This window comes from Aminobacter carboxidus (assembly GCF_014863355.1).
GTDB lineage: Bacteria > Pseudomonadota > Alphaproteobacteria > Rhizobiales > Rhizobiaceae > Aminobacter > Aminobacter carboxidus.
In genome coordinates this window covers 112,957-223,610 of sequence record NZ_JACZEP010000004.1, presented here as the reverse complement: position 1 = coordinate 223,610, position 110,654 = coordinate 112,957, and the positions used below count along the sequence as shown (strand labels likewise).

At 63.3% G+C, this 110,654-nt stretch carries 112 protein-coding genes, 2 tRNA genes, 1 pseudogene and 1 riboswitch (1 of these 116 running past the window's edge); of the genes and pseudogenes, 62 read left to right on the top strand and 53 right to left on the bottom strand.

Going from position 1 to position 110,654, the window contains the following annotated elements; translation table 11 throughout:
* Positions 1-1,097, bottom strand: partial view of a succinyl-diaminopimelate desuccinylase gene (dapE, locus tag IHE39_RS15350; RefSeq protein ID WP_184773348.1) — the 5' portion only. Its footprint begins 91 nt before the window's first position; only the first 1,097 of its 1,188 coding nucleotides appear in the window; the start codon lies at positions 1,095-1,097; the stop codon falls past the left edge of the window.
* Between the two features lie 174 nt (positions 1,098-1,271).
* On the opposite strand from dapE, the gene IHE39_RS15345 reads away from it, so the two are divergent.
* A complete protein-coding gene (locus IHE39_RS15345; RefSeq protein ID WP_192567064.1) occupies positions 1,272-2,288 on the top strand; it encodes a 2-dehydropantoate 2-reductase in 1,017 nt (338 codons plus the stop codon).
* Here IHE39_RS15345 and IHE39_RS15340 read toward each other — a convergent pair.
* From IHE39_RS15340 to dapD, 4 genes are all read right to left on the bottom strand, one after another.
* On the bottom strand, positions 2,285-2,983 hold the full coding sequence (locus IHE39_RS15340; protein ID WP_184773352.1) for a hypothetical protein: 699 nt from the start codon (positions 2,981-2,983) through the stop codon (positions 2,285-2,287). The genes IHE39_RS15345 and IHE39_RS15340 overlap by 4 nt on opposite strands.
* A gap of 23 nt (positions 2,984-3,006) precedes the next feature.
* On the bottom strand, positions 3,007-3,378 hold the full coding sequence (locus tag IHE39_RS15335) for a DUF805 domain-containing protein (protein WP_184773354.1): 372 nt from the start codon (positions 3,376-3,378) through the stop codon (positions 3,007-3,009).
* Complete coding sequence (locus IHE39_RS15330; protein ID WP_184773356.1) at positions 3,371-3,724, bottom strand: DUF805 domain-containing protein; 354 nt, start codon at positions 3,722-3,724, stop codon at positions 3,371-3,373. Before IHE39_RS15330 ends, IHE39_RS15335 begins: the two co-directional genes overlap by 8 nt.
* A 75-nt stretch (positions 3,725-3,799) precedes the next feature.
* Positions 3,800-4,654 (bottom strand): 2,3,4,5-tetrahydropyridine-2,6-dicarboxylate N-succinyltransferase, encoded by an 855-nt coding sequence (gene dapD, locus IHE39_RS15325; protein ID WP_192567063.1) that lies wholly within the window; start codon positions 4,652-4,654, stop codon positions 3,800-3,802.
* Between the two features lie 143 nt (positions 4,655-4,797).
* Here dapD and IHE39_RS15320 point away from each other — a divergent pair, with 143 nt between their 5' ends.
* Positions 4,798-5,637: an LOG family protein gene (locus IHE39_RS15320; RefSeq protein ID WP_192567062.1), complete on the top strand. Its 840-nt coding sequence runs from the start codon at positions 4,798-4,800 to the stop codon at positions 5,635-5,637.
* Here the strand turns inward: IHE39_RS15320 and IHE39_RS15315 are convergent.
* Both IHE39_RS15315 and IHE39_RS15310 read right to left on the bottom strand, forming a co-directional pair.
* Positions 5,632-6,489 (bottom strand): annotated as a pseudogene (locus tag IHE39_RS15315) (DUF817 domain-containing protein); the annotation flags it as partial. The gene IHE39_RS15320 and the pseudogene IHE39_RS15315 overlap by 6 nt on opposite strands.
* The gene (locus IHE39_RS15310; RefSeq protein ID WP_184773362.1) at positions 6,486-7,196 is read right to left on the bottom strand and encodes a pyrimidine 5'-nucleotidase; all 711 of its coding nucleotides are present in this window, start codon (positions 7,194-7,196) and stop codon (positions 6,486-6,488) included. The gene IHE39_RS15310 and the pseudogene IHE39_RS15315, both read right to left, overlap by 4 nt.
* A 193-nt stretch (positions 7,197-7,389) precedes the next feature.
* On the opposite strand from IHE39_RS15310, the gene IHE39_RS15305 reads away from it, so the two are divergent.
* From IHE39_RS15305 to IHE39_RS15295, 3 genes are all read left to right on the top strand, one after another.
* On the top strand, positions 7,390-8,151 hold the full coding sequence (locus IHE39_RS15305) for a GGDEF domain-containing protein (protein WP_184773364.1): 762 nt from the start codon (positions 7,390-7,392) through the stop codon (positions 8,149-8,151).
* A gap of 376 nt (positions 8,152-8,527) precedes the next feature.
* A complete protein-coding gene (locus tag IHE39_RS15300) occupies positions 8,528-10,024 on the top strand; it encodes an MFS transporter (protein WP_246471380.1) in 1,497 nt (498 codons plus the stop codon).
* A gap of 141 nt (positions 10,025-10,165) precedes the next feature.
* Positions 10,166-11,071 carry an EamA family transporter gene (locus IHE39_RS15295; protein ID WP_184773366.1) on the top strand — a complete coding sequence of 302 codons (906 nt, stop codon included), beginning with the start codon at positions 10,166-10,168 and terminating at the stop codon, positions 11,069-11,071.
* A 4-nt stretch (positions 11,072-11,075) separates the two neighbouring features.
* On the opposite strand, the gene phhA is transcribed toward IHE39_RS15295, so the two are convergent.
* Positions 11,076-11,909 carry a phenylalanine 4-monooxygenase gene (gene phhA, locus IHE39_RS15290; RefSeq protein WP_184773369.1) on the bottom strand — a complete coding sequence of 278 codons (834 nt, stop codon included), beginning with the start codon at positions 11,907-11,909 and terminating at the stop codon, positions 11,076-11,078.
* 131 nt (positions 11,910-12,040) lie between these two features.
* Between phhA and IHE39_RS15285 the strand changes: the two genes are divergently transcribed.
* Complete coding sequence (locus IHE39_RS15285) at positions 12,041-12,517, top strand: Lrp/AsnC family transcriptional regulator (protein WP_184773371.1); 477 nt, start codon at positions 12,041-12,043, stop codon at positions 12,515-12,517.
* A 7-nt stretch (positions 12,518-12,524) separates the two neighbouring features.
* Here the strand turns inward: IHE39_RS15285 and IHE39_RS15280 are convergent, their stop codons facing one another.
* Together IHE39_RS15280 and argB are read right to left on the bottom strand one after the other, a co-directional pair.
* Positions 12,525-13,208: a transporter substrate-binding domain-containing protein gene (locus IHE39_RS15280; RefSeq protein WP_192567061.1), complete on the bottom strand. Its 684-nt coding sequence runs from the start codon at positions 13,206-13,208 to the stop codon at positions 12,525-12,527.
* 13 nt (positions 13,209-13,221) lie between these two features.
* A complete protein-coding gene (gene argB / locus IHE39_RS15275) occupies positions 13,222-14,124 on the bottom strand; it encodes an acetylglutamate kinase (RefSeq protein ID WP_172582946.1) in 903 nt (300 codons plus the stop codon).
* A gap of 179 nt (positions 14,125-14,303) precedes the next feature.
* On the opposite strand from argB, the gene IHE39_RS15270 reads away from it, so the two are divergent.
* The 5 genes from IHE39_RS15270 (at position 14,304) to IHE39_RS15250 (ending at position 17,411) form a co-directional block, all read left to right on the top strand.
* The gene (locus IHE39_RS15270; protein WP_184773414.1) at positions 14,304-14,843 is read left to right on the top strand and encodes a sigma-70 family RNA polymerase sigma factor; all 540 of its coding nucleotides are present in this window, start codon (positions 14,304-14,306) and stop codon (positions 14,841-14,843) included.
* Positions 14,840-15,565 carry an anti-sigma factor gene (locus IHE39_RS15265; protein WP_184773375.1) on the top strand — a complete coding sequence of 242 codons (726 nt, stop codon included), beginning with the start codon at positions 14,840-14,842 and terminating at the stop codon, positions 15,563-15,565. The genes IHE39_RS15270 and IHE39_RS15265 overlap by 4 nt, the downstream gene beginning before the upstream one ends.
* Positions 15,566-15,755: 190 nt before the next feature.
* Positions 15,756-16,307 (top strand): fasciclin domain-containing protein, encoded by a 552-nt coding sequence (locus IHE39_RS15260; RefSeq protein WP_184773377.1) that lies wholly within the window; start codon positions 15,756-15,758, stop codon positions 16,305-16,307.
* 181 nt (positions 16,308-16,488) lie between these two features.
* Positions 16,489-16,986 carry a peptide-methionine (R)-S-oxide reductase MsrB gene (gene msrB, locus IHE39_RS15255; RefSeq protein WP_192567060.1) on the top strand — a complete coding sequence of 166 codons (498 nt, stop codon included), beginning with the start codon at positions 16,489-16,491 and terminating at the stop codon, positions 16,984-16,986.
* A 92-nt stretch (positions 16,987-17,078) separates the two neighbouring features.
* Positions 17,079-17,411, top strand: coding sequence for an antibiotic biosynthesis monooxygenase family protein (locus IHE39_RS15250; RefSeq protein ID WP_192567059.1), 333 nt, complete (start codon positions 17,079-17,081; stop codon positions 17,409-17,411).
* 39 nt (positions 17,412-17,450) lie between these two features.
* Here the strand turns inward: IHE39_RS15250 and yihA are convergent, their stop codons facing one another.
* The 5 genes from yihA to rpmH all read right to left on the bottom strand — a co-directional run bounded on the left by yihA (position 17,451) and on the right by rpmH (position 21,461).
* Positions 17,451-18,113 carry a ribosome biogenesis GTP-binding protein YihA/YsxC gene (yihA, locus tag IHE39_RS15245; protein ID WP_192567058.1) on the bottom strand — a complete coding sequence of 221 codons (663 nt, stop codon included), beginning with the start codon at positions 18,111-18,113 and terminating at the stop codon, positions 17,451-17,453.
* A complete protein-coding gene (locus tag IHE39_RS15240) occupies positions 18,110-18,748 on the bottom strand; it encodes a CatB-related O-acetyltransferase (RefSeq protein ID WP_184773383.1) in 639 nt (212 codons plus the stop codon). The genes yihA and IHE39_RS15240 overlap by 4 nt, the downstream gene beginning before the upstream one ends.
* Positions 18,749-19,111: 363 nt before the next feature.
* The gene (gene yidC, locus IHE39_RS15235; protein WP_192567057.1) at positions 19,112-20,932 is read right to left on the bottom strand and encodes a membrane protein insertase YidC; all 1,821 of its coding nucleotides are present in this window, start codon (positions 20,930-20,932) and stop codon (positions 19,112-19,114) included.
* A gap of 9 nt (positions 20,933-20,941) precedes the next feature.
* Positions 20,942-21,310, bottom strand: a complete 369-nt coding sequence (rnpA, locus tag IHE39_RS15230) for a ribonuclease P protein component (protein WP_067965606.1) — start codon at positions 21,308-21,310, stop codon at positions 20,942-20,944.
* Positions 21,311-21,326: 16 nt separating this feature from the next.
* Entirely contained in the window at positions 21,327-21,461 is a 135-nt protein-coding gene (gene rpmH, locus IHE39_RS15225; protein WP_008833937.1) for a 50S ribosomal protein L34, read from the bottom strand.
* Between the two features lie 355 nt (positions 21,462-21,816).
* Between rpmH and IHE39_RS15220 the strand changes: the two genes are divergently transcribed.
* Positions 21,817-23,304 carry a sensor histidine kinase gene (locus tag IHE39_RS15220; protein WP_192567056.1) on the top strand — a complete coding sequence of 496 codons (1,488 nt, stop codon included), beginning with the start codon at positions 21,817-21,819 and terminating at the stop codon, positions 23,302-23,304.
* Between the two features lie 112 nt (positions 23,305-23,416).
* Positions 23,417-23,493: transfer RNA gene (locus IHE39_RS15215), tRNA-Arg, on the top strand.
* 86 nt (positions 23,494-23,579) lie between these two features.
* Here the strand turns inward: IHE39_RS15215 and IHE39_RS30665 are convergent.
* Positions 23,580-23,930, bottom strand: coding sequence for a hypothetical protein (locus tag IHE39_RS30665; RefSeq protein WP_246485500.1), 351 nt, complete (start codon positions 23,928-23,930; stop codon positions 23,580-23,582).
* On the opposite strand from IHE39_RS30665, the gene IHE39_RS31130 reads away from it, so the two are divergent.
* The gene (locus IHE39_RS31130) at positions 23,841-24,053 is read left to right on the top strand and encodes a hypothetical protein (protein WP_353527951.1); all 213 of its coding nucleotides are present in this window, start codon (positions 23,841-23,843) and stop codon (positions 24,051-24,053) included. The genes IHE39_RS30665 and IHE39_RS31130 overlap by 90 nt on opposite strands.
* A 37-nt stretch (positions 24,054-24,090) precedes the next feature.
* Here IHE39_RS31130 and IHE39_RS15205 read toward each other — a convergent pair whose 3' ends face one another.
* Positions 24,091-25,296, bottom strand: a complete 1,206-nt coding sequence (locus IHE39_RS15205; protein WP_192567054.1) for a M14 family metallopeptidase — start codon at positions 25,294-25,296, stop codon at positions 24,091-24,093.
* A 392-nt stretch (positions 25,297-25,688) separates the two neighbouring features.
* Between IHE39_RS15205 and IHE39_RS15200 the strand changes: the two genes are divergently transcribed.
* A tRNA-Arg gene (locus tag IHE39_RS15200) sits at positions 25,689-25,765 on the top strand.
* Positions 25,766-25,884: 119 nt separating this feature from the next.
* Here the strand turns inward: IHE39_RS15200 and IHE39_RS15195 are convergent.
* The gene (locus IHE39_RS15195) at positions 25,885-26,193 is read right to left on the bottom strand and encodes a hypothetical protein (protein WP_184773394.1); all 309 of its coding nucleotides are present in this window, start codon (positions 26,191-26,193) and stop codon (positions 25,885-25,887) included.
* Positions 26,194-26,361: 168 nt separating this feature from the next.
* Here IHE39_RS15195 and IHE39_RS15190 point away from each other — a divergent pair, with 168 nt between their 5' ends.
* The 12 genes from IHE39_RS15190 to IHE39_RS15135 all read left to right on the top strand — a co-directional run bounded on the left by IHE39_RS15190 (position 26,362) and on the right by IHE39_RS15135 (position 39,886).
* Entirely contained in the window at positions 26,362-27,522 is a 1,161-nt protein-coding gene (locus tag IHE39_RS15190; RefSeq protein ID WP_184773396.1) for an enolase C-terminal domain-like protein, read from the top strand.
* Between the two features lie 35 nt (positions 27,523-27,557).
* Positions 27,558-28,730 carry a M24 family metallopeptidase gene (locus IHE39_RS15185; RefSeq protein ID WP_192567053.1) on the top strand — a complete coding sequence of 391 codons (1,173 nt, stop codon included), beginning with the start codon at positions 27,558-27,560 and terminating at the stop codon, positions 28,728-28,730.
* Between the two features lie 128 nt (positions 28,731-28,858).
* Entirely contained in the window at positions 28,859-30,298 is a 1,440-nt protein-coding gene (locus IHE39_RS15180) for an amidohydrolase family protein (protein WP_192567052.1), read from the top strand.
* A 164-nt stretch (positions 30,299-30,462) separates the two neighbouring features.
* A riboswitch (glycine riboswitch) is annotated at positions 30,463-30,568 on the top strand.
* Positions 30,569-30,614: 46 nt separating this feature from the next.
* A complete protein-coding gene (locus tag IHE39_RS15175; protein ID WP_192567051.1) occupies positions 30,615-31,868 on the top strand; it encodes a D-amino acid dehydrogenase in 1,254 nt (417 codons plus the stop codon).
* 18 nt (positions 31,869-31,886) lie between these two features.
* Positions 31,887-34,097, top strand: coding sequence for a malate synthase G (locus IHE39_RS15170; protein ID WP_210327583.1), 2,211 nt, complete (start codon positions 31,887-31,889; stop codon positions 34,095-34,097).
* 10 nt (positions 34,098-34,107) lie between these two features.
* The gene (locus IHE39_RS15165) at positions 34,108-34,539 is read left to right on the top strand and encodes a GlcG/HbpS family heme-binding protein (protein WP_192567050.1); all 432 of its coding nucleotides are present in this window, start codon (positions 34,108-34,110) and stop codon (positions 34,537-34,539) included.
* A 163-nt stretch (positions 34,540-34,702) separates the two neighbouring features.
* Positions 34,703-35,791: an NAD/NADP octopine/nopaline dehydrogenase family protein gene (locus IHE39_RS15160; protein WP_192567049.1), complete on the top strand. Its 1,089-nt coding sequence runs from the start codon at positions 34,703-34,705 to the stop codon at positions 35,789-35,791.
* Positions 35,788-36,675: a dipicolinate synthase subunit DpsA gene (locus IHE39_RS15155; RefSeq protein WP_192567048.1), complete on the top strand. Its 888-nt coding sequence runs from the start codon at positions 35,788-35,790 to the stop codon at positions 36,673-36,675. Before IHE39_RS15160 ends, IHE39_RS15155 begins: the two co-directional genes overlap by 4 nt.
* Complete coding sequence (locus IHE39_RS15150) at positions 36,672-38,021, top strand: dihydroorotase (protein WP_246471544.1); 1,350 nt, start codon at positions 36,672-36,674, stop codon at positions 38,019-38,021. Before IHE39_RS15155 ends, IHE39_RS15150 begins: the two co-directional genes overlap by 4 nt.
* Complete coding sequence (locus IHE39_RS15145) at positions 38,018-38,698, top strand: resolvase (RefSeq protein WP_192567047.1); 681 nt, start codon at positions 38,018-38,020, stop codon at positions 38,696-38,698. Before IHE39_RS15150 ends, IHE39_RS15145 begins: the two co-directional genes overlap by 4 nt.
* Position 38,699: 1 nt before the next feature.
* Positions 38,700-38,897, top strand: a complete 198-nt coding sequence (gene thmT, locus IHE39_RS15140; protein WP_018431063.1) for a 2-hydroxymuconate tautomerase — start codon at positions 38,700-38,702, stop codon at positions 38,895-38,897.
* On the top strand, positions 38,897-39,886 hold the full coding sequence (locus IHE39_RS15135; RefSeq protein ID WP_184774748.1) for an isochorismatase family protein: 990 nt from the start codon (positions 38,897-38,899) through the stop codon (positions 39,884-39,886). Before thmT ends, IHE39_RS15135 begins: the two co-directional genes overlap by 1 nt.
* A gap of 225 nt (positions 39,887-40,111) precedes the next feature.
* Here the strand turns inward: IHE39_RS15135 and IHE39_RS15130 are convergent, their stop codons facing one another.
* Entirely contained in the window at positions 40,112-41,476 is a 1,365-nt protein-coding gene (locus IHE39_RS15130) for a cytosine deaminase (RefSeq protein WP_192567046.1), read from the bottom strand.
* 244 nt (positions 41,477-41,720) lie between these two features.
* On the opposite strand from IHE39_RS15130, the gene IHE39_RS15125 reads away from it, so the two are divergent.
* From IHE39_RS15125 to IHE39_RS15085, 9 genes are all read left to right on the top strand, one after another.
* Positions 41,721-42,464, top strand: coding sequence for a GntR family transcriptional regulator (locus tag IHE39_RS15125; protein ID WP_184774746.1), 744 nt, complete (start codon positions 41,721-41,723; stop codon positions 42,462-42,464).
* Between the two features lie 25 nt (positions 42,465-42,489).
* The gene (locus tag IHE39_RS15120) at positions 42,490-42,957 is read left to right on the top strand and encodes a RidA family protein (protein ID WP_067967501.1); all 468 of its coding nucleotides are present in this window, start codon (positions 42,490-42,492) and stop codon (positions 42,955-42,957) included.
* A 2-nt stretch (positions 42,958-42,959) separates the two neighbouring features.
* Positions 42,960-43,958 (top strand): GTP-binding protein, encoded by a 999-nt coding sequence (locus IHE39_RS15115; protein ID WP_192567045.1) that lies wholly within the window; start codon positions 42,960-42,962, stop codon positions 43,956-43,958.
* A gap of 341 nt (positions 43,959-44,299) precedes the next feature.
* Positions 44,300-45,292 (top strand): ABC transporter substrate-binding protein, encoded by a 993-nt coding sequence (locus tag IHE39_RS15110; protein ID WP_184774744.1) that lies wholly within the window; start codon positions 44,300-44,302, stop codon positions 45,290-45,292.
* 64 nt (positions 45,293-45,356) lie between these two features.
* The gene (locus IHE39_RS15105) at positions 45,357-46,133 is read left to right on the top strand and encodes an ABC transporter permease (protein ID WP_184774743.1); all 777 of its coding nucleotides are present in this window, start codon (positions 45,357-45,359) and stop codon (positions 46,131-46,133) included.
* 55 nt (positions 46,134-46,188) lie between these two features.
* Positions 46,189-46,989 carry an ABC transporter ATP-binding protein gene (locus tag IHE39_RS15100; RefSeq protein ID WP_184774742.1) on the top strand — a complete coding sequence of 267 codons (801 nt, stop codon included), beginning with the start codon at positions 46,189-46,191 and terminating at the stop codon, positions 46,987-46,989.
* A 205-nt stretch (positions 46,990-47,194) separates the two neighbouring features.
* Complete coding sequence (locus IHE39_RS15095; RefSeq protein WP_192567044.1) at positions 47,195-48,529, top strand: Re/Si-specific NAD(P)(+) transhydrogenase subunit alpha; 1,335 nt, start codon at positions 47,195-47,197, stop codon at positions 48,527-48,529.
* Positions 48,529-48,951, top strand: a complete 423-nt coding sequence (locus tag IHE39_RS15090; RefSeq protein ID WP_192567043.1) for a proton-translocating transhydrogenase family protein — start codon at positions 48,529-48,531, stop codon at positions 48,949-48,951. The genes IHE39_RS15095 and IHE39_RS15090 overlap by 1 nt, the downstream gene beginning before the upstream one ends.
* A gap of 1 nt (position 48,952) precedes the next feature.
* Complete coding sequence (locus IHE39_RS15085) at positions 48,953-50,350, top strand: NAD(P)(+) transhydrogenase (Re/Si-specific) subunit beta (RefSeq protein WP_192567042.1); 1,398 nt, start codon at positions 48,953-48,955, stop codon at positions 50,348-50,350.
* 131 nt (positions 50,351-50,481) lie between these two features.
* On the opposite strand, the gene IHE39_RS15080 is transcribed toward IHE39_RS15085, so the two are convergent.
* Entirely contained in the window at positions 50,482-50,652 is a 171-nt protein-coding gene (locus IHE39_RS15080) for a hypothetical protein (protein ID WP_184772063.1), read from the bottom strand.
* Positions 50,653-50,898: 246 nt separating this feature from the next.
* Between IHE39_RS15080 and IHE39_RS15075 the strand changes: the two genes are divergently transcribed.
* Both IHE39_RS15075 and IHE39_RS15070 read left to right on the top strand, forming a co-directional pair.
* Positions 50,899-51,543, top strand: coding sequence for a carbonic anhydrase (locus tag IHE39_RS15075; protein WP_192567041.1), 645 nt, complete (start codon positions 50,899-50,901; stop codon positions 51,541-51,543).
* 116 nt (positions 51,544-51,659) lie between these two features.
* Positions 51,660-53,141, top strand: a complete 1,482-nt coding sequence (locus IHE39_RS15070) for an aldehyde dehydrogenase family protein (RefSeq protein ID WP_192567040.1) — start codon at positions 51,660-51,662, stop codon at positions 53,139-53,141.
* Between the two features lie 65 nt (positions 53,142-53,206).
* Here the strand turns inward: IHE39_RS15070 and IHE39_RS15065 are convergent, their stop codons facing one another.
* Positions 53,207-54,961 (bottom strand): ABC transporter ATP-binding protein, encoded by a 1,755-nt coding sequence (locus IHE39_RS15065; RefSeq protein WP_184772056.1) that lies wholly within the window; start codon positions 54,959-54,961, stop codon positions 53,207-53,209.
* A gap of 230 nt (positions 54,962-55,191) precedes the next feature.
* Here IHE39_RS15065 and IHE39_RS15060 point away from each other — a divergent pair, with 230 nt between their 5' ends.
* From IHE39_RS15060 to IHE39_RS15030, 7 genes are all read left to right on the top strand, one after another.
* The gene (locus IHE39_RS15060; RefSeq protein WP_192567039.1) at positions 55,192-56,217 is read left to right on the top strand and encodes a BMP family protein; all 1,026 of its coding nucleotides are present in this window, start codon (positions 55,192-55,194) and stop codon (positions 56,215-56,217) included.
* Positions 56,218-56,353: 136 nt separating this feature from the next.
* Positions 56,354-57,907, top strand: a complete 1,554-nt coding sequence (locus tag IHE39_RS15055; protein ID WP_210327582.1) for an ABC transporter ATP-binding protein — start codon at positions 56,354-56,356, stop codon at positions 57,905-57,907.
* A gap of 117 nt (positions 57,908-58,024) precedes the next feature.
* Positions 58,025-59,074, top strand: a complete 1,050-nt coding sequence (locus tag IHE39_RS15050) for an ABC transporter permease (protein WP_192567200.1) — start codon at positions 58,025-58,027, stop codon at positions 59,072-59,074.
* Positions 59,075-59,246: 172 nt separating this feature from the next.
* Positions 59,247-60,188 (top strand): ABC transporter permease, encoded by a 942-nt coding sequence (locus IHE39_RS15045; RefSeq protein WP_184772048.1) that lies wholly within the window; start codon positions 59,247-59,249, stop codon positions 60,186-60,188.
* Complete coding sequence (locus IHE39_RS15040) at positions 60,185-61,477, top strand: amidohydrolase family protein (protein WP_192567038.1); 1,293 nt, start codon at positions 60,185-60,187, stop codon at positions 61,475-61,477. The genes IHE39_RS15045 and IHE39_RS15040 overlap by 4 nt, the downstream gene beginning before the upstream one ends.
* 84 nt (positions 61,478-61,561) lie before the next feature.
* Positions 61,562-61,819 (top strand): hypothetical protein, encoded by a 258-nt coding sequence (locus IHE39_RS15035; protein ID WP_192567037.1) that lies wholly within the window; start codon positions 61,562-61,564, stop codon positions 61,817-61,819.
* Between the two features lie 112 nt (positions 61,820-61,931).
* The gene (locus IHE39_RS15030) at positions 61,932-62,852 is read left to right on the top strand and encodes a DMT family transporter (RefSeq protein WP_192567036.1); all 921 of its coding nucleotides are present in this window, start codon (positions 61,932-61,934) and stop codon (positions 62,850-62,852) included.
* A 203-nt stretch (positions 62,853-63,055) separates the two neighbouring features.
* Here IHE39_RS15030 and IHE39_RS15025 read toward each other — a convergent pair whose 3' ends face one another.
* The 6 genes from IHE39_RS15025 to IHE39_RS15000 all read right to left on the bottom strand — a co-directional run bounded on the left by IHE39_RS15025 (position 63,056) and on the right by IHE39_RS15000 (position 71,098).
* On the bottom strand, positions 63,056-63,538 hold the full coding sequence (locus tag IHE39_RS15025; RefSeq protein ID WP_246485499.1) for a CAP domain-containing protein: 483 nt from the start codon (positions 63,536-63,538) through the stop codon (positions 63,056-63,058).
* Between the two features lie 115 nt (positions 63,539-63,653).
* Complete coding sequence (locus IHE39_RS15020) at positions 63,654-66,095, bottom strand: GcvT family protein (RefSeq protein WP_192567035.1); 2,442 nt, start codon at positions 66,093-66,095, stop codon at positions 63,654-63,656.
* A 2-nt stretch (positions 66,096-66,097) separates the two neighbouring features.
* Complete coding sequence (locus IHE39_RS15015; protein ID WP_192567198.1) at positions 66,098-66,979, bottom strand: choline/ethanolamine kinase family protein; 882 nt, start codon at positions 66,977-66,979, stop codon at positions 66,098-66,100.
* Between the two features lie 13 nt (positions 66,980-66,992).
* Entirely contained in the window at positions 66,993-69,014 is a 2,022-nt protein-coding gene (locus IHE39_RS15010; protein ID WP_434781317.1) for an ABC transporter permease, read from the bottom strand.
* Complete coding sequence (locus tag IHE39_RS15005; RefSeq protein ID WP_184772036.1) at positions 69,011-70,033, bottom strand: quaternary amine ABC transporter ATP-binding protein; 1,023 nt, start codon at positions 70,031-70,033, stop codon at positions 69,011-69,013. The genes IHE39_RS15010 and IHE39_RS15005 overlap by 4 nt, the downstream gene beginning before the upstream one ends.
* Before the next feature lie 99 nt (positions 70,034-70,132).
* Positions 70,133-71,098, bottom strand: coding sequence for an ABC transporter substrate-binding protein (locus IHE39_RS15000; RefSeq protein WP_192567033.1), 966 nt, complete (start codon positions 71,096-71,098; stop codon positions 70,133-70,135).
* A 250-nt stretch (positions 71,099-71,348) separates the two neighbouring features.
* Here IHE39_RS15000 and IHE39_RS14995 point away from each other — a divergent pair, with 250 nt between their 5' ends.
* Positions 71,349-72,113 carry a DeoR/GlpR family DNA-binding transcription regulator gene (locus IHE39_RS14995; protein WP_184772032.1) on the top strand — a complete coding sequence of 255 codons (765 nt, stop codon included), beginning with the start codon at positions 71,349-71,351 and terminating at the stop codon, positions 72,111-72,113.
* A gap of 9 nt (positions 72,114-72,122) precedes the next feature.
* Here IHE39_RS14995 and IHE39_RS14990 read toward each other — a convergent pair whose 3' ends face one another.
* Positions 72,123-73,505, bottom strand: a complete 1,383-nt coding sequence (locus tag IHE39_RS14990; protein WP_192567032.1) for a sensor histidine kinase — start codon at positions 73,503-73,505, stop codon at positions 72,123-72,125.
* Complete coding sequence (locus IHE39_RS14985) at positions 73,502-74,176, bottom strand: response regulator transcription factor (RefSeq protein ID WP_184772028.1); 675 nt, start codon at positions 74,174-74,176, stop codon at positions 73,502-73,504. Before IHE39_RS14985 ends, IHE39_RS14990 begins: the two co-directional genes overlap by 4 nt.
* 308 nt (positions 74,177-74,484) lie before the next feature.
* Between IHE39_RS14985 and IHE39_RS14980 the strand changes: the two genes are divergently transcribed.
* Both IHE39_RS14980 and IHE39_RS14975 read left to right on the top strand, forming a co-directional pair.
* Positions 74,485-74,985 carry a class I SAM-dependent methyltransferase gene (locus IHE39_RS14980; RefSeq protein WP_246485498.1) on the top strand — a complete coding sequence of 167 codons (501 nt, stop codon included), beginning with the start codon at positions 74,485-74,487 and terminating at the stop codon, positions 74,983-74,985.
* Positions 74,982-75,596: a DedA family protein gene (locus tag IHE39_RS14975; RefSeq protein ID WP_192567031.1), complete on the top strand. Its 615-nt coding sequence runs from the start codon at positions 74,982-74,984 to the stop codon at positions 75,594-75,596. The genes IHE39_RS14980 and IHE39_RS14975 overlap by 4 nt, the downstream gene beginning before the upstream one ends.
* Positions 75,597-75,650: 54 nt before the next feature.
* Here IHE39_RS14975 and IHE39_RS14970 read toward each other — a convergent pair whose 3' ends face one another.
* The 15 genes from IHE39_RS14970 to IHE39_RS14900 form a co-directional block, all read right to left on the bottom strand.
* Positions 75,651-75,968: a hypothetical protein gene (locus IHE39_RS14970; RefSeq protein ID WP_192567030.1), complete on the bottom strand. Its 318-nt coding sequence runs from the start codon at positions 75,966-75,968 to the stop codon at positions 75,651-75,653.
* Positions 75,969-76,010: 42 nt separating this feature from the next.
* The gene (locus IHE39_RS14965) at positions 76,011-76,373 is read right to left on the bottom strand and encodes a nuclear transport factor 2 family protein (RefSeq protein ID WP_192567029.1); all 363 of its coding nucleotides are present in this window, start codon (positions 76,371-76,373) and stop codon (positions 76,011-76,013) included.
* A gap of 66 nt (positions 76,374-76,439) precedes the next feature.
* Positions 76,440-76,916, bottom strand: coding sequence for a carboxymuconolactone decarboxylase family protein (locus IHE39_RS14960; protein ID WP_192567028.1), 477 nt, complete (start codon positions 76,914-76,916; stop codon positions 76,440-76,442).
* A gap of 105 nt (positions 76,917-77,021) precedes the next feature.
* Positions 77,022-78,587, bottom strand: coding sequence for an alpha/beta fold hydrolase (locus IHE39_RS14955; RefSeq protein WP_192567027.1), 1,566 nt, complete (start codon positions 78,585-78,587; stop codon positions 77,022-77,024).
* A gap of 87 nt (positions 78,588-78,674) precedes the next feature.
* Positions 78,675-78,905 (bottom strand): formate dehydrogenase subunit delta, encoded by a 231-nt coding sequence (locus tag IHE39_RS14950; protein ID WP_246485497.1) that lies wholly within the window; start codon positions 78,903-78,905, stop codon positions 78,675-78,677.
* A 10-nt stretch (positions 78,906-78,915) separates the two neighbouring features.
* Positions 78,916-79,743: a formate dehydrogenase accessory sulfurtransferase FdhD gene (gene fdhD, locus IHE39_RS14945; RefSeq protein ID WP_210327581.1), complete on the bottom strand. Its 828-nt coding sequence runs from the start codon at positions 79,741-79,743 to the stop codon at positions 78,916-78,918.
* A complete protein-coding gene (locus tag IHE39_RS14940; protein WP_192567025.1) occupies positions 79,743-79,979 on the bottom strand; it encodes a hypothetical protein in 237 nt (78 codons plus the stop codon). The genes fdhD and IHE39_RS14940 overlap by 1 nt, the downstream gene beginning before the upstream one ends.
* A gap of 9 nt (positions 79,980-79,988) precedes the next feature.
* Positions 79,989-82,868, bottom strand: a complete 2,880-nt coding sequence (gene fdhF, locus IHE39_RS14935; protein ID WP_192567024.1) for a formate dehydrogenase subunit alpha — start codon at positions 82,866-82,868, stop codon at positions 79,989-79,991.
* Between the two features lie 11 nt (positions 82,869-82,879).
* Positions 82,880-84,436 (bottom strand): formate dehydrogenase beta subunit, encoded by a 1,557-nt coding sequence (locus IHE39_RS14930; RefSeq protein WP_192567023.1) that lies wholly within the window; start codon positions 84,434-84,436, stop codon positions 82,880-82,882.
* A complete protein-coding gene (locus IHE39_RS14925; RefSeq protein ID WP_184772008.1) occupies positions 84,433-84,912 on the bottom strand; it encodes a formate dehydrogenase subunit gamma in 480 nt (159 codons plus the stop codon). The genes IHE39_RS14930 and IHE39_RS14925 overlap by 4 nt, the downstream gene beginning before the upstream one ends.
* A 141-nt stretch (positions 84,913-85,053) precedes the next feature.
* Positions 85,054-85,953, bottom strand: coding sequence for a LysR family transcriptional regulator (locus IHE39_RS14920; protein WP_184772006.1), 900 nt, complete (start codon positions 85,951-85,953; stop codon positions 85,054-85,056).
* 63 nt (positions 85,954-86,016) lie between these two features.
* Positions 86,017-86,394, bottom strand: coding sequence for a VOC family protein (locus IHE39_RS14915; RefSeq protein ID WP_192567022.1), 378 nt, complete (start codon positions 86,392-86,394; stop codon positions 86,017-86,019).
* A gap of 108 nt (positions 86,395-86,502) precedes the next feature.
* A complete protein-coding gene (locus IHE39_RS14910) occupies positions 86,503-87,054 on the bottom strand; it encodes an SRPBCC family protein (protein WP_192567021.1) in 552 nt (183 codons plus the stop codon).
* Positions 87,055-87,079: 25 nt separating this feature from the next.
* Positions 87,080-87,490 carry a DoxX family protein gene (locus IHE39_RS14905; protein ID WP_184772000.1) on the bottom strand — a complete coding sequence of 137 codons (411 nt, stop codon included), beginning with the start codon at positions 87,488-87,490 and terminating at the stop codon, positions 87,080-87,082.
* Between the two features lie 28 nt (positions 87,491-87,518).
* Positions 87,519-88,142 (bottom strand): VOC family protein, encoded by a 624-nt coding sequence (locus tag IHE39_RS14900; RefSeq protein ID WP_312880926.1) that lies wholly within the window; start codon positions 88,140-88,142, stop codon positions 87,519-87,521.
* Between IHE39_RS14900 and IHE39_RS14895 the strand changes: the two genes are divergently transcribed.
* Positions 88,143-89,312, top strand: a complete 1,170-nt coding sequence (locus tag IHE39_RS14895; protein WP_192567020.1) for an Mrp/NBP35 family ATP-binding protein — start codon at positions 88,143-88,145, stop codon at positions 89,310-89,312.
* A gap of 224 nt (positions 89,313-89,536) precedes the next feature.
* Here IHE39_RS14895 and IHE39_RS14890 read toward each other — a convergent pair whose 3' ends face one another.
* The 3 genes from IHE39_RS14890 to pgi all read right to left on the bottom strand — a co-directional run bounded on the left by IHE39_RS14890 (position 89,537) and on the right by pgi (position 92,236).
* Complete coding sequence (locus IHE39_RS14890; protein ID WP_192567019.1) at positions 89,537-89,770, bottom strand: GNAT family N-acetyltransferase; 234 nt, start codon at positions 89,768-89,770, stop codon at positions 89,537-89,539.
* 32 nt (positions 89,771-89,802) lie between these two features.
* On the bottom strand, positions 89,803-90,510 hold the full coding sequence (locus IHE39_RS14885; RefSeq protein WP_192567196.1) for an HAD family hydrolase: 708 nt from the start codon (positions 90,508-90,510) through the stop codon (positions 89,803-89,805).
* Positions 90,511-90,586: 76 nt separating this feature from the next.
* Positions 90,587-92,236: a glucose-6-phosphate isomerase gene (gene pgi / locus IHE39_RS14880; RefSeq protein ID WP_434781316.1), complete on the bottom strand. Its 1,650-nt coding sequence runs from the start codon at positions 92,234-92,236 to the stop codon at positions 90,587-90,589.
* Positions 92,237-92,498: 262 nt separating this feature from the next.
* Here pgi and pdxR point away from each other — a divergent pair, with 262 nt between their 5' ends.
* Both pdxR and IHE39_RS14870 read left to right on the top strand, forming a co-directional pair.
* Positions 92,499-93,992, top strand: coding sequence for a MocR-like pyridoxine biosynthesis transcription factor PdxR (pdxR, locus tag IHE39_RS14875; protein WP_184771993.1), 1,494 nt, complete (start codon positions 92,499-92,501; stop codon positions 93,990-93,992).
* 179 nt (positions 93,993-94,171) lie between these two features.
* Complete coding sequence (locus tag IHE39_RS14870) at positions 94,172-95,761, top strand: trimethylamine methyltransferase family protein (protein WP_192567018.1); 1,590 nt, start codon at positions 94,172-94,174, stop codon at positions 95,759-95,761.
* A gap of 12 nt (positions 95,762-95,773) precedes the next feature.
* Here IHE39_RS14870 and IHE39_RS14865 read toward each other — a convergent pair whose 3' ends face one another.
* Positions 95,774-96,172, bottom strand: a complete 399-nt coding sequence (locus IHE39_RS14865) for a hypothetical protein (protein WP_192567017.1) — start codon at positions 96,170-96,172, stop codon at positions 95,774-95,776.
* A gap of 160 nt (positions 96,173-96,332) precedes the next feature.
* Here IHE39_RS14865 and IHE39_RS14860 point away from each other — a divergent pair, with 160 nt between their 5' ends.
* Positions 96,333-96,641, top strand: coding sequence for a hypothetical protein (locus IHE39_RS14860; RefSeq protein ID WP_192567016.1), 309 nt, complete (start codon positions 96,333-96,335; stop codon positions 96,639-96,641).
* Between the two features lie 72 nt (positions 96,642-96,713).
* Here IHE39_RS14860 and IHE39_RS14855 read toward each other — a convergent pair whose 3' ends face one another.
* Positions 96,714-97,424: a DUF6065 family protein gene (locus IHE39_RS14855; protein WP_192567015.1), complete on the bottom strand. Its 711-nt coding sequence runs from the start codon at positions 97,422-97,424 to the stop codon at positions 96,714-96,716.
* Between the two features lie 129 nt (positions 97,425-97,553).
* Between IHE39_RS14855 and IHE39_RS14850 the strand changes: the two genes are divergently transcribed.
* The 5 genes from IHE39_RS14850 to IHE39_RS14830 all read left to right on the top strand — a co-directional run bounded on the left by IHE39_RS14850 (position 97,554) and on the right by IHE39_RS14830 (position 100,070).
* On the top strand, positions 97,554-97,907 hold the full coding sequence (locus IHE39_RS14850) for an ArsR/SmtB family transcription factor (protein WP_192567014.1): 354 nt from the start codon (positions 97,554-97,556) through the stop codon (positions 97,905-97,907).
* Positions 97,891-98,352: an SRPBCC domain-containing protein gene (locus IHE39_RS14845; RefSeq protein ID WP_192567013.1), complete on the top strand. Its 462-nt coding sequence runs from the start codon at positions 97,891-97,893 to the stop codon at positions 98,350-98,352. Before IHE39_RS14850 ends, IHE39_RS14845 begins: the two co-directional genes overlap by 17 nt.
* A gap of 107 nt (positions 98,353-98,459) precedes the next feature.
* Positions 98,460-98,909, top strand: a complete 450-nt coding sequence (locus tag IHE39_RS14840) for a GFA family protein (protein ID WP_192567194.1) — start codon at positions 98,460-98,462, stop codon at positions 98,907-98,909.
* Between the two features lie 86 nt (positions 98,910-98,995).
* Positions 98,996-99,766 (top strand): DUF899 domain-containing protein, encoded by a 771-nt coding sequence (locus IHE39_RS14835; RefSeq protein ID WP_246485496.1) that lies wholly within the window; start codon positions 98,996-98,998, stop codon positions 99,764-99,766.
* A gap of 16 nt (positions 99,767-99,782) precedes the next feature.
* Complete coding sequence (locus IHE39_RS14830; RefSeq protein ID WP_192567011.1) at positions 99,783-100,070, top strand: hypothetical protein; 288 nt, start codon at positions 99,783-99,785, stop codon at positions 100,068-100,070.
* A gap of 29 nt (positions 100,071-100,099) precedes the next feature.
* Here IHE39_RS14830 and IHE39_RS14825 read toward each other — a convergent pair whose 3' ends face one another.
* Entirely contained in the window at positions 100,100-101,902 is a 1,803-nt protein-coding gene (locus IHE39_RS14825) for an IlvD/Edd family dehydratase (protein ID WP_192567010.1), read from the bottom strand.
* Between the two features lie 203 nt (positions 101,903-102,105).
* On the opposite strand from IHE39_RS14825, the gene IHE39_RS14820 reads away from it, so the two are divergent.
* A complete protein-coding gene (locus tag IHE39_RS14820) occupies positions 102,106-102,843 on the top strand; it encodes a methyltransferase domain-containing protein (RefSeq protein ID WP_192567193.1) in 738 nt (245 codons plus the stop codon).
* A 120-nt stretch (positions 102,844-102,963) separates the two neighbouring features.
* Positions 102,964-103,416, top strand: coding sequence for an SRPBCC family protein (locus tag IHE39_RS14815; protein WP_192567009.1), 453 nt, complete (start codon positions 102,964-102,966; stop codon positions 103,414-103,416).
* A 71-nt stretch (positions 103,417-103,487) separates the two neighbouring features.
* Here the strand turns inward: IHE39_RS14815 and IHE39_RS14810 are convergent, their stop codons facing one another.
* Complete coding sequence (locus IHE39_RS14810) at positions 103,488-104,681, bottom strand: TCR/Tet family MFS transporter (RefSeq protein WP_192567008.1); 1,194 nt, start codon at positions 104,679-104,681, stop codon at positions 103,488-103,490.
* A gap of 474 nt (positions 104,682-105,155) precedes the next feature.
* The gene (locus IHE39_RS30430; protein ID WP_246485494.1) at positions 105,156-105,617 is read right to left on the bottom strand and encodes a TrmH family RNA methyltransferase; all 462 of its coding nucleotides are present in this window, start codon (positions 105,615-105,617) and stop codon (positions 105,156-105,158) included.
* A gap of 387 nt (positions 105,618-106,004) precedes the next feature.
* Between IHE39_RS30430 and IHE39_RS14800 the strand changes: the two genes are divergently transcribed.
* The 3 genes from IHE39_RS14800 (at position 106,005) to IHE39_RS14790 (ending at position 107,685) form a co-directional block, all read left to right on the top strand.
* Entirely contained in the window at positions 106,005-106,211 is a 207-nt protein-coding gene (locus IHE39_RS14800; RefSeq protein WP_192567007.1) for a ParD-like family protein, read from the top strand.
* Between the two features lies 1 nt (position 106,212).
* Positions 106,213-106,983, top strand: coding sequence for a type I methionyl aminopeptidase (gene map, locus IHE39_RS14795; RefSeq protein WP_192567006.1), 771 nt, complete (start codon positions 106,213-106,215; stop codon positions 106,981-106,983).
* 72 nt (positions 106,984-107,055) lie between these two features.
* Positions 107,056-107,685, top strand: coding sequence for an HAD hydrolase-like protein (locus IHE39_RS14790; RefSeq protein ID WP_192567005.1), 630 nt, complete (start codon positions 107,056-107,058; stop codon positions 107,683-107,685).
* Positions 107,686-108,398: 713 nt separating this feature from the next.
* Here the strand turns inward: IHE39_RS14790 and IHE39_RS14785 are convergent.
* Complete coding sequence (locus tag IHE39_RS14785) at positions 108,399-110,654, bottom strand: long-chain fatty acid--CoA ligase (protein WP_192567004.1); 2,256 nt, start codon at positions 110,652-110,654, stop codon at positions 108,399-108,401.

Here is a 110,654-nt window from a genome sequence, read left to right as displayed (position 1 = left end):
GTCTTGCCGACAAGCCCGAACTCGACGACCGGGCAATAGTCCTTGATGAAGCGTGCATCCGAGGTGCCGCCCGTCGTCGACAGCTTGGGCTTGCGTCCGGTGACGCTCTTGATAGAGCCGGCGAGCGCGTCGATCAGCTTGTCGTTGCGGGTCAAAAAGACGTGGCTCGGCCGGTCGCGCCAGACCAGCTCGAAATCGATCGGCTCCTTGCGGCCTTTGCGGTATTTCTTGCGACCGCTTGCCTTGTCCAGGCGGTTATGGATCTCGGCCTGCAGCGTCTCGTCTGTCCAGGTGTCGTTGTAGCGGATGTTGAACGTGGCACTTGCCTTGGCCGCGATGACGTTGGTGGCGGTATTGCCGACGTCGAAGGTGGTGACTTCGAGATTGGACGGCTGGAAATCCTTGGTGCCCTTGTCAAAGGCAGGGTTCAGCAGCGCATCGACGAGCGTCATCAGGCCGCGCACCGGATTGTCGGCGAGATGTGGATAGGCGACGTGGCCCTGGCGTCCATGGACGGTGATCGTCGCCGACAGCGAGCCGCGGCGACCGATCTTGATCATGTCGCCGAGCGCGTCGGGGTTCGTCGGTTCGCCGACAAGCGAGGCATCCCATTTTTCGCCGCGCGACGCCGCCCATTGCAGCAGCTTGACCGTGCCGTTGATCGAAGGACCTTCTTCATCGCCGGTGATCAGCAGCGAGACCGAACCCTTGGGGCCGCCGGTTGCTTCGACGTGGCGGGCGACGGCGGCGATGAAGCAGGCAATGCCGCCCTTCATGTCGACCGCGCCGCGGCCGTACATCTCGCCATTGGCGATGTCGGCGGAGAAGGGCGGATGCGTCCACGCCGCCTCGTCGCCGACCGGCACCACGTCGGTGTGGCCGGCAAACATCAGGTGCGGTCCGTTGCCCGAGCGGCGGGCATAGAGGTTTTCGATGTCGGGCGTGCCGTCCTCGGAGAAGGTCGGGCGCTCGACAGTGAAGCCGAGCGGCTTCAGCATGGCCTCAAGTGCGGTCAGCGCGCCGCCTTCGGCCGGCGTGACCGACGGGCAGCGGATGAGTGCGGCGAGGTTCTCGGCGGGATCTGTAGGCAGCTTCATGGCGACAGCGATAATCGAATCGCTGGTTCCTGTCACGACGTTCGGTTGTTCCAGCGCACCCGGCCTCCAGCCTCGCTAAAGCGTCGTGCAGCCGTGAGCTCCAGATCGCGCCCGATAGGCGTTTGTGTTCGGCTTTGAACGTTGCCTATAGTCGCGCTGTCGGGGGAAGGGGACATGCGGGCATATCAGTCCATCGTCGTTGCAGGCGCCGGCAGCATCGGCTGCCACGCCGGGGCGTGCCTGGCCTTGGCCGGGCGAGAGGTGACACTGTTGGCGCGCCCCCGCGTCGCAGACGCTATCCATGCTGCCGGGCTGCGGGTCAGCGATATCGACGGCTTCGACCGCCGGCTTGCTGATGGCACCATTTCGGTCGCCACCGACCCCTCGGTGCTTTCGGACGCCGACGTCGTGCTGGTTGCGGTGAAGAGCGGCGACACCGCGGCCATGGCCGAGCTCATCGCTCGGCATGCGCCGGAAAGTGCTGTTATCGTCCGTCTCCAGAACGGTGTCGACAACGCGGCCCGGCTGCAGGCGGCCCTCGGACGGCGCCGCGTGATCGCCGGCATGGTGCCGTTCAACGTCGTCCAGTCGGCTGAAGGCGAGTTGCCGCTGCATGTCCACCGGGCCAGTGCCGGCACTGTGCTGATCGAGGCCGGAGACGAGGGCCTGCGCAAGCTGCTCGACGTCAAGGGCTTTGCGGTTGCGACCCACGCCGACATGCCGGCCGTCCAGTGGGGCAAGCTGTTGATGAACCTCAACAACGCGCTTGTCGCGCTGTCCGGGCTGCCGCTGGCAGCACAACTGGCCGATGCCAGGTGGCGCCGCATCCTTGCCGATCAGATCGACGAGGCGTTGGCGGCGATGAAGGCGAACGGCATCGCCCCGGCCAAGGTGGCGGCGGTGCCGCCTGCATTGTTGCCGTTCGTGCTGCGCCTGCCCGACTGGCTGTTCCTGCGCCTGGCAAAGCGCATGCTGGCGATCGACCCGATGGCGCGATCGTCGATGTGGGAGGATCTCGAGCGGCGGCGCAAGACCGAGATCGATGCGCTGCAAGGCGTGGTCCTCGGGCTTGCGCGAAAAGCCGGTACGGGCGCAGTGCTGAGCGAGCGGATCGTCGCCCTGGTGCGCGACGCGGAAGCCAGCGGCAAGGGGTCGCCGAGGCTGAGGCCGGAGCAGGTCGCCGGCAGCTAGCGCCGGGCCGTTTCGATCATCGTGATCTTCTGCCAGATCTTGCGCGACAGGTTCGAGCCGAGTTCCTCAATGTCGTTGACCGTCTTCATCACCACGTCGTCATTGACCGACTGGGCAAACAGCGCAGCCAGCTTGCCGGTCAACGACAGCATTTCGGAACAATAGTCGAGATAGCGCGCGAGCTCGGCGGCGTTGGTGATGCGGGTTGGCGAATGCGCGGTCGGGCTGAACCTGTCCGAAAGCGCTGCCGGATCCTTGGTCAACTGGTGCATGTCGATGACATGGATCAGCGAACGCAGCCCGTGCAACTGCCTGAACGTCCGCTTGCGCTTGATGTGCTCTTCGGTGCGGATCAGCGCGAGGAAACCGAGTCCGGCCAGGATCAGCGTGTTGAGCGAGGCCTCGATGCCTTGCACGAAGTCGAAGGCGCCGGTCGAGATGCGGTCGAATGACAGGATCGTGCCGATGAACAGGAAGACGCCGGCACCGCTTGCAATGGCAAGGCCGATGAGCATTCGCAGCCACCAGATCGGCTGCTCCAGCGCTTTTGCCGACGCGGCGAGGTCATTTGCCAGGCGAACCAGTTCCTGGCTGACGCGGGCGAGGCCAGCTTCGGGAAAGCGTTCTGTAACGCGCTGGCTCAGCGTTTCGGCTGTTGCGATGATCTTGGCCGGGTCGAGCGTTCTGTAGGACATCGCACTCGGCCCTTCGCCTGCGATTATTGTGGCGCGTTGGTGTGGTCGCCGAACTGGTTCGGACCCGGTGTGCCCGGGAACAGACACAGCGCGATGAAGGCGAAGACCGAAACCACCGGGATGAACAGCGCAACCGCAAACAGGCCGGGCTTGTCGAAGTCGTGCAGGCGTTTGACGCTGAAGGCGATGTGTGCCCACAGGAAGATCAGGAAGGTCAGGCCAAACAGCATCGACCAGACCTGCGCTGCGCCGCTTTCGGGGTGCACACGCATGAACTGGTAGAGCGGGAACGACATCACCACCAGCATCAGCAGGAAGCCGAGCAGATAGGCCGCGCGGTTGACGCGGCCCGAGAAGCGGAAGAACAACCAGAAAAGCTGGGATTTGTCAGGCAAGAGGGTCCGGTCCGAATTGGTTGGCGCCCCTGGTGCCTTCGAGGATGCCAAGTTCGACCAGGATCCAGATGGCGCCGATGACGGGCACGAGTGCGATCAGGCTCCACCAGCCCGACTTGTCGCGGTCATGCCAGCGTTTGGCATAGATTGCCAGCGCGAAATAAATCATGCCGATGGTGACGATGATGCTGATCACGCCGGCACCTGAGCCGCCGATGTCGAGCCCGAGCATCATGTCGAGCAGGTTGGCGACGATGCTGACGGCGATCATGACGCCGATGCCGGCCCAGAATTTGGCGCGGTTGATGCGACCGTCGAAGCTGGTCAGAAGATACTTCCAGTCCATGTCACCCCTCCGAAGCTTGAATGCCGGCGCGCCCCTCGCGCGCCAGCCCGACGTTGCTTCGGATTCAGCGAAAGATCAATCTCTGAGCAGTTCGTTGATCAAGGTCTTGGAGCGGGTCTTGGCGTCGACGCGCTTGACGATGACGGCGCAATAGAGGCTCGGGCCGGCATCGCCGTTGGGCAGCGGCTTGCCCGGCAGGGAGCCTGCGACAACCACCGAATTGGCCGGCACTTCGCCGTAGAAGATTTCACCGGTGGCGCGGTCGACGATCTTGGTCGACTGGCCGATGAACACGCCCATGCCGAGCACCGAGCCTTCACGCACGATGCAGCCCTCGACGACTTCCGAACGGGCGCCGATGAAGCAGTTGTCCTCGATGATCGTCGGGCCGGCCTGCATCGGCTCCAGCACGCCGCCAATGCCGACGCCGCCGGACAGGTGCACGTTCTTGCCGATCTGGGCGCAGGAGCCGACCGAGGCCCAGGTGTCGACCATGGTGCCGGTGTCGACATAGGCGCCGACATTGACGAAGGACGGCATCAGCACGGCACCTGGCGCAACGAAGGCCGACTTGCGCACGACGGCCGAAGGCACGGCGCGGAAGCCGGCCTTTTCGAAGTCGACTGCGCCCCAGCCGTCAAACTTCGACGGCACCTTGTCCCACCACGAGGCGCCGCCGGGCGCACCCGAGATCAGCTCCATCGGGTTGAGGCGGAACGACAGCAGCACGGCCTTCTTGAGCCACTGGTTGACCTGCCACTTGCCGTCGTCCTGGCGCTGCGCGACGCGCGCGGTGCCCTTGTCGAGCAGATCGAGCGCTGTCTCGATGGCTTCGCGGACTTCGCCACGGGTCGACGTCGAAATGCCGTCGCGTTCCTCGAACGCCTTGTCGATGGTCTTTTCGAGGCTAGCGAGATCGGGCTTCGACATAAACATCTCCGTTACGTGCCGTTAAGGTTAAGGCTTCTAAGCTGGCACAAAATCGCGCGGACCCTATTTCAGGCTTATCTGGGGGTCAATCGCGGTGACGCCGCGGAATGTCGCGGGTAACGAAATTTGAGGCCGAGTAAATCATGAATCCAATGGACAAGGCTGGCTGGACGCCGCTGCCGCACTCCGACGAAGACCTGGAGCGCGCCAAGAGCGTGCCCGATACGCCGCAGACCCGCGCCTCGACCTACCGGCTTGCCTGGAACGACGAAGACTTCATGACCCAGCGCGAGCTGCGCCCGGTGCGGCTGCAGCTCGAACTGCTGAAGACCGAGATGATTCTTGCCGAGCGAGGCATCCGCTCGACGGTCATCCTGTTTGGCGGCGCGCGCATTCCCGAGCCAGGCGGCGAGGCGTGGGCGGCCAAAAACGAAACGCAGCGCAAGAACCTCGAGGCCAACAGCCGCTATTACGAGGAAGCGCGCAAGTTCGCCCGCCTGTGCTCGCAGCATTCGGCCGCTTCCTACTACCGCGAGTTCGTCGTCGTCACCGGTGGTGGCCCTGGTGTCATGGAGGCCGGCAATCGCGGCGCCGACGATGTCGGAGCACCGTCTATCGGCCTCAACATCGTCTTGCCGCACGAGCAGGCACCCAATATCTACGTGACGCCGGAGCTGTGCTTCAACTTCCACTATTTCGCAATCCGCAAGATGCATTTCGTCATGCGCGCCAAGGCTGTCGCGGTGTTCCCCGGCGGCTTCGGCACGATGGACGAATTCTTCGAGACGCTGACGCTGATCCAGACCGGACGCATGGAGCGCGTGCCAATCATCCTGTTTGGCAAGTCATTCTGGCAACGTGCGATTGATCTCGATTTCCTCGCCGAGCAAGGCACGGTCTCGCCCGGCGACCAGGACATCATCGACTTTGTCGACACTGCCGACGAGGCCTGGGACATCATCGCCAAGTTCTACAGCCTTTGAGCTTGTGTCCATCGGCCGTGGCCGGTGGACCAGCGTCACCAGCACGAACGAAATGATCATCAGCAAATACCAGGCGCCGAGCTTCTGGATCGAAACCGGCGTCCAGCCGTCGTGCTGGCCGGGATAGATCCAGGCGCGCGACCAGGTGCCGATGTTCTCGGCGAACCAGATGAACAGCGCGACCAAAAGGAAACCAAGCAGCAGCGGCATGCGGTGGCGGAAGCGGAAGACGCGGTAATGCACCACCGTGCGGAAATAGAGCACCGCCGTGATGACAAACAGGCCGTAGCGGATGTCGATGGTGAAGTGGTGAGCAAAGAAATTGACGTAGATCGCCGCGCACAAAAGCATCGTCGCCCATAGTGGCGGATAGGAGGTGTAGCGCATGTCGAAGATGCGGCTGACGCGGGCGAGATACGAACCGACCGCTGCATACATGAAGCCGGAAAACAGCGGTACGCCGCCGATGCGGAAGAAGTTCTCTTCCGGATAGGCCCAGGAGCCGGCCGACGTCTTGAAGATCTCCATCGCCGTGCCGACGATGTGGAAGATCAGGATGACCTTGGCCTCGGATGGTTTTTCCAGCCTGAGCGCCAGCATGGCCAACTGGATGGCGACAGCCGAGACGAACAGGAAGTCGTAGCGCGCCAGTCCTGATTCTTGCGGCCACCACAGCTTGGTCGCCATGATCAGCGCCAGCATGGCGCCGCCGAACAGGCAGGCCCAGGCCTGCTTCAGCCCGAAGACCAGGAATTCGACAAGCGCGCCGTAGAAGCCTCCGCGGGGCAGGCGGTCGAGCACGGCATGTGCTGCCGCATCGATCCGCGCCTCGACGGAAGTGAAGCGGCTCAAGCCGCGTTGGCCTCGACGATCGTCGTTAGGAAGGTCGCGAGATCGTCGGTGACGAAGTCGACGTCGTCCTCGTGGGTCGGATCACTTTCCCATATCTCGGAGAATGTCGGCTCGAAGTTACGCGGCACGATCAGCACCGTGGTCATGCCGAGCGCCTTGGGCACCGAAAGATTGCGCGCCAGGTCCTCGAACATCACGGCGTTGGCGCCGGTGACCTTGTGCAGGGCGGCGAAGGTCTCATAGGGCTGGCGCGCCGGCTTGGGGGTCAAGCCGGCAGCGACGATGTCGAAGATGTCGTCAAAATGGTCGAGGATGCCCAACTGGCGCGCGGTGCGCTCGGCATGGCTGCGATTGCCGTTGGTGAAGATGAACTTGCGCCCCGGCAACTGGCGGATCGCTGCACCCAGCACCGGATCCGGCACCAGCCAGGAATAGTCGATGTCATGAACGTGCTCGAGGAACGCATCGGGATCGATGCCGTGGCGCTGCATCAGCCCGTTCAGCGTCGTGCCATATTCGAGATAGAGCTCTTTCTGCAGCTTGCGCGCGTCCTCGCGCGACAGCGTCAGAAGCTCCGCGACATAACCCGTCATCTTCACGTCGATCTGCGAAAACAGATTCGAGTGGTGCGGATAGAGCGTGTTGTCGAGGTCGAAGACCCAGTCGGTGACGTGGTCGAAGCGGGCAGGATCGGGAATATCGGTCATGACGGCCCTTATGCCACGGTTCGAGAATTTTGGAAGCGCCCGCATGAGGCCAGCCCGCATGAGGCCAGATTGTCACTCGACAATGGCCAAAATTCGGACGACACCAAATTCAACAAGGTGGGTCAAATTTTAACTACCGCTGAAAGATGACCTTCAGTTGATGCTGGCATTTCAAAACCGGCAGGGAGTCGAAATGAAAATCGTCATTCTTAAAACAGCCGCTGTAACCTTGGTTTCAATCTTGGGTTCGCTTGCACTGGTCTTGACGATCGTGCCGGCACTGGGAGGAACAGTCGGTGCTATCGGCTGGCTGATGTGCTTGCTGTGTCCGCTGTTCATTGCGACCCCACTGGGCTTCTTCACCTTCCTGCAGGAGAGGAAGCTGAAGCTCGCCCACGACGATCTGATGCGCGCCCACGCCCAGCTCGCCGCCGCCCATCGCCGCCTGTCGGAAAAGGCGAGTCGCGACGAGATGACCGGCATGCTCAACCGCGAAAACTTCTTCGCCGCGCTCGACGGTTCGCGACGCAAGTCGGATCGTGGCGCCCTGCTGATCATCGACGCCGACCACTTCAAGCAGATCAACGACAGCTTCGGCCACCTGACCGGCGACCAGGCCCTGCTGCAGATCGCCGCCGCGATCACCCGCGGCGTGCGCAGCGGCGACATCCTTGGCCGCATCGGCGGCGAGGAATTCGGTGCCTTCCTGGTCGGCGCTTCGGAAGACGAGGCCAAGCTCGTCGCCGAGCGTATCCGCAGCGAAGTCGAGCGGCTGCGCTTCCAGCCCAATGACGAGCCGGCCGTGCCGCTGACGGTCAGCATCGGCGGCACCAGATGCGAGTCCGAGGCCAATGTCTCGGAACTGATGCGCGCCGCCGACAAGCGCCTCTACGAGGCCAAGCGCCGCGGACGCAACCGCGCCATCTTCGACATGGGCGTGCCTGAAGCGGCCTGACGGCGCTCCAACCTTACGTGGCTTGCCTCGGGACGACGGCATTTGTCGCCGTCCTTTTTTGGCATGGCGATCACCGATGTTGCCGGCAACGACGCAAAACCTGCGCGAAAACGCTGGCCATTTCGTCCGTGTCGGCGCCAAACCTAGGCTCTGATGTAGAAAGCTGAACGATTCGCTCTAGATCGACGCGTCGTTCTCGGATGTTGCCAAATGGCTGGTGCAACGTTTTTTCCGAGCCTGTCGAATTCAGGCGGTTCTGAACGACATCCGTCCGCATGCTTGATGCGATCTCGAAGGCGGATAGCTGCATTGATCGTTTGGTCGGCCTCGCGGGCATGCCTGGGCAGGCTCAGCTTGGCAGTCAAAGGAACCGGAAATGACATTTGCTCATAGCTCGCCGGCAACGCCCGAGGATGCCTACCCCAAGCGCTGGATCGCAATGGCTATCCTGCTGCTGGCCGGCTTCATGAACCTGATCGACGTGACCATCGTCAACGTAGCACTGCCGCGCCTGCAGTCAGGGCTTGGCGCGACGAGCAGCCAGATCGAATGGGTGGTGGCGGCCTATGTGCTGGCCTTCGCGCTCGGCCTGCTGCCGTTTGGCCGGCTCGGCGACGTGGTTGGCCGCAAGCGCCTGTTTCTGATCGGCGTTGCCAGTTTCACTGTCTTCTCCGCCCTGTGCGGCCTGGCGCCGACAATGACGACTTTGATCGTCGCGCGTGTGCTGCAGGGGCTCGCGGGCGCAATGATGATGCCGCAGGTGCTGGCGATCACCCAGGTGATCTTTCCACCGCAGGAACGCGGTTTTGCCTTTTCCTTGTTTGGCTTGACGGCGGGCCTCGCCTCTGTCGCCGGCCCCTTGGCCGGTGGCATGCTGATCAGCGCGGACCTGTTTGGCCTCGACTGGCGGCCGATCTTCCTGGTCAACATCCCGGTCGGCATTTTGGCGGTGATTGCCGGGCGGGCACTCATTCCCGACATGCCAGGCCGGCCTGAGCTGACGCAGGATCCGCTCGGCATCCTGATCGCCAGTGCGGCTGTCTTCCTGCTGGTGTTCCCGCTCATCGAGGGCCATGCCTATGGCTGGCCGGTGTGGACCTTTGTGATGATCGCACTGTCCGTCGTCGCAATGGCCGGCTTCTTCCTGCATCAGAAGGCGCGGGCGAAGGGGGAGAAAAGCCAGCTGCTGCCGGTGGCCCTGATGACCAACGGCAATTTCCTGCTCGGCTCCGTGATGACGATGACGTTCTTTTCGGGCGTCGCGGGCTTCTTCCTGGTGCTGGCCGTGTTCCTGCAGACCGGTTTCGGGCTGACGCCGTTGCAGTCCGGGCTCACGACCGTGCCGTTTCCCATCGGCGTGCTGATCGCCTCGGTCATTTCGGGGCGGCTGGGCAGCCGCTGGCCCCAGCGGCGCATCGTCGCCGGTGCGCTGGTCATGGGCATTGGCATGGGCTGGCTGCGCTTCGTCGTCGCCGGCGTCGGCGATGCCGTCGACCATTGGCACTTTGTCCTGCCGCTGCTGATGTGCGGGTTCGGCATGGGCATCGCCATCTCGTCGCTGTTCCAGACCGTGCTGTCGACCGTGCCGCCGCGCGATGCCGGTTCGGGGTCGGGCGCAGTGCAGGCCTTCCAGCAGATCGGTGCTGCGCTTGGCATAGCGGTAACGGGGCAGATCTTCTTTTCGACGCTCGACGGGAGGGCGAGCGAGCATCCGCACATAGCCTTTGTCTCCGCCATGGAGCATGCGCTGATCTACGAAATTGCGGCATTCGCCCTCGTTGCGGCAATGGTCTTTTTCCTGAAGCCGGCAGCACCACAAGGCAGCAGCGGCCAGACGGTCGACGACAGACAGGCGCTTCCCGTAGAGATGTAATGGGTCGAATGGCGCGCCCGGTCGGGCACGCCATTCTTTGCATTGGTGCATCGAGCTGAAATCAATTCCGAATTTCAAGGCGATGCTGTAGATGCGGACATGCGGCCGCTCCGGTCGCCTCCCAGCCGACACTGAACCATCATGCCATTGTGGATCCCCATCACCATTGCTGCCGCCTTCCTGCAGAACCTGCGGTCGGCGGTGCAGAAGCACCTGAAAGGCGTGATGGGCACGACCGGCGCCACTTTCGTGCGCTTCGGTTTCGGTTTTCCCTTCGCGCTCGCCTTCGTCGGCGTGCTGCATTTCGTCGTCGGCTATGAGCTGCCGGTCCTGAACAGGACGTTCTTCATTTGGGCGGTGGTCGGCGGCTTTGGCCAGATCGCCGCGACCTTCCTGTTGATCCACCTGTTTTCGTTCCGGAACTTTGCCGTTGGCACCGCCTATTCGCGCACCGAACCTGCGCAGGCGGCCTTGTTCGGGCTGCTGTTCCTCGGCGAACGCGCGACATCAGGCGCGATCGCTGCCATCGCCATCAGCGTCTTCGGCGTGATGCTGATCTCGGTCGCACACACGGCATTCACCGCGCGCACGCTGGTGACGTCGGTGCTCAGCCGCAACGCGCTGATCGGACTGGCGTCGGGAACGTTCTTCGGTATTTCGGCCGTTGCCTATCGCGCCGCGTCGCTGGCGCTCGGCGGGCCGAACTTCATGATGCAGGCGGCAGTGACGCTTGCGGTGGTCATCGTCTTCCAGACGCTGGTCATGCTGGCCTGGATTGTCTGGAAGGAGCGCGACGAGCTGCCGCGCATCGCCAAGGCCTGGCGGCCAGCGCTGTTCACCGGCCTCGTCGGCGCCTCGGCCTCGTTCGGCTGGTTCATGGCAATGACCTTGCAGCAGGCGGCGATCGTCAAGTCGCTCGCCCAGATCGAGATGCTGTTCACCTTCGCGTCCAGCGTCTTCTTCTTCCGTGAGCGCATCAACCGGCTCGAGATAGCCGGTTGCGTGCTGATTGTCGGCGGCATCCTGGTGCTGCTCGCCTTGGGCTGAGAGCCTAGATCGTCGCGGGATCGCGCGGCGGCTCGGCTTTCCAGCGCTTGATGATGCCGGCCAGATCGCCGTTCTGGAACGCATCCTTCAGCGTCTCGAACGACGGCAGCACGAAATAAGCGCGCTGGAACTTGTCGATCTCGTAGGTCGTGCGCATCACCGTCTCGATGTCGAACGGCACCCGATGGGCGTCAGAGCTTTCGACCGCGAACTGCAGTTCGGTGAAGGACGACATCAGGCCGGCGCCGAACGCCTTGAGCGGCTGGCCGGGTTCCTGCATCAGCCCGTATTCGGCCGTGTACCAGTAGAGCCGGGTGATCATCTCGTCGCCGCCGAGCGCGATGAGATCGGTCGCCTTCTCGCCATACATCTGCATGAAGTCGCCGAACACTGGCTGGCTCAGCACCGGCACGTGGCCGAAGAAGTCGTGGAACATGTCGGGCTCGACGATGTAGTCGAGCTCGTCGCGCGTCCTGAGCCAGTTGGTGACGGGAAAGCGGCGGTTGGCGAGATGGTCGAAAAAGGGTTGCGCCGGAATCAGGCCAGGTACCGCCACGATCTCCCAGCCGGAGAGCTTGCGCAGCTTTTCGCTGACCTCGTCAAAATCCGGAATGCGGTCGACCAGGCCGAGCGCCGACATGCCGTCGAGATAGGACTTGTGCGCCAGCCGCTGGGTCAGCTTGGTCTGGCGGTCGCACAGCGTACGCCACACATCCTGCTCGGCGGCGCTGTAGTCGTACTTCTGTTCGACGGTGAAATCCGCCCGGCAGACGCTGTAGTCGCCGCGCAGCCCTTGGGCCGCACACTCCTGTGCATAGTCTTGAACGCTTACGCTCATATCCGATCCTCCCCGGAAACAGCTTTGATGAGGAATCATAAGCGTTGGGGTCGAGCGGAATTCACCTGTTTGCGCGCTTTCGTTCTCGATTTGAGGTATATTCACCCAAGGAGTTCTCAGGAAGGGTGAAGATGCCTCAGTTTGACGAGTTCGAGATCAAGATGCTCGAGATTCTCCAGCGCGATGGGCGCAAGCCGGTTTCCGAGATCGCGCAGGAGATCGGCCTGTCCAACACGCCTTGCGCCCGGCGCTTCGAAGCGTTGCAGGAAGCCGGCGTCATCAAGGGTTTTTCCGCCCGTATCGGACGCCGTGCGGTCGGGCTGATGGTCGAGGTCTTCGTCCAGGTCAGGCTGGTCAGCCACAGCGACGATTCGCCGGACAAATTCATCGCCGCGGTGCAGCGTATGGACGAGGTCTCGGCCTGCTGGACAATGACCGGCGACTACGACTTCCTGCTGCATGTGATGGTCCCGAGCGTCGACGACCTCAACGCCTTCGTCATGCACCGGTTGATGCGGCTGTCAGGCGTGCGCGACGTCCATACCCAGCTGGTTTTGCAGAATATCAAGGGCCCGGGCCACGTGCCGCTTGCGCATTTGCGGGGATAGCGGCCTGTCAGGGCCAGCTCTCAGGCGTCAGCCCGAACGGAGCGAGAAGTGCCGCGTGAGCCGGCGTGCCGAGAAAGCCGCCCAACACGCCATCGAGACGCTCTCGAATCTCGGGGCTGCGGCAGGCGAATGCGCCCGACGCCGGCACCCTCTCACAGGTCCGAACGGTGACGCAGGCCAAGCCCGTCCCGCTATGCCGGGAGATGTGTTCGCGATGCGCGACCTCGACACTGGCATATGCATCGACGGTTCCGTCGGCGACGGCCTGCGCGGCATCGTCATAGTCCTGGAAGATGACGATGTTGTCGGCACGGCTCCCGAGGCCGAGGGCAGTGTGCTCCTGGACCTGGCCAGCGAGGACGGCAAGCTTGCCGCCTAGAGCGGCAAGGCTGCGATAGCCGGCGATGCGGTCACCGCTGCTTTCGCGGACCAGAAGTCCGTCGCGCAGGGCCCAGATCGGCAAGGTGAAGAAGGTGCGTTCGGCACGTTCGCGCGTCGCGAACATGCCAGTTGTCACGTCCCAGCGACCGTCTGCAAGCCCGGGCAGCAGTTCGGAGAAACTGGTCTCTACCGGTTCAAAGGTTTCACCGATGCCGGCGAACATGTAGCGGGCCAGTTCGACGTCGCTGCCTGAAAGCCTGCCGTCCTCCAGATAGTTGAAGGGCGGCTCGGCAATCCAGACGAACTTCATCTGGAGCTGGTCCTTACGGAACGATCAGCGTGCCTGCGCCGTGCTCGGTGAATAGCTCGAGCAGCACCGAATGCGGGGTCTTGCCGTTGAGGATGACAACGCCCTCGACGCCGCGCTCGATCGCCTCGATGCAGGTCTCGACCTTGGGGATCATGCCGCCCGAAATGGTGCCGTCCTTGATCAGCGCCTTGGCGTCGGCGACCGTCAGTTCGTCGATCAGCTTCTTGTCCTTGTCGAGCACGCCGGGCACGTCGGTCAAAAACAGCAGCCGCGATGCCTTCACGGCACCGGCAATTGCACCGGCGAAAGTGTCGGCGTTGATGTTGTAGGTGTGGCCGTCGCGCCCCGGCGCGACTGGCGCCAACACCGGGATCATTTCCGAGCGGGCCAGCAGGTCGAGCAGCGTGCGGTCGACTTCGACCGGCTCGCCGACGAAACCGAGGTCGATCACCTTCTCGATGTTGCTGTCGGGGTCGACCATGGTCTTCTTGGCCTTTTCGGCGAAGACCATGTTGCCGTCCTTGCCGCACAGACCGATCGCCCATTCACCCTCGGCGTTGATGAGGGCAACGATCTCCTTGTTGATCGAACCGGCCAGCACCATCTCGACGATCTCGACCGTCTTCTGGTCGGTGACGCGCAGGCCGCCTTCGAACTTCGATTCGATGCCCATCTTGGTCAGCATCGCGCCGATCTGCGGGCCGCCGCCGTGAACGACGATCGGGTTGACGCCCGACTGTTTGAGCAGTGCGATATCGCGGGCGAAGGCGCGGCCGAGCTCGACATTGCCCATGGCGTGGCCGCCATATTTCACCACGACCGTCTTGTTTTCGTAGCGCTGCATGTAGGGCAAGGCCGCGGAGAGCAGGGCGGCCTGCATTTCGGCGGTGGCGGCGACGTTCGTCGTCATCGGCATGGTCCCGGATCGGTGGAAAAGGTCGGCGCGGTCTTAGCCGGAAACCGGGCAGGGAGCAAATGGTTCGATGGCATTGGCCCTGATGTAGTGCATGCCCCAGCGGCCCGAAAATGGTTGCATGTCGCCCGGCAATCTAAACAGGAGTTGCAAATAGTTTTGCGCAACGTAACTTGGCGGACATGACGCCGCAGGACATCACCAAGCTGATTGTTCGGACCTCGATGAAGGACCGTGCGGCCTTCGATTTGCTCTACCGGCAGACGAGCTCGAAACTTTTCGGGGTGTGTTTGCGTGTATTGAATGACAGGGCAGATGCCGAGGAAGCGCTGCAAGAGGTCTTCGTCAAGATCTGGACGAAAGCGGACCGCTTCGCAGTTTCTGATCTCAGCCCCATCTCGTGGCTTGTAGCAATCGCGCGCAATCATGCGATCGATCGCATACGGGCGCGGCGTCAGGCGCCTCTCTCGATAGACGAGGCGCTCGAGGTTGCGGATCCGGGGCCGGGGCCAGAGGCTGCAGCAGTGGCGGGCGGCGAGGCCGAGCGCATCCATGGCTGCCTGGAAGAGCTGGAGAAGGACAAGGCGGCCGCGGTCCGCGGCGCCTATCTCAAGGGGGAGAGTTATAACGAACTCGCGGACCGCCACGGCGTGCCGCTCAACACCATGCGTACGTGGCTGCGCCGCAGCCTGCTCAAACTTAGGGAATGTCTGGAAAGATGACGCTCGCGCAAGACAATGGACAGGAACGTGGAGGTGACGATCTGGTCGCTGCCGAATACGTTCTCGGCGTCCTGCCTGCCGACGAGCGGCGTCAGGCCAGTGCCCGCATTGACGGCGAGCCTGGTTTCGCCCGCGTGGTCGACCAGTGGGAGGTGCATTTCGCACCGCTCGCCGCAGCCTACCCGGAAATCGAAGCCCCGGCCTCGGTCAAGCCTGCGATCGACCGCAGGCTGTTCACCGCTACCGCGACGTCACCGAGCGCGCAAGGCTCCGCGGGCTTGTGGGCCAGCCTTGCCTTCTGGCGCGGCCTGGCAACGGCGGCAGTCGCCGCGCTCGCGCTTTATGTCGCTGTCCCCTATATCAATCCGCCCGTCGAGATGCCGCAGGAGCGGCGCGTCGCATCGCTTGCCGCCGATGGCAGCGACGTCAAGTACATGGTCATGTACGACGCCTTTACCGGCGAGGTCGGCCTCTCCCATGTCGCCGGCGAACGTGGTGCTGACAAGGACTTCGAATTGTGGATGATCGAAGGCGGCAATCCTCCGGTATCGCTGGGCGTGATCCCGGCCGGTGCGACCATCCATATGCCGATCAAGCAGGACATGCGCGGCAAGCTCGCTGCGGGTGCTGTGCTTGCCGTCAGCCTCGAGCCGACGGGCGGCTCGCCGACCGGTCAGCCGACCGGCCCGGTCGTTGCCGCTGGCGACCTGCGTGACATCTAATCCAGATAAAAGTTGCCTGAAATCGAAACAGGCTGAAACTTTATCTCCGCGCCTTTCGTATCTATGAGGTTTGGCAAATATTATACTGAAAGAAATGAAATATTTCTCGCGAGAAAGTGAAACTATCTAGTCTCATCATCGTAACTTCTTGTGCCTTTCCAATTCGGGAAACAACCCAAGGAGTTACAATATGCGTAAGATCTCTCTCGCTTTGCTCGCCGGTGCTTTTTCCGCTCTCGCCACTGTTGCTTATGCCGAAAACCCTATGGTTGGCGGTGCCGCGATGTTCGCCGACAAGAACATCGTCGAAAACGCGGTGAATTCGAAGGATCACACCACGCTCGTCGCCGCCGTGAAGGCCGCCGGCCTGGTCGAGACGCTGCAGGGCAAGGGCCCGTTCACCGTTTTCGCGCCGACCAACGAGGCGTTCGCGGCACTTCCGGCCGGCACGGTCGAGACCCTGCTCAAGCCTGAGAACAAGGACAAGCTGACCAAGATCCTGACCTGCCATGTCGTCGGCGCCAAGGCGATGGCGGCTGACATCAAGAAGATGGTCGATGACGACAAGGGTGCTCACCCCGTCAAGACCGTCGGCGGCTGCACCTGGACTGCCAAGTATGACGGCGACAAGGTGACGGTCGAGGACGAAAACGGCAACGTCGCCAACGTCACCATCGCCAATGTCGAGCAGTCGAACGGCGTCATCCATGTCATCGACAAGGTTCTGCTGCCCAAGATGTAAGCCCGGGGGGCAGCGTGGTTGTGCGACGCTGTCGCTCCCTGAGGCTCGCGCAATCGGCAAAGCGCCCCGCAGCGGTCACCGTTGCGGGGCGTGGTCTGTTTGGCGCTACGGGCGAGAGCCTCAAGCCCTGTTGATTTCGCCGTGATGCGGCACCGGCCTATGGTCGGATAGGAGGAAAGCTATGGACCGCCGTTCATTCCTGTTGGGCAGCGCCGCGATCGCCATCGTTGCCGGCTTCATGATCTCGAGGCGGCTAACCATTGCCGACCCGGCTTTGGCTGATAACTTCGAGGTCACCAAGACCGAAGCCCAGTGGCGCGCAATCCTCTCTCCCGCAGCGTTCGCCGTACTGCGCCAGGAAGACACCGAGCGGCCATGGACGAGCCCGTTGCTCAAGGAGCACCGCAAGGGCACGTTCAACTGCGCCGGCTGTGATCTCGACGCATACGCCTCCGAGACAAAATACGATTCCGGGACCGGCTGGCCAAGCTTCTGGGACGCGCTGCCCAATTCGATCGGCACCAATGTCGATACGTCGCTGCTGATGACCCGGACCGAAGTGCACTGTCGCCGTTGTGGCGGCCATTTCGGCCACATCTTCGACGATGGCCCGCCGCCGACCGGCAAGCGCCACTGCATCAACGGCCTGTCGCTGACGTTCCGACTGGCCGCGGCCTGATCCTCTCATGAAAATTTCTCTTGACCTCAAGATATCTTGAGGTTGCATGGATGCGCTCTCACGAGATCCAGAATGGAAAAAGGAGAGCAGCAATGAGCCAGAATGTGGAGAACGAACTGAACGGCCCGGTGGCGTTCGTCAACATCTTCACCCTGAAGCCGGGCAAGCTGGACGAGTTCATCGCCCTGCAGAAGGTCAATCTGGGTCGCTCGGTCGGGAACGTTCCGGGTTGGAGAGGCAGCCGCCTGCATCGTTCGATCGACGGCAATACGGCTATCATGATCAGCACGTTCGATTCGGTCGCCGATCACAAGCGCGTGCATCAGACGCAAGGTTTCGCCGAGCATATCGCAAAGGTCGGGCCGCTGATCGAGAGCGCTGTGCCAGGCTACTACCAGGTCGTCCATGAGGTGACGCAGGCCTGATGCCGCTTACCTCCTGAAGTACCCGACGGCGGCTGTGGATCAGCCGCCGTTGACCACCAGCGCGATTGCCGCGCGCAACTCGTCCAGGCCTTCGTTCTTCTCGGACGAGGTCGACAGCACCGTCGGGAAGGCGGCGGCGCGCTTCTTGATCTTCAACAGCGTGTCTTCGATCAGCGGCTGCACGCCGGCGGCCTTGATCTTGTCGGTCTTGGTCAGGACGATCTGGTAGGAGATCGCCGCCTTGTCGAGCAAGGTCAAAACCTCCTCGTCGTTCTTCTTGATGCCGTGGCGGGAATCGATCAGCAGATAGACGCGCTTGAGCGTGACGCGGCCGCGCAGATAGTCGAACACCAGCTTGGTCCACTGGTCGACCTGTTCCTTTGGTGCCTGGGCGTAGCCGTAGCCGGGCATGTCGACCAGCGCCATCGGCGGCAGGTCGCCGGCCTCGCCGGAAAAGCCATCCGGAACGAAGTAGTTGAGCTCCTGCGTGCGCCCCGGCGTGTTCGAGGTGCGGGCCAGGCCGCTGTGGCGAACCAGCGCGTTGATCAGCGATGACTTGCCGACATTCGAACGGCCGGCAAAGGCGATCTCCGGCGGGCCTTCCGGCGGCAGGAACTTCATGGCTGGCACGCCGCGGATGAAAACCCAAGGGCGCTTGAAGAGCTCGGCATCCACCGTGCGATTGGTCGTATGTTCGTTCAAGCCGCTGCCTCCAGCAGAGAAATATCCGAGCCGCGAATGGCCTTGAGGTTGCGGCCGATCTTGTCCACCGGCCAATCCCACCAGGCAATCGTCAGAAGCCGTTCGATGGTCTTGTCGTCGAAACGCTTCTTGACCACGACGGAAGGATTGCCAGCTACGATCGCATAAGGCGGTACGTGCCTGCTGACAACCGATTTCGCAGCAACGATGGCGCCATGGCCGATATGGACCCCGGGCAGGATCACCGCTTCCATGCCGATCCAGACGTCGTTGCCGAGCACAGTGTCGCCACGCACCTCCTGCTGCCAGGTGGCAATGTCGAAGCCGTCCTCCCAGCCGTGGCCGAAAATGTTGAACGGATAGGTCGAAAATCCGGACATGGCGTGGTTGGCGCCGTTCATAATGAAGCGTGCACCTTCGGCGATGGCGCAGAACTTGCCGATGATCAGCTTGTCGCCGATGAACGGGTAGTGATGTAGTACGCATTTCTGCTGGAACAGGTCCGGACCATCGGGGTCGTCGTAATAGGTGAAGTCGCCGATCTCGATATTCTCGGCGTCGACGAGGGATTTGAGGAAACCGACACGCTTGTGCATCGGTATCGGGTGCTTGATCGCGGGGTTCGGTCCGTGCATGGCGTTTCATCCACATTGATGCGCGTCGATACCAGTATAGCGCGATCCGCGCCGAAGACATCGGCGGCGATGATCTTCGCGAGCTGGTTTTTGCAGGTTGAAGACCCCGGCAGCTTCGAGCGAGGTGCAAACCGGGGTTCCGCAAGTGCTGCGGAACCCCGGCCTTTGCCGAGACGGTTCAATTCTGACCGGGGGGGATGGTCAGATACCGCCACCCCGCAGGCTGATGCTTGAGAGGCATTGCTCAGCTACGCGGTCATCGGGAGAAAAGTTTCAGCCCCCGGTTGAAGAAATTTCAAAGTCCCCAAGATGCAAAAAAGCCCCGGAGTTCCGGGGCCTTTTCGTATCGTCTCGGCTGTCCGGCTATTCCGCCGGTGTCGGTTTCTTCTTGAACAACGCCACCAGGTTGTCCCAGAGCTCGATCTTGGCGCCCTGGCGCTTCATGATCACGCCCTGCTGCAGGATCGACAGCGAGTTGTTCCACGCCCAATAGATGACGAGGCCCGCCGGGAACGATGCCAGCATGAAGGTGAACAGGATCGGCATCCAGGTGAAGATCATCGCCTGGGTCGGATCCGGAGGCGTCGGGTTCATGCGCATCTGCAAGAACATGGTCACGCCCATGATCAGCGGCCAGACGCCGATCAGCAGGAATGCGGGAACGTCCCATGGCAGCAGGCCGAACAGGTTGAACAACGAGGTCGGATCCGGTGCGGCCAGGTCGTGGATCCAGCCGAAGAACGGTGCATGGCGCATTTCGATGGTGACATAGAGCACCTTGTAGAGCGCGAAGAACACCGGGATCTGGATCAGCACCGGCCAGCAGCCGGCCAGCGGATTGATCTTCTCGGTTTTGTACAGCTCCATCATCGCCTGCTGCTGCTTCATCTTGTCGTCCGCGTATTTCTCGCGGATTTCCAGCATCTTAGGCTGCACCATCTTCATGTTCGCCATCGACTTGTACGACTTGTTGGCGAGCGGGAAGAAGATGGCCTTGACGATGACGGTGGTGGCGAGGATCGCCAGACCGAAATTGCCGAGCATCTTGTAGAGCGTGTCGATGAGCCAGAACATCGGCTTGGTGATGAAGTAGAACCAGCCCCAGTCGATCAGAAGCTCGAACTGGCGGATCTGGCGGTCCGCTTCATACGCGTTGATCTTGGCCACTTCCTTGGCGCCGGCGAAGACCAGCGTCTCGACGGTGGCCGACTGACCGGCTGCGACAGTGATCGGATCGGTCATGAAGTCGGCCTGGTAGCGCGGGCGGCCGTCTTCGAAATAGGAAAAGCGCGGCTGGAACGGCTGCTTGCCCGACGGGACCAGTGCGGCGGCCCAGTACTTGTCGGTGATGCCGAGCCAGCCATCGGTCGACTTGCCAGGCAGAACCTGCTTGTCGTCCTCGATAGTGGCGTAGTTGATTTCCTGCAGGCCCTCGGTGCCGGTGACGCCGATCAGGCCTTCGTGCAGCACGTAGGTCGAGGCATGCAGCGGCTTGTCGAAGCGGGTGAGGCGGCCATAGTTGGACAGCGCGACGTCGGTGCTGCCGGCATTCGCCACCGTATCGGTCACCGTGAACATGTAGTTCTGGTCGACGGCGATGGTGCGCTTGAAGGTCAGGCCCTTGTCGTTGATGTAGGTCAGCGTCACCGGCTTTGCCGGTGTCAGCGTCGCATTGGCCTCGGCCGTCCAGACGGTGTCGGGACCCGGAACAGCACCTGTCGCTTCGCTGCCGACGAAGCCGATTTCGCTGTAGAAGCCAGCCGGCAGCGCCTGCGGGTTCAAAAGCTCGATGACGGGTGAATTCGGTTCGACGGCGACGCGGTAGTGCTTGAGGCTGATGTCGTCGATGCGCGCGCCGGTCAGGTTGATCGAACCCTTGAGGCTCGGCGTGTCGAGCGCGATGCGGCCGGATGCTGCAAGCGCCTGGGCACGGTCGACAACGGCAGCCTGGGCCGTCGTTGCGCCGGGAACACCGGCCTGCGGGGCCGCAGCCATGCCGGTGCTGGAGCCAGGCGCAGTACCAGCGGGCTGCGCAGCCTTCTGCTGCTCGGCCACGCGCTCGGCTTCGATGCGCGCGGTTTCGCGCTGCGCTTCGACGCGGGGGTTCATATAGAACACCTGCCAGAGCGTCAGGATCAGCACCGACAAGGCGATGGTGATAAAGAAGTTACGGTTGTTTTCCATCGAAAGCCCTTATCGCGTTCCGCGAATGCGCCGAGAAAGTTCGGCCGTGATCTGGCCGAAGGGGGCGGTGAGCACGTCTTCGCGCCCGACGATCACATAGTCTTTGCCGGCGGCCATGTCACCTGCGGCATGTGTACGAACGGCTTCCCTGAGGCGCCGCTTGACGCGATTGCGGACAACCGCGTTGCCGACCTTCTTGGTGACGGTATAGCCGACGCGCGGCCCCGCACTGTCGTCGCGATCCAGAACCTCGACGAGAAAAAACCGCCCGCGCCGCTTGTCACCGCGGCGGACGGCCAGAAACTGTTTTCTTTTCAGAAGCCGCTCGGGGCCGCGACCATGCGGAGCAGACCCCTCTGGCTTGCCGTCAGCGGGCAAGGTTCCCGCCTATGGCTTAGGCGGAAAGCCGCTTGCGGCCGCGGTTGCGGCGAGCTGCGACGACGCCACGACCGCCCTTGGTTGCCATGCGAGCACGGAAACCATGACGGCGCTTACGGACGAGTTTGGACGGCTGATAGGTACGCTTCATTTGTTTTTATACCGCGGGGTGCGGCCCTTCTTGATTCTGTCACACTGTAACAGGAGCTTGGCTCGGCTTGCCTCGACGCGATCAAAAACCGCGACGGAAGCGGGTCCCGAGCGTGTGCGGGCTTATAGAAAGAAGGTCCCGCGAAGTCAATCCGCCCGTGCCAGCGCCACCAAAGGTTGATTCGCACTGTCAGCAGAAGACAGGGGACAGCGCGTAGGTCCGGACATTTTGCAGTGCGGAATTTGCAACTGCGCTGCGATCGCCTATCTTTGCAATAAAGGGGACGCAAGGCAGTTCGTACTCATTTTAGCCCGAAGCGCATCATTCCCGCACTGGCCTCGCAGCAAAGAACAGCATGACTGAAGCAGCCGATACCGGTGTATTTCCCGGAAAACAGGCGGACCGTTCGGTTCCGCTTTCGCGCGGCCTGTCGGCCAAGCTGCTGCTGCTGACCATCGCTTTCGTACTCTTCGCTGAGGTGCTGTTCTTCCTGCCCTCGGTGGCAAGCTTCCGTATTCGCTGGCTCGAGGAGCGTCTGGCCACTGCCGCTGCGGTCGCCACGATTCTGGTGCAGGGCGACCCGACCACGCTTTCCCGCGCAGCGCAGAACGACGTGCTGGCGGCGATCGGCGCCAAGGCAATTGCCGTGCGCGACGGCGGCGTGTCCCGCCTGCTGGTCGTCGCCGACATGCCGCCCGAGGTCGACGAGCATATCGACATCGCCAAGGAAGGCGTGCTGGACTCGATGCCTGATGCCATCAACACGCTGCTGTTTGGCGGCAATCGCATGCTGCGAGTCTACGGCAGGGTCGGCGAGAGTGCCAAGGAGTTCGAGCTCGTCATCCCTGACTACCGGCTGCATCGCGCCATGCTCGCCAATGCGCGCTACATCGTCTTCGTCTCGCTCCTGATCTCGCTGTTCACCGCGGCCCTTGTCTATGCCGCCATCGACCGCATCATGATCAAGCCGATCCGTACCATGACGCGCTCGATGCTGACCTTTTCCGATGCGCCCGACAATCCCGCCGGCGTCATCGTTCCCGAGGCCCGCTCGGACGAGATCGGCCTCGCCGAGCGCGAGCTGGCAGCGATGCAGACGCACCTGCAACGCATGCTGCACGAGCAGAAGCATCTCGCCGACCTCGGCCTGGCCGTGTCCAAGATCAACCACGACATGCGCAACATCCTGGCGTCGGCCCAGCTGATGTCCGACCGCCTGCGCATGGTCAAGGATCCAGCCGTGCAGGCATTCGCGCCGAAGTTGCTGCGCACGCTCGACCGCGCCGTCGCCTATTCGGAGAACGTTCTGTCTTATGGCCGCGCCCAGGAGCCGGCACCGGCGCGCCGGCGCCTGCGGCTCAGCCAGCTTGTCGACGACGTGCATGGCCTGCTCGGTCTCGAGCCCGAATCGGGCATCGAGTTCTTCAATGCCGTCGACACCGAATTCGAGATCGAGGCCGATCCAGACCAGCTGTTCAGAGTGCTGACCAATCTGTGCCGCAACGCAGTGCAGGCGATGGCCGGTGCCGCCGACAGCGCCATCGTCAATCGCCTGACCGTCTATGCCGAGCGCGAGGGCAGCGTCAGCCGCATCCTCGTTGCCGATACCGGCCCCGGCCTGCCGCAAAAGGCGCGCGAGAACCTGTTTGCTGCATTCCGTGGGTCCGCCCGCAGCGGCGGCACCGGCCTTGGCCTCGCCATCGCCTACGAACTGGTGCGTGCCCATGGCGGGCAGCTAGAGCTCGTCGAGAGTGCGGGCGGCCGAACGGTGTTCGCCGTCACCATCCCCGACCAGCCGGTTCGCCTCGATGAGGCGCGTCAGGGCATGCGCCGGCCGGCCTGATCAAAAAAACTTTGCCGGCGGCGGCTTGCATTTCACAATTCGAGCCGTTAGGTAGCGCCGGTCGCTGCAGTCGATTGACCGCAGCGTGTTGGCCATTCACTTGGCCTGTTGCGCGCCCGTAGCTCAGCTGGATAGAGCACCAGACTACGAATCTGGGGGTCAGAGGTTCGAATCCTTTCGGGCGCGCCATTTTCTCCTCTGTATTTGAACGAACTGGGTGTCCGTGGGCGCGCTTCGGTCCGCGTGTTGAGCCGCAGGGCTCGCAGGGTTAGTTGTTACAGGGCTACCAACTCGTAGCCGTCTCCCTTTTCCACAACCGTGCCAGCGCCGGGAAATGGAAGATGCATGCCCAGCACAGGAATGCGGTCGGCCGCGACCTCGCGGAACATGGCCTGGCGGGACTGGGCTGCCCGTGCCGGGTTGGCGTCGAAGGTCGAGGTCCAGGAAAACTGGCCAGCGGCCGGGGCGCTGCTGAAGTTGTCCTCGGAGGTCCAGTAGTCCCGTCCGCGCCCTCCTTGCTGGCCAGTTATGTGCTGATGCCGATGATGGCCGATTTTGCAGCGCGGCATCCGGATATCGAATTGGAGGTCGTCGCGTCCGACCAGGTCGCGAGCCTGACCAGGCATGACATCGCGACTTCCGCTGCACCGCCCGCGTCCGGGCCTTCGTCACGGATATGCGTCAGCAGTTCCGCGCCCTTGATGTGTCGGAGCAATGCCAGCGCAGTGCACCGGAACCGGCATAGTTGATGGTGGTCGGCCTTTGCGTATTTGAGGCCTGAGCGCTTTACTCGGGATAGGCTTCCACGCCCTCCGGCGGCGCCTTATTGAAAAGGATGAACGCCAGCGGGTTGCCCGGCTCGGACATCGCGTCGCTGCGCTGGCCCGTCACTTCTCCCGCCACGGCGCTTGTATATTCCGCAACCACTTCGCCGAAGCTGTTGCGCTGGACGGCTACCTTCTGTCCGGCTTCGACCTTGTCGTTGAGCTTGACCAGATGCTCGACCAGCCCGCCATGGGTTGCCAGGATCGGGAATGCGCTGTTGCCGACAAAGACGGTCACGTCCTTGCCTGTGCGTCCCATCCGTCCGGCCACGATGCCATGATGCTTGAGCACGTTCATCGTCCCTTCGACGAACAGCGAGATCATCTCGAGGTCCAGCACGCGCGCAGCACCGATCTCCGGGCAAAAGGCCGGAATGCCGGCGTCGACGAAGGCGTTGTGCAGCACGCCGGGATAGACATGACTGTCGAAGATCTGGCCAACCGGATAAAGTTCCAGCATCGCCTTGATCTCGGGCACATCCGTGCCGCCGATGTTGAACGCGGTGACGTCGAACCCGGTCGTGCCGGTGTGGAAGTCGATCGCGGCATCGGCGTTTGGCCGCAGCAGACGGTTGAACAGCAGCCCGGCATGCCGGCTGGGGGCGGTGGCGCCGTTCTCGTCGCCGGGCCATTCCCTGTTCATGTCGATCAGGTCGTTGCCCCTGCCAAAATTGGGCCACCTGCGTTGCATGCCTTCGATCGCCGGGCGGGACACGTCAGTGACCGCCATCACCGTGCCCGACATCTCGGCCGGATCGAGCTGATTCATCACGCTGTGGACCGTATGCACGGAGCTCATCTCGTCGCCATGCACGCCACTGGTCAGAACGACGCGCTTGCCGGGCTTGGCCCCCCTGGCGACAGTCACGGAGACATACCAGTACTGTCCGGTCGGCATCCGTACGCCCTGAAAGTACAACAGGTGCTTCTTGCCGGGTTCAAGATCGTTGACGTCGAGCGCGCTGACGACTTTCTTCCCCTCGATCACATCGCCGGTATAGACCGTTGCCGATGGCGCCCCCGCTGCGGCGTCGGCAGAAGGGGCCGCGGCGTCTTGGGCGCTTGCCTTGCCAACATGGGCAGCCAGCGCAGCCGATGCGCCGACCGTGGCAATGGAAGCGATCATGAAATCGCGGCGATCGAGGCTTTCTGTGGGCTTGTGTGACATGGCGAGGCCTTTGTCGTGAGAAAAGCGACGTTGCGGGCACAGCATACACGCCGATTGCAATCGCGCACAACTTCAAGTGCCGTGGCGTCATCGCCGATCTTCTCTGGGAGCCGCCCAGTCTGCTTGGTTTCGCAACGCGTGGCAGTAGGCTGCCAAGGCAGCAGCCAACGTCTCAAACTCCAGCATGGGTCGGCTTGCGGCCGCTGTGGCAATAGACCGGTCGGCAGTGGATTTTGCCGCCTTGCCTCTGTGGCGTCGCGGGCCGCCGGCAGGTTTTCCCATAAAAGTTTGAAGACGGCGGCTTGCAATTCGCCAAGTCAGCGGCTAGTTAGCGCCGGTCGCTGCGGTCGATTGACCGGAGCTTCCCGGCCGTTTCTTTAATGGCCCGTCGCGCGCCCGTAGCTCAGCTGGATAGAGCACCAGACTACGAATCTGGGGGTCAGAGGTTCGAATCCTTTCGGGCGCGCCATTTTCTTGCAACATGTCATGCCAGCGAGCCGAGCCAAAGGCTTTGCTCACCCCCTGCCACAGACCGCTGACGTCTGGTCTGCCGCCTTTTTTCGCGCCATCCGGGGGGCGGTCGCGTGTTCAACGCGGTGTCGGCGTATCCTCGACGCTGACATGCCGCTCGAACTTGTCGAGCAATGTGTGCATCTGTTTGCGCGCGGCTTCGAAGTCGGGCGAGGAGGCCCGTGCGGCGCGGTCGCTGTCATAGGCTTCCCTTGAGACGAAGTCGCATTCCCAGCTGACATCGGGCCCGCTTCCCTCCATCCGCACAAGGATGCGGCCGGGCTCCAGGCCGAGCTGTCGCCTGATCTCCGTCGCCTTGCGGCGTTGCTTCAGAACCTCGTCTGCCTGCCCCTCCCTGGCGAAGTAGTTGGTCGCTTCGACAATCATCTTTTTCCTCCATGTCTTGCCGCCGTGCCCGGTCACCGCTTCGTCCGGCTTGCAAATTCGATCCCCGGGTCGCTTGACATCCAAAAATATGATCATAAAGTGTGATCACAGTAGATGATCGCATCCTACAGCGATGCCTCTGCGGTGACAAGGAAAAGGTAGAGACCCGTGCCCACGATCAAGTCCATCGAAACGCTTGTTGTTCAACTGCCGACTCGGCGAGAGCACAAATGGGCCGGCCTGACCGAGGTCATCGGCCGCTATGTCATGGTCAAGATGACCGACAGCGACGGCCGTGTCGGCTGGGGCGAAGCGCCGGCGCTCAAGGACTGGGGCGGCGAGTTCGGCCGCTACTTTGGTGAGTCTGCCATGATCACCCGCAGTGTCATCGAGACCTATCTGGCGCCCGCCGTCATCGGCCTTGAACTCGGCAATTTTGCCGAACTGCATGCCCGCATGGATGCCATCATCCGCGGCTATCCCTATTCCAAGGCGGCGGTCGAATTTGCTGCCTATGACCTCACTGGCCGCTGGCTGAACGTTCCCGTTCATACGCTGCTTGGCGGCAAGGCGCGCGACAAGGTCGCCATCACCCATTCGATCGGCCTGATTGCGATCGAGGAGGCCAAGGTCGAGGCGGCCAAGCTTGCCGCCGAAGGTATTAAGACGATCAAGGTCAAGATCGGTGTCGATCCGGCGCGCGACGTCAAGATGGTCGCCGCGGTCCGCGAGGCCGCCGGCGAGGCTATGGAAATCTGCGTCGACGCCAACGAAGGCTACAAGACGCCGGGCGAGGCGGTGCAGACCGTGCGCCAGATGGAAAAGTACCGGCTCAAATATGTCGAGCAGCCGGTGATGGGCATCGAGCGCATCGCCGAGGTCGGCCGCCGTATCGACGCGCCCGTCATGGCCGACGAGTCGGCATGGAATGCCCACGACGCTATCCAGATCATCCAGAACGGCGGCATCCAGATCATCTCGATCTACACCACCAAGGCCGGTGGTCTCTACAAGGCCATGGAGGTCGGTGCGGTTTGCCGCGCCGCCGGCATTATCTGCAACGTCAATGGCTCGATCGAAACAGGCATCGGCAACCTGGCCAACGTCCAGGTCGCGGCTGCCTCGCCGGCGGCGACGCTGTCCTGCGTCATCCCGATCTCGACGCCGGCCGAGGCACAGCACGGCCAGGTCGGCGGCATCTACTACAAGGACGACCTTCTGGTCGAGCCGATGCAGGTCGTCGATGGCGCGGTCGTCGTGCCGTCAGGTCCAGGCATGGGCATCGATGTCGACCTCGCCAAGGTCGAGAAATACCGCGTGCGCGACTGAGCGCCGGTCAAAAAACTCAAGGAGAGGAACACATCATGCGGGCAGAAATCGTAGCGAAGCAGGTCAGGGCAATGGCGGAGCATGGGCTCGACGCCATCATCTGCTCTTCGCCTGAAAACTTCGCCTACACCGCAGGCTTCGTCGTGCCGTCGCAGCCGCTGATCCGCCACCGCCATGCAATGACCATCGTCACGGCAGACGGACGCACCGCGATCTTCGGTGTCGACATGGAGGCTTCGACGATCAAGCGCCGCTTGCCCGACATGCCGGCCCGCATCTGGGCGGAGTTTTCCGACGATCCGATGCTGGTGCTGGCCGACCAGCTTTCCGGCCTCGGTCTTGGCAAGGCACGCATCGGCCTCGAGATGGACTACCTGCCGGCGGGTGACTTCGCCCGCCTGATTTCGGCAATGCCTGGCGCCCGCTTCGAGCATGCCGAGCCGATCCTGGCGCGGCTGCGCCAGATCAAGACGGCGGAAGAAATCGCGCTGCTCTCCAAGCTGTCGCGCATCGCCGACCAGGCGATCACCGACACGCTGGCCGTTGTCGATGCCGGCGATTCCGAGATGGACATTGCCGGCCACCTGACCCGCAACGTCTATTCGCTCGGCGCCGAGCACTTCAAGCTTCTGATCGTCGCCACCGGCGAGCGCTCGGTGCTGCCCAATGTCGGCCCGTCCGATCGCATCCTCAAGCGCGGCGACGTCTGCCGCGTCGAGATCTTTTCGGTCATCAACGGCTACCAGGCCGGCGTTTGCCGCACGGCCATCGTCGGTGAGGCGCCGCCCATGGCCGACAAAATCTGGGCTCATCTGGTCGAGTGCAAATATGAGATCATGGAGAAGGTGAAGCCGGGCGCCAGCTGCCGCGAGATCTATGATGCCTTCATCGCCAAGCTCGCCAGGCTCAACCTGCCGCCGATCTCGTTCGTCGGCCACGGCATCGGCTTGCACCTGCACGAAGATCCCTATCTCGGCATGACGCCGGTGCTCGGCAAACCGGGCAGCGACGCGCCGCTGGAGGAGAACATGGTGCTCGGCTTCGAGCCGCTCTGCTACGACACCGGCTATGGCTATGGCATGCAGAACAAGGACATGCTGCTGGTGACGTCGAAGGGTTCGGAACTGCTTTCCGACTATGCCGACACCGACAAGCTGATCCTCTGCGGCACCGCCAGGAGTGGTGGCAAGGTCAAGGCGGTCGCCTGAGCGAACCTGCCTTGTGATTTGGCAGCCGGGGTGCTTTGTGGCCCGGCTGCATAGCGAGATGTCGCCCGCCGTCACGGACCGGCGGGACACGATTGAAGGTCCGTGAGTGAAGTATGGGGTGGAGACACATGCGCACGCTGATCGAGAATTTGAACTTCGCCTTCACGGTCGACAAGAACGACACGGTGCTGCGCAACGCCAGCGTGGTCGTCGAAAACGACCGCATCGCCGATATCGGCCAGGCGGATGAAGTGGCGGCACGCCACAAGAACAAAAGCTTCGACAAGGTCATCGACGGTACGATGCTGGGCATCTGCCCGGGCTTCGTAGACAGCCATGTGCACCTGTCCGAGACGCTGTCGCGCGCGGTCTTCCCCGACAATCTCAATACCCGCGCCTGGGTGTTCCACTGGGCCAAGCCCTTCTACGCCCACATATCAGAGGAAGACGAGTATTGGGGCGCGCTGCTCGGCATCACCGAGATGCTGCGCTGTGGCACCACCTGCTTCCTCGACATGGGCTCGCAATATGATCCCGGCATCGTCATTAGGGCGATGGACAAGACTGGCATCCGCGGCATCACCGGCCGCCACGCCGCCGACAACCGCCCGGCCGAGCTGCCGCGCGGCTGGACCGAGGAGATGGCAGAGCATCACTTTTTCCCCGACGCCCAGTCGGCGCTGAAGGTGCTCGAGGAAAACGTGCTGCGCTATAACAATACCCTCGACGGCCGTGCCCGCTGCTGGGTCAACATCGAGGGCAAGGAGCCCTGCAGCCTCGAACTGCATGTCGGCGCGGTGGCGCTGGCCGAAAAGCTCGGCGTCGGCACGACCTATCACCTGGCGACCTCGATCGAGGAGGCCAAGGTCTGCGAAAGCAAATATGGCTGCTGGCCGATCACCCGCGTCGACAATGCCGGCGGCATCCGCAAGAACCTGGTCATCGCCCACGGCGCTGCCGTGTCGGATGACGAGGTCAAGCTTTTGGCCGAACGTGGCGCCAGCGTCGCCTTCTGCCCGTGCTCGTCTTTCAAGCTCGGCAAGGGCGCGACGTCGATCGGCAAGTATCCCGAGATGGTCAGGGCCGGTGTCAAGGTAGGCCTCGGCACCGACGGTGTCTCGGCTGCCGGCAACATGAACCTGATGCGGCAGATGCTCGTCGTTGCCGGCATGTTCAAGGATGCACGGCTCAAGCCCGACGTCTTCACCGCGCGCGATGCGCTGCGTGCCGCCACCATCGAAGGCGCGCGCGCCCTGATGTGGGATGACGAGATCGGCTCGCTGGAGATCGGCAAGAAGGCTGACTTCATCCTGTTCGACCTCGACCATGTCGAGTGGACGCCGTTCTACGATCCGCTGCAGGCGCTGGTGTTCTCGGCCTCGACGGCCTCGATCACCCAGACCTGGGTTGATGGCAAGGCGGTCTATTTGGACGGCAAGGTGCAGGGCGTTGACGAACCGTCGATCCGCCGGAAGGCCCGCGAACTGGCGGCCGCCGCGGTGGTGCGCGCTGGCTTGCACGAGCATGGCGTCGAAACGACCACAACGCTTTACGACGAAGGAAACTGACGCCTTTGCCGTCCCGCGACTACCGTTGCGGTACGGCCTGGCGCCAGCTAAGAAGAATTGCGTTCAACAGGCTGCATTGGGAGAGATCGGCCGCTGCTAGACGACACCGGCCGACGCCGACGGAGCAACCCCCCAGGAAACTCTCAGGCAAAAGTGACCATGCAGTTGAACGATCTGGAGAGAGGCGCTTCGAGCGTCCACCGAAGGGGAAAGCCGCAGCGGCCGGGCCGTCGCGGTTAAGCTCTCAGGTACAGCGACAGATTGGGGAATAACCGCGGGTTTCGGCCCGCACCCAACTTTGTTCGCGGAGAGTGAAATGCCCCATATTGCCGTTATTGGCGCCGGTATCACCGGCGTTACCACTGCCTATGCGCTTCTGGAGCGCGGCTATTCCGTCACCGTCATCGACCGCCAGCGTTATGCCGGCATGGAGACGTCGTTCGCCAATGGCGGCCAGTTGTCGGCCAGCAACGCCGAAGTCTGGAACCATTGGTCGACCTTGCTCAAGGGCATGAAGTGGATGCTGCGCCGCGATGCGCCACTTTTGATGAACCCCCGGCCGACCTGGCACAAATATGCCTGGCTCGCCGAGTTCGTCTCCAACATCGCGAATTATCGTGACAACACGGTGGAGACGACGCGGCTGGCGATCGCCGCGCGCAAGCATCTGCTTGCGATTGCCGAGCGCGAGAATATCGATTTCGACCATGTCCAGCGCGGCATCCTGCATTTCTACTGGGACAGACCGAGCTTCCAGCATGCACTGAAGGTCAATTCGATGCTGGTCGAAGGTGGCCTCGACCGCAGGCCGGTGACGGCGCAGGAAGTGAAGTCGATCGAGCCGACCTTGCATGGCGATTTCCATGGTGGCTTCTACACGCCGTCGGATTCGACCGGCGACATCCACAAGTTCACCTTCGGCCTGGCCAAGGCCTGCGAGCGGCGCGGGGCGCGTTTCGTCTTCGACGCGACCGTCAACCGGATCGCCCGCGATGGCGTGTTCTGTATCGGTTATACCAGCGGCGGGGCGTCCAGCGAGCCTGGTGACCAGATCGTCGAGGCCGATGGCATTGTCGTCTGCGCCGGCTCGGCCAGCCGTCACTTTGCCGCGATGCTCGGCGATCGCGTCAATGTCTATCCGGTCAAGGGCTACTCGATCACAGTGCATCTCGACGACGAGCGCAGCCGGAACGCCGCGCCCTGGGTCAGCCTGCTCGACGACCGCGCCAAGATCGTCACCAGCCGTCTCGGCGAAGGACGCTTCCGTGTTGCCGGCACTGCCGAGTTCAACGGCATGAACCGCGACATTCGTGACGACCGTGTCAGGCCGCTGGTCGACTGGACCCGCATGCTGTTCCCTGGCGTCGACACCAACCGCGTCGTGCCATGGGCCGGCCTCAGGCCGATGATGCCCAACATGATGCCGAGGGTCGGCAAGGGTCGCCAGCCGGGTGTGTTCTACAACACCGGCCACGGCCATCTCGGCTGGACGCTGTCCGCCGCCACCGCCCAGATGGTCGCCGAGACCATTTCGGGCGAATTCCGCACCGACGCTGCGATCGCGGCCTGAAACAGGGGAGTTTTGATCATGAACATGATGAACAGGATCAGTGACCGCGTCTCCCTGCATGGCCTATCTGTCGCGCGTGAGTTGCACGATTTCGTTGGCGAGGCGATTGTCGGCACGGGTGTCGAGGTCGATGCGTTCTGGGAGGGCTTTTCGGCGATCGTGCACGATCTCGGGCCGAAGAACCGGGCGCTTCTGGAAAAGCGCGACGACTTCCAGCTCAAGCTCGACGCCTGGTACCGCAAGCATGGCGCCCCGCACGACATGGCGGCCTACAAGGCGTTTTTGAGCGAGATCGGCTATCTCGTGCCGGAAGGCCCGGCCTTTGCGGTCACCACCGACAATGTTGATGCGGAGATCGCCACGGTTGCCGGCCCGCAACTGGTGGTGCCGGTGATGAATGCGCGTTATGCGCTGAACGCCGCCAATGCGCGTTGGGGGTCGCTCTATGACGCGCTTTACGGCACCGACGCGATCTCCGACGCCGATGGTGCCGAAAAGACCAAGGGCTACAATCCCAAGCGTGGCGCCAAGGTCATCGCCTGGGCCAAGGCGTTTCTGGATCAGTCGGCGCCGCTGGCATCGGGCAACTGGGCGGATGTGACCGGGCTTGCGGTCGAGGGCGGTGCACTGAAACTTGCGACGGCTTCCGGTTCGATCTCGCTGGGCAACGCAAAGCAGTTCGCCGGTTATCGTGGTGAGGCCAAGAATCCTGACGCGGTGCTGCTTGCGAAGAACGGCCTGCATGTCGAGGTCGTGGTCAACCGTGAAAGTGCGATCGGCAAGACCGATCCGGCCGGCATCTCCGACATGGTGCTGGAGTCTGCGCTGACCACCATCCAGGACTGCGAGGATTCGGTCGCCGCTGTCGATGCCGAAGACAAGGTCGTGGTCTACCGCAACTGGCTTGGCCTGATGCGCGGCGACCTGTCCGAGACTTTTGACAAGGGCGGCAAACCGGTCACCCGCAAGCTCAATGGCGACCGCGACTACACCGGCCCCGATGGCGGCACCGTTTCGCTGCCCGGCCGTTCGCTGATGCTGGTGCGCAATGTCGGTCACCTGATGACCAATCCCGCGATCCACGACCGCGACGGCAACGAGGTGCCCGAAGGCATCATGGACGCGGCGATTACCGCACTCATCGCCCTGCACGATGTCGGTGCCAATGGCCGCCGCGCCAATTCCCGTGCCGGCTCGATGTATGTCGTCAAGCCGAAGATGCACGGCCCCGAGGAAGTCGCCTTTGCCGTCGAGATCTTCGACCGCGTCGAGCGCCTCGTCGGCATGCCGCGCAAGACCATCAAGATGGGCATCATGGACGAGGAGCGGCGCACCACTGTTAACCTCAAGGAGTGCATCCGTGCCGCCAAGGAACGCGTGGTGTTCATCAACACCGGCTTCCTCGACCGCACCGGCGACGAAATCCACACCTCAATGGAAGCCGGCCCGATGGTGCGCAAGGGCGACATGAAGCAGGCGCCGTGGATCAATGCCTATGAGGCCTGGAACGTCGACACCGGTCTGGAATGCGGCCTGTCGGGCCATGCCCAGATCGGCAAGGGCATGTGGGCGATGCCGGATCTGATGGCGGCGATGCTGGAGCAGAAGATCGCCCATCCCAAGGCCGGCGCCAACACCGCCTGGGTGCCGTCGCCGACGGCAGCGACGCTTCATGCCACCCACTACCACAAGGTCGACGTGCATCAGGTGCAGGCCGAGCTGAAGAACCGGCCCAAGGCCCGCCTCGACGACATCTTGTCTGTGCCGGTGGTCGTCCGTCCCAACTGGACGCCCGACGAGGTTCAGCGCGAGCTCGACAACAATGCGCAGGGCATCCTCGGCTACGTCGTGCGCTGGATCGACCAGGGTGTCGGCTGCTCGAAGGTGCCCGACATCAACGACGTCGGGCTGATGGAAGACCGCGCCACGCTGCGCATCTCCTCCCAGCACATCGCCAACTGGCTGCGCCACGATGTCTGCTCGCACATCCAGGTGATGGATTCACTCCAGCGCATGGCGGCGATCGTCGACCGGCAGAATGTCGGCGATCCGCTCTACAAGCCGATGGCGCCCGAGTTCGACCAGTCGACCGCCTTCCGTGCTGCCTGCGACCTCGTCTTCGAAGGCCGCGCCCAGCCCAACGGCTACACCGAGCCGGTCCTTCACAAGCGCCGGCTCGAACTCAAGGCGAAGCGCCGCATCGCGTCACAACCCAAGATTACGAATTGAGGAAGCAAACATGTCCGAACTGACGCTCGCCAAGGCCAACGCCATCATCGAAGCCGCATTCGCCAAAGGATCGGAAGTGAAGATGAAGCCGCTGACCGTTGCCGTGCTCGACGCCGGCGGCCATCTCAAGGCTTTCCAGAAGCAGGATGGCGCATCGATGCTGCGCTACGAGATCGCCTCGGGCAAAGCCTATGGTGCGCTCGCTGTCGGCATGGGCTCGCGCTGGCTCGACCAGACGGCGAAGGAGCGCCCGCACTTCATGGAAGGGCTCAACGCCGTCTCGGGTGGCAAGATCGTGCCGGTGCCGGGCGGCGTGCTGATCCGCGACGCGTCGGGCAAGCTGCTCGGCGCTGTCGGCATCACTGGCGACACATCGGACAATGACGAACTCGCCGCCATTTCAGGCATCGAGGCGGCAGGGCTGAAGCATCAGGCCGCGTGAGTGACGGAAGCACATTCTTCCGCTTGACAATTTCCAGTGTGATCATAAAGTGTGATCAAACTGATTGATGGCAATCAATTGGCGCGAGGAGCGGGGAGGAGTACCCGTTTCGAGCATGAGGTCGTGCGGCCCGATAGCCGTACCTCGGCCCCCGGAGGAGAGAATGAAAGTTGCAGTATTAGGAGCCGGCGCGGGCGGTGCAGCCTCGGTCGCAGAGTTGGTCCAGGCCGGTCATGACGTCCATTTCTGGGCGCGTTCGGCCGAAACGTTGGAGCCGCATGTCAAGCTGGGTGGTGTCGCCTTTGAAGGCAAGCTCGGCGAGGGCGTGGCCAAGCCCGCGCTGATCACCACCGATCTCAAGGCGGCAATCGATGGCGTCGATGTCGTGGTCGTCGTCCTGCCTACCTTTTCGCATTCGGCCATCGCCTCGGCGCTTGCGGCTGCCGGCTGGCCCTCGAGCAAACCCGTGGTGCTCAATCCCGGTCACACCGGTGGCGCGCTCGAATTCGCCGAGACTTTTTCGCGCACTGGCCGCGCGGCACCGCCCGTCGTCGAGTTCTCGACCCTGACCTATGTCGCGCGCAAATACCGCCCCGATGGTGTCACCGTCTCCGGCCGCGCCAAGCAGCTCAAGGCCGCAGCGCTGAAGGGCGGCTCCGAGGTGCTGGAGATCGCGGGAAAACTCTATCCGGGCCTTACCCCGGTTGCCGACGTGATCGCTTCCGACCTCTCCAACGTCAACATGGTCCTGCATCCGCCGGCGGCTGTCCTTGCCGCCGCCTGGGTCGAGGCGACTGGCGGCAACTTCACCTTCTACGTCGATGCGATGACCCCCGGCGTCGCCCGCGTCATGAAGCAGCTCGACGACGAGCGGCTGGCGGTGGCCAGGGCCTTCGGGCATGATCTGCCCAACCTCGTCGAAGAGATGAAGCTGCTCGGCACGGTCGAGGCCGATGTCATCGACACTTCCGACTTCCGCGCGGCGATTGCCGGCGGCGAGGCCAACAAGCGCATCAAGGGTCCGGATTCGCTCGAATACCGCTACTACAAGGAAGATTTCGGCCACGGCCTGCTGCCATTCCTTGAATTCGCGAAGATCGCAGGCGTCGAAACGCCCGTGGCGCATTCGCTCTACAGCCTGGCGCAGATCGCCGTCGGCACCGATTATCGCAAGGGCGGTCGCACCGCCGAGGCGATGGGCATCGCCGGCATGTCTCGGGATCAGGTCATTCAGAAGGTGAGGGCGAAATGAGCTGGAACAACACAGTCATCGCCGTCGTCGCCGGCGACGCCCGTGAACAGGAGATTGCCCGCTGCGCCGTCCGCGCCGGCGCCACCGTCCGTGCTTACGGTTTTCCCTGGCCGCAGGAGGGCATCGAGGGCGTGTATCACGCCAAGGATGCCGCCGACGCGCTGAAAGGTGCCGACATCGCGCTGTTCCCGATCCCGGGCATCACCACCGAAGGTGCGCTGTTTGCGCCAAAGTGCCCTGAAAAGATCATCCCGACGCGCGAGATGCTGGAGGGCATGCGCAAGCCGGGCCACATCATCCTCGGCTGGGGCGATGCCAATCTGAAGGGCCATTGCGCGGAACTCGGCATCACGCTGCACGAATATGAGTGGGACGTCGACCTGATGCTGCTACGCGGACCGGCGATCGTCGAAGGCGTGCTCAAGGTGATCATCGAGAACACTGAGATCACTATCCATAAATCCAACATCTGCCTTGTCGGGCAGGGCACCATCGGCTCGCTGTTGACCAACACGCTGGTGGCGCTCGGCGCGCATGTCCATGTCGCGGCGCGCAACCCGGTGCAGCGCGCGGCTGCTTATGCGGCGGGTGCTGAATCGCTGACGCTCGAACAATTGCCTGAATACCTGCCGAAGATGGACATCGTCATCGGCAGCGTGCCCAAGCGGCTGCTCGAACGCGAACAGCTCAAGCTGCTGCCCAAGCATGCGTTGCTGGTCGACGTCGCGGCCCCACCCGGCACCATCGACAGGGAGGCCGCGGCCGAACTCGGGCTGAAAACCGTCTGGGCACGCGGCATGGGCGCACGCGCGCCGATCACTGTCGGCCGCAGCCAGTGGAGCGGCATTGTCCGACGCATCGAAGGCATATTGGAGCAGAAATGATGAAAGCGGATCTGGTCATCAAGAACGCGCGGGTGGTTCGCCACGATGGCGAATTCCACGGCGGCGTCGCGGTCAAGGACGGCAAGATCGTCCTGACCGGATCGGATGAATCGCTGCCCGATGCGACCCGCACCATCGACGCCGAAGGCCGGGTGCTGATGCCGGGCCTGATTGATCCGCACTGCCATCTCGGCGTGAAGTACCCCTTCGCCGAGGACATGCGCACCGAAACGGCAGCTGCCGCTTCCGGTGGCGTGACCACAGCACTGCTCTACATCCGCAACCTCAAGGAATCTTATTTGCCGTTCTACGAGGAGCGGAAGGCGCTGGGCGAGGAGAACTCGGTTATCGACTTCGGCTTCCACTTCGGCATCCAGCGCGAAGAGCATATCGCCGAGATTCCGGAGATCATCGCCAAGACCGGCGTGAAGTCGTTCAAGTGCTATTTCGGCTACGAGCCCGACAATCCGATCGGCATCGTGCCGGCGACCGACGGTTGGGTCTATGCGGCGATGCGCATCCTCGCCAAGGTTCCCGGCGGCGTCATCAACGTGCATTGCGAAAACACCCAGATCGCCTCGTGGATCAAGAAGGAGATCGCGGCCACCGGCCGCCAGGATCTCGGCGCCTATACGGAATCGCGCCCCGCCTTCTGCGAGGTCGAAACCATCCGCCGCATGATTTTCCTCGCCGAGAAGACCGGCTGCTCGCTGCATCTGGTCCATACCTCGGTTGGCATGGGCCCGGTGCTGGCCGCCGAGGCGCAGGCACGTGGCGTGCATGTCACCGTCGAGACCTGTCCACACTACCTGACGCGCACCTGCTATGACGAAGATCTCGACATGCGCGCCAAGATCTCGCCGCCGCTGCGCGACCGCAACGAGCTCGAAGGCCTGTGGGCCGGCATGCTCAACGGCTCGGTCTACAGCCTCGGCACCGACCACGTACCATTCCTGCCCAAGAAGCTCGAGGATTTGTGGACCGAGTTCCCCGGTGTCGTCAGCTTCCCGTGGGAGCTGTCGCTGATGCTGCATTTTGGCGTCCACCAGCGCGGGCTGCCGCTCAGCCGCCTCGTCGAGCTCAACTCGTTCAATCCGGCGCGGCGTTTCGGCCTATGGCCACGCAAGGGCCATATCGATGTCGGTTTCGACGCCGACCTGGTGCTGGTCGACCTCGACGAGGAGCGGACCGTCACCCACACTGGCAAGGGCACCTGCATCTATGAAGGCTGGAAACTCAAGGGCTGGCCGGTGATGACGGTGGCGCGCGGCGATGTCGTCTACGAAAACGGCGTGGTCGCCGACACCAGCTACGGCCGCGGCCGCTGCGTGACGCTGCCGTCATGACGCCAAGCCCCGATCAGCTGGACCTGGCCGGCCGGATTTCGCTGACACCGGCGCGGTTGCCGGTTCACGAAGCAGTCGCAAGCATCGTTGCCCGCAAGGCGACGATCCGCCAGGAGCGGTTGTCGGGGATCCACAATCCGTGGGGTCACGTCATCGGCCTCACCGATCCATGGAGCTTTCTCGACCTGTGCGAGAGCGAGATCATCATCGATGCCGCGCGGAGCGTCATCGGTCCCGACATCGTCCTGTGGGACAGCGAGTTGTTTGCCGAAGCGGGCAGCTACGCCGAGTTTCTGACGGCCGGGAGGGAAGGCCGATACTGGCCGATGACGCCGCTCGCAGGTGCTGTCGTGCTGGTGGCATTCGGCAGCGGCGAGTTCTCGGTGAGGGCCTTCGGGCTGGAGAGGTTGGGACCCGACGCGCTCGACGGCTTCGATCCGGCCGAGCCGCTCTATGTCATCAGGCTGATGCCGGCGACGAGCCGTTTCGATCGTCATGCTGACCATCCGGCCAACCGCGCCTGCATGGAAGAGCAGGTGCTGGTCAACTATTCGAACCGCCCGCTGTGGCTGCTTTGCGGCACTGATCGGGCCAACAACGATCTGGTTTCGGGCTTTGCGCCCGCCGTGCCCGTCTGGGCCTCCGGCGCCATGCCCAGCGAAAGAGAGGAGAAATAAGATGCCATTCGTCGTCGTAGAGATGTGGGAGGGGCGCACTGTCGAGCAGAAGCGCAACCTCGTCAAAGCCATCACCAAGGCCATGGTCGAAGAGGCCGCCTGCAAGCCCGATCACTTGCACGTGGTCATCCACGAGACGCCCAAGGACAGCTGGGGTCGTGGTGGCGTGCTCGGCATCGACATGGTGGAGCACAAGTGATGGCTCTGGACGTTCTCGACTACCGCAAGTCGGCGCTGCTGGTCATCGACCTGCAGAACGCCTTCATCCATGAGAAGGGCACGCTCGGCGTTTCGGGCGTCGACACCAAGCGCCTGTCGTCGATCGTGCCGCCGCTGGCCAAGCTGATCAAGCGCTGCCAGGACACCGGCATTCCGGTCATCTGGACGATGCAGGAACACTTCGCCATCGACCACAACCGCGCCAAGAAGAAGCTGCTCGGCCACACTGCCCGCCGCAAGCAGGTGTCGGCGCTGGCCGGTAGCTGGGACGAGCAGATCATCGACGAGCTGAAGCCATTGGCCGATTTCGACCCGGCTTTCGTCATCCGCAAGCACCGCTTCGGCGCTTTCTACGAGACGCGGCTCGAGATGATGCTGAAGATGCTCGGCACCCAGCACCTGTTCGTCACCGGCGCCACCACCAATGCCTGCGTCGAGACCTCGATCCGCGAAGCCTATCTGCGCGACCTCGACGTGATTGCCGTCGACGACTGCGTGTCGGGCGTCAACGCCGAGTGGGAAGCCACCGCCAAGCAGGTGTGGAAGCAGTATTTCTGCGAGATCGCCCCCTCGTCCGAGGTGCTCGACTGGATCGGCGAACAGGTCAAGCCGCGCGTCACCAACTACGGCCACCAGTTGGTCATGGTCAACGACATCGACACGTCGGTGGCCTTCTATACAAACCAGCTCGGCTTCACGATCCGGCCGGCCAAGCCGCTGGCCGACGGGCGTCCGTTCACCGCCTTCCATCAGGGCATCGCGCTGATCCACGGCAAGGCCTCGGATCATCGCCAGCTCGACCACATCGCCTTTGAGGTCAATGATGTCCGCGCCATGGACGCCAAGCTGAAGAAGGCCGGCGTGAAGTACTTCACCGACCTTCATGACGGGCCCTACGGTCTGACGATCTACATCGCCGACCCCGACGGAACCAAGGTCGAGCTTTATCAGGTCGGCGCCACCGCCTGATCGCTCATTGTCACCGATACGAAAAGGCCGCCGTTTCCGGCGGCCTCAGATTGATTACAAACCCCTCGTTTCTTGGCAGCAGTCAAAATCGAGGGGTTTTGATTCTGGTTTGTTCACGATCTGAATCTGCGACGTTCCGTGAATCTTGGGTGATTTAGGTGTGCCCGGAGGTTTGTCAGCCGTCTGAGGCCGCCGTTTCCGGCGGCCTTTGTTTGGCTCCTCGCTTTAGTCGGATGCCATGCCTTCAAGCCCGTCGAGTTCGGCATAAGCGGGCAACGACGTCGCAAGGGGCGCGCCGTTGCGAACGACGATGCGATTGCTTTCGGCGCGCGACAGCACTTCCGACAAGGACCGGCCCTCGAACAGGATGAAATCGGCGACCTGGCCCTCGGCGATGCTGCCTCTGCCATCGAGCCCCATGATGCCTGCCGGGGTCGTGGTCACCGCCCCGATCCAGTCGCCGGCAGGATGGTCGAGATGCAGGACGCGCGTGCCGAGCCGATAGGTGTCCAGCATGTCGAGATCGCCATAGGAATGGAACGGGTCACGCGTGTTGTCGGAGGCAAGTGCTACCGGGATGCCGCGCTGCTTCATCTCGTGCAGCAGGGTCACGCCCCGCCATCTCGGCGTCGTGCCGTCCTGGCGGCGGTCCTGAAGATAGAGATTGCAGGTCGGCAGCGACACGACGGCGACGCCAGCCGCGGCCACCTTGTCGAGCGTGGCCTCGACATCGGCCTCTTCCTGCATCGCCAGCGAACAGCAATGGCCGACCAGCACCTTGCCGGCAAAGGAGGATCGCATCGCGGCCTCGGCGATACGGCGCAGTCCGTCGGCTTTGGGATCCGCGGTCTCGTCGGCATGGAAGTCGAGGTTGAGGCCATGTTGCTCGGCTTTCCGGAACATCAGGTCGAGCAGACGGTCGATGTCGGGAGCGGGATAGGCGACCGCCCCGAGTGTGCCGCTGGCAGCAGCGACATGGCGTGCGATGCGCTCGAGAAAGGCATCGTCGCGAGCCATGTCGATGGGAAACAGGCAGGACGCCTGCAAGTCGATTCGGCCGCGCCAGTGTTGCTTGAGCTCCATGAAGGCAGGCCAGGAAATGTCGTCTTGCGGTGGCTGTGAGTCGATATGCGTGCGCATGGCCGCCGTGCCGTAGTGGAACGCCGAGCGCAGTGCGAAGTCCATGCGCCTGGTGACATCGCCGGCCGACCAGTTGGTCGCGCGATCGGCGCGGGTGGCCGCCAACGCGCCGTCGAAAGTACCATTGGCTGCCGGCGTTCGCGGCAGGATATGACCCTTGTCGAGATGGGTGTGGCAGTCGACGAAGGTGGGGAGCGCGACCCGCCCGCCGGCATCGATCGAAATCGCGCTGTCTTCGTTGGATTCGATGGAACGGCCGCGCGCAGCAGTTGTTGCCAGTATCCTGCCGTGCTCTACTGTCACGTCAGCAAGAAAGTACCCTGCGGCATCCATGGCACCTGTTGTAACTGCACTGTTAAGACGCACGTTGCGCAAGATGTACCGGCCCAGCCTGGCGCCGTTGGCGATCTGATCGCGCAGGGCAGGCTGGTCGAAGGCAGGTGCGTTCATGGACGGGTCTCCGGATGGCGGATGTGACGGCGCGTCGGGCTGCCGCGGTGTTCTCGGTCAAACGGCAGGGCAGTTAATGGTTGCCGTTCCGGTAAAGATCATTTATTGATCACAATATGAGATCACAGATTGCGGCCTGTCAACTTCTGCCCCCGGCCGGCGACTGTATGCGGCAGCTCGCCGCCAGACGCCGTTCCTCGTACAGCGCAATTGTTGAGGAACTTGCGAGAGGCGGAGAAGCAGAGTGCGGATAGACAAGTCTGAGGACGCCGGTAACGGCGGCGGTGAAGCGCCTAAGAAGGAGCGCGGGCATGTCCATGGGCATGTGCTGCGTTATATGCGCCGCGGCCTGATGGTCGGTGCATTCCTGCCCGGCCAGGTGATGAGCCTGCGCAAGCTGGCTGCCGGATTTGGCACCAGCCCGATGCCGGTTCGCGAAGTGCTGAGCCGCCTGGTGGCGGCCAATGCGCTTGAGGAAACCAAGGGCGGTTCGGTGCGCGTGCCCAGGCTGAGCCCGGAAAAGCTCAGCGACCTTTTCGCTGTGCGCGAGATGCTCGAGGGCATGGCCACTGAGCTTGCCGCCAAGAAGGCGACCCCGGCGCTGATCAGCGAACTTGCCGCGATCAACAAGCAGCTGCTGGTGGCAATCGAAAAGCGCGACATCCTGAACTGCCTGTCGTCCAACCAGAAATTCCATTTCACGCTCTATGAGGCGGCTGCGTCCGACGTGCTGATGCCGCTGATCGAGTCGCTGTGGCTGCAGTTCGGCCCGACGATGTACATGTCGCTGCTGATCCCCTCGATGCCGTGGAACGCCTCGGACCACGAGGACATCCTTGCCGCCTTGAATGAAGGCAACGCCAGCGCCGCCAAGAAGGGCATCGTCCACGACATCCGCACCACCTGCAAGGCGCTGCTCAGCGTCGCCGGCTCGCAAGGCATCGAACTGCCTTTCGCGCAGGGGGCGGATCTTCAATTCGATTACTGACATCACGATCTGGGAGGAGCCCGCCATGGTGGGAAAAGTTGAACAGAACCTTGCTCGCCTTGGCATCAGCCTGCCAGCGACGGTGGCGCCAGCCGCCAACTACGTGCCGGCCCGCCGGCTGGGCAACCAGGTCTATGTTTCGGGCCAGGTTCCAGCTGAGGGTGGCAAGGACAAGTTCACCGGCAAGCTCGGCTCCGATTTCACCGTCGAAGAAGGCCAGGCCGCGGCGCGCCTCTGCGCCGTCAACATTCTGGCCCAGCTCAAGCAGGCGCTGGACGGCGACCTCGACCGCGTCGTCGGCGTCATCCGCCTCGGCGGCTTCGTCAATGCCGAACCCGACTTCAAGGATCACCCCAAGGTCATCAACGGCGCTTCCGATCTGATGGTCGAGGTGTTCGGCGAGGCCGGCCGCCATGCCCGTGCCGCCGTCGGCTGCTACTCGCTGCCGCGCAACGTTCCCGTCGAGGTAGACGCCATCTTCGAGGTCAACTGACCGTGCTGCCTGCCGCTTCCGCGACCGACGACCGAATTCCGGTCCACGTGCTGACCGGCTTCCTTGGCAGCGGCAAGACGACATTCCTGCGGCATCTTCTCGGCGAGCCTGATCTCGCCGACACGGCCGTGATCATCAACGAGTTCGGCGAGGTCGGGCTCGACCACCTTCTGGTGCGGGAAGTGTCCGAGGACGCGGTTTTGCTGTCGTCGGGCTGTTTGTGCTGTGCCGTGCGTGATGATCTCGTCTCCACTTTGGCGGACCTTCTGGCGATGGTCCGCCGTGGCGAGGTGGCGCCGTTCCGCCGGGTCGTGGTGGAGACCACGGGCCTCGCCGACCCCGCGCCGATCATGCAGGCGGTGATGAGCGACCTCAAGCTCCGCCGCGGCTATCGGGCGGGCAGTATCGTTGCCACCGTCGACGGCGTCAGTGGCGCCAACTCGATCGGCAATTTCGCCGAAGCCGTCCAGCAAGTGGCGCTGGCCGATTGCGTGGTCATCACCAAGTCCGATCTTGTCGAACCTTGGCGGCTGGATGCGCTCGCCCAGGATGTCGGCAAGGTCAACCCTCGGGTTCGGCAGCTTGTTTCAAGCCGGGCAAGCATGCCGGGTGCGGCCGACATCTTTGACCAAGAAGACAGTTGGGAACCGCGCCATTTCGAAATGGCCGATACGCCCATGCCAGGTCGGCACAGCGATGGCATCGAGACTTTCACCGTCGAGATTGACAACGAAGTCGACTGGCCATCCTTCGTCGACTGGCTGGAATTACTGCTCGCCGGACGCGGCCAGTCGATCCTTCGCGTGAAGGGTATACTGCCGGTCAGGGGTGACCCGCGCCCGGTGATCATCCATGGCGTCCAGCACGTGATGTATCCGCCCGAGTATCTGCCGCGCTGGCCGGAGGGCATGCCCCGCGCCTGGCTCGTTTTCATCGCGCGCAACCTTAACCGAAGCGCCATCGAGCGCTCGTTGCCCGATACCTTCGCCGCTGCGAACTGATCCGGCAAGCTTCATTTTTCAGGCGATCTTGGGTCGTTTTCCGACTTGTGAACGTGCCTCGCCCGGAGTGGGTGAGGTTGCGTCGTCTCGACGCGTGGTGAATCCGCCAGCGATTTCCGATGCTTGCCGCAGCGGCAGGGAATTCGCGGCAACGCTTCGATTGTGCATGCAAATTCGTGCGCTGCCTGATCCGATTCATCGCTTGACAATGATTGAATGTGATCACACTATGAGATCAAGAATGAAGATCGAGGGCGAAGGCTGTCGCGCTTTGTTCGGGGGAGAGAGGCAGGCCTTCGGGCCATTGGGGCGCCCGAAGGTGCTCGTTAGGGAGGAGAGAAATGTTGTACGCTACAGGTCTCATTCGCGGCACGGCGCTTATCGCCACAGCCGCCGTCGCCACCGTTCTTGCCAGTCACAATGCCATGGCGGAAGACGTCAACGTCCGCTTCAGCTGGAAGCTCAAGGGCGAATACGGCTTCTTCTATCTCGGCGAGCAGAAGGGTCTCTACAAGGATGCTGGTGTGACGTTGAAGCTCGGCGAAGGTGCTGGCTCGCAGGCAGCGCTCGGCTCGCTGATCCAGGGCCAGGAAGACGCTGTCATCCTGCCGGGCATTTTCGCCATCTCGGCGATCCAGAAGGGCATGCCGGTCAAGATCATCGCGCTCTATCAGCCGGAGTCGCCGATCGCCCTGATTTCGCATCCTGACAAGGCGGTGAACGCGCCCAAGGATCTCGAGGGCAAGACCATTGCGCACGCCGTCGGCGAGACCGGAACGTCCTATCTCAGTGCCTTCTGCGAGATCAACAAGATCGACTGCGCCAAGGTCTCCAAGGTCCAGATGGACTCGCAGTCGCGTGTGCCGCAGTTCCTGCAGAAGCAGGTCGACGTCGTCAGCGTCTACAAGACCAACGACCTGCCGGTGCTCGAAGACAAAACCGGCCAGAAGTTCCCGACGCTTGATCTCACCGAGTTTGGCCTTGCGGTACCTGGCATGGCGGTTGTCGCCAGCGACGATGGCATCGCCAAGAAGGGCCCGGCGCTCAAGAACTTCCTCGCCGCCAATGCCAAGGCAATCGAGATGACCCGAGCCGATCCGGCTGCTGCGACCGCGGCACTGAAGGCGGTTTGGCAGGGCGGGCCCTCGGACAAGGTCGTCCAGCAGCAGATCGAGGCGACCTCGGCATCGATCCACTCGCCTGATGGTACGCCGATCGGCTACATCGACGAAAAGGCGATCGCCGACGCCATCAAGCTGATCGGCAGCGTCGAGGAAATCGGCGACGCCAAGCCGATGTCGACCTTTTATACCAATGAACTTCTGACGCAGTGAGGCTACGGTGGCGAGCACGGATGTAATCGGCGCCGCTCAGGCGCAGAAAAAGCAAGGCAAGGGCATGAGCAGCAAGAAGAAATCACGCGGGCCATGGCTTGAGCGTTATTCGGCGCTCATCCTGGCGGTTGTACTGCTCGGCGCATGGCAGGTTCTGGTTCCCTGGTCCGGGCTCTCGGAATTTGTCCTGCCGACGCCGCTGGCGATAGCCAAGCGGATCGTCAACGAGCTGCCGTTGCTCGCCTCCCACGCCTACGTCACGCTGTTCGAGGTGGTTGCGGGTTTTGCCATGGCCGTGCTGGTCGGCATGCCGCTGGCGCTGGCGATCTTCTATTCCAGGGCTTTCGAACGCGCCATCTACCCGATCCTGGTGGCGCTGCAGACTGTGCCCAAGGTGGCGCTGGCGCCGCTTCTGGTGCTCTATCTCGGCTATGGCTGGGCGCCCAAGATCACGTTGGCCTTCCTGATCTCGTTCTTCCCGATTGTCATCTCGACGGTCGTCGGCCTGCAGTCGCTGGACAAGAACCTGGTCAACCTCGTCCGCTCGATGGGTGCCAGCGAGTGGCAGACCTTCTTCAAGGTGCGCCTGCCGGCGGCTTTGCCGAACATCTTCGGCGGTTTCAAGGTTGCGGTGTCGCTGGCGGTCATCGGTGCGGTCATCGGCGAATATGTCGCCGCCGAACGCGGCCTCGGCTACCTGCAGCTACAAGCCAACTCGCTGTTCGACACGACGCTCAACTTTGCCACCGTGGTGACGATCTCCGGGCTCGGCGTGATGTTGTACTTCATCATCGATACGATCGAAGCCCGCTTCACCTACAAGCGCGACGCCGCCAAATAATCAGCCGGCCGCGGGCGCGGCCGAGCAACGACAACAGGTTCAGTGAGGCAATCCCATGAGTGCCACTACCCAAATGGGCGCGGCGGTCGACATTTCGCGGCTTTCCAAGATTTACAAGACACGCGAGGACGACGACGTCCTTGCCCTCGACAAGATCGATCTCAAGATCGAACCCGGCAGCTTCGTCGCGGTCGTCGGCCCCAGCGGTTGTGGCAAGAGCACGCTGCTCTCGCTTCTCGCCGGCCTGACGCCTGCCTCGACCGGCAGCATCGCCATTGATGGCGACGGTGTCAGCAAGCCGCATCCAAAGACCGGCGTCGTGTTCCAGTCGGATCTCTTGCTCTACTGGCGCACGGTGCTCGACAACATCCTGCTGCCGATCGAGATCAAGAAGCTCGATGTTGCCAAGTACCGGGCTCGCGCTGAGGAACTGCTTGCCCAGGTCGGGCTCGAGGGCTTCGGCAACAAGTATCCCTCCGAGCTTTCCGGCGGCATGCGCCAGCGCGTCGCAATCTGCCGGGCGCTGATCCAGGAACCGGGCCTTCTTTTGATGGACGAGCCCTTCGGTGCACTCGACGCGCTGACCCGCGAACAGATGATCATGGACTTGCAGTCGATGTGGCTGCGCCTGCGCAACACGGTGCTGTTCATCACCCATGGCATCGACGAGGCGGTGTTCCTTGCCGACCGCGTCCTGGTGATGTCGCCTCGTCCGGGCCGCGTCGACCTCGACCTCAAGATCGACCTGCCGCGTCCGCGCCAGTGGAGCAAGACCCACGAGGACAAGGACTATCACGGCTATGTCCGGCAGATCCGGGCGATCTTCGAGGCCAAGGGCATTCTCGTCGCCCACTAGGTCAGCGCGGGCCCCGAAAATCGGGATCGATTTTCGGCAAGGATCAAGCATGGCTTCAAGGCCTGCATCATTATTGGCGCCTCCATGTGACGCGCGGCTCCCTAGTCGGTTCGGCCGATCCGTCAAATCGGCAAATACTGCAGTAACGGCATCAACGCCGCCGGGAGATATTCCCGGCGGATGAACATTTGCGCGGAGACCTCGGATGTCCGGGACGATATTCATACCCAGAGAGCTTGAAGCGATTGAGAGCCGAGTTGGTGCTTCGCCGGATACGGTGAAACGCCTTGTCGGGCTTGGTTTTGCCGTGGTTGTCGAAACCGGGGCAGGGACCTTGTCGCGCATTCCCGATGCCGATTTTGCCGCCGTTGGCGCGGTCATCGGCAAGGCATCCGATGTTGCGAAAGCGGATGTCGTGCTGAAGGTGCGCCGTCCCAGCGAGGCTGAGCTCAAGGGCTACAAGCCAGGTGCCGCGGTGCTCGCCACCATGGATCCTTATGGCAACGACGCTGCGGTCGCTGCGATGGCCAAGGCCGGTGTGACGGCCTTTGCCATGGAGTTCATGCCGCGCATCACCCGGGCCCAGGTGATGGACGTGCTGTCGTCGCAGGCCAACCTCGCCGGCTACCAGGCCGTCATCGACGGTGCTTCGGAATATGACCGGGCGCTGCCGATGATGATGACCGCGGCCGGTACTGTTCCTGCGGCCAAAGTGTTCATCATGGGTGTCGGCGTTGCCGGCCTGCAGGCGATCGCCACCGCGCGCCGCATGGGTGCGATCGTCACCGCCACCGACGTGCGTCCGGCGGTGAAGGAACAGGTCGCCTCGCTCGGCGCCAAATTCCTCGCCGTCGAAGACGAGGAGTTCAAGGCAGCGGAGACCGCTGGCGGTTACGCCAAGGAGATGTCGAAGGAGTACCAGGCCAAGCAGGCGGCACTGACCGCCGAGCACATCGCCAAGCAGGACATCGTCATCACCACCGCCCTGATCCCGGGTCGTCCGGCGCCAAAGCTGGTGTCGGCTCAGATGGTCGCTTCGATGAAGCCGGGTTCGGTGCTTGTCGATCTCGCCGTCGAGCGCGGCGGCAATGTCGAAGGTGCTCAGCCAGGCAAGGTCGTGACCACCACCAACGGCGTCAAGATCGTCGGCCATCTCAACGTGCCGGGCCGTGTCGCGGCTTCCGCCTCGCTGCTTTATGCCAAGAACCTGTTCGCCTTCCTCGAGACCATGGTCGACAAGACGAGCAAGCAGATCGCCATCAACCGCGACGACGAACTGGTCAAGGCAACCATGCTGACCGACGGCGGCAAGGTCGTGCATCCGAACTTCGCCAATGCGGCAGCTGCCGCAGCGGACAAGCCAAAACCGATCGTTGCGGGCCAGAACCGTGGCGACGATCCGGCAAGCGATGGTACCGCCAAGGCAACGCCGAAGAAGGCTCCTGCCGCCAAGGCTGACAAACCGGCGGCCGCCAACAAGCCCGCCGCTGCCAAAAAGCCGGCTGCCCAGCCGAAGAAGTCATCTCAGGGAGACGCGTGATGGAAGGTCTTCAAAAAGCCCTCGACCAGCTCGACCAGGCGGTCGCTGCCGTTCGGCTCGGCGTCCAGGATCTCGCCACATCAGAAGGTGCGGCGGAAGCCGCCGGCAATGCGGCGCACGCCGTCACTGGCGGAGCGATCGACCCGTTTGTGTTCCGCTTCGCCATCTTCGTTTTGGCGATCTTCGTCGGCTACTACGTCGTATGGTCGGTGACACCGGCCCTGCACACACCTTTGATGGCGGTGACCAACGCGATCTCCTCGGTCATCGTCGTCGGTGCGCTGCTGGCCGTCGGCATTGCCGCATCGGGCCTTGCCACCGGCTTTGGCTTCGTTGCCCTGGTGCTGGCCTCGGTCAACATCTTCGGCGGCTTCCTCGTCACCCAGCGCATGCTGGCGATGTACAAGAAGAAGGACAAGTGACGTGACCATTAACCTCGCTTCCTTCCTCTACCTCGTCTCCGGCATCCTGTTCATCCTGGCGCTGCGCGGCCTGTCGCACCCGACCACCTCCCGCAAGGGCAACACCTACGGCATGGTCGGCATGGGCATCGCCATCGTCACCACGCTGGCGCTGGCCAAGCCGTCGGCGACCGGCCTCGGCCTGATCGTGCTCGGCCTTGCCATCGGTGGCGGTGTCGGTGCTGTCACCGCGCGCCGCATCGCCATGACCTCGATGCCGCAGCTTGTCGCTGCCTTCCACAGCCTCGTCGGCATGGCCGCGGTGATGGTCGCGGCAGCCGCGGTCTATGCGCCCGAAAGCTTCGGCATCGGTGCGGTCGGGGCCATCCACGGCCAGGCCCTTGTCGAGATGAGCCTGGGTGTCGCCATCGGCGCCATCACCTTCACCGGCTCGGTCATCGCCTTCCTCAAGCTCGATGGCCGCATGTCGGGCAAGCCGATCATGCTGCCGGGTCGCCACGTCATCAACGCAGCCCTTGCCATTGCGCTCGTGGTGCTGATCGTGCTGCTCGTCACCACCCAGTCGACGACCATCTTCTGGCTGATCGTGGCACTTTCGCTTGCGCTCGGCGTGCTGCTGATCATCCCGATCGGCGGTGCCGACATGCCGGTGGTCGTCTCCATGCTCAACTCCTATTCGGGTTGGGCTGCGGCAGCGCTCGGCTTCACGCTCGGCAACCTCGCGCTGATCATCACCGGTGCCTTGGTCGGCTCGTCGGGTGCGATCCTGTCTTACATCATGTGCAAGGGCATGAACCGCTCGTTCATCTCGGTCATATTAGGCGGCTTCGGCGGCGAGACGGCAGCTGTGGTCGACGACGGCATCCAGCGCACGGTCAAGACAGGTGCCGCCGACGATGCGGCCTATCTGATGATGAACGCCCAAAAGGTCATCATCGTGCCGGGCTACGGCATGGCAGTCGCCCAGGCCCAGCATGCGCTGCGCGAGATGGCCGACAAGCTCAAGGCCAATGGCGTCGAGGTGAAGTATGCCATCCACCCGGTCGCCGGCCGTATGCCCGGCCACATGAACGTGCTGCTCGCCGAGGCCAATGTGCCTTATGACGAGGTCTTCGAGCTCGAAGACATCAACTCCGAGTTTGCCCAGGCCGACGTCGCTTACGTCATCGGCGCCAACGACGTCACCAACCCGTCGGCGCGTGACGACAAGAGCTCGCCGATCTATGGCATGCCGATCCTCGACGTCGACAAGGCCCGCACCTGCCTGTTTGTCAAGCGCAGCTTGGGCTCCGGTTACGCCGGCATCGACAACACGCTGTTTTACAAGGACGGCACCATGATGCTTCTCGGCGATGCCAAGAAGATGACCGAAGAAATCGTCAAGGCCATGGATCACTGAGCCAACCAGCCCAGCCAACCAACACCTCGACAAACAAAAGCCCGGTGTTAACCGGGCTTTTTTGTTGGTTGGAAAGCCGTGGCGGCTGCCCCCAATCAGGGTAAAGCGGTGGGACGGCGGCGCCGATGCGGTCAGCTGACCGTATTTTCCTTCTTGTGTTCACAATCCCTGCCTTGGCCGCTCGGCTGCGGGCAGTTTTCGCCGGTGCATTCCTGGGCCTGAGCAGGGCTGACGGATGCCGGTCCGCCATTGCTGGCGATTGAGAGAATGGTGATCGAGGCGGCGAAAAGGAGCAGGCGCATTTCATCTCTCCTTGTGGCTGTGGGCGCGACCAGATGCCAAAAGGCAGGCCGTTTGGCGCGGCATGGTTGGCGCGCGCGGCTGCCTGGCTGCCCTTACGGCAGCATAGTCCAACCAGCATGGTGGTAAAGCGTCGACCTGAACGACTTCTGGCCGGGCAGGGGACCCGCGCAACGGGTTGAACCGACGTTGAGGAACGGCCGCATTTGCATTTGCCGCAACGACCTTTTTTGTTTAAGGCGATGCTCATGTCGCATTTGCCCGAGATCCTGCTCGCCGGTTATCGCAACTTCATGACCGGCCGCTATGCGGCCGAGACGGACCGTTACAAGTCCCTGGCGCGCGAAGGCCAGTCGCCCGAGACCCTGGTTATCGCATGCTGCGATTCCCGCGCCGCGCCCGAAACCATCTTCGATTCCGGGCCCGGCGAGCTCTTCGTCGTCCGCAACGTTGCCAACCTCGTGCCGCCTTATTCGCCGGATGGCGAGTTCCATTCGACGTCGGCGGCGCTCGAGTTCGCCGTGCAGGCGCTGAAGGTCAAGAACATCGTCGTCATGGGCCATGGCCGTTGCGGCGGCATCCGCGCCGCGCTCGACCCCAACATGGCACCGCTTTCGCCGGGCGACTTCATCGGCAAGTGGATGAGCCTTGTGGCGCCGGCCGCCGAGACGGTGACCAGCAACACGATGATGACGCAGGCCGAGCGCCAGACGGCACTCGAACGCATCTCGATCCGCTATTCGATCGCCAATCTGCGCACCTTCCCGTGCGTGAAGATCCTGGAGCAGAAGGGCAGGCTGGAACTGTTCGGCGCCTGGTTCGACATCTCGGCCGGCGAGTTGTGGGTCATGGATCGCGAAACAGGCGACTTCGAGCGTACCTCCGTAGCCTGACGCTGGCTGCCGCTGGCCCCATCTCAGAGACTTGAATGGCCTGACGTCTCCGGCCTAGCTTTGCGCAAGAGCCCTGGGTGCCTGTGCCCATGGCTGCGCCGGCGAGGAGCCAAGCCATGACGATAATCCAGCCCCGCCATTTGCTCGACGGCAGCCATCGCCGCATGTTCATCGGCGGCGCATGGGTGGAGGCGGCGTCCGGCGAGACGTTCGAGACGCGCAATCCCGCCACCGGCACAGTCATCGCCACGGTGCCGCGCGCCGGCAAGAAAGACATCGAGCGCGCTGTTGCTGCGGCACGTAACGCCTTCGATGGGCCATGGAGCCGTTTCAAGCCGCATGAGAGGCAGAAGCTGCTGCTGAAGGTCGCCGATCTGTTCGAGCGCCACTGGGAAGAGATCTGCGTCTCCGACACCACCGACATGGGCCTGCCGATCGCGCGGGCGCGTGGCAATGCCAACCGCGTCCTTGGCATGCTGCGCTACTACGCCGGCATGGCAACGGCGCTGCATGGTCAGACAATCGACAATTCGCTTTCGGGCGACATCATCTCCTACACCCGCAAGGAGCCCATCGGTGTCGTCGGCGCCATCATTCCGTGGAACGCACCGACCGCCGCATCGGTGTGGAAGATCGGCCCCGCCTTGGCCACCGGCTGCACCGTGGTGCTGAAGCCGTCGGAGGAGGCGCCGCTGACGCCGCTGTTGATCGCCGAACTGATGGCCGAGGCAGGCGTGCCCGACGGCGTCGTCAACGTCGTCACGGGCACCGGCGCGGAGGCGGGTGCCCCGCTCGCCGAGCATATGGGCGTCGACAAGATCGTCTTCACCGGTTCGACCGCCACTGGCCAGAGCATCGTCCGCGCCTCGGCCGGCAACCTCAAGCGCGTGTCGCTGGAGTTGGGTGGCAAGTCGCCGGTCATCGTCTGCGCCGACGCTGATCTCGAACGCGCCGTGCCTGTGGCCGCGATGTCGGTCTTCGCCAATTCCGGCCAGATATGCATCGCCGGCTCGCGCCTGTTCGTCGCCCGGTCCATTCACGACGAGTTCGTCGCGCGTCTCGCCGCCTACGCAGCGGGCCTGCGCATCGGCGATGGCATCGACCCGGAGACCGAGATCGGCCCGCTGATTTCGCCACGCCAGCTCCAGCGCGTCGAGGGCTACCTGCGCGCCGGCTCGGAAGAGGGCGCGCGGCTCGTTGCCGGCGGCACCAGGCTGTCGCGTGGCGCGCTCGCGGCCGGAAACTTCGTCGCGCCGACGGTCTTTTCAGGCGTCACCGACACCATGCGCATCGCGCGCGAGGAGATTTTTGGCCCGGTCATTTCAGCGCTACCGTTCGACACGCTCGACGAGGTGGTGCGGCGCGCCAACGACACACCTTACGGCCTGGCGGCGGGCGTCTTCACCCGGGATCTTACCACTGCGCACCAGCTGTCGCGCCGGCTGCAGGCCGGCTCGGTGTGGGTTAACACCTACCACGCCATCGACCCGGCGGTGCCCTTCGGCGGCTACAAGATGAGCGGCTACGGCCGCGAGGGCGGCGCCGAGCATCTCGACGAATACCTCAACACCAAGGGCGTGTTCATCCGCATCGACTGACGCCGGATAGCAAAAAGGCCGCGCCCGGGTCCCGGTCGCGGCCTTTGCAACGCGTTCTGGTCGGCTCAGTCCATCAACTGGAATTCGTAGAGCCTGCGGTAGAGGCCTTCGGTCTCGATCAGATCGACATGGCGCCCCTGCTGGACGGCTTTGCCGTCCTGCATGACCACGATATTGTCGGCCTGGTGGACCGTCGACAGGCGGTGCGCGATGGCAATTGTCGTGCGGCCGGACGACAGCTTTTCCAAAGCCGCGCGGAACAGCGCTTCCGACTCGGCGTCGAGGGCGCTGGTGGCTTCGTCGAGCAGCAAGACGTTGGCGTCACGCAGGATGGCGCGGGCAATCGACAGGCGCTGCTTCTGGCCACCCGAGAGCAGGGCGCCGTTTTCACCGACCTGCGTTTCGTAGCCGCCCTTGAGCGCCATGATGAAGTCATGCGCATTGGCGGCCTTGGCGGCGTCGATCACCTCTTCGTCGCTGGCGCCGTCGCGGCCCAGGCGGATGTTGTGCATGATCGTGCCCGTGAACAGGAACGTGTCCTGGCTGACATAGGCAATGCGGTCGCGCACCGAATGCAGCGTCGCATGGGCGATATCTTGCCCGTCGAACAGGACCTGCCCGCTGTTGGGGTCATACATGCGCATGATCAGGTTCATGATCGTCGACTTGCCACTGCCGGACGGGCCGACGAGCGCCGTCATCTTGCCGGGCGGGAAGGTGAGATCGAGGTCGCGCAGCACCGGCTCGCCGTCTGCATAGGAAAAACTGACATGCTGGAGTTCGATCTTGCCGGGACCTGGCACCAGAGCTTCCGCGCCGGGCTTTTCCTCAAGGGTGAGAGGTCGGTCGGTGAGCTCGAACATCATGCGCACGCCAACCAGGCCTGCTTCCAGCGAGACACGGAAGCGGGCCAGCCGCTTGGCCGGCTCGTAGGCCAGTAGAAGTGCCGTGATGAACGACATGATGCTGCCCGGGGTCTGTCCACCCTGGACGACGAGATAGCCGCTGACCAGCACGACACCGGCGATGGCCAGTCCAGCCAGCGTCTCCATGATCGGGCTGGTGCCGGCTTCGAGTGCTGCGATCGAGTTGGCGCGTCTTTCAACGTCGGAGACGGCTCTGTGCATGCGACTGCGCATCACCTGCTCAAGGTTGAACGACTTGACGATCCTGACGCCGATGGTCGTTTCCTGCATCACCTGCACGATCTGGGCCAGCGACATGAACTCGGCCTCCATGATCTTACGCACCCGGCGCAGGATCTGGTTGACGCCGAAAATCGCGATCGGCCCGACGATGAAGGCGACCAGCGACAGCACGGGCTGCTGGTAAATCATCACCGCGACCAGGCCGATCAGGGAAAACAGGTCGCGCACGAACGAGGTGACGATGACATCGAGCACCACGCGTGCCGCCTGCGCATTGTGGGTGACGCGGGTGATCAGGTCAGACGAGGGGATCGAATGATAAAACGAGATGCCTTGCGCCAGGATCCGGTCATAGATCTTGCGCTGGCGGTCGGCGATGATCGAGTTGCCGACGCGGCTGAGGAAGAACGCCTGGACGAAGGTTGCGATACCCTTGAGGATGAAAATCCCCGCAACCGCAGCTGCGATCAGATAGACCCGATTGATGTCCTTGCTGACGACGAATTCGTCGGTGATGTACTTCATGACCAGCGCGCTCGCGGCCGTCATGCCGGCCACGACAAGCATTGCAACGATGGCTATGCCGTAGCCAACCGCATGCTGGCGGAACGACTCCCGGATCAGCCTCCAGATCAGAAGATGATTCTGCGTCGGGCGAAAAAATCGAGGCAAATCAATAAGTCCCTTGGGCAATAGTCTCCCGCGCCGGACTGTATAGAGCACCTGTCTGCGAAGGGAAACTGCCGTTGATCTTCGGACCCGGGCGTACTGTCGCAGCCGCCACGGCACGGTGGACAGTCGGGTGCCCCAGATTGCCGCTGTCGGCGATTTCGCATACCGTTGACCAAACGATAAAAAGTCGCCTTCGCCAAAGAAGACAAAACCAGCCAGAGGTGGATCGTATGCACAGCAATTCCAGCAATTCAGGCATTTCCAGACGCACCCTGATCAAGGCCGCCGGCGCGTCCGCCGCCATCGCCGCCGTGGGTTTGCCCGGCCGTCTTTTCGCCGCCGACCCGATCAAGGTCGCTGCCGTCTACACCGTTCCTGTCGAGCAGCAGTGGGTCAGCCGCATCCACAAGGCTGCCAACGCCGCCAAGGACCGTGGCGACATCGAATATGTCTATTCGGAAAACACCGCCAACAACGACTATGAGCGCGTTATGCGCGAATATTGCGAGGCTGGCCACAAGCTGATCCTGGGCGAGGTCTTCGGCGTCGAGGATGCCGCCCGCGCGGTCGCCAAGGACTATCCCGACGTTGCCTTCCTGATGGGCTCGAGCTTCAAGCCCGACGCTGCCGTGTCGAATTTCTCGGTCTTCGACAACTACATCCAGGATGCGTCCTACCTTTCCGGCCTCGTTGCCGGCGCCATGACCAAGTCGAAGAACATCGGCATGGTCGGCGGCTATCCGATTCCCGAGGTCAATCGCCTGATGAACGCCTTCATGGCGGGCGTGAAGGAAGTGGCTCCCGATACCAAGTTCCAGGTCGCCTTCATCGGCTCGTGGTTCGATCCGCCCAAGGCCAAGGAAACCGCCTTCGCCCAGATCGACGGTGGTGCTGACCTGCTCTATGCCGAACGTTTCGGTGTCTCCGATGCCGCCAAGGAAAAGAAGGTGCTTGCCATCGGCAACGTCATCGACACCCAGGCCGATTACCCGGAAACCGTGGTTGCCTCGGCGCTGTGGCACTTCGAGCCGACGCTCGACAAGGCGATCGCGGAAGTGAAGGCCGGCACCTTCAAGGCCGACGACTACGGCGTCTATTCCTTCATGAAGAACGGCGGCTCGTCGCTGGCCCCGCTCGGCACCTTCGAGGGCAAGGTGCCTGACGACATCAAGGCCAAGGTGGCCGAAAAGGAAAAGGCGATCAAGGACGGCTCGTTCACCGTCGAGATCAACGACGCCGAGCCGAAATCGAGCTAGCGCCGTTTCCTTCTCCCCGTTCGCGGGGAGAAGGTGGCCCTAAAGGCCGGATGAGGGGCTGAGCCAACTCTCGATGGTTCGCGCCGCCCTTCATCTGGCTGCCGCCATCCTCTCTACGTGAACGGGGAGAGGAGCCTTGTCCGTAACGCCGGCCCCGATTGTCAACGTGACCAGCAACCCCGTCCTCCGCCTCTCCGGCATCACCAAGCGTTTCGGTCGGCTCGTGGCCAACGACGCCATTTCGTTCGAGCTGAAGCGCGGCGAGGTCATCGCCCTGCTCGGCGAGAACGGTGCCGGCAAGACGACGCTGATGAACATCCTGTTCGGCCACTATGTCGCCGACGAGGGCACGGTCGAGGCGTTCGGCAAGCCATTGCCACCAGGCGATCCGCGCGCAGCACTCGATGCGGGAATCGGTATGGTGCATCAGCATTTCACCCTGGCCGACAACATGACGGTGCTGGAGAACATCGTGCTCGGCACGCAGAGCCTGTGGCAGGTGCGTCTCGACAGGGCTGCCGCGCGCCAGCGCATCGAGCAATTGTCGGCCGATTTCGGCCTGACGGTCGATCCTGCCGCCACGGTCTCGACGCTTTCCGTCGGCGAGCGCCAGCGCGTCGAAATCCTCAAGGCGCTCTACCGTGACGCCCATGTGCTGATCCTCGACGAACCGACGGCGGTGCTGACGCCCGCCGAGACCGACGCGCTGTTCCGCACGCTGAGGCTGCTCGTCGCCATAGGCCTGTCGATCATCTTCATCTCCCACAAGCTCCATGAGGTCATGGCCGTCAGCGACCGCGTGCTGGTGCTGCGCGCCGGCCGGCTTGCTGGCGAGCGCGAAACAAAGGCGACCGACCGCAAGGAACTGGCGGCACTCATGGTCGGCCAGGAAGTCAAGCCTGCGGAGGTCAGTCCGGCCAATGTGGGTGCTCCGCTGCTCGTGCTCGACCGGGTCTCGACCGCGCGCCACAACGGCGCCGGTCTCGACGAAGTGTCGCTCATCCTCAGTGCCGGGGAGATCACCGGCCTTGCCGGTGTCTCCGGCAACGGCCAGGCAGCGCTCGCCGCGCTCATGTCAGGCACCCAGCGCCCGACCGGCGGACGCCTCTCGATTGCCGGCCAGGCTGTCGGCGACTGGTCGCCGCGCGCGGCCCTCGGTCACGGCATTGCCCGCATTCCGGAGGATCGCCACGCAGTCGGCACCATCGGCGACATGAGTGTGATGGAAAATGTCATCGCCGAGCGCTATGGCAGCGACCGCTTCAGCCGCATGGGTTTTCTCGACTGGAAGGCGGCGCGGGCCTTCGCCGAGGAGATCATCGCCGACTACGACGTCAAATGCCCGTCTCCCGAAGCGCGCATCCGTCTGCTTTCAGGCGGCAACATGCAGAAGCTGATCCTTGGTCGTGCGCTTGATCCCGAGCCCGCGGTCATCCTCGCCAGCCAGCCGACGCGGGGCCTCGATGTCGGCGCCGTCGCTTATGTCCATCGCATGCTGCTTGCGGCGCGCGAGCGGGGTGCGGCGGTGCTGCTGATTTCGGAGGATTTGGAGGAAATCCTGGCGCTGTCCGACCGCATCGTCGTGATGTCCAAGGGACGGCTGTCCGCGCCGTCGTCGCGCGGTGAGCGGACCATCCGCGAACTGGGTGAGCTGATGGCAGGCCATGGCGGGGAAGGGCAGGCGGCGTGAGGAACATCCTTGTTAGGACCGCGCCCCACCTTGCCCCCCTCTGTCCTGCCGGACAGTCCGGCAGGACAGAGGGGGGTGCTGTCCCGCAGCCATCTCAAGTCGTTGGAAGGCATCATCATGCGGCTTGAGCCGAAACCTGCGCCGTCGCTGGCGCTTACCTTGCTGTTCCCTGTCGCGGCCATCGTCGCCACACTACTCATCACCTCACTCCTGGTGCTCGCCGCCGGCGCTTCGCCGCTGTCGGTCTTCTACCTCGTTGCCAAGGGCGCGGCGGGCTCGCAGTTCGCCTTGCTGGAAACGCTGACGCGTGCGACGCCACTGATCTTCACCGGCCTTGCCGTAGCCGTCGCCTTCCGCGCCAAGCTGTGGAACATCGGTGCTGAGGCCCAGCTTTATGTCGGCGGCATCGTCACCGTAGTGCTCGGCACCGGCGCGTTGCCGCTGCCTTCGATCGTCCTCATCCCCGTCATCATGCTGGTTGCAATGATTGCCGGCGGGCTGCTGCTGCTTGGCCCGGCTGCGTTGAAGACCCGCTTCGGCGTCGACGAGGTGGTCACCACCTTGTTGCTCAACTTCATCGTGCTCTTGTTTGTCTCGATGCTGCTCGAAGGCGTGCTCAAGGATCCGATGGGGCTGGGTTGGCCGCAGTCGCAGAAGGTCATCGCCGAGGCGCAACTGCCGCGCATCATCCAGGGCAAGCGGCTGCACTACGGCTTCGTCATTGCGCTCGTCTCGGCCATTGTCGTCTGGGTCATCATGAAGAAGGCGGTGCTCGGCTACGAGATGCGCGCCGTTGGCCACAACCCTGAGGGTGCGCGTTTCGTCGGCATCCCCGTAAACCGCGTCTTGATGAAGACGGCGCTGCTGTCGGGCGGGCTGGCGGCACTCGCCGGCTTCTCCGAGGTGTCGGGCCTCAAGGGCAACCTGACGCTCGACCTGTCGCCGGGCTATGGTTACTCGGGCATCGTCGTTGCCATGCTGGCGATGCTCAACCCGCTCGGCGTCATCGCCTCCGCCATCTTCGTCGCCGGCATCTTCGTCGGCGCAGACGCCATGAGCCGCACCGCCAAGGTGCCGAGCTACATCGCCGACGTCATGGTCGCCACCTCGCTTCTGACCATGGTGGTGGCAATCCTGCTGACGCGGTTCAAGGTGAGGTGGAGGTGATGCCGCCCAGGAAAAACCCCGCTCCGGCCCTTCGGGCCACCTCTCCCCAAAGGGGCGAGGAAACGCAGCTTCAGCGCCGGCGAATTTCCAGCTTGGGTTCCTCGCCCCTTTGGGGAGAGGTGCCGAGCGCAGCGAGGCGGAGAGGGGTACCTATGAAGGCCAGGAGCTTCTGATGGACGCGCTCGAAATCCTCTTCACCGCCTCCTTCTGGGTCGCTGCCATCCGCATCGCCTCGCCGCTGATCTTCGCTACCATGGGCGAGCTGATCTGCGAGCGCGCCGGCGTACTCAATCTCGGCATCGAGGGCATCATGACCGCTGGCGCCTTCGCCGGCTGGTTCACCGTCTATGCCGGCGGCGATCTGTGGACCGGCGTGCTGGTCGCAGCCCTTGCCGGCGCCATGTTCGGCCTGCTGCACGCCACGCTGACGGTGCCGCTTGGCCTGTCGCAGCACGTCGTCGGCATCGGCGTCACGCTGCTTGCCACCAGCCTGACCTATTTCATCTATCGCCTGGCGCTGCCCGAGGTCACTTCGCCGCCCAAGATCGAGCCGTTCCAGCCGTTGCCGATCCCCGGCCTGTCAAAGGTCCCGGTGCTCGGCGAGGCGCTGTTTTCGCAGACGCCGCTGACCTATCTTGCCTTCCTCACTGTCGCTGTCGTTGCCTGGGTGCTCTACCGCACGCCGGTCGGGCTCGCCGTCCGTGCCGCCGGTGAAAACCCTTCGGCCGTCGAGGCGCAAGGCATCTCGGTCACCGCCATCCGTATGGGTGCGGTCATGGTCGGCAGCGCGCTGATGGCCGTCGGCGGCGCGTTCCTCACCATGTCGGCGTTCAACTCGTTCTTCTTCGAGATGATCAACGGCCGCGGCTGGATCTGCATCGCCCTTGTGGTGTTCGGCTCGTGGCGGCCGGGCAAGGCGCTGATCGGCGCCATCCTGTTCGCCGCCTTCGACGCCTACCAGGTCCGCCTGCAGCAGATGTCGGGCGGCATCGTGCCCTACCAGGTGTTCCTGATGATGCCCTACGCACTATCGATCCTGGCGCTGATCCTGGTGGCGCGCCGCGCCACTTATCCCAAGGCGCTGATGATCCCCTATCAGAAAGGCGAAAGATGAGCTTCGACCTGATCGTCAAGGGCGGCACGCTGCCTGATGGAACCGTTGCCGACATCGGTATCAAGGGCGACACGATCGCCGCGATAGAGCCCAGGATCGAGGCTGCGGCCAAGACTGTCGTCGACGCCTCGGGCAATCTCGTCACCCAGCCCTTCGTCGACCCGCATTTTCACATGGATGCGACCTTGTCCTACGGCCTGCCGCGCATCAATGCCTCGGGCACGCTGCTCGAGGGCATCTCGCTGTGGGGCGAACTCAAGCCGCTGCTGACGCATGAGGCTGTCAAGGAACGGGCGCTCGCCTATTGCGACTGGGCGGTTTCGATGGGCCTGCTCGCCATCCGCACCCATGTCGACACCTGCGACGACCGCCTGCTCGCTGTCGAGGCCCTGCTCGAGGTCAAGAAGGAGATCGCGCCCTACATCGATCTCCAACTCGTCGCTTTCCCGCAGGATGGCCTCTATCGCTCGCCGACCGCGCGTCAAAACACCATTCGCGCCCTCGACATGGGCGTCGATGTCGTCGGCGGCATTCCGCATTTCGAGCGCACAATGGCCGACGGCACACGCTCGGTGACCGAACTCTGCGAGATCGCGGCGGAACGCGGCCTGATGGTCGATCTGCATTGCGACGAGACCGACGACCCGCTGTCGCGCCACATCGAGCAACTGGCCTACGAGGCCCAGCGGCTTGGCATGCAGGACAGGGTGGCCGGCTCGCATCTGACTTCGATGCACTCGATGGACAACTATTACGTTTCGAAGCTGCTGCCGCTGATTGCGGAGGCCGGCGTTTCGGCCATCCCCAATCCGCTGATCAACATCATGCTGCAGGGCCGCCACGACACCTATCCCAAGCGCCGCGGCATGACCCGTGTGCCGGAGATGCTCAAAGCCGGCATCCGTGTCGGCTGGGGCCAGGATTGTGTGCTCGATCCCTGGTATTCGCTCGGCACCGCCGACATGCTCGACGTCGCCTTCATGGGCCTGCACGTCGCCCAGATGTCGAGCCCGGCCGACATGCGCCGCTGCTTTGACATGGTCACCAAGGTCAACGCCGAGATCATGGGTCTCGACCATCTCGGCCTCGAAGTCGGCAAGACAGCCAGCCTCGTCGTGCTCGATGCCGGCAACCCGATCGAGGCGGTGCGCCTGCGCGCCGAGCGGCTGTGCGTCGTCGCCAGGGGCAAGGTCGTGGCCGAGCGCCCAAGGCGCGATACGGCGTTGTCGATCAGGGGTCGTCCGGCTACGATCAACCGTCGCCATGTGGTGCCGCCGCAGGCGGACTGACGCCCCGACAGCATCTGGCTGGATGTCACAAAAAAGTCTACAAGCGCACTCAAGATTCGTGCGGTTGGCGGAAGGAGTAAGACCATGTTGGCGAGGTCCGTTTTCTTGGTTTTGGTGGCGGCTTTGCTTGCCGGCTGCGTATCTTCTGAAGAACAGCGCACGCGCGACGAAGAAAAGTGTCGCTCCTACGGCTTCTCCAAGCGCAACGATGCCTTTGCCGAATGCCTGCAGCGCATCGAGCTCGACCGCCGCGCCGAGTTTCGCCAGAGCAAGTCGGCGTTCGACGACTGGAACCGACCAGTGGTGGTCTACCGTCCCATCGTCGTCGCGCCCAAGCCGTAACCGCTGGTTCTGCGACGCAGCAACACATGGTCCAGGCCAGATTGCTCTCGCCATCGACGTTCCAAGCGCATAGATAGCCGTGATCCGGGCCCGTTGCCCGGCGGATGGCATCATGACTTTTCGACAAGCCCTAGCCCTCCCGAAGAACAACATGGTTCTTGCGGGCATTCTGCTCATGTTGCTGGGCGACTTCATGTTCGCGCTTAACGATGCCATGGGCAAGTGGCTGGTGGAGAGCTTTTCGGTCGGCCAGGTACTGTTCATCCGCTCGATCGGTGCCTTCATCATCCTTGGCCCGATGATCGTCAGGCAGGGGCTCGGTCCTTTGACCGATGTCGAGCGTCCCGGCCTGCAGGTGCTGCGTGTCGTACTCGCCACCGCCGACACCGCCTTCTTCTATGCCGCGGTCGCCTATCTGCCGCTGGCCGACGTCATGACCTTCTACATGGCCGGCCCGATCTACATCGCGGCACTTTCGCACTTCTTCCTTGGCGAGAAGGTCGGCTGGCGCCGCTGGCTCGCTATCGTTATCGGCTTCTGCGGCGTGGTCATCGCGCTGCGCCCGTCGACGGCCTCGCTGTCCTGGCCGTCGCTGTTCGCCGTCGTCGGCAGCATGTCCTTTGCCATCAGCCTGATCCTCAGCCGCAAGCTGCGCGCCACCAACGACACGACCCTCGTCACCTGGCAGACGGTCGGCGCGCTGATCATGGGCGGCATCTTCGCCGCGTCCGACTGGCAGCCGGCAAACGCCATCGACTGGTCGGCCATGCTGTTGCTCGGCGTCGTCGCCTGCGCGGCACATCTGCTGATCACCCGCGCGCTGAAGCTCGCGCCCGCTTCGCTGCTCGCGCCACTGCAATACACGCTGCTGATCTGGGCCGTGGTCATGGGCATCGCCTTCTTCGGCGACTACCCGGATGCGCAGATCCTGATCGGCTCGGCGATCATCGTCATTGCGGGCCTGTTCATCTTCCACCGCCAGAAGGTGGTCGACAAGGCCGAGCCCGAAACGGTGCCGACCAGCGTACACTGAGGGGCAGGGAAGCCCTTTTCCGCCTGCTGGCGCCTTCGGGTGGAAGGGCGCTGTCGCGCCGGACCTGTGGTCTGCGGGCTCTTCTCGACCGTCAGCGCCTCGTCACCGTCACGGCATGAACACAGTTGCCATGCGGTGACGGAGATGAAACCCGCCGACGGTCGAGAAATCGGCGCACCGAAGGCCGAAGCCGAGCGCCTTGCCTACCGCCCCAGCACCAGTGCCCAGTAGCGCTTGTCGCTGCCCTTGCTCTCGCGCACATAGGCGAGGCCGAACTTACTGAAGCGCGGATCGAGCATGTTGCGGCGATGCCCGGCGGAGTTCATCCACATTGAAAACAGCTTGGCCGGCTCCATCCCGCCATGGGCGATGTTTTCGGCTGCAGCACCTGCAACGCTGTTGTCGTTCATGCGCGCGGCGAAATCCTTGCCCCAGCCGGTGGTATGCTCCATCTTGCCGCTGCGCGCCATGTAGGCGGCCTGCTGCAGGGCGGCGCGTTCCAACGTGGAATCTGGGCTCAGAGGCGGCAGGCCGTGTTCCGAGCGGATTGTCTGCAGGTACGTGACGCCGGTGGCCGACGCGCCGGCGGCATCGCCGGCGAGGTTGGAACCGGTCTGGCAGGCGGCCAAAAACAGCAGGGCCCCAAGGGCGGTCGCCCGCATAACCGTGCCTGTCAGTCGCGCCATGATCTGGTCCTTGTCTCGTCGTCCTGCTTTGGTCGACCGTTGATAAGGCAGATCATGGCTTTTTGGCGAATGCCACGCGTCCGGCCGGACGCGCTAAGGTCGCAGCCTGGCCGCGTTATGCCTTCACCCGCGCTGCAGCCGGATCGAACAGCGGCTCGAGATGGATCTTCGCCGGCACGCGCTCCATCGCCACCACAAGTTCGTAGCTGCCGCCGGTCAGGAACGCGTCGTCGACGCCGCCGGCATTTTTGACATAGCCGAAGCCGATGTTCTTGCCGACCGAGTAGCCATAGCCGCCGCTGGTGAGATAGCCGACCGGCTGGCCGTCGCGCAGGATCGTCTCGCGGCCGACCAGCACCACGTCCTTGTCGTCGACGGTGAAGCAGGCGAGCCGTTTGGTCAGCGGCGCGTTGCCAGTCTTCTCCAGCGCCTTGCGGCCAAGGAAGTCGATGTCCTTCTTCAGCTTCACCGCCCAGCCGAGACCAGCCTCGAACGGCGTGTCGTTGGGGGTGATGTCGGAGCCCCAGGCGCGGTAGCCCTTTTCCAGCCTGAGCGATTCCAGCGCGCGATAGCCGATGGGCCGGATGTCGTGCGGCTTGCCCGCCGCCATCAGCGTGTCGAACACCTCGCCGGTGGCGGCGATCGGCACATGCAGCTCCCAGCCGAGTTCGCCGACATAGGTCACCCGCAGTGCCCGCACGTTGGCGCCGGCGATCTCGATCTCGCTGATATGGCCGAAGGGGAAGGCGGCGTTGGAGACATCCGCGTCGGTCACCGCTTCGAGCACTTTCCGCGCGCTCGGCCCCATCAGCGACAGCGTGCCGTACTGCTCGGTGACATCGACCAGCTTCGCGTCCAGCCCTGCAGGGATATGGTCGCTGATCCAGGCGATGTCGTGGGTGCGGAAGCCGGTACCGGTGACGATATAGAACTTGTCGTCCGCCAGCCGCGCCACGGTGAGGTCGGCCTCGATGCCGCCGCGCGTGTTGAGCAGCTGCGTGTAGGTCAGCCGTCCCGCAGGCTTCGACACGTCATTGGCGCAGATGAAGTCGAGCGCCTTTTGCGCGTCCTTGCCCGCCAGCTCGTATTTGGCGAAGGACGACTGGTCGAAGACGCCGACCGACTTGCGCACGTGCAGGTGCTCGTCGCCGACAGGTTCGAACCAGTTCTGCCGGCCCATGGCGTAGACGTCTTTGGCTTCCATGCCTTCGGGGGCAAACCAGTTGGGCCGTTCCCAGCCGAGCTTGGAGCCGAACACGGCGCGGTACTGCTTCAGCCGCTCATAGAGCGGGGAGACGATGTAGGGCCGGCCGCTTGCATATTCCTCGTGCGGATAGCCGATGGTGTAATGCTTGCCATAGGCTTCGAGCGTGCGGTCAGATACCCATTGCCGGTCACGGTGCAGGCCGGAAAAACGCCTAATGTCGACGACCCAGAGATCCAGCGGCGCCTCGCCGTCGATAACCCATTGCGCCAGCACCCAGCCAGCACCGCCGCCCGAGGCGATGCCGAAGGCGTTGAAGCCGGCGCCGACGAACATGTTGGCGCATTCGGGTGCCGCGCCAAGGATGAAGTTGCCATCGGGCGTGAAGCTCTCGGGACCGTTGATCATCTGTTTGACGCCGACATCGGCCAGCCCGGGCACGCGCTCGATGGCCTGCACCATGTGCTGCTCGAAATGATCATAGTCGTCGTCGAACAGGCGGAACTCCCAGTCGTTGGGCACGTCGCCGGTCGTCCAGCCTTGCGGGTTCGGCTCGTAGCCGCCCATGACAAGTCCGCCGACCTCTTCCTTGAAGTAGGTGCGGCGGTCGGGGTCGCGCAGCGTCGGTGCGTCGGTGGCGAGCCCGGGCAGCTTTTCGGTGATGATGTACTGATGCTTGACCGGCTGCAGCGGCACGTTGATGCCGGCCATCGCACCGACCTGCCGGGCCCATTGCCCTGCACAGTTCACCACCTTGTCGCAGGCAATGTCGCCCTGGTCGGTCTTCACACTGAGGATGCGGCCGTCCTTCATCTCGAAGCCGGTCACGCGCACGTTCTCGAACAGTCTGGCGCCGTGCATGCGTGCGCCTTTGGCCAGCGACTGGGTGATGTCGGACGGGCTCGCCTGGCCGTCGCTCGGCAGCCACGAGGCGCCAACGAGATCCGACGTCTCCATCAGCGGCCACATGCGCTTGACCTCTTCCGGCGACACCAGCTGCATGTCCATTCCGAAGCTCTTGGCTGTCGTCGCCAGTCGCTTGTATTCTGTCCAGCGATCCTGGTTGGTGGCAAGCCTCAGGCAGCCTGTCATCTTCCAGCCGGTGGCAAGCCCGGTCTCGGCCTCCAGCCCCTTGTAGAGCTCGACAGAGTATTTGAGCACGCGCGTGATCGAGGCCGACGAGCGCAACTGGCCCACAAGCCCGGCAGCATGCCAGGTCGAACCGGAAGTCAGCTTGCCCTGTTCGAGCAGGATCACGTCGGCCTTGTGGTCGCGGGCAAGGTGATAGGCCGTCGAGCAGCCGATGATGCCGCCGCCGATGACGACGATCTGGGCATGTGAGGGGAGGGCCATGGTCAGAGCTTTCCGTATTGCGTGCGATAGGTTTCGAGCGTGGCCTCGAGCTTTTCGAGGTTCTCCGTGGTGTAGGCGGCATAGTCGACGCCGGGGGCTGTGAGATGGAGTTCCGAGACCATGCTCCACATCGCCTCGCGCAGCAGCGAGGCGCATTGCATGGCCGCGTGCGAACGCTTGATGTCGGCGCTCGGCGCTCTCCCGAAGTAGGCACTGAGCAGTCCGTCCGATTCCTCCACCGTCATGCCGGCATTGGAAGCTGTGCCGGCGAGGTCGAACATCGCGGTCGAAAAGCCGGCATATTCGAAGTCGATCAGCCACAGCCTTTCGCCATCGTCGAGGAAGTTGGCCGGCAACAAGTCGTTGTGGCTGAAGACAATGGGCAGCGGCGCCTGCGACTTTTCCAGTCGGTCCGCCAAATCAAGATAGCGCGGCAGCTCGCCAGCCATCCGGCTTTTGCCGGCGGCCAGCGTGCGGGCATAGTCACGGATGACGTGGAAGGCCCAGAACATGAAGCCAGGACCGGAGACGTGCCGGGGCATCTCGTCGTGGAAGCGGCGAATGAGCTGGGCGATGCGCTCGGCATTGGCCCGCACGTCATCGGCGCCATAGGTCCTGGCACCGAGGAACTCGCTCACCATCACGCCTGGCGCGGCATAATGCAGCTCCGGTGCGAAGCCTGCCTCATGCGCCGCGCGAGCCACCATCACCTCGCGGTCGCGGAAGACGTGGTGGAAAGGATAGTCCTTGCCGAAGCGTACGACATGGCGGCCATTGTGGTCCTCGACCAGCCAGCTCTCGTTGCTGATGCCGCCCTTGAGCGGCGCCATGTCGATGCTCCCGGTCCAGCAGGGCAGGTCACGGATGCGGTCCATTGTTGTCAACGCAGCCATCCCCTTACTCCAATCCCAGCCGTGCCTTTGTCCGAGCGGCCCCAGCCGAGATCAGCCGGTCGGCTATGATGGCGATGAAGGCCACCGCCAGACCGGCAACAAGCCCGCGTCCCGTATCGGCCTTGGTCAGGGCGATGTAGACCTCCTGGCCGAGATCCCGCGTGCCGACGAGCGCCGTGATGACAAGCATCGACAGGGCGAACATGATGGTCTGGTTTAGTCCCAGCATGATTTCAGGCAGCGCCAGCTTGATCTTGATCCTGGTCAGCAACTGCCATTGCGTGCAGCCCATTGCTGTGCCGGCTTCGATCAGGCGCGGATCGACCTTGCGCAGGCCATGCACGGTGTAGCGAATCGCCGGAGAGATCGCATATGCCACCACTGCAATCATGGCGGTGAAGTCGCCGACACGGAACAGCATCACCGCCGGCATCAGGTAGACGAAGGATGGCAGCGTCTGCAGTGTGTCGATGATCACCTGCACCCAATTCCACAGCCTGTCGCGCTGGGCAGCGGCGATGCCGATGGGAACTCCGATCAGGCAAGCCAGAACGACCGATATTCCGCACAGATAGACCGTGATCATCGCCTTTTCCCACTGGCCCGTGGCGGCGATAAGGAAAGCAAGCGCGCCGGTGAGCGTTGCCAGGCGAAGGCCACCGAGGCGATAGCCGGCGAAGGCCAGAAGTGCTGTAACTCCCGCCCAGGGCAGTCCGAGCAGCAGTCGCTTGAGCGGGACCAGTATGTTCAGCAGGACTGCGTTCTTGGCCGCTTCCAACGTATCGAAGTAGTTGACGTTGATCCAGCCGACCACATTGGACCAGAACGAGCCGGTCGAGAGCTGGAGCGCCGGCGGATAGGTTTGCAGTGCCGGCATGGCGAGACCGGCAACACCGGCCAGAACGATCATTGCCAATGCCGCCACGATGTAGGGATGACGAGCCGGGAGGCTGGTCGACACGGCGGGCGGCGTCATTGTGCCGGCGCGTGCGGCAAACGCCTGGCTCAAACGGTCGAGCGCGATCGCCAATGCGACGATGGCAAGTCCAGCTTCCAGGCCGGCGCCGATGTCGAGCCGCCGCAATGCCGCCAGAACATCGAAGCCCAGGCCTCCGGCGCCGATCATCGAGGCTATGATCACCATATTCAGCGACAGCATGATCACCTGGTTGACGCCGACCATCAGGCCGTCCTTGGCCGATGGCACCAGCACCCGCCATGTCATCTGCCGGCGCGTGCAGCCGATCATCCTGCCAAGGTCGAGCGTATCGGAAGGCACCGCGCGCAGCGCGAGCGTGGCAATGCGGGTCATTGGCGGCATCGCGTAGATCACCGTCGCCACCACCGCCGCTGTCGGCCCGAAACCGAACAGGAACAGGATCGGCACCAGGTAGGCAAAGACCGGAATGGTTTGCATCAGGTCGAGGACTGGGGTGAGTGCCCGTTCGAACCAGTGCCAGCGATAGGCCGCAATGCCAAGCAGCAGCCCGCCGATCACGCCGATCGGCACCGCAACCAGGATCGAGGCGAGCGTTGCCATTGCGCTCTGCCATTGGCCGAAGGCTGCCAGGAAGCCAAAGCACAGCACCACCAGTGTCGCGAGCTTGCGGCCTCCGGCATGAAAACCGATCAGGCCAATGGTCGCGGTCACTGCGACCCATGACAGCGGTGGCAATATCTGGACCGCGCCCGAGCCCTGGCCTTTGAGAAAGCCGGTCGCCAGCAGGCTGAGCGCGCAGCGGTAAGGCAGGTCGATCAGGGCGGCAATGAACCGGGTCAGGTCCTTGAAGCTGAACAGTCCGAAATGCGCCTCGTTGACTAGCCATTTCATGAAATCGCCGATCCATCGTCCAGCGGGGATGATCGCTGCACCGGGATATTCGAAGGCCCAGTCATAGGCCCCGCCAAACCGCCAAAGCACAATGAAGGCGCCGGCAGCGACGATCCAGGGAATGAGCCCGCGCGGCAAGCCAATCGGACCGGCAGCAGCTTCGACGCTGGGGTTGGCCGGGGCGGTCATCGTCATCCCCTCATCAGCACGTCGACGACGTCGGTCCGAAGCAGTTGGCCCAACATGTTGCCTGCTTCGTCGATGACACCGACGCACTCGGTGGAACCGTCGAAAAGTGCGACGGCATCCGACACGGTGGCCCGCGCCGGCACCGATGTTTTCGGCTGCGCGCCCTGTACCGGTTTCATGATCGATTGCGCCTTGATCACCTTGGCTTTCGGGACGTTGCGGGTGAACTCGGCGACATAGTCGGTGGCCGGGGCAAGGACGATGTCCTCGGGCGTGCCGATCTGCACGACGGCTCCATCCTTCATGATGGCAATGCGGTCGGCCAACCTGATCGCTTCGTCGAAATCGTGGGTGATGAAAACGATGGTCTTGTTCAGTACTGATTGCAGTCGAATGAATTCATCCTGCATTTCGCGCCGGATGAGCGGGTCGAGCGCCGAGAAGGGTTCATCGAGGAACCAAAGCTCCGGTTCCACCGCCAGCGACCTGGCAATGCCGACTCGCTGCTGCTGGCCGCCGGAGAGTTCGCGCGGGAAGACACCTTCCTTGCCAGACAGGCCGACAAGTTCGACCATGCGGCGCGCCAGCTCCTCCCGCTTGTGCCGTTTGACGCCTTGAACCTCCAGCGGAAAGGCCACATTCGCCAGCACCGTCAAATGCGGCAGCAACGCGAATTGCTGGAACACCATGCCCATCTGGTGGCGGCGGATTTCGATCATCCGGGCTTCGTCGGCAGCGAGCAGGTTTTCGCCATTGAACAGGATTTCGCCTGAGCTCGGTTCGACCAGGCGCGACAGACAGCGCACCAGTGTCGACTTGCCAGAGCCCGACAGCCCCATGATGATGAAGATCTCGCCGTCACGGACCTCGAGATTGACATTACGTACCGCGCCGACGAGGCCCGCTTTCGTAAGATCGTCGCCGGTGACCGATTCCGGTTCCCGCGCTCGCAGGAAATCGCGCGCGCCGGAGCCGAACAGCTTCCAGACATTGCGGCAGACGAGTTTAGGTTGGCTATCGTTCATCGACCCGGCTGACAATGCTTGCGGGAAATCTGCCCTTCGGCCATGGGGCCGAAGGGATGACACGCGTCGTTCGTTCCGCCCCGAAGGCGGGAATGCGGTCTATTTCTTGATCCAGCCGGACCAGCGGGCTTCGTTGGCGCCCATCCACTCCGCCACCACGTCGCTGACGCTCTTTCCGTCGAGGTCGACCTTGGTGATCATTGCGCCCATCTCGTCATTGTTGATCGTGAACGCTTTGATCGCGGCATAGGCGCCGGGCCATTTATCCTTGACGCCTGACCAGCCGACTTTCCAGATTTCGCCGAAAGGCTTGCCGCAATCATATTGGGCGGCGGCATTCGAGCCCCATTTCGGGTCCTCGTAGCATTCCTTGGTATATGCTGGGAATTCGACCCATTCGCCCTTGTATTTGGCCGGCGCCCAATGCGGTGCGTAGATCCACAGCATGATCGGCGCCTGCCGCTGATAGGCACTTTCGAGTTCGGCAAACAGTGCGGCGTCGGTGCCGGCATGGATTACTTCGAAGGGCAGGTCGAGCGCCTGCACACGCTCATCGTCGAAGCCGCCCCAGGTGACTGGGCCGCCGAGATAGCGCCCCTTTGGGGCGGTTTCAGCGGTGGAGAACGCCTCGGCGCACGACGCTTCCTTCAGTGCTTCCCAATTGGGAAGGCCTGGGCACTTCTCCTTCATGTATTCGGGGAACCACCATTCTTCCTTGGCCTTCATGCCGGTCGGGCCGATGTTCTCTACCTTGCCAGTTGCCGTCGCCGCGTCCATGGCGTCGCGTCCGGTGGTCTCCCACATCTCCATCGCCACATGCAGGTCGCCGGCTTCAAGCCCGGCAAACTGCGCGAGATAGTCGGCCTGGACATATTCAATGTTGTATCCGCCCTTCTTCAGCACTTCGCCCATGATCTCGGTGGTGATCAACTGACCAGTCCAGTCGTGTAGTGTCAGCTTGATTGGGTCGGTGGATTCCTGTGCCGTGGCCGGTGTCATGGCAAACGCAGCTGACAGCGCCAGTGCTATCGCTGCGGACTGCAAAACCTTGTTGCGCGCGAACATGTCGTGCCTCCTGATCACCCTCTGAAGATGTTGTTTCTTCTTGGTATACCCGAAGGCCCGCACGGCATTGGCGACGGCGGCTCCTGCCAGGTTACTATATGAGTGTCACGCAGCGTAACGCACGTTGTCAACGAGTGTTTGAGGTTTTATGTGTTTTTTTGACCGATGAATGTGGAAATTCGACGAAAGAACGGCCATCATATCATGAAAACAAGTCAAGCTACTGTACGTCGCCCAACAGGTCTGCAAGATGAACCACTCCAAGCGCCATAGCGAAATCCTGCGCCTGCTCGAAGATGAGGGCACGATCACCATCGCCGATCTCGCCGACAAGCTCGGCGTGTCGCTCGAAACCGTGCGGCGCGACGTCAAGCCGCTCGCCGACAATGGCTCGATCCTCAAGATGCATGGTGCCATCGGCCTGCCGTCGGTGGTGGGCGAAGCACCCTTTGAACGCCGCATGCGCGACAATGCCGACGCCAAGCGCGCCATCGCCAAGGCCGTCGCCGCCACCATCCATGATGGCGAGTCGGTCATGCTCGATACCGGCACCACCACCAGCTACCTTGCCCGGGAACTGCTCGGCCACCGCCGGCTGACCGTGGTGACCAATTCGTCCGACATCGCCCGCACGCTCGCCACGGTGAACGGCAACAAGGTCTACATGGCCGGCGGTGAATTGCGCAGCGACAGTGGTGCGGCCTTCGGCGTCTCGGCCATCGAGTTCGTCAGCCGTTTCGCCGTCACCCACGCGGTGATCTCAGCCGGTGCTGTCGACGCCGAAAACGGCGTCATGGACTACAACCTAGAGGAAGCCGAGTTCGCCCGCGTCGTGCTGGCGCGTGGCCAGCGCTCGGTCGTCGTCACCGACCACAGCAAGTTCGGCCGCAAGGGCCTGGTCCAGGTCTGCGGCTTCACCGCCTTCACCGAACTCGTCACCGACAGGCAGCCGTCCGAAGATCTTGCCCAGGCGCTCGGTGACGCCGGCGCGCAGCTCACCATCGCGGGGCGGTGAGACAGGGACTCACGCCTGCGCGAAGACCAGCCTGAAGCAGGCGCCCTTCCTGTCGCTGCCGGCGAGTTCGATCCGGCCACCATGGATCTGCATGATCTCATGCACGAGGTTGAGGCCAAGGCCAGCACCATGGCCGCGAGGGCGCAGGCGGTAGAACGGCTCGAAGATCTTCTCCCGCTCGGCCGCGGGCACGCCGTCACCTTCGTCGGAAACCTCGATCGTGGCCGGGCTGTTGACGCCGATGGTGATCCTGCCGGCGTTGCCGCCATGCTCGATGGCGTTCTGCACCAGATTGGTGATGGCGCGCTCGACGGCGGTGCGATCGCCATTGGCGAACAGCTCACCGCGCGCTGGCTCGAACGACATCTCGTAGCCGGCGGCAAAAGCCATCGGCGCGAGATCGACAACGACCCCGCGCGCCACCGCCACGAGGTCGAAGCGGGTGAACTGCTGTTTCTGTCGGCCGAGGCGTTGGATGTCGAGCAACTGGTCGGTCAGCGTCGACAGCCGCGCCGTGTCCTGCAGCAGCCGCGCCCGCTCGGGCGTCGCCGGCAGCGAGGTGATGCGGGTGTTGAGGATGGCGACCGGCGTTCGCAACTCATGCGCGGCGTCGATCAGGAAGCGTTTGTGCCGCTCATAACCTTTGTCGAGGCGGTCGAGCGCGCCGTTGACGGCCCTGACCAGTGGCGCGATCTCCGAAGGGATGCGCTCGACCGGCAGCCGCATGCCGCGCTCGTCGATGTCGATCTTCTCGGCCAGCGCGGCGGCCTGTCTCAGCCCCCGGAAGGCGCTGCGCACCACCAGAGGGATCACCAGCAGCGTCGCAACTGCCATCACCCCGCCGATCGGCAGGATGATTTCCATGATTATTTCCGGCGTCACGTCGAGCAGCGCAGATACCTTGAAACGGCCTTGCGCGCCGGTGAATATCTGGATCTTTCCAGCGCTGGTGTCATACCACATCACCGTCGCGGCCGGCAGCGTCGATCCCTTTTTCCAGACCAGCTTGGCGTTGTCGATATGATCGAGCGCCGCGGCCATACGGGTGAATTCGGGTGGAATCGTGCCCTCTTTCAACGAGTGCCCTTGCTCGTCGCGCAGCACGAACCAGAGGTCAGGCACTTCCTCGCGCAGTTCCGTCAAACGCGGCGTGCTCTTGAGCACAAGCTCGCCGGCATCGTCCCGGCGTACCACCTTGCGCAGCACGTCGACCGCCCGGCCCTCATAATTGTCCGGGATGACGCCGGTGACGATCAGGGCACCGAGGATCATGGCAATCAGCAGCGTCAGCAGGATCACTTGCAGGATCACCAGCCGCCATACCAGCCGCCATTTCAGCGAGATGGGGCGGAAGAAGCGCCCCCCCAGGCGGATGATTTTCTGAATGGTCATGAAATCTCGCGCAGGAGGTAGCCGACGCCGCGCACGCCGTTGATCTCGACCTTGGCGTCGGCCTCAGCCAGCTTGCGGCGCAGCCGCGACACATGCGTGTCGAGCGCATTGGACTGGATCTCGTCGTCGAGGCCGAACACCGCTTCCATCAGCGACGAACGTTGCACCATGCGGCCTGTCCGGCGCAACAGCGCCTCCAGCACCAGCAGTTCGCGGCGCGGCAGGGTCAGCGGCTCGCCGCGAACCAGAACCTCGCGATGGCCGAGGTCAAAGGCAAGGTCGCCGGCACGGATGACCTGCGTTTGCACATTGGCCGGCCGGCGCAGCAGGGCGCGCAGCCGTGCCAGCAGTTCCTCGAAGGCGAAAGGCTTGGCCAGGTAGTCGTCGGCGCCCATGTCGAGCCCGTCGACCTTGTCGGAGGTGTCGCTGCGTGCCGTCAGCACCAGCACCGGCGTTGCGTTGCCGCGGGCGCGAATCTTCGGCACCAGCGTCAGGCCGTCGCCGTCGGGCAACTGCCGGTCGAGCAGGATCGCGTCGTAGTTCTCGCTGGCGGCAAAGTCGCCGGCCTCCAGCAGCGATGCGGCGTGATCCACCACCATGTCGTATCGCCGCAACGCCGTCTTCAAAGCCGACGCCAGTTCTGGCTCGTCTTCCACAAGCAGTATGCGCATTTCATTCCTCGAAGCGCCCCTCGGTGCCGCCCGGCTATTCCCCCAACATTGCAGAAGCATTGCGCGATAGGACGGCAAATGGGGGCAGCCGCCAAAATGCCTGCTTCTGTGCCTTTGACGCAATGCATGTGTAATCCAGCGGCCTCAAACAGCTTTCGCTAAAGGCTGGCGACCGATTCGCCGCCCGACGATTTCGAAAGAGGTTCGCAATGGCCGCAAATGACACTTTATCCTTTCTCATGGCATGGGCCACCGCACCACTCAAGGTCGCGTCGATAGCGCCGTCCAGCTCCAGCCTGGCAACGCTGATGACCCAGGAGCTCGGGCCAGAGACCGGACCAGTCCTCGAACTTGGCGCCGGCACCGGGCCGTTCACCCGCGCCATGCTGGCGCGTGGCGTCAGGGAAAGCGACATGACGCTGATCGAGTTCAACAGCGATTTCGCCCATTTGCTCAGGTGCCGCTTCCCCAAGTCACGGGTGCTGGAGATGGATGCAGCCGACCTGCGTTACCGGCCGATCTATGACGGCCCGGTCGCTGGCGCGGCCGTCAGCGGCTTGCCGTTCCTGGCGATCCCGCCGCGCCAGACGCTCGCCATTCTCGAAGGCGTTTTCGCCAACCTCAGGCCCGAAGGGGCGATGTACCTATTCACATACGGCTTCCGGTGCCCTATTGATCAGCCGCTTCTCGACAGGCTCGATCTCGAAGTGACACGCATTGGCCATACCTTCCGCAACCTGCCGCCGGCGGCCGTCTATCGGATCACAAGGATGAAGCCGGCAAAGAGTTACGACTGGCGCTTTTCATGATTCCATCGTTCCTGGGCTTCGGTCTGCTTGGCGCGGCATGTCTTGCCTTCACCGAGAAGATCTCGCCTGTCCCGCCCTCGCACGTGCTGCTGTTGTTCCTCGGCATGACGGCGGCATCCGACGTGCCGATGCTTGTCGCGCTGATGTTTGCGACCACGCTCGGTTCGACACTGGGATCGATGATCTGGTACACCGGCGGCAACTGGCTGGGACCTGACCGCGCCGATGCAGCGGTCAGGCGCTTCGGCAAGTTCATCTTTCTCAAGCATGCGACCTATCTGAAGCTGACGCAGGCCTATCGCCGCAACAACTTCCGCGCTTCGCTGATCGCCCAGCTGGTGCCGGTCGCGCGGACCTATCTCGCGCTCGAGGCGGGGGTGCTCAGGCTGTCCTTCGTGCCCTTCGCGCTGGCCACGGTGACAGGCGCCTTCGTCTGGAACGCTGCTTTCCTGATCGGCGGCTATCTGATGCGCGACAGCAACCACGACCCGGTGACCATCGGCTTCCGCATCATCGCCATCGTCGTCGTCGCCGAGATCGTCTTTCTGCTGGCGCTGCGCCATAGCACCCGGGGGGCGAGCGACCATCCCCCGGGCGAAACGCATTCCTAGCTTAGGCTGACTCCTCGGTCTGCGGCGGCTGTTGCCCGCCGCAGACAGGATCGGCTAATCCTGGATCACCCGATAGAAGTTCCAGTAGGACGAGCCTGAGACCACGAAAGGCTCGAGTTTCTTTCCCCATTGGGCATGGGCGTCGACCTTGGAGAGCTTGGCGAACATCTCTTCGATCTGTGCCAGGCTTTCGACGTTGTGGTTGACCTCGATTGTGGCTTCCTTGGCGCCGATCGATCCGGTCAGGATCTGCATGGCCATCTTGTCGGTTCCGGCCTGCGGGCCGATTTCCCGCTCCCATTGGCGCAACAGATCGATGGCGCTCTGCTTGTGCCCGAAGCGGGCATCGATCTTCCATCGTGCGACGAACATGGCTTCCTCCCATCTGGCGGGCGACCATTCGCCCGCATCCGATCACTCGTCCCAGGCCTGCACGACGGTCTGCCGCGCGATTTTGCCATCCTTGAGTTCCAGCATGGCAGCGCAGAAGACCTTGGTGCCGTCGGGGTAGGCGCAGTCCTGCGAGAAGGCGAGGTTGTCGCCTTGCGCAATGGTCAGGTCGACGCGATGGCTCATCGCGCGGCTGCAGATGTCATCCCAGAATGTGGTGATCGCAGCCCGGCCGTGGATCTCGCGCGGCTTGCTGGGCGGGTTGTTGCGGTCGATGACGCGCACCAGCGCGTCGTCGGCGTAGAAGCTGGAAAGCATCGGCCCGTCGCGGCTTTCGATCGCCTTTTTGATCGAGGCACCGGTGACGGCTTCCTTGGTGGCAAGCATCTTATCCTCCTGTCGGCCGGCCTTTCGGCGGCGTTGTGTTGACGGTCCCAGCCGGGACCCGAAAAGCTATTGCGACTTCGCCTTGGCAGCGGCCATTGCCGTGTCGACCTCCTGCTTGAACTGCGGGTAGTCGACCTGCATGCCGTTCAGCACCGTCGACCAGTGGCGAACGATCGCCGCCATCGCCACCGCCTCGCGGATCTCTTCGTCCGTCGCGCCATTGGCCTTGGCCGCCGCAGTGTGGAAATAGATGCAGTAGTCGCATGGGATCTGGGCGGCGACGGCCAGGCCGACAAGTTCCTTGGTCTTGCCGTTCAGCGCGGTCTTGGGATTGAGCTGAACGCCCTTGAACTCGGCCCAGGCGCCTGAAATGCCCGACTCGGGAAACGCCTTGAAGAAGCTGGGCACCGAGCCGAGCGTCGCTTCGATGTCCTTGTAGGTTGCCTCGGCCGAGGCGCCTTCGGCGCCGGCGCTCGATGCGGCCAAGACGGCGAAACCGGCTGCCATCGCCAGCGTGGTGAGCATTCCACTTGCCTTTGTCATGTCTTCCTCCTTCGCAGTTTCGAGGCGCTGTTTCCGCCCTGCCTGCATCGGAAAACTGTAGTCCCCGGCGCCGCGTCGTCGCTTCGCCCGAAAAGGCCATTGGTCCTATGGCCCGTCCGGGCCAGTCTGCCGCACCGCGAATGCCGCCGCCGCCGCCCGCGAGGGCAGGTCGAGCTTGGTCAGTATATTGGCGACATGGCGCTTCACCGTGTGCTCACTGAGGCTGAGTTCGATGGCGATGGCGGCGTTGCTCTTGCCGTCGGCGATGAGTGCGACGACCTCGTTCTCGCGTGCCGTCAGTGCCGATGGCTCGACCGATGCAGGTGTCCGGCTGCGGCATGCCGGTTCGAGGTGCTGTTCCGACGTCGCCTCGACCAGCGCCAGCGGGCCGTCGAGGTCGTCCAGCGGCAGGTGGCCGGCGTCGACGAAATGCAGACCCGAACCGGTCGCGATTTCGGAGACAAGCCGCGACGCCAGGATGCTGCCGCGCCCGGCATGCTCGGCGATCTTGATGGCGACACGCACGGTCAGTCCCGATGGCGGGCCGCGTGCCTCGATCTCGCCGACATGCACGCCCTGGGCACTCGCAATGCCGATGCCTTGTGCTGCGTCGCGCAGTGCGGCCGCACATCTGATGGCGCGCGCCGGCCCGTCAAAGCGGGATACAACCACGTCGCCATACTGGTCGACGATGCGGCCGCCATGGCGGCCGACCAGCAGGCGTAGCGTTTCCTGGAAGCGCAGGCTGCGTTCGCTCCACATCCGGTCGCCGAGTCGCGCCGTGTCCGAGACACGCGTCACCAGCAGTGCGGCCAGAACCCGCTCGGTGTCAGGCGGCGCATGTGTGCCGGTCAGGAACTCCTCGATCAGGTCGGCGACACGGTTGACGTCGCCGGTCCAGATGGGATGGTCGCGCCCGCTGATCTCGGCGAGCCGTGCGTCTGGAATTTTCCGCGCCAGGTAGCGGCTGGCGTCGGGGGCGACCCGCACATCGTTGCGACGGTGGATCAGCAGCGTCGGCGCGCGGATGCTGCCCAGCACGCCGCGCACGTCGATTTCGGCGTTCATCCGCGCCAGTGCCGCCGCCGCCGTAGGGCTCGCCGACAGACGCTCGAAGCGTGCCCACCAGGTGGCGAACCTGATATCGTCGAGGCGTCCTGGCGCAAAGTTCTGCAGCGTGGCACCAGTGCCCCAGCATGTCTCGGCCGCGTCGATGAAGCCCTGCAGCCGTGCCGGGTCCATCACCCATTTGTGGAAATGGGCGTAGCCGGCATAAAGCACCAGCGAGCGTGTCCGTTCGGGATAGGTGGCGGCAAACAGTATCGCCATCGGCGCACCCTCGGAGGCCCCGAGGATCGCCGCGCGGCTGGATCCGGCCGCATCCATCACCGCGCGCACGTCGTCCATGCGCGTTTCGAGGCTTGGCAGGGCGTTCGTGTCGACGCGGTCGGAAAGCCCGGTACCGCGCTTGTCGAACAGGATCAGGCGGGAGAATGTGGAGAGGCGCGACAGCAGCCGGCTGTAGCCTTCGTCTTCCCAGTGCAGATCGAGATTGGAGATGAAGCCGGGAACGAAGACGAGGTCGAACGGACCCTGGCCAACCACCTGATAGGCGATCCGGACGTCACCGCTGCGCGCATATCGAGTAGCGATCGGCCTTGGCACAGCCATTCCGCCTGCGAATTTGCATCAGGAGTGGCTAACATAACAGGTTTCAGGCTGGAAGGTGAGGGCCTCGCCCATCCCCGCTCCTGCCTTTCAGGCGGCGTCCTGCCTGGGGCGGCGGATCGTTGCGGCCGCTTCGATCACCAGCGGCTTCATGCCCTTGCCGCCTTCATCGAACATCTCGAAGAACTGGCGCCGCATGCGCGGATCCCAGAAATCGTTGATGTGCTTGGCAACACCCGCCACGCCCTCGTCATGCGGCTTGGTTTCGAAGAAGGTCGCGATCTGGTTCGCCATGTAGACGAGCTTTTCCTTCGTCCCCATCCTGTGCTCTTCATGCGACATTTTTGGCGGCTCCGGTACTGACGCGGTCTGGATGGGTGAAGATGTCGAAATCGTCGCCACGCACGAGCGCAATCAGCGTCATGCCGGCCTGTTCGGCGGTACGGATGGCCAATGCGGTCGGCGCCGACACGGCAATGATGAAGGGCGCGCCGATGGCCGCCGTCTTCTGGACCATTTCCACCGATACGCGGCTGGTCACCACCACGGCGCCCGAACCACCGTCGATGTGGGCCTTGTCGAGCGCGCCGGCGAGCTTGTCGAGCGCGTTGTGGCGGCCGACATCCTCGCGCGCCGCGACAATGCCCTTGCCTGGCACATAGAAGCCGGCGGCGTGTACCGCGCCGGTCTCAGCATGCAGCGGCTGGACCTTGGACAAGAGTTTCACCGCCTGGACAATGTCATCGGCCAAAAGCCCAAGCTTCGGCTGGTGTACGTCGTCGACCGAACGCATCGCTTCCTCGATGGATTCGATGCCGCAGAGGCCACAACCGACAGGGCCGGCGAGGCGGCGGCGGCGCTGCTCGAAGCGCTTGTTGGCCTTGTCCTTGAGCCTGATCTGGATGTCGATGCCGGCCTCGACGTCAAGCACCTCGATCGACTCGATCTCTTCGACCGAGCCGATGATGCCTTCGGTCAGCGAAAAGCCGAGCGCGAAATCCTCGAAGTCGGCCGGGCTTGCCATCATCACCGCATGGGTGGTGCCGCCATAAGACAGCGCGATCGGCGTCTCCTCCGGCACCATGCGATTGGCCACCGTCGTGCCGCTCGCTCGGCGGGCGAGACGGCTGGTCTGAGTGACGGCGGGGCGGTCGGTCATCACGTCATCCACGCCGGTTTCAGTTCGGGAAATTCTTTAGCAATGGCCACGAATCTATCGTAGTGGCCGTACCCCATTATTTCCCCAACCATCAAGCGCAGCTTGGCGAAGTCCTCATCTGCAACAGTTCCTTGAACATCAAGAAGGAACTGGTCCAGTTCGGCGCCTTGCTTCTCGCAGATGCGAAGGAGCCTTTCATAGGCATCCTTCTTGGTCGTTGTTGCCAAGGCGGACATAGCCGGTTCTTACTCCGCGGCTTCCAGATGGCCGGCAATGCGGCGGCTCTGCTGCGCCTGCTCGTTATAGCCCTTCTGCCACTCCGACGGCCCGTTGGAGGCGCCGACCTGGACCGCCGTCACCTTGTACTCCGGACAGTTGGTTGCCCAGTCCGAGAAGTCGGTGGTGATGACGTTGGCCTGCGTGTCGGGGTGGTGGAAGGTCGTGTAGACGACGCCCGGCGACACCCTGTCGGTGATCTGTGCCCTGAGCGTCGTTTCGCCGGCCCGGCTTTGCAGCCGCACCCAATCGCCATCGCGCAGGCCGCGATTTTCGGCATCGTGCGGGTGGATTTCCAGCAAGTCCTCGGCATGCCAGGCGACGTTTTCGGTGCGCCTGGTCTGCGCGCCGACATTGTACTGGCTGAGGATGCGCCCGGTGGTCAAAAGCAGCGGGAAGCGCGGGCCGGTCTTTTCGTCGGTCGCGACATACTCGGTGCGGATGAACTTGCCCTTGCCGCGGACGAAGCCGTCGATGTGCATGATCGGCGTGCCTTCCGGCGCCTTTTCGTTGCACGGCCACTGCACCGAGCCCATCTTCTCCAGGAATTCATAGGAGACGTTGGCGAAGCTCGGCGTCGTCTTGGCGACCTCGTCCATGATCTCGGACGGGTGCTTGTAGTTCCAGTTCAGGCCCATCGCCTGGGCGAGGCGCTGCGTCACTTCCCAGTCGGCGAGGCCGTTCTTCGGTGCCATCACCTTGCGCACACGGTTGATGCGGCGCTCGGCGTTGGTGAAGGTGCCGTCCTTTTCGAGGAAGGTCGAGCCAGGCAGGAAGACGTGGGCGTAATTGGCGGTCTCGTTGAGGAACAGGTCCTGAACGACGACGCATTCCATGGCTTCCAGGCCGGCAGACACGTGCTTGGTGTCGGGGTCCGACTGCAGGATGTCTTCGCCCTGGATGTAGATGCCCTTGAAAGTACCGTCGACGGCGGCATCCAGCATGTTGGGAATGCGCAGGCCCGGCTCGTTGTCGAGCTTGACGCCCCACAGGCTGTCATAGATGTCGCGCACGGCGTCGCCCGAAATGTGGCGGTAGCCCGGCAGTTCGTGCGGGAACGAGCCCATGTCGCAGGCGCCCTGGACGTTGTTCTGGCCGCGCAGCGGGTTCACGCCGACGCCCTTGCGGCCGATATTGCCGGTCAGCATGGCGAGGTTGGCGATGCCGATGACGGTCGTCGAACCCTGGCTGTGCTCGGTAACGCCGAGGCCGTAATAGATCGCGCCATTGCCGCCGGTTGCGTAGAGGCGCGCGGCACCACGGATGGTCTCAGCCGGAACGCCCGACAGCTTTTCGACTTCCTCGGGGCTGTGGCGCGGGTCCGAGACGAACTCGGCATAATCCTGGAATTCCGACCAGTCGCAGCGTTCGCGGATGAACTTCTCGTCGAACAGGCCTTCGGTGACGACGACATGCGCGATTGCGGTAACCACGGCGACGTTCGTGCCCGGCTTCAGCGCAAGGTGGTGCTCAGCCTCGATATGGGCCGACTTCACCATCTCGGTGCGGCGCGGATCGATGACGATCAGCTTGGCGCCGGCGCGCAGGCGCTTCTTCAGGCGCGAAGCGAACACCGGGTGAGCCGATGCCGGGTTGGCGCCGATGATCAGCGCGACGTCGGTGTCTTCGACCGAGTCGAAGTCCTGGGTGCCGGCCGACGTACCGTAGGTCTGGCCGAGGCCGTAGCCAGTCGGCGAGTGGCAGACGCGGGCACAAGTGTCGACGTTGTTGTTGCCGAAGCCCTGGCGGATCAGCTTCTGGACGAGGAAGGTTTCCTCATTGGTGCAGCGCGAGGAGGTGATGCCGCCGATGGCGCCGCGGCCATACTGGTATTGGATGCGGCGGAATTCCTTGGCCGTATGCGTCAGCGCCTCTTCCCATGACACTTCGCGCCACGGATCGGTGATCTTCTCGCGGATCATCGGGTTGAGGATGCGTTCCTTGTGCGTGGCATAACCATAGGCGAAGCGGCCCTTGACGCAGGAGTGGCCACGATTGGCCTTGCCGTCCTTCCACGGCACCATGCGCACCAGCTCGTCGCCGCGCATCTCCGCCTTGAACGAGCAGCCGACGCCGCAATAGGCGCAGGTGGTGACGACGGAGTGTTCGGGCTGGCCGATCTCGATCACCGACTTTTCCGTCAGCGTCGCCGTCGGGCAGGCCTGCACGCAGGCGCCGCAGGACACGCACTCGCTGTCGAGGAACAGTTCATGCGCACCGGGCGAAACACGGCTGCCGAAGCCGCGGCCTTCGATGGTCAGTGCAAACGTGCCCTGCACCTCTTCGCAGGCCCGCACGCAGCGCGAGCAGACGATGCACTTGGACGGATCGTAGGTGAAGTACGGATTGGACTCGTCCTTGGCCATCCACTTGAAGTTTTCGACGCCGTCATTCTTGGCGCGAACGTGGTTGTCGCCTTCATAGCCGTAGCGCACGTCGCGCAGGCCGACAGCACCCGCCATGTCCTGCAGTTCGCAGTCGCCGTTGGCGGCACAGGTCAGGCAGTCGAGCGGGTGATCGGAGATGTAGAGCTCCATCACGCCCTTGCGGATGTCCTTGAGACGGCCAGTCTGGGTGTGGACCACCATCCCGGGCATGACAGGCGTCGTGCAGGACGACGGCGTGCCGTTGCGGCCCTCGATCTCGACCAGGCAAAGCCGGCACGAGCCGAAGGCGTCGACCATGTCGGTGGCGCAGAGTTTCGGAATGGCAATGCCCGCTTCCATCGAGGCGCGCATGATCGAGGTGCCTTCCGGCACTGTGACCTCGAAGCCGTCGACGGTCAGCGTGATCTGCTTTTCAGACTTGGAGGCGGGAGTGCCAAAATCGATTTCGTGGATGAGACCCATGATCTCGTCTCCTATTCCGCTGCCTGGGCGACCGCTGCCGGCCGGAAATCTTCGGGGAAATGGTTGATGGCGCTCATCACGGGGTAGGGCGTGAAGCCACCCAGTGCGCACAGCGAACCAAACTTCATCGTGTTGCAGAGGTCGGTCACCAGCGCGAGCTGCTTTTCCGGCTCGATGTTCTGCTTGAGCTTGTCGAGCGTCTCGACGCCGCGCGTCGAGCCGATGCGGCAGGGCGTGCACTTGCCGCAGCTTTCGATGGCGCAGAATTCCATGGCAAAGCGTGCCTGCTTCAGCATGTCGGCGCTGTCGTCGAACACGGTGATGCCGGCATGGCCGATCAGGCCGTCGCGCTTGGCGAATTCCTCGTAGTCGAACGGCGTGTCGAACAGTGCGCGCGGGAAATAGGCGCCGAGCGGGCCGCCGACCTGCACTGCCTTGACCGGGCGGCCGGTTGCGGTGCCGCCGCCGATCTCGTCGACGATCTCGCCCAGCGTCAGGCCGAAAGCCACTTCAAACAGGCCGCCATGCTTGACGTTGCCGGCGATCTGGATCGGGATGGTGCCGCGCGAGCGGCCCATGCCGAAGTCCTTGTAGTATTGGGCGCCCTTGTCCATGACGATTGGCACGGAGGCGAGCGAGATGACGTTGTTGATGACTGTCGGCTTGCCGAACAGGCCCTGGATCGCCGGCAGCGGCGGCTTGGCGCGAACCACGCCGCGCTTGCCCTCGAGGCTGTTGAGCAGCGAGGTCTCTTCGCCGCAGACATAGGCGCCGGCACCCGAGCGAATCTCGATGTCGAAGCCTTGGGAGGATCCGAGAACGCTCTTGCCGAGCACGCCGGCGCGGCGCGCCACCTTGACCGCCTTTTCCATCGCAACGATAGCGTGCGGATACTCCGAGCGGATGTAGACGTAGCCCTTGGTCGCGTGTGTCGCGAGGCCGGCAATCGCCATGCCTTCGATCAGAACGAACGGGTCGCCTTCCATGATCATGCGGTCGGCAAAGGTTGCCGAGTCGCCCTCGTCGGCGTTGCAAACGATGTATTTCTGCTCGCCGGGCGTATCGAGGACGGTCTTCCACTTGATGCCGGTCGGGAAGCCTGCGCCGCCGCGGCCGCGCAGTCCGGACTCGGTCACCTGCTTGACGATGTCGGCGGGCGCCATGGCAACCGCCTTGCGCAGGCCAACGAGGCCGCCATGCGCTTCGTAGTCTTCCAGCGAAATCGGGTCGGTGATGCCGCAACGGGCAAAGGTCAGGCGCGTCTGCTTGGCGATGAAGGGCAGTTTTTCCGGATCGCCGAGCGACAGCTTGTGCTGGCCGCCACTGGCGAGGCCGGCGTCGAAAAGCGAGGCGACGTCCTTGGCGGACACCGGGCCGTAAGCGACGCGGCCAGCTTCGGTTGCAACTTCAACCATCGGCTCGAGCCAGTACAGGCCACGCGAGCCATTGCGCACGATCTTGGCGTCGATGCCGCGCGCCGCGATCTCTGTTTCGACCGCCTTGGCGACCTTTTCGGCGCCGAGCGACAGCGAACCCGAATCGCCAGGAATGTAGATCGTCACGCTCATGAGCGGATCTCCTCGGCGATTTCATCGATCTTGTCGGCGTCGAGCCGGCCGATCACTTCGCCGTCGAGCATCGCGGCGGGCGCGCAGGCGCACAGGCCGAGGCAGTAGATCGGCTCCAGCGTGACTGCGCCATCCTTGCTGGTCTCGTGGAAGCCGATGCCGAACTTCTGCTTGATCTGGGCGGCGATCGCATCGCTGCCCATCGACTGGCAGGCCTCGGCCTGGCAGACCTTGAGCACGTGCCGGCCGGCCGGGTGATGGCGGAAATCGTGGTAGAAGGTGAAGACGCCGTGCACTTCGGCGCGCGACAGGTTCAGCGCTTCGGCGATGATCGGCAGCGTTTCCTGCGGAACGTAGCCAAACTCCTCCTGGACGCCATGAAGGATCGGGATCAGCGGACCCTCGAGGCTCTTCAATTCGCTGATCACCGCAGCGGTTCGCTGGGCGAGTTCGGTACTTGCTGGCTGCATGACCACGCAGCGCCCTCCCTGACACTGGCGCCTGACTTGGGCGCTATATCCCTATTGAACCCGATCTTTGGGGCCGGAATCAATAAAGCTGTTTCGTCACATGATAAAAATTTTCTATCGAGTGGACGAAAGCAGGGGCATCATAGCTCACGCCTTGCGACGGAAATCGCCTGCCAGCGTCATGGCTTCGTCAAGCAGCGCCTGCACCAGCGTGGTGTTGGGGTCACGCCGCGCCACGACCAGCCCGACGGTGTGGCTGGCATCCGGTTCGACGATAGGAATAGCCCTGATCGGTTCGGCAAAACCGAACGTTTCCGCCAGGTTGAGCGGCATGATCGACGACCATTTGCCGGTCCTGATGTGTGAAAACAGCACGATCATCGAGTTCGATTCGAGTGTCGGCCGCACCTGAACGCCGGCGTCGGCGAGATGCTGGTCGATGATGCGGCGGTTCTGCATGTCGGGGGTCAAAAGGCACAGCGGCAGCGTGCTCACCTCTTCCCACGTCACCTTGTCGCGATCGGAATATTCGTTGCCCACCGCCGTGATCAGCTGGTAGCGCTCGGCATAAAGCGGCACGCTGGTCACCCGGCCGAGCGGCTCGTTGTCGAGATAGGTGATTCCCGCGTCGATCTCGAAATTGCCGAGCAGCGACAAAACCTCGATCGAGGTGCGCGACAGGATCGAGAAGGTGACGCCGGGATGTTTTTCGCGGAACGGAGTCGTCAGCCTAGGCACCATCGCAAGCGCTGTCGGGATGGCTGCGATGCGGATACGCCCGGAAAGACCGTGGCGGGCGGCGCGCATTTCCTCGCGCATGGCCCGGGTGTCGCCAACGATGCGCCGTGCCCAGTCCAGCACCTGGCGCCCCTCTGGCGTCAGGCCTTGGAAGCGCGAGCCGCGCTGCACCAGCATCACGCCGAGGATGTCCTCGAGCTGCTTGATGCCGGCGGACAGCGTCGGCTGGGTGACGCCGCATTCCTCGGCGGCGCGTCCGAAATGTTGCTCTCTTGCGAGTGCGATGAAGAACTCAAGCTTGTCGATCATGCCCGAAGGCTATCCGGCGCCGGCCGGATTAGCCAGTCTTCACAAGGGACTACCGTATCAAAATCATTGGTTGATCAGGTTGAGGATGTTGCCGTCGGGATCCTTGAACCAGGCGACCCTGAGGTCGCCGAATACATGGACGTCGCCTTCGAGCCTGACATCGGGCATGTCGTAGTGCTCGAATGTCACGCCTTTCGCCCTCAACTCCTCGACCAGCCTGTCGATCTTGCCGCCAACGGCCCAGGTGACTGCTGTCGCCTTGTTGGTCCCGGCATATTCCGAGCGGTAGACGTTGATCACGGTGTCGCCGCTCTTCAGCACCGACACGTCCTCGTCCATATGGTCGACCTCCTTGAGGCCGAGCGTGCGCTCGTAGAAGGTCTTGGCGCGTCCGAGATCCTTGACGGCGAGATTGGCAACGGCATTGATTTGACCAAGCATGTCAGTCTCCTCTGTGTTTGCCCCCACATTCGGATGAAGCCAGGTATTGAGGTGAAGATAGTGCCGCCCCAGCGGGGCGACAGGTCTTGCTACGTCAGGTCAGCCTTTTCACGAGCCGGCAAGGCGCTTGCGTTCGGCGATTGCCTTGATGCTGGCGAGGCCCTTTTCGAAGTCCTTGCCGACCATCTTGTCGAAGTTCATGAACACCTGCATCACCTTGGACATGAACGGCGACGGACCGGTCATTGCCCAGTTCAGACGCGTTTTTGTGCCCTGCGGCTCGATGGTGAAGCGAGCCACATTGTGCGCTTCGAACGGCTTCAGGAAGTCGAGCTTGATGGCCACCTTGTTCGGTGCCGCAGCTTCGGTGATCTCCATCCGGCCGCTGCCGACCTTCTTGTTGCCTTCCCATTCGTAGACAGCGCCCCGGCCGGACTCCGCGCCGCTCATCTTGCGCTTGAGGTCGGGGTCGAGCGCTTCCCACGGCGACCAGTCGCGCCAGTTGTGGAAGTCGTTGATCAGCGGAAAGATGGCGTCCGGCGCGGCATCGATGTCGGTTGTGCGCTGGATGGTGAAGGTGGCGGGCTTGGTGGCCGCGATGGCCAGGATCACGAGAATCGCAAGCACGGCCAGTGCGAGGATGATGACGAGGATCTGCATTGTCGTTTCCTTGGATGTGGCTTGATCAGCGGCTAAACGGGATCAGCGCCCGCAGACGCGGATCGCGCAGATAAAGCCCGCCCCAGGCCATCAGGCCGAGATAGACGCCGAACAAGGTGTGCGAAAACAGCGGGTTGCCGATGCGCAGGTGGATGGCGATCGCGCCGCCGAGATAGCCGGTCAGCAGGATCGCGCCGAGGATCGCCGTCCGCGGCCAAGCATAGAGTACGGTGCACACGAGCGTCAGCACGCCGAGCGTCCGGGCCAGTTCGGGCGGAAAGCCAAGTGCGGCGGTGGTGTCGATCACCACCTGCAGCGGCACGAGCTTGATCACCGCGTCAAAGACCAGGAACGCGATCAGGGCGCCGCTCAACACGCGGCCGGTCCACAGTGCCGGGTTCGAGATTGCAGGAGTTTCAATGGCTGAATGCGTCATGCTTTCCTCGTAAATTCGCTTGTGCTGTCTATTCGCCGGCGTTGCCGCTGCTGATCATCCACGGCGTGCCGAACGTGTCTTTCACCATGCCGAAACCCTTGGCCCAGAAGGTCGGGCTGAAAGGCATGTTGATGGTGCCGCCATCGGCAAGTGCCGCAAAAATGCGTTCGGCCCTGGCCAGATCGTCAATATCGACCGACACCGAAAATCCCGACATTTCCGTCCGGTACTGCGGTGGTGAATCCGAGGCCATAATCGACTGGTCGCCGATGACGAGCTGGGCATTGATGATCTTGTCCTGCCATTCCTCGGAGACGTCCTTGCTGGCTGGCGTTTCACGGTGAGTAAGCATGCCGACGATTTCGCCATCGAATACTTTGGCATAGAACTCGAAAGCTTCGCGGCAGTTTCCGTTGAAGAAGAGATAATTGACGATTTTCATCGCTGCTCTCCAGATGATTGCGCTTCTATGCCCCAAGGACGGTGCAGACGGTGCCGATCCTACATGGGGTCGAAAATTTCTTTTGCCGCGAAAACAGGACGTGATCGGCTGGATCGCCCACAGGGCGAAGATCACTGCCATTTCGGGTAGCTTGGTTCTTGCGGCAAACTGCATTATCTGACGTGCAACATGTAGCAGCAGGTTCGACACATGACAGTCACCAAGGAAATCGTTGTGGATCGTCTCAAGACGGTCAACGGCCCGGATTTCTCAGGCAACATCGTCGATCTCGGATTGGTCTCCGATATCTTCATTGCCGACGGCAAGGTGTTCTTCTCGATCACCGTTCCGGCCGCGCGCGCCCAGGAGATGGAGCCGCTGCGGGCCGCAGCCGAACGCGTCGTCAAGGCAATCCCCGGCGTCAACGGCGCCGTCGTGGCCCTGACCGCGGAGAAGAAGGGCGGCGGCATGGAAGCGCCGGTGCCGGCAAAGCCCGCAGCACCGCGTCCAGCACCAGCTCCGGCTGCGCGTCCCGCCCAGCACGCGCCAGCCTCGCAGTCGCAGGGTAAGCGCGGTGTGCCCGGCATCGCCTCGATCATCGCGGTCGCCTCAGGCAAGGGCGGCGTCGGCAAGTCGACGACTGCGGTCAACATCGCGCTCGGCCTCGCCGCCAACGGCCTCAAGGTCGGCGTGCTCGACGCTGACATCTATGGCCCCTCGATGCCCAAGCTTCTTGGCATCCATGGCCGCCCGGAAACTGTCGACGGCAAGATCCTCAAGCCGATGCAGAACTACGGCCTCAAGGTCATGTCGATGGGCTTCCTCGTCGACGAGGAAACGCCGATGATCTGGCGCGGCCCGATGGTCATGTCGGCGCTGACCCAGATGCTGCGCGAGGTCGAATGGGGTCCGCTCGACGTGCTCGTCGTCGACATGCCCCCAGGTACCGGCGACGCTCAGCTGACCATGGCCCAGCAGGTGCCGCTGGCAGGTGCGGTCATCGTCTCGACACCGCAGGACCTGGCCTTGATCGACGCCCGCAAGGGCTTGAACATGTTTAAGAAGGTCGACGTGCCGCTGCTCGGCATTGTCGAGAACATGAGCTACTTCATCGCCCCGGATACCGGCACGCGCTACGACATCTTTGGCCATGGCGGCGCGCGCAAGGAAGCCGAGCGCCTCGGCGTCACCTTCCTCGGTGAAGTGCCGCTGGAAATGGGCATCCGCGAAAGCTCCGATGCCGGCACGCCGGTGACGGTATCGAAACCGGAGGGGGCTGAAGCCAAAATCTATCGTGACATCGCGACCAAGGTCTGGGAGCGACTGCAGGAAGAAAAGGGCGCCGCCGAAGCGGCAACGCCGACGATCGTGTTCGAGTAGAGGCTTCGGGGTTGGAAGGTTCGTGAGGCCTAGTTTCATTCCTTCCCACGCCTCTCTGTCCCGGACATCTCCCCGCAAGGGAGGAGCTCGGCAGCTCGGACGCCACAGCAAGTCCTGCAACGCTGGCGATTGGCGAAAGTCGCTATGACGTCTGATCTCCCCCTTGCGGGGGAGATTTCCGGCAGGGCAGAGGGGGTGGGAAGGATCGCTACGCGTCTTCCGGCTCAGCTTTCTCTCACCGGCAGCCGTCTCATCTCAAATCCGGTTTTGGTCGTCTGGAACCCCGCGCTGCGGTAGAATCCCAGCGTTGCCGGGTCCTTCGAGTGCGAGAACCGTTCCCAGATTTCTTCCGCATGTCCGGTGCTGACCGGTTCGTCAGGCACCAGATGGCGGTAGAGCTGCACCAGTTCGGGCAGGTCCGCGCGGTGCGCCCGGCGGATGGTCAGTTCTGCGGCCATCGGTGTCTCTTGCGTGGAGTGGGGCGAGCCGGTCAGGCCTTGCCGGCTAGGTAGGCTGGCAGATCGGCGATCGAATCGAGCACAACGTCTGCCATCGGCGTCAGCGATTCCCGCGTGCCGGTGCCCGACAGCACAGCGATTGCCAGCGCGCCGCCGGCTTTTGCCATTTCGAGGTCGTGGCGGTTGTCGCCGACCATCGCGATCTCCGACGGCTTCAAGCCGGTCAGGTCGGAAAAGGCGTGGATCGCATCCGGCGCCGGCTTGGGGTTGGCGACCGCGTCGTAGCCATAGGCGGCGTCGAACATCTGGGCGACGCCCAGCGACAGCAGCGTCTTTTCCGCACCGCCGGTCGAATCGTTGGTGGCGACGCCGAGCCGGAAGCCGGCGCTGTGCAGGCTTGCCAGCGCGTCCTTGCTGCCGGGCAGGGCCACGGCCTTGGCCGCACCTTCCTCCGCCGTCACCTCGTCGAAATGCCTGACCATCGCCGCCCGCTCAGCGGTGCTGGCTGCGGGATACCAGAGATCGACGATGTCGGCGTTGGTGCCGGCTGCAAACACCGAATCGGCCTTGAAACAATGGGCGGTGAAATCGTAGCCAGCGGCTTCCATCAGTGCGGTCGCCCGCGTCTTGTCACCGTCCGCCGCCTTCAGCGCCATCATTTCGCCGATGGCGAACCATGTCGCCTGGAAATCGACAAGGGTTCCGTCCTTGTCGAAAAGTATGCCCTTGATGCCCCGCAAATCACTCACTCCTCCGACCTTGCGCACCGGCGGGAGGCCGGATGCGCAGGTGCAATGCCAGCGGCGCCGTTCGCAGCTACTGCTCGCGCGGCGCTCTGAGGCGGTGGATATGCTCCACGAGGCCGGCTGTCGAGGAGTCATGACGCGCGGCATTTTCTCGTCCATCCACGACAGGCAGTAGCCCGGTGGCAAGTTCCTTGCCGAGTTCCACGCCCCATTGATCGAAGGCGTTGATGCCAAACAGCTGCGCCTCGACGAAGACGCGGTGCTCATAGAGCGCGATCAGCCGGCCGAGCATGTGCGGGTCGAGCTTGCGGTAGAGCAGCGTCACCGACGGGCGATTGCCCGAGAAGACGCGGTGCGGCGCGATCTTGTCGACCTCTTCGGATTTGATGCCCTTGGTCAGCATCTGCCGCCGCGCTTCCTCGAGCGTGCGGCCCTTCATCAGCGCTTCCGACTGTGCCAGGCAATTGGCGAGCAGCAGGTCGTGATGCTCCTTGAGGTCGGGCTCATGGCCTTCGGCCGCCGCCAGGAACTCGACCGGAATGAAATCGGTGCCCTGGTGCAGCAGTTGGAAGAAGGCGTGCTGGCCGTTGGTGCCGGGTTCGCCCCACACCAGCGGGCCCGTCGGCGTCACCACGCCGCCGCCCGAAATCGTCACGCTCTTGCCGTTCGATTCCATGTCGAGCTGCTGCAGATAGGCCGGCAGGCGCGACAGGCGCTGGTCGTAGGGGATGACGGCACGGGCTGGATAGTTGCACACCACCCGGTGCCAGAAGCCGACGAGGCCCATCAGCACAGGAATGTTCTTGAGCAGCGGTGCGGTGGCGAAATGCCGGTCCATGGCGTGCGCGCCAGCCAGGAACGCGCGGAAATCCTTCGGCCCGATGGCGATCATGATCGGCAAGCCGATCGCCGACCACAAGGAGTAGCGGCCGCCGACCCAGTCCCAGAAACCGAACACACGTGACGGCTCGATGCCGAAGGCGGCCACCTTGTCGAGGGCCGTCGACACGGCGGCGAAGTGATGGCCCACCGCCTTGGGGCCGAGCTTCTCCTCGACCCAGCGCCGCGCGGTGGCGGCGTTGGTCATGGTTTCGACCGTGGTGAAGGTCTTCGACGCGATGATGAACAGCGTTGTGCCTGCGTCGAGGCCTTTCAGAGTGTCGTGGATATGGGCGCCGTCGATATTGGAGACGAAATGCGCGCGCGGCCCGTCGTGATAGGGCGCCAGCGCCAGCGTTGCCATGGCCGGGCCAAGGTCGGAACCGCCAATGCCGATATTGACGATGTCGGTGATCTTCTTGCCGGTGGCGCCCGCGGCCTTGCCCGAGCGAACGTCGTCGGCGAAGGCCGACATGGCATCGAGCACGGCATGAATGTCAGTCGTCACGTCGTGCCCGTCCAGCATCACCGGCTCGCCGCGCGGGTTGCGCAGCGCCGTGTGCAGCACCGCCCGGTCCTCGGTGAGGTTGATACGCGCACCGGCAAACATTGACGCACGCCTGCCTTCGAGATCGACCGCCTGCGCCAGCTTCTCCAGCAGCGCCATGGTCTCGGCGTTGACGGCGCATTTCGACCAATCGAGCAAAAGGTCATCATCGGAGGCGGAAAAATGCTGGAACCGCTTCGGGTCGGAGGCGAACGCCGCCCGCAAGTTCTTCGGCGCGTCCTCGTGGTGGTTGCGAAGCGCGGCCAGCGCCGCCTTGAAAGGTTGGTCGATCACCTTGGAACTCCGGAATTTTGCTCTGCCCGCATCGCCTGCAAAGTCATCCTAGCAGACCTACGGACTCATTGAGAGGCGTCGCGGCGGACTATCGCGGCAAATTTCAATCGATTCAACTGGGTCTGTTTGCAACCGGCGCTGGAAAGGTTCACTGGCATAAATCTATAGGATTAGAAAAATTGATTGGTGCAACTGCTTGTACCAAGGATAGCTTTCTATGGTCCAGCGAAGTCAAAAGACTGGACTTGCAGGAAACGTCCCCATGCCACAGCGAAACGATACGGCGATCTGGTCAGGCTTGTTCCGGATTTCGGCGGAATCAGGTCAGACGCTCCAGGCCCAGATCCGGCAGGCGATCGTCGCCGCCATTCTCGACCGCCAGATTGCGGCCTCGATGCCGCTGCCCTCGTGCCGCATCCTCGCCGAAAAACTCGGCGTCGCGCGCGGTACCGTGGTGCTGGCTTTCCAGCAGCTCGTCGACCAGGGCTTCCTTGTGGCGCGTGAGCGCCGCGGCCACTTCGTCAATCCCGAAGTGCTGGCGACGCCCGCCAAGCCGCAGCAGAAAAGCCCCGACCAGGCCAATGAAATCGATTGGAAGGCGCGTCGCCAGATCGCCGCCTCCGACATGCAGCCGCCGGCCAAGCTCGATAACTGGATCAAGTCGTCCTATCCGTTCGTCTACGGCCAGTTCGATCCGACGCTGTTTCCGACCGCCGAATGGCGCGAGTGCAACCGCATGGCGCTGGCCGTGCTCGAAATCCGCAACTGGGCCGCCGATATGGTCGACCGCGACGACCCGTTGCTGATCGAGCAGATCCAGGCGCGCCTGCTGCCGCGCCGCGGCATCTTCGCCAATCCGGACGAGATCATCGTCACCCTTGGCGCCCAGAACGCGCTCTACATGCTGGCCACACTGTTGATGACCAAGGGTTCCAAGGTCGCCATGGAGGACCCCGGCTATCCCGATGCGCGCTCGATCTTCCGTCTCTCAGGCGCCGACATCGAGCCGGTTCCGGTCGATCATTCGGGCATCGTCACCTCGGCGATCCCGTCTGACGCCGGCTTTGTCTTCGTCACGCCGAGCCATCAGTGCCCGACCATGGTGCCGCTCAGTGCCGAGCGCCGCCAGGACCTGCTGGCGCGCGCCACGCGCAACAACCAGATCATCATCGAGGACGGCTACGACAGCCAGCTGCTCGACGAGGCGCCGCAGCAGGCGCTGAAGAGCCTCGATCGCTCGGGCCGCGTCGTCTATGTCGGCTCGATGTCGAAGACCCTGGCACCTGGCCTGCGCCTTGGCTACATCGTCGCCTCGGCCGATCTCATCGCCGAGCTGCGCGCGCTGCGCCGCTTCATGCTGCGCCATCCTCCGGCCAACAACCAGCGCGCGGTTGCCCTGTTCCTGTCGCTTGGCCACCACGAGGCGCTGGTCCGGCGCCTGTCGACGGCCTTCACCGAGAGGCGCAAGCGATTGGTCCAGGCGATCTCCGCTTTTCTGCCAGATTGGCAGTCGACGGATTCCGCTGGCGGCACGTCGCTGTGGCTCGAAGGGCCGCGCGGCACCGACTCGCGCGGGCTTGCGGCGGCCGCTGCCACGCGCAGTGTCATCATCGAGCCGGGCGAGCGTTTCTTCGAGCATTCCGACAAGCCTACGCGCTTCATGCGGCTAGGTATTTCCTCGATTGCCCTGCAGCACATCGAGCCCGGAATCCGCGAGCTGGCCACCGCCGCCGGACGTCGACCCGCCGCCGCATGATCCCTATGCCGGCGGCCCCTCCGTGGCGCCGGCATATATGAGCGTTCTGGCATATCCGGCGGAAACCGCTGGCCCATAGTCTGGGCCAATGGACGTTGCATAGTCGCGCAAAGGGAACGAGGCGACACGACGGTGGCATAATCACTGCGGGCCAGCCTCACACAGTTCGGAGGACCTGCATGTCAGTTGCCATCGGAAGCCATGATCTGTCGGCGGAGCAACGCTCGCGAAGGTCCGGTGGCAGGGAGGCGCGACGGGCGATGCGCGCCGCTCCGCTCGCCGACGACATCCGCCCGGTTCGCGCCGGCCTCGAGGGCGGCCGCTTCAAGGCACTGGCCCAAAGCGATCTCGAGCGTATCCACGAAGCGGTGCTGACGCTGCTCGAAACCGTCGGCTTCGCCAACGCCATCCCGAGTTGCATCGAGGCGCTGACGCGGGTCGGCGCGACCTACAGCGACGACGGCCGCATCCGCTTCCCCCGCGCGCTGGTCCTGTCGACGATCGAGAATGCCGCCCGCAACTTCACGCTCTGCGGTCAGGACCCCAAGCATGACATGCTGATCCAGGGCAGGCGCGTCCACTACGGTACGGCAGGTGCTGCCGTGCATCTTGTCGATGTCGAAAAGCGCGAATACCGCGAAAGCCTGCTGCAAGACATCTACGATGCCGCCCGCCTCGTCGAGGGGCTCGACAACATCCACTTCTTCCAGCGCCCGATGGTGCCGCGCGACATTCCCGACCCGCTGGAGATGGATTTCAACACGCTCTATGCCTGCGTCTCCGGCACCTCCAAGCATGTCGGTACCAGCTTCACCGTCCGTGAGAATGTCGCGCCCGCCTTGCAGATGCTCTACGAAATCGCCGGCGGCGAGGAAAACTTCAGGGCGCGTCCATTCGTCTCCAACTCCAATTGTTTCGTCGTGCCGCCGATGAAGTTTGCCGAGGATGCCTGTGGCGTGCTCGAGGCCTGCGTTGAAGGCGGCATCCCGATCCTGTTGCTGTCGGCAGGGCAGGCGGGCGCCACCGCTCCGGCGGCCATCGCCGGTGCGGTCGTCCAGGCGGTCGCCGAGGTGCTCGCCGGTCTCGTCTACGTCAATGCGCTGAAACCCGGCCACCCCGCGATCTTCGGCACTTGGCCCTTCGTCTCCGACCTGCGCACCGGCGCCATGTCCGGCGGTTCGGCCGAGCAGGCGCTGCTGACTGCTGCCTGCGCCCAGATGGCCCAGTTCTACGACCTGCCCGGTGGCTCGGCCGCCGGCATGGCCGACTCCAAGCTGCCCGATGTGCAGTCCGGCTACGAGAAGGGCATCACCAATGTCATGGCCGGCCTCTCGGGCCTCAACCTGGTCTATGAGTCAGCCGGCATGCATGCCTCGCTGCTCGGCTTCTGTCTCGAAAGCCTGATCATCGACAACGACATGCTGGGCCAATGCCTGCGCTGCGTGCGCGGCATCGAGGTCTCGGACGAGGCGCTGTCGATCGCCACCATCTCCGAAGTCTGCCTCAACGGCCCGGGCCATTATCTCGGCAACGAACAGACGCTGAGGCTGATGCAGACCGAGTATTTCTACCCCGCCGTCGCCGATCGTTTCTCGCCCAAGGAGTGGAACGAGAGGGGCAAGCCCGACCTTTTGGGCAAGGCGATCGTCGAGAAGAAACGCGTGCTTGCCGAACGCTTCCCACGTCACGTCTCCAGGATGACCGACGACAAACTGCGCGTGCAATTTGGCGAATTGATCAAGTTGCCGCGCAGCGGCATGGGCGGCTAGGCCGACACGCGACTAACCGGTACTCAGCTCGAAACGCGAGACGACGTCGGGGTTGATCAGCTTGGCATGCAAGGCGAGCAGGACGATCTCGGCATCGAAACTGTCACCAGTTTCCAGTGCCGCTTCGATGCGCTGCTCGGCTTCCGCCATGAGCTCGTGCCCGTTGGTCTGTTCAAATACCTCGGGTCCGGCGATGCAATAGCCAAACAATTGCGCCACCGGCGGATAAGCCTGCGAGGGCGGATCGTTTGGCCAGTGGTCCTTCATCAGGTTGACGATGGTCAGCTTGACGCCTTCCGGCACCAGCGCGGGATGCAGGTCGAACATGCGCAAGGCCGCGTCCAGCTCGCGCAGGTCGCTCGAACGGCCGAACATGCCGAGAAAGCCGAGGGAAGAACGCCGTTTGGCCATGAGACATCAGTTCCTTTGCTTCCCAGTTAGTCGCTCCCTGGCGGATTTCAAAGATCGACCGGCAGCCTCGGGCGGGTTTTTTGTCCAGCCGATGGAATAGCCGTCGTCCTGTCCCGTTCCTCCCGGGCAATCGCGAAGATTGTCCAAAAGGAGATGACAGATGAAAAAGATGTTCGCCATCCTTGGCGCAATGCTGCTCGCGGCGCCGGCGGCACACAGCACTGCCCATGCCGACGACGACATTTCGAAGTTCTTCAAGACGGTCATTTCGGGCGGCAAGTCGGGCGGCTCGAGCTGGTCGAACTCGAACAGCAATTCGAGTTCCAACCGTTCGTCGAACTCGTCGAACAACTCGAGCTCCAACAGCTCGTCCAATTCGTCGAGCAACTCGAGCTCGAATTCCAGCTCCAACTCCTCGTCGAACTCGAGTTCGAACAGTTCCTCGAATTCGTCGTCGGACGACGACTGATCTGCAAGGCATCAAGCAAAAGGGCCGGTGGAAATTTCCACCGGCCCTTTTCGTTGCGTCTTGAACTGGCTCCTAACGCAGTGCCCGCGCCACCTTCCTGTACCAGCCGTCAGACGCGATGGTGTTGCGAAAGACGCGGCGGCGATCCTGGCTTTCGTCCTGGCCTTCGGCGCGGATGTCGGCAACGAGTTCCAGCGCCGTACGCTCGAACGGAATGACCTGCGCAATCGGCGCGCCCTTTTCGATGACGTGCAGGCCATCCGCGCCGGTGGCGAAGAACGGGAAGTGGATCTCGGCAGTGTAGGTGTCGGTGTCGACAACGCCCGAGACCAGTTCGAAGATGCCATTCGGCCGGTTGAGCGGCTGCACGAACAGGCAGCTCCAGCCAGGTGGCGTTCGCACGGTCCAGTAGTTGTGGAACTTGCACGGCGGCGCCGGCTGGCGCGGGTTGCCGGCGACCTGATGAGCGCCGTGATTGCTGACCAGCGTGCGGTCGAAATCCCAGGCGCTGTCCACCTTCTTGCCGCCGTCCGAGATTTCCATCCGCACCGTCGCCGGCAGCCTGATAATCCAGCCGGCGGTCATGGCGTCGAGGAATGGCATGCATCGCTTGATGGTGAGGCCGCTGTCGCCGGTCGAGAGCTTGGCCGGGTCGACCGCCGGCAACTTGCGGAACCAGTCGGGCAGGAAGGTCTTGGCCGGCACCGGCGGCGGGATGACGCCGTCATCTTCGGGACGGCAGAGAAAACGGATCGAGCGCGGCTTGGGCGAAAATGAAAACATCGGGATCTCCTGCGTGATGGCGGGAGAACGTGCGGATCCAGGTTCTATTCCGTCCGTATCGCACTCTTGACAGGGCGCCTTTGCGGTCGTATTTAGCGAGTTAGTTAATTAACAAGACTGCTAAATAATATGATGGACGATCGCCTCGACGCTACATTCGCCAGCCTCGCCGACCCGACGCGGCGTGCCATCCTTGCCCGGCTCGCCCAGGGCGAGGCGACCGTCAACGAACTGGCTGAGCCGTTCGCTATGAGCCTGCCGGCCATCTCGCGCCATTTGAAGGTGCTGGAGCGCGCCGGGCTGATCAGCCGCGGCCGTGAGGCGCAGTGGCGGCCGTGCCGGCTGGAGGCTGCGCCACTCAAGGACATCGCCAACTGGGTCGATCATTACCGCCGCTTCTGGGATGCGAGTTTCGACCGCATGGCCGACTATCTCAAGGAACTGCAGACGCCGAAGGGAGACCAGGATGACCGCAAGAACTGACACCGTCGCCGCCCAGTCGCTTGTCCTCGAATTCTCAAGGGTGTTCGACGCGCCGCCGGCGCTCGTCTTCCGCATGTGGTCGAGCCCCGAGCATCTGGTGCGCTGGTGGGGACCGAAGGGCTTCACGTCGAGCTGTGAGACGCACGAGTTTCGCAAGGGCGGGAGCTATCACCTGCTGATCCATGGTGACAGCGACAACGGCATGTCTGGCACCTTCCGCGAGATCGTCGACAATGAGCGGATCGTCTTTACCTTCGCCTGGGACCACGATCCCGACTGGCAGACGCTGGTGACGGTGACGCTGAAGGCCGAAGGCGACGGCACGCGGCTGACCTTCCGGCAGGAGCCGTTCCTCGATGTCGAAACGCGCGACTCGCATCTGGGCGGCTGGGGCGAATGCCTCGATCGCCTGGCCGACGCGCTCGCTGGCCGACCGGTGGTCTGACCTTCGCGCGCCAAGCCCGCGCGTCAGTTACGTGCCTGATGAAACCAATGCCTGCCGGGGATCGTTGCCGATCCTCGGAACGATCAGCCATGCGAGGAGACATGACCATGCTGAAATCCTATCGCGGCAGCTGCCACTGCGGGGCAGTTCATTTCGAATGCCAGCTCGATCTCGCACCCGAGGGGCAGCGCTCCAAGCCCGAGCTCGACGGCGTCTGGTGGACGTCGAGCTTCCGCTGCAACTGCTCCTGGTGCGCCAAGACCCGCTTCTGGAAGAATTTTGCCCGGCCCGCCGGCTTCCGCGTCACCTCCGGCGCCGACATGCTGACCGAGTATCGCTTCGGCTCGTCGGCCATCCGCCACACCTTCTGCAGCCGCTGCGGCGTTCATCCCTTCGCCTCGGCCAGCTTCGACATCATGGGCGGCGATTTCCATGCGGTGAACATCGCCTGTCTCGACGACATTTCGCCCGACGAGCTGGCCGCTGTGCCCATCATCTATGAGGATGGGCGCAACGACGCCTGGGACCGAGCGCCCGCAGTGACGGGCTACCTCTAACAGCAAGCATCGAAATTTCGAGCAGTGCATGACGGCCGCCATCCGGCGGCCGATGGGAAACCTGTGTCCAAACGATGGAGATTGAAATGCGACATGAAATCGTATCGCGAGACGAATGGGTTGCAGCGCGCCGGGCGTTGCTCGCCAAGGAAAAGGCAATGACCAGGGCGCGTGACGAGTTGAGCGCCGAGCGGCGCCAGCTGCCCTGGGTCAAGATCGACAAGCAGTACTATTTCGACGGTCCTGAGGGCAGGCTTTCGCTGTCCGACCTGTTCGACGGGCGTAGTCAGTTGTTCATCAAGCATTTCATGATGGGCCCGGGCCAACAGCACCACTGCGTCGGCTGCTCGTTCGAACTCGACAACGCTGACAGCGTGATTGTCCACCTCGAGAACCACGACGTCAGCTACGTCGCCGTGGCGCGCGCGCCGATTGCCGAAGTCGAGGCACTCAGGGCCCGCATGGGCTGGCAGGCGCGTTTCGTCTCGTCCTTTGACAGCGACTTCAACTACGACTTCAACGTCTCCTATACGCCTCAGCAATTTGCGGCGAAGAAGGCGGTCTACAACTTCGCGCCGCTCGATTTCGAGATCGAGGATCTGTCCGGCGACAGCGTCTTCTACAAGGACGATGACGGCCAGATCTACCACACCTATTCGACCTTCGGCCGTGGTGGCGAGCAGTTCCTCGGGGCCTATGGCTTCCTCGACGTGATGCCCAAGGGCCGCGACGAAAACGGGCCGTTCCATCTCCTCGCCGACTGGGTCAGGCCGCACGACATGTACGGCAAGGGCGGCATGGTCGAGCCGACCGGCCGCTACCACCCGGCTGATTGCGGCTGCGGCAAGCACGCATGAGCGGGGAGAGACGCCGATGTGCTGCGCCCTGGGAGCGCTGATCATCGCCGCGATCGCAGCCTGGCGCCGCCTGTTGAGCGTGGCGTCCGGCTGGCATCGCGGTGTGTGCTGGGTTGCTGCTGTCGCCGCGGCCCTGGCCCTCGGCGTCGGGGCAACCGCTGCCGCTCAGCATTTCGGCCACTACGCCGCGCGCGCCGAGATCAACCAGCGCACGGTGCTGGCTGAAATGCTGGCGCAGCCGATCTGCGACGGCATCGCACCATCGAGCCGTGCTAACGGGCAGTTGCTGTCGCAGCTTGATTGACCAGGGCGCAAGCACCCCGGTTTGCTTGCCTAGTGATTGTCGCGCGGGATGCCCTTTGTCTGGGCGACACGCTGGTATTTCACCGCCGGCTTCAGCACCATGCCTTCCGACAGTTGGTCGACCATGCCGCGCTGGATCTCCTGCCACGGCGTCTGGTGCGCGGGGAACTGATAGCCGCCATTGTTCTGCAGTTCGGCGCGGCGGCGGGTGATCTCGTCGTCGGTCACGAGAATGTCGGCGGTGCCTTTCCTGAGGTCGATGCGCACCCGGTCGCCCGATTTCAGCAGCGCCAGCCCGCCGCCGACCGCGGCTTCCGGCGAGGCGTTGAGGATCGACGGCGAACCCGAAGTGCCCGACTGGCGGCCGTCGCCGATGCAAGGCAGCGAGTGGATGCCGCGTTTGAGCAGGTAGGCCGGCGGCTGCATGTTGACCACCTCGGCGCCACCGGGATAGCCGACGGGTCCCGCGCCGCGCATGAACAGCACTGTATGTTCGTCGATGTTTTCCGCCGGGTCGTCGATGCGAGCGTGATAGTCCTCCGGCCCGTCGAACACTTTTGCCGTGCCTTCAAAGGCTTCGGGGTCCCTGGGGTTCGACAGATAGCGGTCGCGGAACTCGGGCGAGATCACGCTGGTCTTCATGATGGCGCTGTCGAACAGATTGCCCTTGAGGTTGATGAAGCCGGCGTCCTTCTTGAGCGGGTCGGCGACCGAGCGGATGACCTTTGGGTCCATGTTTTCGGCGGCGGCACAATTCTCGCCCATGGTGCGGCCATTGACGGTAATGACGTGGGGATGCGGCAGCAGGCCGGCCTTCATCAGTTCGGCAACGACGGCCGGCACGCCGCCGGCATGGTGGTAGTCCTCGCCGAGATATTCGCCGGCCGGCTGCAGATTGACCAGAAGCGGCACATGGTGGCCGACCTTCTGCCAGTCGTCATTGTCGAGCGGCACGCCGAGATGGCGGGCGATGGCGTTGAGATGGATCGGCGCGTTGGTCGAGCCGCCGATTGCCGAATTGATGACGATGGCGTTTTCGAACGCCTCGCGGGTCATGATGTCGGACGGCTTCAAATCCTCGCGCACCATGTCGACGATGCGCTTGCCGGTGTCGTAGGAAATCTGGCCGCGCTCGCGGTAGGGCGCGGGGATGGCGGCAGCACCAGGTAACTGCATGCCCAGCGCTTCGGCCAGGCTGTTCATCGTCGTGGCCGTGCCCATGGTGTTGCAGTAGCCGACCGAGGGTGCTGACGAAGCGACGATATCCATGAACTGGTCGTAGTCGATTTCGCCGGACGACAGCTTTTCGCGCGACTTCCACACGATGGTGCCCGAGCCGGTGCGCTCACCCTTGTGCCAGCCATTGAGCATCGGGCCGACTGACAGCGCGATCGCCGGAATGTTGACGGTGGCCGCCGCCATCAAAAGCGCCGGCGTGGTCTTGTCGCAGCCGACGGTCAGCACCACGCCGTCGAGTGGGTAACCGTAGAGCACCTCGACAAGGCTGAGATAGGCTAGGTTGCGGTCGAGCGAGGCGGTCGGGCGCTTGCCGGTTTCCTGGATTGGGTGACAGGGAAATTCGAACGGCACGCCGCCGGCGGCGATGATGCCGTCGCGCACGCGCTTGGCCAGTTCGATGTGATGACGGTTGCACGGCGACAGGTCGGAGCCGGTCTGGGCGATGCCGATCAACGGCTTGCCCGACTGCAACTCCTCGCGCGTCAGGCCGAAATTCAGATAGCGCTCGAGATAAAGCGCGGTCATGCCGGGATTGTCGGGATTGTCGAACCACTCCTGCGAACGGAGCGTCTTCGTCGTCTTTTGGCCGGCCATCAATTCCTCCCGAAATCCGGACCTGCATCGTTATGGCAAGGACCAAACAGCTGCAAGAGCGACGAAGGGGGCACCGTACGGGTTGCCACTACGAGGCGTCGTGGTGCAACTTTCGCCCGGCAACTGGTCCGGCAGGCACGGCTTCCCTCACGGCGCTGCGATGGTATGAATGCGCCAGCCAGCATCGGAGCAGCAGTGCCTTGATCGACGACCGCCTCTACATCGACCCCGAACTTGTCCAGTTCTACGACCTCGAAAACGAAGGCGGTGACGACGTCGACTTCATCATGCGGTTCGTCGGCGACGCGCGTAGCGTTCTCGACCTCGGCTGCGGCACTGGCGCGCTGACGGCGATGCTGGCCGACGGCCGTGCCGTCACAGGCGCTGACCCGGCGCCTGCCATGCTCGATGTCGCCCGCAAGCGCCCCGGCGGCGAGCATGTCGAATGGGTCGAAGGCGATGCGCGTTCGCTGCGCCTCGGCAAGGGCTTCGACCTCGTGCTCCTGACCGGCCATGCCTTCCAGGTGTTCCTGACCGAAGAGGACCAGCGCGCCGCGCTCGACACCATCGCTGCCCATCTCGCACCTGGCGGGTGCTTCATCTTCGACAGCCGCAATCCGCTGGCCAAGGAATGGCTGCAATGGGGACCCGACGATTCCAGGCGCACCATCGCGCATCCCACTTTCGGCCTCGTCGAGGCCTGGAACGACGCCGTCCAGGACGCTGCATCAGGCATCGTCACCTATGACACCTTTTACCGCGTCCCGGCGGACGGGTGGCAGTTCCATGCACGCTCGCGCATCGCCTTCCCGGCGCAGGAGCGGCTTGCTGCGATGATGACCGAGGCCGGGCTCGCCGTCGACCGCTGGCTCGGCAGCTGGCAGGGCGCGGCTTATGCGCCCGACATGGGCGAGATCATCCCGATTGGCCGCAAGGCCTGATCCCGATTGGCCGCAAGGCCTGATCTCGATTGGCCGCAAGGCCTGATCCGGGCCGCGCGATGGACAATCACCGGACGCTGCGATACGCCTCGATGGGATCGGCATTCGGGAGGATAAAGCATGGCCCTGGTGATCGAAGGCGAAGAAAAAATCGCGGCACCCATCGCGGTGGTGTGGCAGGCGCTCAACGATCCCGCTGTGCTCAAGGAGAGCATTCCCGGCTGCGAAAGCCTGGAGATGACGTCTCCGACCGAGATGGCCGCCAAGGTGGTGCTCAAGATCGGGCCGATCAAGGCGACCTTCACAGGCGAAGTGACGCTGAAGAACCTCAAGCCGCCGCACTCCTACACCATCGTTGGCGAAGGCAAGGGCGGCATCGCCGGCTTCGCCAAGGGCGGCGCCGACGTGACCCTGACCGAGGACGGGCCCGACGCGACAATCCTCAAATATGAGGCCAAGGCCGATGTCGGCGGCAAGATCGCCCAGCTCGGCAGCCGCCTGATCACCTCGACCTCGAAGAAGCTGGCCGGCCAGTTCTTCTCGACCTTCGGCGAAAAGGTGGGCGGAGCGTAAACGTCCTTTTTCACCTTTCGGCATCAGGCCAAAACTCCGCCTCGCGTTCCGTCACACCCCCCTTCTGCCCGCTATGTCGCAGCAACCGGCATCGTCTTCTTGAAACTCAAACCCAGCACCAGCGGCACGCTGAGCGCGTAGATGGCGATGACTGACAGCCAGATCGCGCCGGGCCATTGTGCCCGGACGACGAAGTAGAAGCTGGAGAAGCCGAGCGGCGCCATGATCGATGCCAGGCTGAGCGCCGACGCCAGCACGCCCTGGAACTGCCCTTGCTGGCTTTCGTCGACCTGCCGGGTCGCGAGCGACTGGAGCGCCGGCACGCCGATGCCGCCAAGCGCGAAGAGCGGTATGATGGCGAAGATCATCCAGCTCTTGCTGGCGAAGGCCATGACGACAAGTGCTGTGCAGGCGCAGGCAATGCCGACAAGAATGGCGGCGCGCTCGCCGAGCAGCTTGACCGCGGGACCGGGGAGGAAGGCCTGGGCGAGGGCCTGGCAAACGCCGAAGGTGCCGAGCGACAGGCCGATCCACAGCCCGTTCCACTGGAACGCATCGCTGCCCCACAACGCCCAGGAGGTGCCATAGGCCTCGCCGGTGGCGCTGAAGATGAAGAAGATCGAGATGACGGGCAAAAGGCTTTTCATCGAAAACACCCAGCGCAGCGGCTTGAGCGGATTGAGCGCGGCGAGGTTGATCTTGTCTGGGCTGGGCGCGCGCGTTTCCGGCAGGACGAAATACGCCAGAAGCAGATTGCAGGCGTTGAGCGCGGCGGCGGCGATGAAAGGCAGGCGCAGCCAATGGTCGCCGAGCGCACCGCCAAGCACCGGCCCGATGATGAAACCGGCGCCGAACATGGCGTTGAACAGGCCGAAGCGGCGGGCGCGCTGATCCTTGGGAGAGATATCGGTGATGTAGGCCGTCGCCACCGAGACGTTGGCGCTGGTCAGACCGGCAATGGCGCGGCCGAGCAGAAGCATCCACAGGCTGGGGGCAAAGGCGAGGAACAGGTAGTTGATCGCGGCCCCGGCGAGGGAAATCAGCAGCACTGGGCGGCGGCCGAGCCGGTCGCTGAGCGAACCGAGCACTGGCGCGAAGACGAACTGCATCGCCGCGTAGAGCGCCGTCATGACGCCGATATAGGCGGCGACATTTTCGCTATGGGTGACGTCCTTGAGCAGCGCCGGCAGGATCGGAAAGATGAGGCCGATGCCGATGGCATCGAGGACTACGGCAACAAAGATGACGATGAGCGGCTTGCTCATGGCGAACTCCAATGAACGCAAGCGTGCCGCGGCCTTGCGCCGATGGCAGCTCGCAATGGGCCTGAGTGGTTCAGGCGGGGTGATTTTCGGGAGCTGGGCGCCCCATGCTCGAAACGGCATGGGCGACGTATGCTTGACCGCCTGGACGACTATTCGTCCACCTGTTTACTCCGCCACTGAGCGGATCAAGGGAAGCGGTCGCTTTGCGCGACGGGTTCCCTTTACGTCATGCGGTTGCGCGCGGCAAGAGGGAGGTCGCGCGCAATACGTGCAGCGGGCGGCAGAGCTTATTCACAGCGGTGCCGGCTTGAGCGCTGTTCGCCAAGGAAGCTGATTCTCCAGATGCCGGTGCGTTCGGCTGGTGGGATGCGAAAGATTGGGATGAAGGCTGCAGAACATTTTGTTCGCAGTCCACGCTTTGGCATTTTTCGCCAGAACCTGCTTTCGCCCGTGAGACGTCCGTCGTAGACGCGATCAGACTGCCTGGAAGCCAGCGTCAGCGTCTTCGCGAGCCATGATGGTGGGCAAAGGCTCGGCGCGTTTCCCCTTGTTCCTGCTGCGGCGATACGTGCTCTGATACGCTCGCCGCTGCTTGGCGACTTCGTAGAGAACGATACCTGAGCATGTGCCGAGGTTGAGGCTCTCGATCATGCCGAACATCGGGACGGCCACGCACATATCGCTGCGCTCGACCGCGAGCGGACTGATGCCACGCGCCTCGTTGCCGAACCAGACCGCGAGTTTCGTGTGCTGTGTGTAGTCGCCTTCATGCAGGTAAACGTTGGTCTTACCCTTTACATGCGGTGAGGTGACGACAGAGACACAGCCGTTCTTTTCCAGATGATCGAGGCACGCCTCGGTGCTGTCGAAGCGTTTCACGAATGTCCATTTGACCGCAGACACCGATATCTTCGAAAGCGACTTCTGCTCTCGCATTTCCTGCCAGTCATCGGGAAGGGCCTTGCGGGGATCGACGATGTAGACTTCTCCACGCCGAGTGCATTGGCGTTTCGGATGACTGTTCCGATGTTCTTGATGTCAGTCGGGTCTTCGATAACTGCGATTAGGTTCTTGCAGCGAAACGACTTGATCGCTTCAGCGCGCTTGCGAACAGATGCTTTGGACTTTTCAGGCTCAACTGTTTCCATGCAGGCGTATTACCATGCGCGAAATGTTGTTCAATAGGGTCAAGATAGATCGAGGCAATGCGCGGCCAAACGACGGTCCATCCAGCCTCCAGGAGGCCAGGTATCTACCGCATCCGGTTGACCTGTGAGTATACGAAACATATATGATACGTATATTCGTAAATAGGAGACGTTCATGGGTATCGTGAAGATCGACGAGGACCTGCATGAGGAAATCAGGCGGGCCAGCACGGTGATGTGCCGGTCGATCAATGCGCAGGCCGAGTTCTGGATGAAGGTCGGCATGCTGGCGGAAGCCAATCCGACCTTTTCGTTCAACGAGATCGTCAAGATGCAGTTTGCGGCGGCGCAGGTGCATGTCCAGGATCTGGCGGTCGCCTGACATGGTCAAGACAGCGGATGAAATGGCGCTGATGCGCGTCGCAGGCAGGATGCTGGCATCCGTCTTCGAGATGCTCGACGGGCAGGAGCTCGCCGGACTGTCGACACTGCAGGTCAACGATCTTGTCGAGCGCTTCATCACGGTCGAGCTTGCCGCCCGCCCGGCCAGCAAGGGGCAATATGGCTTCAACTACGTACTGAACTGCTCGATCAATCATGTCGTCTGCCACGGCGTGCCCGATGGGCAGGAGATCATCCGGGACGGCGACATCGTCAATTTCGACATCACGCTCGAAAAGGGCGGCTACATCGCCGATTCGAGCAAGACCTATCTGGTCGGCAGCGCCCCGCCTGCCGCGACGCGGCTGGTGCGGGTCGCCCAAGAGGCGATGTGGAAAGGCATCAGGCAGGTCCGGCCGGGAGCGCATCTCGGCGACATCGGCTTTGCCATCGAGCGGCATGCCAAGAAAAACGGCTATTCGGTGGTGCGGGACTATTGCGGCCACGGCATCGGCCGCGAGATGCACGAAGAGCCGCAGGTGCTCAATTTCGGCAAGCCGGGAACGGGCATGATGCTGCGCGAGGGCATGGTTTTCACCATCGAGCCGATGGTCAACCAGGGCACCCGCAAGGTCTCGACCGCAAGCGACGGATGGACTGTCGTGACCAACGACCGGAAACTCTCGGCGCAGTTCGAACATACGGTCGCCGTCACGGCGAGCGGTGTCGAGGTTTTGACCTTGCGCCGCGACGAGGCGCGCATGCTGGCCTGATTGCCATGCCGCAGCCGGCATTGACGCTGAAACCGCACTGAGGCAGTGACGGGGCACACTGGTGGCGCCCTGATGTCTTCTTTCTCGCTTGCGATATTCGACTATGACGGCACGCTGGCCGACAGCTTTCCGTGGTTCTGCTCGGTGCTCAATCAAACCGCGCGGCAGTTTGGCTTTCGCGAGGTTGCCGATAACGAGATCGAGCAAATGCGCGCGCTGGGAACCCGCGAGATCATTGCCAGCCTCGGGATTCCCAAGTGGAAGATGCCGGCAATCGCGATGCACATGCGCAAGCTGAGCGCGGAAAGCCGTGATGCGGTGGCGCTTTTCCCCGGGGTCGAACCGATGCTCGCCAGCCTGGCCGCACGCGACATCACTATTGCCATCGTCAGTTCCAACAGCGAACACACCATCCGCGGCACGCTTGGGGCGGCTGCGGCCCACGTAAGCCACTTCCAATGTGGCGCGTCGCTGTGGGGCAAGAGCGCCAAGTTCAAGGCCGTCATCAAGCGCCTGGGGGCCGACAAGCGACGCACCATCGCCATCGGAGACGAGGTTCGTGACATCGAAGCGGCGCGCGGTGCGGGCATCGCCGCGGGAGCGGTGACCTTCGGCTACAACACGGCTGCCGCATTGCGCGCCCAAGGCCCCGATCTGGCCTTTGATTGTTATGCCGATCTTGTCGCGAAGCTGACCGCCTGACTACGCCTTGAGCTTCGAGGTCAGGCGCGTCGGCTTGTGCTTGCGTCGAGGCAACTGCTAATCGTCCGCCGATGCGGCGGATTGTGATCCTGGGAAATGCCGGCAGCGGCAAGTCGACACCGGCGCGCCAACTGGGCACGCGGCTGGCGTTGCCGGTCGTGCATCTGGACCGGCTGTTCTAGGGACCGAACTGGTCCAAGCCGGACCCCGACGCCTTTCGTGGCCGGGTTCGCCAGGCGATCGCGGGCGATGGCTGGATTTGCGAGGGAAACTATTATCGCCAGACATTCGACCTCAGGCTGCCTCGCGCCGATCTCGTCATCTGGCTCGACACATCGCGGCTGCGATGTGTGACGCGCGTTGCTCTGCGCAATCTGTTGAACAGGCCACGGCCCGATCTGCCCGACAGCTGCACTGAAAAGCTCGACGCGGAGTTTTTAGCGTTTCTCAGATGTCTGGTCGTTCGATCGTGAAAAGCGGCCGGACATCGAACGTGCCCGCCTCGCGAACGGCGCTCATGTTCCGGTGGTGAGCTTGCATGGCACCAGCCAGATCTCCAGACTTCGTGAAGTCTCTTCCGGCCAACTGACGCGGGCGCCAGTCCCAGACACTGTCCCGGATCTCGGGCGGCCAACAGGCATCGGCTGCCCAAATAACAAAAGGGCCACCGCGGAGTGTCCACGGTGGCCGCTTTGTCCGGATGGAGCGGGGGCTTAGCCCCTGAGTTCGCGCCTGAGGATCTTGCCGACATTGGTCTTCGGCAGTTCGTTGCGGAACTCGATGTATTTCGGCCGCTTGTAGCCGGTCAGGTTTTCGCGGCAGTAGGCGATCAAAGTCTCGACGGTGAGGTCGGGATCCTTGCGCACGACGAACAGCTTGGGCACTTCGCCCGAATGCTCGTCCGGTACGCCGATAGCTGCGACTTCGAGCACGCCGGGATGCTGGGCGACGACGTCCTCGAGCTCGTTGGGATAGACGTTGAAGCCCGAGACCAGGATCATGTCCTTCTTGCGGTCGACGATCTTGGTGAAGCCGCGCTCGTCCATGAAGCCCATGTCGCCGGACTTGAAGAAGCCGTCCGAGGTCATCACCTTGGCGGTTTCGTCGGCGCGGTTCCAGTAGCCGGCCATTACCTGTGGTCCCTTGATGCAGATCTCGCCGACTTCGCCGAGCGGCATGTCGTTGTCGTTCTCGTCGCGGATGGCGATCTCGGTCGAGGGCAGCGGCAGACCGATGGTGCCGGTGAAATCGGGCGACGAGCACTTGTTGGCGGTCGCCACCGGCGAGGTTTCCGACAGGCCGTAGCCTTCGGTGATGTGGTTGCCCGTCGCCTTCTTCCAGCGCTCGGCCACCGGCCGCTGCACCGCCATGCCGCCGCCGAGCGACAGGATCAGGCCCGAGAAGTCGAGCTTGCGGAAGTCCTCGTTGTTGGTCAGTGCGTTGAACAGCGTGTTGAGGCCGGGGAAGATGTTGAACTGGAACTTGCCCAGTTCCTTGACGAAGCCGGGAATGTCGCGCGGGTTGGGGATCAGCACGTTGAGCGCGCCCTGCTGCATGCCCATCAGCGCGTTCACCGTGAGCGCGAAGATATGGTAGAGCGGCAGCGCGCAGACGAAGGTAAGGTGGGGCGGCTTCGGCCTGACCGTGTAGGCGTCCTCGACCCACAGCGCCAACTGGGCGACATTGGCGAGCACGTTGGAGTGGATCAACATCGCGCCCTTGGAGACGCCTGTGGTGCCGCCGGTATATTGCAGGAAGGCGATGTCGGAAGCCGCGACGGTGGCCGGCTTGAAGCTCAGGCCAGCACCTTCCTTGAGCGCCGCCATGAACTTGACGTGGCCGGGAAGCGACCAGGCCGGCACCAGCTTCTTGACCTTGCGCACGACAAGATTGACCAGCAGGCCCTTGAGCCCGAGCATCTCGCCCATCGAGGCGACGACGACATGCTTGACGTGGGTCTTGGCAACGACCGCCTGCAGCGTGGTGGCGAAGTTTTCGAGGATGATGATGGCCTCGGCGCCCGAATCCTTGAGCTGGTGCTCGAGTTCGCGCGGCGTGTAGAGCGGGTTTACGTTTACCACGGTGTAGCCGGCGCGCAGGATCGCCATCATGGCGACCGGATACTGCAGCACGTTGGGCATCATGATGGCGACACGCGCGCCCTTGGCGAGGCCCTTGGACTGCAGCCATGCGGCGAATGCCGTCGACATGCGCTCGAGCTCGCCATAGCTCATCGACTTGCCCATGCACGAGAAAGCGGGGCGACCGGCATACTGGCGGCAGGCTTCGGTGAGCAGGTCGCCGATCGAGCTGTGGGCGAGCGGCGGCATTTCGGCCGGAACGTTGGCCGGGTAACTCTTTAGCCACGGCTTGTCGGTGGACCTTGCAGCTGCCTTGGCAGGTGCTGCGGCCTTGGCCGCAGGTGCAGCCTTTGCCGCCGGGGCGGGCTTTGCGGCGGCAGGCTTTGCCTTGGCTGCGGGCATCTCGGCAGTCTTGGCGGCGGCAGCGGCCTTTGACTTGGCTGGAGCGGACTTGGGAGCCGGCTTCGTTGTTGCTGCCTTGACGGCCCCGGTCTTGGCCGCCGGCTTTGAAGCGGCGGGCTGGGGAGCTGCCGACTTGGGTGCTGTGGACTTGGTCGGGGCCGGTGCGGCCTTGGCAGTTGCTGCGGCAGGCTTTGCCGCGGCCTTTGGTGCTGGCGCCTTGGCTGCGGGCTTGGCTGATTGGGCCTTGGGCTTCGGCGCCGCAGAAACCTTTGCCGGCGATGCAACTGTTGTCTTGGCAGGGGCGGCTTTCGGAGCCGCAGTCTTGGCTGGCGCTGCCTTGGCCGTCGCTGCCTTGCCAGGTGCCGGCTTCGGCGCGGCGGCCTTGGCGGCGGGTTTGGTTTCGGGTTTGGTCGTGCTGGCTGGCTTGGGCGCCGCCTTTGTGGTTGCGGTCTTTGCCGTGCTTGCCTTGCCGGTAGTTTTAGCCAA

What these genes read in the sequence shown, in the direction of transcription:
- IHE39_RS15345 (WP_192567064.1), top strand. Translation starts at nt 1,272, where the DNA reads ATGCGGGCATATCAGTCCATCGTCGTTGCAGGCGCCGGCAGCATCGGC.
- IHE39_RS15340 (WP_184773352.1), bottom strand. Translation starts at nt 2,983, where the DNA reads ATGTCCTACAGAACGCTCGACCCGGCCAAGATCATCGCAACAGCCGAA.
- IHE39_RS15330 (WP_184773356.1), bottom strand. Translation starts at nt 3,724, where the DNA reads ATGGACTGGAAGTATCTTCTGACCAGCTTCGACGGTCGCATCAACCGC.
- dapD (WP_192567063.1), bottom strand. Translation starts at nt 4,654, where the DNA reads ATGTCGAAGCCCGATCTCGCTAGCCTCGAAAAGACCATCGACAAGGCG.
- IHE39_RS15320 (WP_192567062.1), top strand. Translation starts at nt 4,798, where the DNA reads ATGAATCCAATGGACAAGGCTGGCTGGACGCCGCTGCCGCACTCCGAC.
- IHE39_RS15310 (WP_184773362.1), bottom strand. Translation starts at nt 7,196, where the DNA reads ATGACCGATATTCCCGATCCTGCCCGCTTCGACCACGTCACCGACTGG.
- IHE39_RS15305 (WP_184773364.1), top strand. Translation starts at nt 7,390, where the DNA reads ATGAAAATCGTCATTCTTAAAACAGCCGCTGTAACCTTGGTTTCAATC.
- IHE39_RS15300 (WP_246471380.1), top strand. Translation starts at nt 8,528, where the DNA reads ATGACATTTGCTCATAGCTCGCCGGCAACGCCCGAGGATGCCTACCCC.
- IHE39_RS15295 (WP_184773366.1), top strand. Translation starts at nt 10,166, where the DNA reads ATGCCATTGTGGATCCCCATCACCATTGCTGCCGCCTTCCTGCAGAAC.
- phhA (WP_184773369.1), bottom strand. Translation starts at nt 11,909, where the DNA reads ATGAGCGTAAGCGTTCAAGACTATGCACAGGAGTGTGCGGCCCAAGGG.
- IHE39_RS15285 (WP_184773371.1), top strand. Translation starts at nt 12,041, where the DNA reads ATGCCTCAGTTTGACGAGTTCGAGATCAAGATGCTCGAGATTCTCCAG.
- IHE39_RS15280 (WP_192567061.1), bottom strand. Translation starts at nt 13,208, where the DNA reads ATGAAGTTCGTCTGGATTGCCGAGCCGCCCTTCAACTATCTGGAGGAC.
- argB (WP_172582946.1), bottom strand. Translation starts at nt 14,124, where the DNA reads ATGCCGATGACGACGAACGTCGCCGCCACCGCCGAAATGCAGGCCGCC.
- IHE39_RS15270 (WP_184773414.1), top strand. Translation starts at nt 14,304, where the DNA reads ATGACGCCGCAGGACATCACCAAGCTGATTGTTCGGACCTCGATGAAG.
- IHE39_RS15265 (WP_184773375.1), top strand. Translation starts at nt 14,840, where the DNA reads ATGACGCTCGCGCAAGACAATGGACAGGAACGTGGAGGTGACGATCTG.
- IHE39_RS15260 (WP_184773377.1), top strand. Translation starts at nt 15,756, where the DNA reads ATGCGTAAGATCTCTCTCGCTTTGCTCGCCGGTGCTTTTTCCGCTCTC.
- msrB (WP_192567060.1), top strand. Translation starts at nt 16,489, where the DNA reads ATGGACCGCCGTTCATTCCTGTTGGGCAGCGCCGCGATCGCCATCGTT.
- IHE39_RS15250 (WP_192567059.1), top strand. Translation starts at nt 17,079, where the DNA reads ATGAGCCAGAATGTGGAGAACGAACTGAACGGCCCGGTGGCGTTCGTC.
- IHE39_RS15240 (WP_184773383.1), bottom strand. Translation starts at nt 18,748, where the DNA reads ATGCACGGACCGAACCCCGCGATCAAGCACCCGATACCGATGCACAAG.
- yidC (WP_192567057.1), bottom strand. Translation starts at nt 20,932, where the DNA reads ATGGAAAACAACCGTAACTTCTTTATCACCATCGCCTTGTCGGTGCTG.
- rpmH (WP_008833937.1), bottom strand. Translation starts at nt 21,461, where the DNA reads ATGAAGCGTACCTATCAGCCGTCCAAACTCGTCCGTAAGCGCCGTCAT.
- IHE39_RS15220 (WP_192567056.1), top strand. Translation starts at nt 21,817, where the DNA reads ATGACTGAAGCAGCCGATACCGGTGTATTTCCCGGAAAACAGGCGGAC.
- IHE39_RS31130 (WP_353527951.1), top strand. Translation starts at nt 23,841, where the DNA reads ATGCCGATGATGGCCGATTTTGCAGCGCGGCATCCGGATATCGAATTG.
- IHE39_RS30665 (WP_246485500.1), bottom strand. Translation starts at nt 23,930, where the DNA reads ATGCCTGGTCAGGCTCGCGACCTGGTCGGACGCGACGACCTCCAATTC.
- IHE39_RS15205 (WP_192567054.1), bottom strand. Translation starts at nt 25,296, where the DNA reads ATGTCACACAAGCCCACAGAAAGCCTCGATCGCCGCGATTTCATGATC.
- IHE39_RS15195 (WP_184773394.1), bottom strand. Translation starts at nt 26,193, where the DNA reads ATGATTGTCGAAGCGACCAACTACTTCGCCAGGGAGGGGCAGGCAGAC.
- IHE39_RS15185 (WP_192567053.1), top strand. Translation starts at nt 27,558, where the DNA reads ATGCGGGCAGAAATCGTAGCGAAGCAGGTCAGGGCAATGGCGGAGCAT.
- IHE39_RS15180 (WP_192567052.1), top strand. Translation starts at nt 28,859, where the DNA reads ATGCGCACGCTGATCGAGAATTTGAACTTCGCCTTCACGGTCGACAAG.
- IHE39_RS15175 (WP_192567051.1), top strand. Translation starts at nt 30,615, where the DNA reads ATGCCCCATATTGCCGTTATTGGCGCCGGTATCACCGGCGTTACCACT.
- IHE39_RS15170 (WP_210327583.1), top strand. Translation starts at nt 31,887, where the DNA reads ATGAACATGATGAACAGGATCAGTGACCGCGTCTCCCTGCATGGCCTA.
- IHE39_RS15165 (WP_192567050.1), top strand. Translation starts at nt 34,108, where the DNA reads ATGTCCGAACTGACGCTCGCCAAGGCCAACGCCATCATCGAAGCCGCA.
- IHE39_RS15160 (WP_192567049.1), top strand. Translation starts at nt 34,703, where the DNA reads ATGAAAGTTGCAGTATTAGGAGCCGGCGCGGGCGGTGCAGCCTCGGTC.
- IHE39_RS15155 (WP_192567048.1), top strand. Translation starts at nt 35,788, where the DNA reads ATGAGCTGGAACAACACAGTCATCGCCGTCGTCGCCGGCGACGCCCGT.
- IHE39_RS15150 (WP_246471544.1), top strand. Translation starts at nt 36,672, where the DNA reads ATGATGAAAGCGGATCTGGTCATCAAGAACGCGCGGGTGGTTCGCCAC.
- IHE39_RS15145 (WP_192567047.1), top strand. Translation starts at nt 38,018, where the DNA reads ATGACGCCAAGCCCCGATCAGCTGGACCTGGCCGGCCGGATTTCGCTG.
- thmT (WP_018431063.1), top strand. Translation starts at nt 38,700, where the DNA reads ATGCCATTCGTCGTCGTAGAGATGTGGGAGGGGCGCACTGTCGAGCAG.
- IHE39_RS15135 (WP_184774748.1), top strand. Translation starts at nt 38,897, where the DNA reads ATGGCTCTGGACGTTCTCGACTACCGCAAGTCGGCGCTGCTGGTCATC.
- IHE39_RS15130 (WP_192567046.1), bottom strand. Translation starts at nt 41,476, where the DNA reads ATGAACGCACCTGCCTTCGACCAGCCTGCCCTGCGCGATCAGATCGCC.
- IHE39_RS15120 (WP_067967501.1), top strand. Translation starts at nt 42,490, where the DNA reads ATGGTGGGAAAAGTTGAACAGAACCTTGCTCGCCTTGGCATCAGCCTG.
- IHE39_RS15110 (WP_184774744.1), top strand. Translation starts at nt 44,300, where the DNA reads ATGTTGTACGCTACAGGTCTCATTCGCGGCACGGCGCTTATCGCCACA.
- IHE39_RS15105 (WP_184774743.1), top strand. Translation starts at nt 45,357, where the DNA reads ATGAGCAGCAAGAAGAAATCACGCGGGCCATGGCTTGAGCGTTATTCG.
- IHE39_RS15100 (WP_184774742.1), top strand. Translation starts at nt 46,189, where the DNA reads ATGAGTGCCACTACCCAAATGGGCGCGGCGGTCGACATTTCGCGGCTT.
- IHE39_RS15095 (WP_192567044.1), top strand. Translation starts at nt 47,195, where the DNA reads ATGTCCGGGACGATATTCATACCCAGAGAGCTTGAAGCGATTGAGAGC.
- IHE39_RS15090 (WP_192567043.1), top strand. Translation starts at nt 48,529, where the DNA reads ATGGAAGGTCTTCAAAAAGCCCTCGACCAGCTCGACCAGGCGGTCGCT.
- IHE39_RS15080 (WP_184772063.1), bottom strand. Translation starts at nt 50,652, where the DNA reads ATGCGCCTGCTCCTTTTCGCCGCCTCGATCACCATTCTCTCAATCGCC.
- IHE39_RS15075 (WP_192567041.1), top strand. Translation starts at nt 50,899, where the DNA reads ATGTCGCATTTGCCCGAGATCCTGCTCGCCGGTTATCGCAACTTCATG.
- IHE39_RS15070 (WP_192567040.1), top strand. Translation starts at nt 51,660, where the DNA reads ATGACGATAATCCAGCCCCGCCATTTGCTCGACGGCAGCCATCGCCGC.
- IHE39_RS15060 (WP_192567039.1), top strand. Translation starts at nt 55,192, where the DNA reads ATGCACAGCAATTCCAGCAATTCAGGCATTTCCAGACGCACCCTGATC.
- IHE39_RS15050 (WP_192567200.1), top strand. Translation starts at nt 58,025, where the DNA reads ATGCGGCTTGAGCCGAAACCTGCGCCGTCGCTGGCGCTTACCTTGCTG.
- IHE39_RS15045 (WP_184772048.1), top strand. Translation starts at nt 59,247, where the DNA reads ATGGACGCGCTCGAAATCCTCTTCACCGCCTCCTTCTGGGTCGCTGCC.
- IHE39_RS15040 (WP_192567038.1), top strand. Translation starts at nt 60,185, where the DNA reads ATGAGCTTCGACCTGATCGTCAAGGGCGGCACGCTGCCTGATGGAACC.
- IHE39_RS15035 (WP_192567037.1), top strand. Translation starts at nt 61,562, where the DNA reads ATGTTGGCGAGGTCCGTTTTCTTGGTTTTGGTGGCGGCTTTGCTTGCC.
- IHE39_RS15030 (WP_192567036.1), top strand. Translation starts at nt 61,932, where the DNA reads ATGACTTTTCGACAAGCCCTAGCCCTCCCGAAGAACAACATGGTTCTT.
- IHE39_RS15025 (WP_246485499.1), bottom strand. Translation starts at nt 63,538, where the DNA reads ATGGCGCGACTGACAGGCACGGTTATGCGGGCGACCGCCCTTGGGGCC.
- IHE39_RS15020 (WP_192567035.1), bottom strand. Translation starts at nt 66,095, where the DNA reads ATGGCCCTCCCCTCACATGCCCAGATCGTCGTCATCGGCGGCGGCATC.
- IHE39_RS15010 (WP_434781317.1), bottom strand. Translation starts at nt 69,014, where the DNA reads ATGACGATGACCGCCCCGGCCAACCCCAGCGTCGAAGCTGCTGCCGGT.
- IHE39_RS15005 (WP_184772036.1), bottom strand. Translation starts at nt 70,033, where the DNA reads ATGAACGATAGCCAACCTAAACTCGTCTGCCGCAATGTCTGGAAGCTG.
- IHE39_RS15000 (WP_192567033.1), bottom strand. Translation starts at nt 71,098, where the DNA reads ATGTTCGCGCGCAACAAGGTTTTGCAGTCCGCAGCGATAGCACTGGCG.
- IHE39_RS14995 (WP_184772032.1), top strand. Translation starts at nt 71,349, where the DNA reads ATGAACCACTCCAAGCGCCATAGCGAAATCCTGCGCCTGCTCGAAGAT.
- IHE39_RS14990 (WP_192567032.1), bottom strand. Translation starts at nt 73,505, where the DNA reads ATGACCATTCAGAAAATCATCCGCCTGGGGGGGCGCTTCTTCCGCCCC.
- IHE39_RS14985 (WP_184772028.1), bottom strand. Translation starts at nt 74,176, where the DNA reads ATGCGCATACTGCTTGTGGAAGACGAGCCAGAACTGGCGTCGGCTTTG.
- IHE39_RS14980 (WP_246485498.1), top strand. Translation starts at nt 74,485, where the DNA reads ATGACCCAGGAGCTCGGGCCAGAGACCGGACCAGTCCTCGAACTTGGC.
- IHE39_RS14975 (WP_192567031.1), top strand. Translation starts at nt 74,982, where the DNA reads ATGATTCCATCGTTCCTGGGCTTCGGTCTGCTTGGCGCGGCATGTCTT.
- IHE39_RS14970 (WP_192567030.1), bottom strand. Translation starts at nt 75,968, where the DNA reads ATGTTCGTCGCACGATGGAAGATCGATGCCCGCTTCGGGCACAAGCAG.
- IHE39_RS14965 (WP_192567029.1), bottom strand. Translation starts at nt 76,373, where the DNA reads ATGCTTGCCACCAAGGAAGCCGTCACCGGTGCCTCGATCAAAAAGGCG.
- IHE39_RS14960 (WP_192567028.1), bottom strand. Translation starts at nt 76,916, where the DNA reads ATGACAAAGGCAAGTGGAATGCTCACCACGCTGGCGATGGCAGCCGGT.
- IHE39_RS14955 (WP_192567027.1), bottom strand. Translation starts at nt 78,587, where the DNA reads ATGGCTGTGCCAAGGCCGATCGCTACTCGATATGCGCGCAGCGGTGAC.
- IHE39_RS14950 (WP_246485497.1), bottom strand. Translation starts at nt 78,905, where the DNA reads ATGGGGACGAAGGAAAAGCTCGTCTACATGGCGAACCAGATCGCGACC.
- fdhD (WP_210327581.1), bottom strand. Translation starts at nt 79,743, where the DNA reads ATGACCGACCGCCCCGCCGTCACTCAGACCAGCCGTCTCGCCCGCCGA.
- IHE39_RS14940 (WP_192567025.1), bottom strand. Translation starts at nt 79,979, where the DNA reads ATGTCCGCCTTGGCAACAACGACCAAGAAGGATGCCTATGAAAGGCTC.
- fdhF (WP_192567024.1), bottom strand. Translation starts at nt 82,868, where the DNA reads ATGGGTCTCATCCACGAAATCGATTTTGGCACTCCCGCCTCCAAGTCT.
- IHE39_RS14930 (WP_192567023.1), bottom strand. Translation starts at nt 84,436, where the DNA reads ATGAGCGTGACGATCTACATTCCTGGCGATTCGGGTTCGCTGTCGCTC.
- IHE39_RS14920 (WP_184772006.1), bottom strand. Translation starts at nt 85,953, where the DNA reads ATGATCGACAAGCTTGAGTTCTTCATCGCACTCGCAAGAGAGCAACAT.
- IHE39_RS14915 (WP_192567022.1), bottom strand. Translation starts at nt 86,394, where the DNA reads ATGCTTGGTCAAATCAATGCCGTTGCCAATCTCGCCGTCAAGGATCTC.
- IHE39_RS14910 (WP_192567021.1), bottom strand. Translation starts at nt 87,054, where the DNA reads ATGCAGATCCTCGTCATCATCCTCGCACTGGCCGTGCTTGCGATTCTC.
- IHE39_RS14905 (WP_184772000.1), bottom strand. Translation starts at nt 87,490, where the DNA reads ATGACGCATTCAGCCATTGAAACTCCTGCAATCTCGAACCCGGCACTG.
- IHE39_RS14895 (WP_192567020.1), top strand. Translation starts at nt 88,143, where the DNA reads ATGACAGTCACCAAGGAAATCGTTGTGGATCGTCTCAAGACGGTCAAC.
- IHE39_RS14890 (WP_192567019.1), bottom strand. Translation starts at nt 89,770, where the DNA reads ATGGCCGCAGAACTGACCATCCGCCGGGCGCACCGCGCGGACCTGCCC.
- pdxR (WP_184771993.1), top strand. Translation starts at nt 92,499, where the DNA reads ATGCCACAGCGAAACGATACGGCGATCTGGTCAGGCTTGTTCCGGATT.
- IHE39_RS14870 (WP_192567018.1), top strand. Translation starts at nt 94,172, where the DNA reads ATGTCAGTTGCCATCGGAAGCCATGATCTGTCGGCGGAGCAACGCTCG.
- IHE39_RS14865 (WP_192567017.1), bottom strand. Translation starts at nt 96,172, where the DNA reads ATGGCCAAACGGCGTTCTTCCCTCGGCTTTCTCGGCATGTTCGGCCGT.
- IHE39_RS14860 (WP_192567016.1), top strand. Translation starts at nt 96,333, where the DNA reads ATGAAAAAGATGTTCGCCATCCTTGGCGCAATGCTGCTCGCGGCGCCG.
- IHE39_RS14855 (WP_192567015.1), bottom strand. Translation starts at nt 97,424, where the DNA reads ATGTTTTCATTTTCGCCCAAGCCGCGCTCGATCCGTTTTCTCTGCCGT.
- IHE39_RS14850 (WP_192567014.1), top strand. Translation starts at nt 97,554, where the DNA reads ATGATGGACGATCGCCTCGACGCTACATTCGCCAGCCTCGCCGACCCG.
- IHE39_RS14845 (WP_192567013.1), top strand. Translation starts at nt 97,891, where the DNA reads ATGACCGCAAGAACTGACACCGTCGCCGCCCAGTCGCTTGTCCTCGAA.
- IHE39_RS14840 (WP_192567194.1), top strand. Translation starts at nt 98,460, where the DNA reads ATGCTGAAATCCTATCGCGGCAGCTGCCACTGCGGGGCAGTTCATTTC.
- IHE39_RS14835 (WP_246485496.1), top strand. Translation starts at nt 98,996, where the DNA reads ATGCGACATGAAATCGTATCGCGAGACGAATGGGTTGCAGCGCGCCGG.
- IHE39_RS14830 (WP_192567011.1), top strand. Translation starts at nt 99,783, where the DNA reads ATGTGCTGCGCCCTGGGAGCGCTGATCATCGCCGCGATCGCAGCCTGG.
- IHE39_RS14825 (WP_192567010.1), bottom strand. Translation starts at nt 101,902, where the DNA reads ATGGCCGGCCAAAAGACGACGAAGACGCTCCGTTCGCAGGAGTGGTTC.
- IHE39_RS14815 (WP_192567009.1), top strand. Translation starts at nt 102,964, where the DNA reads ATGGCCCTGGTGATCGAAGGCGAAGAAAAAATCGCGGCACCCATCGCG.
- IHE39_RS14810 (WP_192567008.1), bottom strand. Translation starts at nt 104,681, where the DNA reads ATGAGCAAGCCGCTCATCGTCATCTTTGTTGCCGTAGTCCTCGATGCC.
- IHE39_RS30430 (WP_246485494.1), bottom strand. Translation starts at nt 105,617, where the DNA reads ATGCGAGAGCAGAAGTCGCTTTCGAAGATATCGGTGTCTGCGGTCAAA.
- IHE39_RS14800 (WP_192567007.1), top strand. Translation starts at nt 106,005, where the DNA reads ATGGGTATCGTGAAGATCGACGAGGACCTGCATGAGGAAATCAGGCGG.
- map (WP_192567006.1), top strand. Translation starts at nt 106,213, where the DNA reads ATGGTCAAGACAGCGGATGAAATGGCGCTGATGCGCGTCGCAGGCAGG.
- IHE39_RS14790 (WP_192567005.1), top strand. Translation starts at nt 107,056, where the DNA reads ATGTCTTCTTTCTCGCTTGCGATATTCGACTATGACGGCACGCTGGCC.